Genomic DNA, 113,101 nt, shown 5'->3' with positions numbered 1-113,101 from the left:
GGTGTTGGGCGTCCACACCCCGGGCGTCCACACCCTGGACGCCCGATAACAACCTGGCATCTTGACGCAGTCTTAACGGGGCGGCCTTAACGCCCTCGATACGCCCGGCACGTGCCCGCCCGCAGTGGCCCTGACCTGCGGGAAGTCCATGAGGGCGGGACGTGCCGGGCCGGCGCCGCAACGGATTCCGTCGTGTCCGACCGAACTTACGCTCGCCAACGTGTTCAACGTGCCCCAGGCGCTCAAGCGCCTCGTCATCGGCCGGGCCATGCGCAGCGAGGAGCTCGGCGAGACGCTGCTGCCCAAGCGGCTGGCGCTGCCGATCTTCGCCTCCGACCCGCTCTCCTCGGTCGCCTACGCGACCCAGGAGATCCTGCTGGTGCTCACCGTCGGTGGCGCCGCCTTCCTCTACCTGACCCCGTGGGTCGCGGCCGGTGTGGTCGCGCTGATGGCGGTCGTGGTGATGTCCTACCGCCAGGTGGTGCACGCCTACCCGAGCGGCGGCGGCTCGTACGAGGTGGTGTCCCGCAACCTCGGCGCCAACTCCGGTCTGGTGGTGGCCGCCTCGCTGCTGGTCGACTACGTGATGACGGTCGCGGTGTCGGTGGCCTCCGGGGTGGACAACATCATCTCGGCGGTGCCGTCGCTGGCCGGTCACCGGGTCTGGCTGGCGCTGGGTTTCGTGCTGCTGCTGATGGCGGTGAACCTGCGCGGCGTCCGGGAGTCCGGCAAGGCCTTCGCCGCGCCGACGTACCTGTTCATCGGCGGCATCCTGCTGATGGTGGTCACCGGGCTGGTCCGGGTCGCGCTCGGCGACGCGCCGGTGGCGTCCAGCGCCTCGTACGGGATCCTCCCGGAGGAGGGCAAGGACACGGTGGCCGGCCTCGGCCTGCTGATGCTGGGCCTGCGGGCGTTCGCCTCCGGCTGTACGGCGCTGACCGGGGTGGAGGCGATCTCCAACGGCGTCCCGGCGTTCCGGGCGCCGAAGGCGAGGAACGCCGCGCGCACCATGGCCGTGATGGGCACCACGGCCGTGGTGATGTTCGTCGGCATCACCGCCCTCGCGCTGATCGCCAAGGTGCACATCACCGAGGGCGGCGCCTGTCGGCTGACCGGCTTCCCCGGCGACTGTGCGAGCACGCCCCAGCAGACCGTGATCGCCCAGCTCGCGGCGGCGATCTTCGGCGGCGACCACAGCGTGCTGTTCTACGCGATCCAGGCGGTCACCGCGCTGGTGCTGATCCTGGCCGCCAACACCGCCTTCAACGGCTTCCCGCTGCTGGCGTCGATCCTGGCCGAGCACCGCTACCTGCCCCGGCAGATGCACACCCGCGGGGACCGGCTGGCCTTCTCCAACGGCATCATCGCGCTCGCGGTGGTGGCCGGCGGGCTGCTCTGGCTGTACGACGCGAACGTCACCAGCCTGATCCACCTGTACATCCTGGGCGTCTTCACCTCCTTCACGCTGTCCCAGATCGGCATGGTCCGGCACTGGAACCGGGCGCTGGCCACCGAGACCGATCCGGTGGTGCGCCGCTCGGCGCTGCGCTCCCGGGTGATCAACGCCTTCGGCGCGGTCGTCACCGCGCTGGTGCTGGTGATCGTGCTGCTCACCAAGTTCACCCAGGGCGCCTGGCTGGCCGTGGTCGCCGCGCTGGTGCTGTGGCTGATGATGCGCGGCATCCGCCGGCACTACGACGGCGTCGCCGCCGAGCTGGCGGTGGACGACCCGGAGGCCGAGTCGGCGCGGCCCGCCCGGGTGCACGGGATCGTGCTGGTGTCCAAGCTGCACAAGCCGACGCTGCGGGCGCTCGGCTACGCGGAGGCGTTCCGGCCGGACTCGCTGGAGGCGCTGACGGTGGCGGTGGAGCCGGAGGCCACCGGGGAGTTGGAGCGGCAGTGGACGGAGGCCGGCGTCCGGGTGCCGCTGAAGGTGCTGGACTCGCCGTACCGGGAGATCACCAAGCCGGTGCTGGCGTACGTGCGGGAGCACCGCCGGGACAGCCCCCGGGAGGCGGTCGCCGTGTTCATCCCGGAGTACGTGGTCGGCCGCTGGTGGGAGCACCTGCTGCACAACCAGTCGGCGCTGTGGTTGAAGAGCCGGCTGCTGTTCACGGCGGGCGTGATGGTGATCAGCGTGCCGTGGCAGCTGACCTCCTCCGGGCGCGCGGGCGGCCCGTCGCGCCGGGCGCCCGGCGCGGTGCGCCGGGGCGAGCCTGCCCCGGGGAGCGGGTACGAGCGGCTCCCGGCGCCGGAGAAGGTCTGACCGGAGCAGTAGCCGGCCCCCCTCGGCCCCGGCCGCACGAGTCCGCACGAGCCCGCACCCCCACCCGCACCCCCACCCGTACGGAAGCCCCGGAATCCCGGGGCTTCCGGCGTTCCGGCGCCGGGCCGATCACGGCCTGATGACGACGGTCACGGCCCGGTGAAGCGGGCGTCAAGGTCGCGTCAACGTCCCGCAGTCACCCGTATGGAGGGCGTCAGGGAGCCATAACGCGCCTCTGACGGCTGCTTTGCTGCATCTGCCGGTCGTCCGCCGGCGCCGCGCGAAGCCCCCGGCCCGCCCGCGGCAGTCTCCCGAACCGCTCTGGTGGAGCCCATGTCCGATCTCATCTACGTCGGTGTCACGGTCGCCGTGTTCGCCGTCATCGCCCTGATCGCGCGGGGGGTGGAGAAGCTGTGAGCGCGGAGAACATCGCAGGTCTGATCGTGGCCGTCGCGCTCGTCGGCTATCTCGTCGTGGCGCTGATCTTCCCGGAGAAGTTCTGACATGGGATCCACTCTCGCGGGCTGGCTGCAGGCCCTTGCCCTGGTCGGGGCACTGGCCCTGTGCTACCGCCCCCTTGGCGACTACATCGCCAAGCTCCTCACCACCACCAAGCACCTCAGAGTCGAGCGCGGCATCTACAAGGTGATCGGCGTCGACGGCGACGCCGATCAGCGCTGGCCGGTGTACCTCCGCTCGGTGCTGGCCTTCTCGGCCGTCTCCGTCCTCTTCCTCTACGGCCTGATCCGCCTCCAGGGCTACCTGCTGCTGAACCTGGGTGTTCCGCAGATGGAGGGCCACCAGGCCTGGAACACCGCGATCTCGTTCGTCGCCAACACCAACTGGCAGTCCTACGCCGGTGAGTCCGCGATGGGCCACCTGGCGCAGATGGCGGGCCTGGCGGTGCAGAACTTCGTCTCCGCGGCCGTCGGCATCGCCGTCGTCGGCGCGCTGATCCGGGGCTTCACCCGCAACCGGACCGACCGGGTTGGCAACTTCTGGGTGGACCTCACCCGGATCAACCTGCGCCTGCTGCTGCCGATCTCGATCGTCTTCGCCCTGGTCCTGGCCGCCTCCGGCGTGATCCAGAACTTCCACGGCTTCCACGAGGTGGCCACGCTCAGCGGCGACGTGCAGAAGATCCCGGGCGGCCCGGTGGCCTCCCAGGAGGTCATCAAGCTGCTCGGCACCAACGGCGGCGGCTTCTTCAACGCCAACTCCGCGCACCCGTTCGAGAACCCGACCGGCTTCTCCAACCTGGTCGAGATCTTCCTGATCCTGCTGATCCCGTTCGCGCTGCCGCGGGCCTTCGGCCGGATGGTGGGGGACAACCGCCAGGGCTACGCGATCCTCGCCGTGATGGGCCTGTTCTGGGTCGCCTCGACCGCCCTGCTCACCTTCGCCGAGTCGCAGCACCAGGGCACCGCCCTGCAGGCCGCGGGCGCCGCGATGGAGGGCAAGGAGCAGCGCTTCGGCATCGCCGCCTCCGGCCTGTTCGCCGCCTCGACCACGCTGACCTCGACCGGCGCGGTGAACTCCTTCCACGACTCGTACACGCCGTTCGGCGGCGGGCTGACGGTCTTCAACATGATGCTGGGCGAGATCGCGCCCGGCGGTGTGGGATCCGGCCTGTACGGCATGCTCGTGCTGGCGATCGTCGCGGTGTTCGTCGCCGGTCTGATGGTCGGCCGCACCCCCGAGTACCTGGGCAAGAAGCTCGGCGGCCGGGAGATGAAGTTCGCCTCGCTGTACATCCTCACCACGCCGACCCTGGTGCTGGTCGGCACGGGCCTGGCGATGGCCCTGCCGGGGGAGCGGGCCGGGATGCTCAACTCGGGCGCCCACGGCTTCTCCGAGGTGCTGTACGCCTTCACCTCGGCCGCCAACAACAACGGCTCGGCCTTCGGCGGCATCACCGTCAACACCGACTGGTACGACACGGCGCTCGGCCTGGCGATGATCTTCGGCCGCCTCCTGCCGATCGTCTTCGTCCTGGCGCTGTCCGGTTCGCTCGCCCAGCAGCAGCCGGTCCCGGCCACCCCGGGCACCCTGCCCACCCACAAGCCGCTGTTCGTGGGCCTGCTGTCGGGCGTCATCCTGATCGTCGTCGGCCTCACCTACTTCCCGGCCCTGGCTCTCGGGCCGATCGCGGAAGGTCTCTCCTGATGTCCACCCCTACGCTCAACCCCGCACCGGCCGACAAGGCCGAGCCCGCCGCGCAGCACAGAGTGGCCAGCGGCCTGCTCGACCCGAAGCTGATCGTCGCGTCCCTGCCGGACGCGGTGAAGAAGCTCGACCCCCGGGTGATGGTCAAGAACCCGGTCATGTTCGTGGTCGAGGTCGGCTCGGTGGTCACCACCGTCTCCGCGATCGCCAGTCCGTCCGTGTTCGCCTGGTCCATCACCGTCTGGCTCTGGCTCACCACGATCTTCGCCAACCTGGCCGAGGCCGTCGCCGAGGGCCGCGGCAAGGCCCAGGCCGACACCCTGCGCAAGACCAAGACCGAGAGCGTCGCCCGCCGGCTCACCGACTGGCCCGCCACGCAGGCCGAGGAGGAGGTGCCGGGCACCGCGCTGCGGCTCGGCGACCACGTGGTGGTCGAGGCCGGGCAGATCATCCCCGGCGACGGCGACGTCGTCGAGGGCGTCGCGAGCGTCGACGAGTCGGCGATCACCGGCGAGTCCGCGCCGGTCATCCGCGAGTCCGGTGGTGACCGCTCGGCGGTGACCGGCGGCACCAAGGTGCTGTCCGACCGGATCGTGGTGAAGATCGCCTCGGAGCCCGGCAAGTCGTTCATCGACCGGATGATCGCCCTGGTCGAGGGCGCCGCCCGGCAGAAGACGCCGAACGAGATCGCGCTGAACATCCTGCTCGCCTCGCTGACCATCGTCTTCCTGGTCGCCGTGGTGACCCTGCAGCCGATGGCCACCTACGCGGGCGCCCCGCAGTCGATGATCGTCCTGGTCGCCCTGATCGTGGCGCTCATCCCGACCACCATCGGCGCGCTGCTCTCCGCGATCGGCATCGCCGGCATGGACCGGCTGGTGCAGCGCAACGTGCTGGCGATGTCCGGCCGGGCCGTCGAGGCGGCCGGCGACGTCAACACCCTGCTGCTGGACAAGACCGGCACCATCACCCTGGGCAACCGCCAGGCCGCCGAGTTCCTGCCCGCCCCGGGCGTGTCCACCGAGGAACTGGCCAGCGCCGCGCAGCTGTCCTCCCTCGCGGACGAGACCCCGGAGGGCCGCTCGATCGTGGTCCTCGCCAAGACCGAGTACGGCCTGCGGGCCCGCGCCCAGGGCGAGCTGACGCACGCCACCTGGGTCCCGTTCACCGCCCAGACCCGGATGTCCGGCGTCGACCTGGACGAGGCCGAGGCGGTCCACCAGGTCCGCAAGGGCGCGGCCGGCGCGGTCACCAACTGGGTGACCGAGAACGGCGGTTCGGTCGGCAACGAGGTCTCCGCCCTGGTCGACGGGATCTCCGCGGCCGGCGGCACCCCGCTGGTGGTGGCGACCAAGGTCGGCGCCAAGCCGGCCCGCGTCCTCGGGGTCATCCACCTCAAGGACGTGGTCAAGGAGGGCATGCGGGAGCGCTTCGACGAGCTCCGCCGGATGGGCATCAAGACCATCATGATCACGGGCGACAACCCGCTGACCGCCAAGGCGATCGCGGAGGAGGCGGGCGTGGACGACTTCCTCGCCGAGGCCACCCCCGAGGACAAGATGGCGCTGATCAAGAAGGAGCAGGAGGGCGGCAAGCTGGTCGCGATGACCGGCGACGGCACCAACGACGCCCCCGCGCTCGCCCAGGCCGACGTCGGCGTGGCCATGAACACCGGGACCATGGCGGCCAAGGAGGCCGGCAACATGGTCGACCTGGACTCCAACCCGACCAAGCTGATCGAGATCGTCGAGATCGGCAAGCAGCTGCTGATCACCCGTGGTGCGCTGACCACCTTCTCGATCGCCAACGACGTGGCCAAGTACTTCGCGATCATCCCCGCGATGTTCGCCGGGGTCTACCCGGGCCTGAGCCACCTCAACATCATGGGCCTGCACAGCCCGCAGTCCGCGATCACCTCGGCGATCATCTTCAACGCCCTGGTCATCATCGGCCTGATCCCGCTCGCCCTGCGCGGCGTGCGCTACCGCCCGTCCGACGCCAGCTCCCTGCTGCGCCGCAACATCGGGGTCTACGGCTTCGGCGGTCTGGTGGTGCCGTTCGTCGGCATCAAGCTGATCGACCTGATCGTCCAGTTCATCCCCGGCCTGAGCTGAGAGAGGAGAATCCGATGTCCAAGCCCCTGCCGACGACCGTCCGCACCCACTTCACCGCACTGCGGGCGCTGCTGGTGCTCACCGCGATCCTCGGGATCGCCTACCCGCTGCTGGTCACCGGGATCAGCCAGGTCGCCTTCACCGAGAAGGCCAACGGCTCGCTCGTGAAGTCCGACGGCAAGGAGGTCGGTTCCAGCCTGATCGGCCAGAACTTCAACCTCCCGAAGAAGAACCCCGACGACCCGAAGGAGGAGGCGCAGCCGGACCCGAAGTGGTTCCAGCCCCGCCCCTCCGCGGCCGGGACCGGCTACGACTCGTCCTCGTCCGGCGCCTCCAACCTCGGCCCGAACAGTGACGACCTGCTGAAGGCCGTCAACGACCGCCGTGCCGCCGCCGCCGAGTTCGACGGCGTCGCCCCGGAGAGCGTCCCGGCCGACGCGCTGACCGCCTCCGGCTCCGGCCTCGACCCGTACATCTCGGTCGCCTACGCCGAGGAGCAGGTGAGCCGGGTCGCCAAGACCCGGAACCTGTCGGTGGAGGCGGTGCGCAAGCTGGTCGAGAAGTACACCGAAGGCCGCTCGCTCGGCTTCCTCGGACAGGAGGGCGTCAACGTCCTCCTGCTGAACCGGGCCCTCGCGGAACAGAAGTGACCGGCCGAACAGAGATGGCCGGCGGAACAGAAGTGACAGGTCAACGGCTGGATCCGTGAAACAGGCCGACCCGGGCCGGGGCACCACCCCGCGCCCGGGTCGGCCGCCGTACGTCCCGACCCCGGCCCGAGGACGCCCTGGCGGCAGCCCTCGCAGGAACGAAAGAGCAGTGCCCATGGCCCGCGACCTCACCCCCGGCACCGGCATCCGCAAGGGCCGGCTGAGGGTGTACCTCGGTTCCGCCCCGGGGGTCGGCAAGACCTACCGGATGCTGGACGAGGCCCGGCGCAGACAGGAGCGCGGGGCCGACGTCGCGGTCGGGTACATCGAGTGCCACGGCCGCCGCCACACCGAGGGCATGCTGGACGGCCTGGAGGTCCTGCCGCGTGTCCAACGCTTCTACCGCGACGCCGAGTTCGACGAGATGGACCTCGACGCGGTGCTCACCCGCCGCCCGTCCGTCGTGCTGGTCGACGAACTGGCGCACACCAACATCCCCGGCGGCCGCCACGCCAAGCGCTGGCAGGACGTCGAGGAACTGCTGGCCGCCGGGATCGACGTCATCACCACCGTCAACATCCAGCACCTGGAATCGCTGAACGACGTCGTCCAGAAGATCACCGGCATCCCGCAGCGCGAGACCGTCCCGGACGAGGTGGTCCGCCGGGCCGACCAGATCGAACTCGTCGACATGGCCCCGCAGGCGCTGCGCCGGCGGATGGCCCACGGCAACGTCTACAGGGCGGAGAAGGTGGACGCCGCGCTCTCCAACTACTTCCGGGTCGGCAACCTCACCGCCCTGCGCGAACTCGCCCTGCTCTGGGTGGCCGGGCGGGTCGACGAGGGCCTGCGCGACTACCGGGCCAGCCACAACATCGACCGCGTCTGGGAGACCCGCGAACGCGTCGTGGTCGCCCTCACCGGCGGCCCCGAGGGCGAGACCCTGATCCGCCGCGCCGCCCGGATCGCCGACCGCACCGCCGGCGGCGACCTGCTGGCCGTCCACGTCACCCGCAGCGACGGCCTGGCCGGCGCCTCCTCCGGTGCGCTCGCCCAGCAGCGCCAGCTGGTCGAGACCCTCGGCGGCAGCTACCACGTGGTGGTCGGCGACGACATCCCCACCGCGCTGCTCACCTTCGCCCGCGCCCACGACGCCACCCAGCTGGTGCTCGGCACCAGCCGCCGCGGCCGGATCAACCGCTTCCTCACCGGCCCCGGCATCGGCGAGACCACCGTGGACGACTCCGAGGACATCGACGTCCACATGGTCACCCACGAGTTCACCGGCCGCGGCCGGCTGCCCTCGCTCGGCCGCCGCCACTCCAAGCGCCGCACCATCGCCGGCTACGCCGCCGGCCTCGTGGTGCCCTGGCTGCTGACCGCGCTCCTGTCCCAGGCGCACGAGAGCATCAACCTCACCACCGACGCGCTGATCTTCCAGCTCGGCGTGGTCATCGTCGCCCTGCTCGGCGGCGCCACCTCCGCCCTGCTGGCCTCGGTCAGTGCCTCGCTGCTGCTCAACTACTACTTCATCCCGCCGATACACGCACTGACCATCGGCGAGACCAACAACATCGTCGCCCTGGTCGTCTTCGCCTCCGTCGCGCTCGCCGTCGCCACCATCGTCGACCACGCCAGCCGGCTCACCAGTCGCGCCGCCCGTGCCACCGCCGAGGCGGAGACGCTCTCCACCCTGGCCGGCAGTGTGCTGCGCGGCGCCGACGCCCTGTCCGCCCTGATGGAGAAGTCCCGGACGGCCTTCGGCATGCAGGCCGTCGCCCTGCTCTCCCGGGTCGACGACGAGGTGCTCGCCCACTCCGAGGCCGAGCACCAGGACGACGCCGACGGGCAGAGCGAGACCACCGAGGTGCCGGTCGGCGCGGACGCCGTCCTGGTCCTCACCGGCCGCCGACTGCCGGCCGCCGACCAGCGCGTCCTCACCGCCTTCGCCGCGCACGTCGCCGTCGCGCTGGAACGCGACCGGCTCGCCGTGGTCGCCGCAGAGGTCGAGCCGATCAAGGCCGCCGACCGGATGCGCACCGCCCTGCTCGCCGCCGTCAGCCACGACCTGCGCACCCCGCTCGCCGCCGCGCTCGCCTCGGTCGGCTCGCTGCGCAGCCCCGACGTCGAGTTCTCGCCCGAGGACCAGGCCGAACTGCTCGCCACCGCCGACGAGTCGCTGGTCAAGCTCACCCGCCTGGTCGACAACCTGCTCGACATGAGCCGCCTCCAGGCCGGCGCGCTCACCCTGCACCTCGCCGAGACCCACCTCGACGAGATCCTGCCCCGGGCGCTCGACAGCCTCCCCGACCCGTACGCCCCGATCCAGCCGCTCGACCTGGACACCGCGCCGCCGGTGCTCGCCGACCCGCCGCTGCTGGAGCGGGTGCTCGCCAACGTGATCACCAACGCGCTGCGCTACAACGCGCCCGGCGCGCCCGTCCTGGTCACCGCCAGCCACCACGCCGACCAGGTCGAGATCCGGGTGATCGACCGCGGCCCCGGCATCGCCCCCGAGGAGCGGGACCGGGTCTTCCTGCCCTTCCAGCGCCTCGGCGACACCGACAACACCACCGGTGTCGGTCTCGGCCTCGCGCTCTCCCGCGGCCTGGCCGAGGCCATGGGCGGCAGCCTGGAGGTCGAGGACACCCCCGGGGGCGGCACCACCATGCTGCTCACCCTGCCCGCCGCCACTCGGGAGGAGCCCGTACATGAGTGGACGAACTGAACGAACCGCCGAAAGCTGCGTGTCCCGCGAAGCGACCGCCGAGCGGAGCGAGGTGGCCGCATGAGCGAGATCCTGATCGTCGACGACGAACCGGCCCTGCTGCGCACGCTGCGGATCAACCTCAGCGCCCGGCAGTACGCCGTGCGGACGGCCGCCAGCGGCGGCGAGGCGCTGGACCGCGCCGCGCACTCCGCCCCGGACGCCGTGCTGCTCGACCTCGGCCTGCCGGACCTGGACGGCATGGACGTGCTGCGCGGCCTGCGCACCCGCAGCGCGATGCCGATCATCGTGCTCTCCGGCCGGTCCGGTGCCGCCGACAAGGTGGGCGCCCTCGACGCGGGCGCCGACGACTACCTCACCAAGCCGTTCCTGATGGAGGAACTGCTGGCCCGGCTGCGCGCCGTGCTGCGCCGGCCGCTGGGCGGCGCCCCGCTGGGGCGGCCGGTGATAGGCGACCACACCGTCGACCTGACGGCCACCACGGTGACCGGCCCGCGGGGCCCGGTGCGGCTCACCCCGACCGAGTGGCGGATCCTCGCCCTGCTGGTGGCCAACCCGGGCCGGCTGGTGCCCGGGCGGCAGATCCTGCGGGAGGTGTGGGGGCCGGCCCAGGAGGCGCGCGGCAACTACCTGCGGGTCTACCTGGCCGGGCTGCGCCGCAAGTTGGAGCGTGACCCGGGCCGCCCGCGGCACCTGATCACCGAACCGGGGATCGGGTACCGGTACGAGCCCTGAGCGCCCCCCCGGCCGCCGCCGCGTCAACGACCCGTCAAGAGCGGGCCGGAGACCGACAGGGGAGCGTCAAGGCAGGCCCGGAGCGGTGTTCCGTGGGCGTAGCGTCAGTGCTGACCGAGCGGGCCCGGCTCCAATGTGGGGGAGGCCCGGGACCGCTCCAGCCGCCGTTGAACGGCGGCCAGCAGGTGGGGGAGGGGCGCGCGACATCCGTCGCGCGCCCCTTGAATTTTCTCGGGGACTGTTCAGCCTCCGCCGGTGCTCCCGGACTGCCGGGGCAGCGCCAGCGCCACGGTGTCCGCGAACTCCCGCACCGCGCTCGTCCGGCTGACCACCCGGCCGCTGTGCACCACCAGTCGGCTGTGGCCGCCCGCGAGCGCCCCGGCCAGGCTGTCCCCGCGCACCGCCAGCAGCTCCGCCGGGAACCCGGCGTCCACCCGGACCGGCGGCAGCCCGAGCGCCGCCCGGGCCTGGTTCGCCACCGCGTCGTACGCCGCCTCCAGGTCCAGCTCCCCGCCCGCCGCCAGCAGGTACGCCGACTCCAGCGGATCCGCCCGGCCGACCGGGTTGGACTGGTCCCGCAGCGCGCCGCTGCCGGCCGCCAGCGGCACCCGGGCCTCCGTCAACTCCCGCAGCAGGCCCGGCCGCAGCCCTGGCACCCGGCCCTCCAGCCCGGTGCAGCCGCCGTTCTGCGGCAGGCAGACCACCCGCACCCCGCCGGCCGCCAGCACCGTGGACGCACCCCGGGTCAGCGCCCCGCACGGCCCGAGTGTCACCCGCGGCCGCAGCGGGGCCAACGCGCTGACCAGCCGCGCGAGTTGGGCCGGATCGCCGGCCGTGGTGTGCAGGTCCACCGGGCAGTCCGCCTCCCGGGCGGCCTCCAGCAGCACCTGGACGTACCCGGCCGGATCCGGGTCCAGTTCCGGGCAGCCGCCGGCCGCGGTGGCGCCCAGCTTGAGTGCGTCGCGCAGTTGCGCCCGGCCGTCGGCGCCGGCCAGGCCGGTGAGCAGCCGGGGCATCGCCACCGCCTGGAGTTCGGCCAGGCCGCGCAGCGCCTGCCGGGCGGTGAGCACCGCCTCCAGCCGGCGCAGCCCGTGCACGTCGCCGATCCGGACGTGGGTGCGCTGGGCGGTGGCGCCGTAGCCGAGCGAGGCGAGCGCGGCCTCGGTGACCCGCCGGGTGAGGTCGCCGGGGCTCTCCGGTGGTGGGGCGGACAGGGCGGCGGAGAAGGCGGTGTCGTAGTGGGCGTGCGCCTCGGCGGGGGCCGGCAGCAGCAGGTAGCCCTTGAGGTCGATCCGGGCGCCGGTGGTGACGATGGGTGCGCCGGGCAGGGCGGGCAGCGGGCCGAGGCTGCCGACGGTGCCGACGGCCTGGATCCGGTCCCCGCTGATCCGGACGTCCACCACCCGCCCGTCGGCCAGTCGGGCGCCGGTGAGCAGGAGGACCGGTCCGTGCCCGAGCGGGTTGGCTGTCGGGCCGGAGCCGGAGTGCGGTCCGTCGGCGGCTGCGCTGTCCATCGCAGGCTCCTTCCCGCGCTGGCCCGTCCGGTCGGCCGGACCGTCCTGATCCCGGGTCGTCCTGACGCCCCGGGCCGTCCCCCTCAATGAGGGTCGAGCCTATGGCGCGTGGGGGCGGGGCGCTCGGAGGCGGGCAATAGTCGTATCGGGTCGGGCCGTGCGGCTGGTGGGCCGATCGAACGCGGGGCCTTGGATCGTCCGTCCGTTCACCTCGCCGACCTGCGGTCTTCGCGTCGGGATACGGATTTCACCTCTGGGCGCGGAACGTGTAATCTCTTCCTCGTTCGCCCCTATAGCTCAGTCGGTAGAGCGTCTCCATGGTAAGGAGAAGGTCTGCGGTTCGATTCCGCATGGGGGCTCTGGTGAAAAGCAGTCGGCTTCGGTTGTGCTGCGGATCACTGTGGCGGTGTAGCTCAGTTGGTAGAGCAAGCGGCTCATAATCGCTGTGTCACCGGTTCAAGTCCGGTCACCGCTACCCCGCGTAGTCGGTCGGGAGATCGCACTCCCGGTCGGCTACTCTTGTTGTGTTCTTATTCGTTGTCCCAGGAAGGCACTCCCGTGGCTGCCACCGACGTCCGCCCGAAGATCACGCTGGCCTGCGTGGAGTGCAAGGAGCGGAACTACATCACCAAGAAGAACCGGCGTAACGACCCGGACCGTCTTGAGATGAAGAAGCACTGCCCCCGCTGCAACTCGCACACCGCGCACCGCGAGACCCGCTGACCCTCTCGCAGGGCATCGGGCCTGTGTGACAGGTCTTGAGCTCCGGGCCGCATCCCTCAGGGGGTGCGGCCCGGAGTTTTTCGCGTATGCACCCATGCGCGCCCCGCCGGCGGCAACGGCCGCCGGATCCACCGTGCTTCCGAGGAGTTGCCCCATGGCACTCGACCCCTCCTTCATCGGGCGGACCTACCCGCCCACCGAGCCGTACGAGGTCGGCCGGGAGAAGATCCGCGAGTTCGCGATCGCGATCGGGGACACCAATCCGGCGTTCACCGATCCGGCGGTGGCGAAGGCGCTGGGCCACCCCGACGTGATCGCCCCGACGACCTTCCCGTTCGTGATCACCTACCAGGCGGCCTCCCAGGTGGTCGAGGACCCGGAGCTGGGCCTGGACTACAGCCGAGTGGTGCACGGGGACCAGAAGTTCTCCTACTCCCGCCCGGTGCTGGCCGGCGACCGGCTGACGGTCGCGGTCACCATCGACAACATCAAGTCGCTGGCGGGCAACGACGTGCTCACCGTGCGTGGCGAGGTGTCGGACGCGATCGGCGAGCACGTGGTGACGTCGGTCATGACGCTGGTGGCCCGGGCCGCCGACGAGACGGGGAAGTGAACACGATGGCGATCAGCTACGACGAGGTCGAGGTCGGCACCCAGCTGCCGGCGCAGTCCTTCCCGGTGACCCGCGACACCCTGGTGCGGTACGCGGGCGCCTCCGGCGACTTCAACCCGATCCACTGGAACGAGAAGTTCGCCGTGGAGGTCGGCCTGCCGGACGTCATCGCGCACGGAATGTTCACCATGGCCGCGGCCATTCGGGTGGTCACCGACTGGGTCGGCGACCCGGCCGCGGTGGTCGAGTACGGCGTCCGCTTCACCCGCCCCGTCCCGGTGCCGAACGACGGCGTCGGCGCGGTGGTCGAGGTGTCGGCGAAGGTCGCCAAGCTGCTGGACGACCGCAAGGTGCAGGTCGACCTGCTGGCCACCACCGGCGGGCAGAAGGTGCTCGGGATGTCCAGGGCGGTCGTCCGGCTCGCCTAGGCCCCTCTTTCGGCCGCGGCGGGGCCCGTCCGACGGGATTCCCGCCGCGCCCGTCGGCCTTGCGAAGATAGTGATTGGCCACTAACTTTGTCCGCATGGCGAGGGCGAGCATGCGGATGAGTGCGGAGGAGCGGCGCGAGAGCGTCGTTCGCGCCGCAGTGATCGAATTCGCCAGGAGCGGCTACCGGGGGACGTCCACCGAGGCGATCGCCCGCCGGGTGGGCGTCTCGCAGCCGTACCTGTTCCGGTTGTTCCCCGGCAAGCAGGCGATCTTCACGGCCGCCGCCGAGCGCTGCATCGAGGAGACCTGGAAGGTCTTCGACGAGGCCTCGGTCGGGCTGACCGGGCCGGCGGCCGCCCAGGCGATGTCCGAGGCGTACCTGGGCCTGGTCGCGGACGGCGAGCAGCTCATGATGCAGATGCAGCTCTACGTCTCGGTGTTCGCGGCCCGGACGACCGGCGAGGACGAGATCGGGGAGACCGCCCGGAGGCTCTGGGAGGAGCTGTTCGAGCGGGTCAGGGGCCGGATCGGCGGTGACGTGCAGGGCACCGCGGAGTTCTTCGCGTACGGGATGCTGATCAACACGCTGGTGGCGCTGGGGTACCCCCGGGACCACCGGATCTGGAGCGGCCTGGGCTTCGGAGAGCACGAAGAGCACGGCGAGCGCGGAGAGCGCGGAGAGCGCGGCGAGGGCGGGGAGTAGCGGGCCGCACGGTGGAGTCCGTGCGGCCTTTTTTCGGGCCTCGAAAGTTAGTGATCAATAACTATCTAAGACCCCTGGGGGGAAACCATGACGGAGAGAACGGAAGAACAGGGCCTGGGACGGCTCGGTGTCTGGACGCTGGTGATCACCAGCGTCGCGGGCTTCATGGCCAGCCTGGACAACCTGGTCGTCACCACCGCGCTGCCGTCCATCCGCGAGGACCTCGGCGGCGGGCTGTCCGACCTGGAGTGGACGGTCAGCGCCTACACCCTGTCCTTCGCCGTCCTGCTGATGTTCGGCGCCGCGCTCGGCGACCGGTTCGGCCGCCGCCGGATCTTCCTGGTCGGGCTCACGCTCTTCACCGTCGGCTCCGCCGCGGCCGCCCTCTCGCCGGGCATCGGCGCGCTGATCGCCGCCCGCGCCGTCCAGGGCGCCGGCGCCGCGGTCTCCATGCCGCTCACCCTCACCCTGCTCACCGCCGCGGTGCCGGCGGCCAGGCGGGGTCTGGCCTTCGGCATCTGGGCGGGCGTCAACGGCCTGGCCGTCGCCACCGGACCGCTGGTCGGCGGGACGCTCACCGAGCACTTCTCCTGGCAGTGGATCTTCTGGGTGAACGTCCCGGTCGGCCTCGTCCTGATCCCGCTCGCCGCCCTCAAGCTCCGCGAGAGCCGGGGCGCCAACCCGGCGCTGGACGTGGTCGGCACGATCCTGGTCAGCCTGGGCCTGTTCGGCGTCGTCCTCGGCCTGATCCGCGGCAACCCGAACGGCTGGACCAGCCCGCTGGTGCTCGGCTCCCTGATCGGCGGCGTCGCGCTGCTCACCGCCTTCGTGCTCTACGAGCAGCGCTGGGCCCGGCACCCGATGCTCCCGATGCGGCTGTTCCGCAGCCGGGCCTTCTCCGCCGTCAACGCCTCCGGCCTGCTGATGTTCCTCGGCATGTTCGGCTCGATCTTCCTGATCAGCCAGCACCTGCAGAGCGTGGGCGGCTACAGCCCGCAGGAGGCCGGCATCCGGATGCTCCCGTGGACCGGCATGCCGCTGATCGTCGCCCCGATCGCGGGCATCCTGGCCGACCGCTTCGGCGGCCGCCCGATCGTGGTCACCGGGCTGCTGCTGCAGGGCGCCGGCCTGGCGATGTACGCGGCGATCACCAGCGGCAGCACCGGCTACGACTACGCCGCCGAGATCCCCGCCGTGGTGATCTGCGGCATCGGCATGTCGCTGTACTTCGCCCCGACCGCCGCCCTGGTGATGGACAGCGTCCGGCCGGAGGAGCAGGGCATCGCCTCCGGCGCCAACAACGCGCTGCGCGAGGTCGGCGGCGCGCTCGGCGTGGCCGTCCTCTCGGCGGTGTTCTCGGCGCAGGGCGGGTACACGTCGGAGCAGTCCTTCATCGACGGGCTGGTGCCCGCGCTGTACGTCGGCGCCGGGGTGGTGGCGGTCGCGGCGGTCTGCGCGTTCTTCCTCCCGCGCCGGGTGAAGCCCGCGGCCGTCGCCGACGAGCCGGCGGCCGTGGAGCCGGAGCAGGCCGGTGCCGAGCAGACCGGTGCCGAGCGGGCCGAGGACGCGGCGCCCGTCCACGCCGAGGCCTCGAAGGCCTGACCGGCCGATCCGGGTGCGGGTGCGGGTGCGGGTGCGGGTGCGGGTGCGGGTGCGGCCGGGCGGCCGCCCCCGCACCCGTACGCTGGTGGGCGTGCTGGTAGAAAACGATGCCCCCCTCGCCCCGCTGACCACGCTCCGGCTCGGCGGCCCGGCCCGCCGCCTGGTGACCGCCCACACCGACGACGAGGTGATCGCCGCCGTCCGCGCGGCCGACGAGGCCGGCGAGCCGCTGCTGGTCCTCGGCGGCGGTTCCAACCTGGTGATCGGCGACGCCGGCTTCCCCGGCACCGTGCTGCGGATCGCGACCACCGGCTTCGCCCTGGACGGCACCGTGCTGGAGCTGGCGGCCGGCGAGGTCTGGTCGGAGGCGGTCACCCGCGCGGTGCGCGAGCACGGCCTGGCGGGCGTCGAGTTCCTGGCCGGCATCCCCGGCTCGGCCGGTGCGACCCCGGTGCAGAACGTCGGCGCGTACGGCCAGGAGGTCGCCCAGTCGATCACCGAGGTGGTCGCCTACGACCGCACGGCCGGCGAGGTGGTCACGCTCCCCAACGCCGAGTGCGCGTTCTCCTACCGGCACAGCCGCTTCAAGGCCGAGCCGGACCGCTACGTGGTGCTGCGGGTGCGGTTCGCCCTGGCAGACCACGAGGGGCTCTCCACTCCGGTCAAGTACGCCGAGGTGGCCAGGCACTTCGGCGTCGAGCAGGGCGAGCGGGTGCCGTTGGAGCGGGCGCACGACGCGGTGCTGGGGCTGCGCTCCGGCAAGGGCATGGTGCTGGACCCGGCGGACCACGACACCTGGTCGGCCGGCTCCTTCTTCACCAACCCGGTGCTCACCGCCGCCCAGTACGAGTCCTTCCGGACCCGCCCGGGCACCGAGAACGCCCCCGCCTACCCGGCGCCGGAGGGCTGCACCAAGACCTCGGCCGCCTGGCTGATCGACCGGGCCGGCTTCGGCAAGGGCTACGGCAGCGGCCCGGCGACGCTCTCCACCAAGCACACCCTGGCGCTCACCAACCGCGGCGCGGCCACCGCCGAGGACCTGCTGGCGCTGGCCCGGGAGATCCGGGACGGCGTCCGCGAGGCCTTCGGGGTCGAGCTGGTGAACGAGCCGGTGATGATCGGCGTCAAGCTCTAGGCCCGTCCGGGGTCGGCCTGATCCACAAGGCACGCCTCAGGTGGCGCTGACCAGCCAGGTGTCGATGTCCGCCAGCAACTCCTTGCGGACGGCCTCCGGCGCGCGCGAGCCGCGGACGGACTGCCGTGCCAGCTCGGCGAGTTCGGCGTCGTCGAAGCCGAGGACGTCGCGGGCCAGGTCGTACTGGGCGGCCAGCCGGCTGCCGAACAGCAGCGGGTCGTCCGCGCCCAGGGCCAGCGGCACGCCGGCGTCGAACAGCCGCCGCAGCGGGACGTCCTCGGGGCGCTCGTAGACGCCGAGCGAGACGTTCGAGGAGGGGCAGACCTCGCAGGTGATCTGGCGGTCCGCCAGCCGTTCCATCAGCCGGGGGTCCTCGGCGGCGCGGACGCCGTGGCCGATCCGGCCGGCGCCCAGGTCGTCCAGGCAGTCCCGGACGGATTCGGGCCCGGCCAGCTCGCCGCCGTGCGGGGCGGCCAGCAGCCCGCCCTTGCGGGCGATCTCGAAGGCCCGGTCGAAGTCCCGGGCGAGGCCGCGCCGCTCGTCGTTGGAGAGGCCGAAGCCGACCACGCCCTGGTCGGCGTACCGGACGGCGAGCCGGGCCAGCGTCCGGGCGTCCATCGGGGACTTCATCCGGTTCGCCGCGACCAGCACCCGGATGCCCACCCCGGTGGCCGTGGCGGCGTTCTCCACGGCGTCCAGGATCAGCTCCAGCGCGGGGATCAGCCCGCCCAGCCGGGGCGCGTACGAGGTCGGGTCGACCTGGATCTCCAGCCAGCGGGAGCCGTCCCGCCGCTCGTCCTGGGCGGTCTCCAGGACCAGCCGGCGGATGTCCTCCTCGTCCCGCAGCACCGAGCGGGCGGTGTCGTACAGGCGCTGGAAGCGGAACCAGCCGCGTTCGTCGGTGGCCCGCAGTTGCGGCGGCTCGCCGGAGCTGAGCGCCTCCGGCAGTCGGACGCCGTGCTTGTCGGCCAGCTCCAGCAGGGTGGCGGGCCGCATCGAGCCGGTGAAGTGCAGGTGCAGGTGGGCCTTCGGGAGGTCCCTGACGTCTCGCGGATTCAACAGGCGTTCCATTCGCCGATACTGCCGCATCGGACCCCCAAACGGGAACCGCCCTCCTTCCGTCCCCCGAAGGGGTGAAAGAGGGCGGTACCCGACGTGAAGCGCAGGTGTCAGCGGACCTCAGCGGGCGCCGGCGGACCTCAGCGGGCGCCGGCGGGCGCCGGCGGGTGTCAGTCGCGGGCCTCGCCGAGCAGCTTCTGCAGCCGGCCGATGCCCTCGGCCAGGTCGGCGTCGCCGAGCGCGTAGGAGAACCGCAGGTAGCCGGGGGTGCCGAAGGCCTCGCCCGGGACGGCCGCGACCTCGGCCTCGTCCAGGATCAGCGAGGCCAGCTCGCCGGAGCTCTGCGGGCGCCGGCCGCGGATCTCCTTGCCCAGCAGGCCCTTGACGGACGGGTACACGTAGAACGCGCCCTCCGGCTCGGGGCAGTACACGCCCTCGATCTCGTTGAGCATCCGCACGATGGTCTTGCGGCGGCGGTCGAAGGCGGTGCGCATCTCGTGCACCGCGGCCAGGTCGCCGCTGACGGCGGCGATCGCGGCGCGCTGGGCGACGTTGGAGACGTTCGAGGTGGCGTGCGACTGCAGGTTGGTCGCGGCCTTGATGACGTCCTTGGGGCCGATCACCCAGCCCACCCGCCAGCCGGTCATCGCGTAGGTCTTGGCGACGCCGTTGACCACGATGCACTTGTCGGCCAGCTCGGGCAGCAGGGCCGGCAGCGAGGTGAAGGAGGCGTCGCCGTACACCAGGTGCTCGTAGATCTCGTCGGTGAGCACCCAGAGGCCGTGCTCCAGCGCCCAGCGGCCGATCGCCTCGGCCTCGGCCTCGGTGTACACCGCGCCGGTCGGGTTGGACGGCGAGACGAAGAGCACCACCTTGGTGTTCTCGGTGCGGGCGGCCTCCAGCTGCTCGACCGAGACCTTGTAACCGGTGGTCTCGTCGGTCACGACCTCCACCGGGACGCCGCCGGCGAGCTGGACCGACTCCGGGTAGGTGGTCCAGTACGGGGCCGGGACGATGACCTCGTCGCCCGGGTCCAGGATCGCGGCGAACGCCTCGTAGATCGCCTGCTTGCCGCCGTTGGTGACCAGCACCTGGGAGGCGTCCACCTCGTAGCCGGAGTCGCGCAGCGTCTTGGCGGCGATCGCGGACTTCAGCTCGGGCAGGCCACCCGCCGGGGTGTAGCGGTGGTTCTTCGGGTCGCGGCAGGCCTCGACGGCCGCCTCGACGATGTAGTCCGGGGTGGGGAAGTCGGGCTCGCCGGCTCCGAAGCCGATCACCGGACGGCCGGCCGCCTTGAGGGCCTTGGCCTTGGCGTCCACGGCGAGGGTCGCGGACTCGGCGATCGCACCGATCCGGGCGGAGACCCGGCGGTCGGCGGGGCGGATGGAACGGTCGGGCTGCGGGGTGGAAGCGCTCATGCCTGCATCGTCGCAGAACCGGGACGGACCGGGCATCGTGGTTTCACCATCCGTACGGGACCGTCCACATGGCGGCGCCCGCCGATCCGCCGGTGATCATGCGGGCATGCCGGACATATGCCGGACAACCGGTGCCCCCGGAAGAAGAGGTTCGACCAAACACCCCTCGACCACGTATGCTCACTGCTCGACGGCCCGCCGAAAAAGAACCGGAGCTTCACCAGCTGTGCAGACAGCGGGGGGAGATGCGGTAGGTTGGTCGCTACGGAGTCGCGAGACCCCGTAGGGCAATAGCTCAATTGGTAGAGCACCGGTCTCCAAAACCGGCGGTTGGGGGTTCAAGTCCCTCTTGCCCTGCTGCTTGATCCGTTTTCAGCCCGTTCGCTCCGCAGAGCGAGCGGGCTTGATGCGGAGAGGGCTCCGAATCAGCACCGCTTGTAGCCGGCCGTTCGTGCCCCATCGGGCGCGAGCCGCTCGGCCGGACCCGGATTCAGGTGAGGACGAGTGACGGAGACCACGGGCTCCACCGCAACGCCTGAGAGCGGCAACCCCGAGGGGGCCGACGGCGCTGCCGACACCACGCCCGCGGAGGGCGAGGACAAGTCGCTCTCGCGCCGCGAGCGCAAGCGCGCCGCCCGCGCCGGTGACAAGAAGTCCGGCAAGCGCGGCAAGATGGGCCCGTTCGCCCGAATCGGCCTGTTCTACCGCCAGATCATCGCCGAGCTGCGCAAGGTCGTCTGGCCCACCCGCAGCGAGCTCACCCAGTACACGACCGTCGTCGTCGTGTTCGTGGTGGTCGTGATGGGCTTCGTGGCCGGCCTCGACTACGGCCTCTCCAAGCTGAGCCTCCTGGTCTTCGGCTGACCTGGCCGTCCCACCTCCGTAGCAGTCTCCCGACCCGGGCCGAATCTTCGGCCCGGGTCGTGCTGTCTGCGCCGGACGTACGCGGCCGCTACCGTGGACTCGGTACTGTTGAAGTCTCCGAGTCCTCTCCTGGCGCCCGCGCGAGCGGCAGCCCGCCGGAGCCGGCCCCGGAGCGCGCCACCTTCACCATCTCCAGGAAAGAAGCAGCCACCGTGTCTGAGTCCCCCCTGTACGACGCCGACGAGACCGTCCGCGAGGCGGATGTCGCCGCCGAGCTGGACGCGGCCGAGCTGGCTGACGAAGCCGAGTCCGCCGAGCAGATCGTTGACGCCGTGGACGGCGACGAGGACGAGGTCGAGGCGCACGACGAGGCCGAGGCCGGCGAGCCCGCCGAGGAGGCGGCGCTGCACGTGGAGGACGACGTGGAGCCCGCCGCCGAGGAGACCGAGGCCGACGCCGAGGACGCCGACGCCGAGGAGGCCGAGGCCGAGGAGGCCGCCGCCGAGGAGGTCGTCGAGGTCGACCCGGTCGCCAAGTTCCGCGAGGACCTGCGCTTCATGCCGGGCGAGTGGTACGTGATCCACACCTACGCCGGCTACGAGAACCGGGTGAAGCAGAACCTGGAGCAGCGCGCCGTCTCGCTGAACGTCGAGGAGTACATCTTCCAGGCCGAGGTGCCGCAGGAGGAGGTCGTCCAGATCAAGAACGGCGACCGCAAGACCATCCGCCAGAACAAGCTCCCCGGCTACGTCCTGGTGCGCATGGACCTCACCCCCGAGTCCTGGGGCGTCGTGCGCAACACCCCCGGTGTCACCGGCTTCGTCGGCAACGCCTACGACCCGTACCCGCTGACCCTGGACGAGGTCGTCAAGATGCTCGCCCCGGACGTCGAGCGCCAGGCGGCCAAGGAGGCCGGCAAGCCCTCGCCGATCAAGCCGAGCGAGATCCAGGTGCTGGACTTCGAGGTCGGCGACTCGGTCACCGTCACCGACGGTCCGTTCGCGACGCTGCAGGCGACCATCAACGAGATCAACCCCGACTCGAAGAAGGTCAAGGGCCTGGTCGAGATCTTCGGCCGGGAGACCCCGGTCGAGCTCTCCTTCGACCAGATCCAGAAGAACTAGTCCCACAATCTTCGGATCCGGGGCGGGGCCGAGGGCCCTGCCCCGGATCCGTTTTGGTCCAGCGGCGCTAAGGCGTTAGCCTGGTTCGATGTGTGTGTTGGCGGCCGGGTGTCGCCCCGGTTCCGCACACACCAGCACTCACCTCTCGGAAGGACCCGGAGAGACATGCCTCCCAAGAAGAAGAAGGTCACGGGGCTTATCAAGCTCCAGATCAACGCCGGTGCGGCCAACCCGGCGCCGCCGGTCGGCCCCGCGCTGGGCCAGCACGGCGTCAACATCATGGAGTTCTGCAAGGCCTACAACGCCGCGACCGAGTCGCAGCGCGGCATGATCGTGCCGGTGGAGATCACGGTCTACGACGACCGTTCCTTCACCTTCATCACGAAGACGCCGCCGGCCGCGCGCCTCATCCTGAAGGCCGCCGGTGTGGACAAGGGCTCCAGCGAGCCGCACAAGACCAAGGTCGCCAAGCTCACCAGCGCCCAGGTCCGCGACATCGCCACCACCAAGATGCCCGACCTGAACGCCAACGACCTGGACGCGGCGGAGAAGATCATCGCCGGCACCGCCCGGTCGATGGGCATCACCGTCGAGGGCTGACCAGCTCTTTTCGTCCCTGTGGTAGGGCCTGCGCAGGCCCGTGATACCACGACTCCCATCACCATTCAGGAGCAGCAGTGAAGCGCAGCAAGGCTCTGAAGGCCGCGGACGCTCAGGTCGACCGCGACCGCCTCTACGCCCCCCTCGAGGCCATCCGCCTCGCCAAGGCGACCAGCACCACCAAGTTCGACGGCACCGTCGAGGTCGCCATGCGTCTGGGCGTCGACCCGCGCAAGGCCGACCAGATGGTCCGCAGCACCGTGATCCTCCCGCACGGCACCGGTAAGACCGCTCGGGTCCTGGTCTTCGCGACCGGTGACCGTGCCGAGGCCGCGCGTGCTGCGGGCGCCGACATCGTCGGCTCCGACGAGCTGATCAACGAGGTCGCCAAGGGCCGCCTGGACTTCGACGCCGTCGTCGCCACCCCGGACCTCATGGGCAAGGTCGGCCGCCTCGGCCGCGTGCTCGGTCCCCGTGGTCTGATGCCGAACCCGAAGACCGGCACCGTGACCCCGGACGTCGCCAAGGCTGTCAACGACATCAAGGGCGGCAAGATCGAGTTCCGCGTCGACAAGCACTCGAACCTGCACTTCATCATCGGTAAGGCCTCCTTCACCGACGAGCAGCTGGTCGAGAACTACGCCGCCGCGCTGGACGAGGTGCTCCGCGCCAAGCCGTCCGCCGCCAAGGGCCGCTACATCAAGAAGACCGCCATCAGCACCACGATCGGCCCCGGCATCCCCGTGGACCCGAACCGCACCCGCAACCTCTTCGTCGAAGAGGACCCGGCCGCGGTCTGAGCCGATCGGCTCTGAAGCAGTCCGTACGACGGGCCCGTACCCCCTTCACCGGGGGTGCGGGCCCGCCGTCGTTTCCGGATCGGAACAGGGGTGGATGGGAACGGTTGCCCGAAGCGTCGTACGCTCTGCCGGTCAGATCATGTGCAGAACGTGTGACCGTCGGAGCGTGCCGTGCCGCCCACCCTTCGCCCCGCCGCCGCGGTGGCCGCCCTGCTGCTGATCGGTGCCACCACCGGGTGCAGCCTGCTGGCCGCCCCGGGAACCCGCACCCCCGACGGCGACCCCGCGCCCGTACCGCCCCGCCAGGTGGTGCTCGCCGCCGCCCAGGCGCTGGACGACGCCGGCGGCGCCCGGATCGACGTGGTCGAGGAGGGCCCGGCCGGCCGCCGCACCGCGAGCGGCACCCTGGTCTGGGGCACCCGGGACGAGGGCGCCCTGAGCGTCACCGACGAGCAGGGCACCGGGCAGCTGACCCTGCGGGACGGCGCACTCGACCTCAGCTACCAGGGCGCCCCGCCCAAGCACGCGGACCGGGACGGCGCCGAGTCGCTCGATCCGCGGGCGACCACCGGCCCGGGCGGCTACGCGGGTGGCTGGATGACCGCACTGGTCACCAACCCGGGCAGCCGCGCGTACAAGATCGCGCAGGCCGGGAAGCTCGGCTCGCTCGGCGGCGAGCAGCTGGCCGGGATGACCGTGGCGCACTACCAGGGCTCCACGCCGGTGGCCGAATACTTCGGCGCGGACCAGGAGTTGACCCCGGCGCGACTCGCCGCGGTGGTCGACTGGTACGGCCGGCGAGGGGTGTCGGCGATCGTTTACGACGTCTGGGTCGGGCCCGGCGAGCGGCTGCTGCGACTGCGTGAGACGGCCCGGGGGAGCGACGGCAGCACGGTGACCACGACGGATGTCTCGACCCCCGGAGAAGGCGACGCGCCTCCTGTCGAAGCCGGGTGACGGGAGGGGGCTGTCCGGCGCGTGGGGGATCTGGCGATCCGTTAGAGTCCGCGTGAGAAGAAGCCGAAAATCGGTTCTTCATCGGATCGTTCGGATCTCACGGGGGACTCCATGCGCGCTGCGCGCCTCGCCTCGACCGTCGCCATCGCGGCCGTGCTGCTCGGTGCCGTCACCGCCTGCGGCAGCAAGGGCGGCGACGCCAAGAGCGGCGACGCGGCGGCCGCGGCGCTCACCGGAGACCCCAAGGCCGCGCTGGCCGCCTCCGCCCTGGTGATGCAGAAGGCCGGCAACGGCAAGGTCACCATGATCTCCCCGGACGGCTCGACCCACACCGCGGGCAGCGGCGACGCCGACTGGAAGGACCCGAACCGGGCGGCCGTCGACCTGACGGGCGAGGTCGAGACCAAGAAGATCCGGTTCCGGGTGATCGGGACCGACGGCTACCTCGGCGGCGGCGACAGCGAGGCCGCCGCCATGGGCGGCAAGCACTGGATCAAGCTGCCCGCCTCGAACGAACTCGGCAACGGCGTCCTGCTGATGAGCCAGCTGCTCAACCCGGTCGCCCAGCTCGGGCTCGCCGCGCAGAGCGGCAAGCCCGCCAAGGTCGGCCAGGAGAGCCTCGACGGCGTCCAGGTCACCCACCTGCGGGCGGTCGAGGAGGCCTCCGCCATGGTGGCCGCCATGCCGGCGCTCACGGCCGGCCAGCGCACGGCCGTCCAGAAGTCCCTGGAAGAGGACGGCAGGACCCTCACCATCGACTTCTGGCTCAACGGCCGGCAGGAACTCGTCCAGTACCAGGAGTACGGGGACAAGAACGGCGAGCACGACGCCGTCACCGTCAAGTACGCGGACCTCGGCAAGGCCGCGAAGATCGACGCCCCCGCCGCCACCGACCTCGGCAGCGAGACCGACCTCCTCAAACTGCTCGGCTGATCCGCCGAGCCCGCGCACCGGAGCCGACGAGACCTCTGGGTGGACGCCGACCAGTTGGTCGTCCAGCGGAGCGCGACCGGCGACACCAAGGCGGGCGCGTTCAAGTCCACCGTCCTCTACTCGGACTACGGCACGCCGGTCACCGCCGCGGTGCCGGGCGCGGCCGACACGGTGGAACTGGCCGAGCTGGCGAAGCTCGGCAAGGGGGGCGCCACCGGCTGATCCGGGTCAGGGTGGCAAGGTGGCCGGAACGAAAGCCGCCGACGCGGCGCCCGGGCGAGAGGGGACCAGACGATGGCAGGACGACGGCGGTTGGCGGCGCTGGCCGCGGTCGTCCTGCTGGCGAGCGGGCTGGCCGGATGCGGCGGGGGTGGCGGCGCGCCGTCCACGCCCTCCGGCAGCCCGACCCCGACGAGTTCCTCGTCGACCGAGGCGGCCAAGCCCAGCGACCGCTCGCCGCACGGCGTCCTGGTCTCCGCCCAGCTGGCGATGCAGACCGCCCGCCGGGCCAAGGTCAGCTACCGGCTGGGCGCGGACGCCGGGGCCGGGCCGCTGTTCTGGCAGCCCAAGACGGCGCTCCAGATCAAGCGCTCCACCCCGGCCGACGCCGAGCAGCTGATCGTCGTGGACACCGTCGCCTACCAGGGCGGTGACGCCGCCACCGCGGCCCGCCAGGGCGGCCGGCACTGGGATCGCTTCTCCGTCCCGCCGGACCCGGACGGCCACCGGGAGGTCCCGTACGCGGGGCTGATCGACCTGTTGAACCCGGTCGAGGCGCTGGCCGCCGCCACCGCCGACGGGGTGGACCCCCGGTTCATCGGCGAGGAGAGGTTCGACGACTCGACGGTCGAGCACTACCGGATCACCACCACCGCCGAGCGCTACGCCGCCGCCCAGACCCAGCTGACCCAGGCCCGCCGGGACGGCCTGCGGGCCGCGCTGGCCCCCGGCGGCTCGATCTCGCTCACCGTGGACCTCTGGCTCAACGACAAGGACCAGCTGGTCCGGCTCCAGCGCACCGGCAGCGGTGACAGCGGCCGGGCGGACGACTCGGTGCTCTACTCCGACTTCGCCGGCGCCCTGCTCTCGGTGCAGGCCCCGGCCGAGACGGACACCGTGGACACCGGGCCCCGGACGGTCTCCCCGCTGGCCCGCTGAGCCCCGTCCGGCGCGGCCGGCCCGGCGGGCATCGGCCGTTCAGGGGCGATTTGCCCCGGACGGCGGAGTCCGGTTACTGTTACCGAAGCCAAAGACCGCTGGTTGTCACCGTGCTCGCGAGGGATTCGGTGGCCGAAGGATCTGCGCTTCGTCGCAGGCAGCCCGCGCAGGTGTGTCTGGAGCTTCGACTTCCGGGTCCGCGTTCGCGCGAACATCCGTTGAGGTCGTTTCGAGCCCCGTGCGCCCTGCGCATCGGGGCTCATCTGCTTTCCGCAGGCTTTCCTTCCGTCCGGTTGGTTCGAGGCGTGAATGGTCGACTTTCGCGGTCGGCCGGATTTCGACATCACGGAAGGAGGCGTAAGCCTATGGCAAGGCCCGACAAGGCTGCTGCCGTCGCCGAGATCACGGACAAGTTCCGTGGCTCCTCCGCGGCGCTGCTGACCGAGTACCGCGGTCTCTCGGTGAAGCAGGTCAAGACCCTGCGTCGCTCGCTCGGCGAGAACGCCGAGTACGCCGTGGTGAAGAACACGCTGACCAAGATCGCGGCCAACGAGGCCGGGATTTCGGAGCTCGACGACCTGTTCAACGGTCCGACGGCTGTCGCCTTCGTCACCGGTGACCCGGTGGAGTCGGCGAAGGCTCTGCGTGACTTCGCCAAGGAGAACCCCGCTCTCATCATCAAGGGCGGTGTCCTTGACGGTAAGGCGCTGTCCGCCGATGAGATCAAGAAGCTCGCGGACCTCGAGTCCCGCGAGGTGCTGCTCGCCAAGCTGGCGGGTGCCCTGAAGGCCAAGCAGTCCCAGGCTGCCGCGCTCTTCCAGGCCCTGCCGTCGAAGCTCGTCCGCACTGTGGACGCGCTGCGCGACAAGGTCGAGCAGGGCGGTGCCGGTACGCCGGCTCCCGCCGCCGAGGACGCCGCCGCCGAGTAATCGGCAGGCTCACGCCTCGCTGCGGGCCCGTGCCCGCCCCACCCGTACATACGGCATCACCTGCCGATTTAGTGGAAGGACGCCATCATGGCGAAGCTGTCCCAGGACGAGCTGCTCGCGCAGTTCGAGGACCTCACCCTCATCGAGCTCGCTGGCTTCGTGAAGGCCTTCGAGGAGAAGTTCGACGTCACCGCCGCCGCCCCGGTCGCCGTTGCCGCCGCCGGTGGCCCGGCCGCCGTTGAGGCCGTCGAGGAGCAGGACGAGTTCGACGTCATCCTCGATGGTGCCGGCGACAAGAAGATCCAGGTCATCAAGGAGGTGCGCACCCTGACCTCCCTCGGCCTGAAGGAGGCCAAGGACCTCGTTGACACCGCTGGTGCCAAGGTCCTGGAGAAGGTTGCCAAGGACGTTGCCGAGAAGGCCAAGGCCGCCCTCGAGGGTGCCGGCGCCAAGGTCACCGTCAAGTGACTTCTCGCCCCCTCTGAGGGGGCCTGAAGCCGGGCCGATCACCCTTGTGGGTGGTCGGCCCGGCTTTTTCGCGTTTCCGGCCCTGGGCGGCCCTGGACGGCCCTGGGACCGCTCCGCGGCCGGGACGCGCCGGTGTGGCCGAGAGCCCACTCGGCAGCGTCGGTGCGGACGGGTATGGTGATCACCGTCATCGACGGTGGCCCCCACCACGGCTTCTGTAACGCCGGGGGGCGTCCGGCCGATGGACGGGTCGAGGTCCGCACCGCCTGCGGGCCCTTGACGAACCCGGCGAGGCGCGCGATTCTCAAGGCGCGAGTCCGCCCGGTTGGTTTGCCACTGGATGCATAACCAGTGGCTCAGGCGGGAAATGACTCCACGTGAGTTATGGGGCCCGGGCAGTGCCCGGGCCGGTGCAGTACCCGGTGGGCGTTCGCGTCCGCCGGCTACCGGGAGGAGTCTCCGATTCGGTTTCCGAATCAGAGCTGGACAGCAGTGTGCCCTTTGGCTACACTGTCCCTTTGCGCTGCCTGTTAGCTGCTCCGTGACTCGTCGCCCGGAGTTTGCGTTGCCCTGAAGGGGTCTGGCATCGCCTCCGCAAAGCGGCTCTGACCTGGGATTCCGATCCCGGCGGAGGCCAGTGGCGAGGGAGGCGGGACCAAGCCCGTGAAGGCCCGGCTGGTACGCGCGTAGTGAGCTCCGAGCCCTCGGAAGGACCCCCCTCTTGGCCGCGCCGCGCAACGCCTCGAACAATTCCGCCGCATCCACCGCCCCGCTCCGCGTCTCCTTCGCGAAGATCAAGGAGCCCCTCGAGGTCCCCAACCTCCTGGCCCTGCAGACCGAGAGCTTTGACTGGCTGCTCGGCAATGCGGCCTGGAAGTCCCGGGTCGAGGCGGCGCTGGAGAACGGTCAGGACGTCCCCACCAAGTCCGGTCTGGAGGAGATCTTCGAGGAGATCTCCCCGATCGAGGACTTCAGTGGGTCGATGTCGCTGACCTTCCGCGACCACCGTTTCGAGCCGCCGAAGAACTCGATTGACGAGTGCAAGGACCGCGACTTCACGTTCGCGGCTCCGCTCTTCGTCACGGCCGAGTTCACCAACAACGAGACCGGTGAGATCAAGTCTCAGACGGTCTTCATGGGCGACTTCCCGCTCATGACCCACAAGGGCACGTTCGTGATCAACGGCACCGAGCGTGTCGTCGTGTCGCAGCTGGTCCGCTCCCCGGGCGTGTACTTCGACTCCACCCTGGACAAGGTGTCCGACAAGGACATCTACTCCTGCAAGGTCATCCCCTCGCGTGGTGCCTGGCTGGAGATGGAGATCGACAAGCGCGACATGGTCGGCGTCCGCATCGACCGCAAGCGCAAGCAGTCCGTCACCGTGCTGCTCAAGGCGCTCGGCTGGACCAACGAGATGATTCTCGAGGAGTTCGGCGAGTACGAGTCCATGCGCAACACCCTGGAGAAGGACCACACCCAGGGCCAGGACGACGCGCTTCTGGACATCTACCGCAAGCTGCGTCCTGGCGAGCCGCCGACGCGCGAGGCCGCGCAGACGCTTCTGGAGAACCTGTACTTCAACCCGAAGCGCTACGACCTCGCCAAGGTGGGCCGCTACAAGGTCAACCGGAAGCTGGGCAACGCCGAGTCGCTGGACTCCGGCGTGCTCACCGAGCCCGACATCATCGGTGCGATCAAGTACCTGGTGAAGCTGCACGCCGGTGAGACCGAGTGGAACGACCAGACCGGTCGCGACATCGTGGTCGAGGTCGACGACATCGACCACTTCGGCAACCGTCGCCTGCGCAACGTCGGCGAGCTCATCCAGAACCAGGTCCGTACGGGTCTCGCCCGTATGGAGCGCGTCGTGCGCGAGCGCATGACCACCCAGGACGTCGAGGCGATCACGCCGCAGACCCTGATCAACATCCGGCCGGTCGTCGCCTCCATCAAGGAGTTCTTCGGCACCAGCCAGCTGTCGCAGTTCATGGACCAGACGAACCCGCTGTCGGGCCTGACCCACAAGCGCCGTCTGTCCGCCCTCGGCCCCGGTGGTCTCTCCCGTGAGCGCGCCGGCTTCGAGGTCCGTGACGTGCACCCCTCGCACTACGGGCGCATGTGTCCGATCGAGACCCCCGAAGGCCCGAACATCGGTCTGATCGGGTCGCTGGCCTCGTACGGCCGGGTCAACGCCTTCGGCTTCATCGAGACCCCGTACCGCAAGGTCATCGAGGGTGTCGTCACGGAGCAGGTCGACTACCTCACGGCCGACGAGGAGGACCGCTACGTCATCGCGCAGGCCAACGCCCCGCTGACGGCGGAGCTGACCTTCGCCGAGCCGCGTGTCCTGGTCCGCCGCCGTGGCGGCGAGATCGACTACATCCCGGGCACCGAGATCGACTACATGGACGTCTCGCCGCGCCAGATGGTGTCGGTCGCGACCGCCATGATCCCCTTCCTCGAGCACGACGACGCCAACCGCGCGCTCATGGGCTCGAACATGATGCGCCAGGCGGTGCCGCTGCTGAAGAGCGAGGCTCCGCTGGTCGGTACCGGCATGGAGTACCGCTGTGCCGTCGACGCCGCGGACGTCATCACCGCCGAGAAGGCCGGTGTCGTCCAGGAGGTCTCGGCCGACTACGTCACCGTCGCCAACGACGACGGCACGTACACCACGTACCGCGCCGCCAAGTTCACCCGCTCCAACCAGGGCACCGCCTTCAACCAGAAGGTGCTCGTGGACGAGGGCGCCCGGGTCGAGTCCGGCCAGGTGCTGGCCGACGGCCCGTGCACCGACGAGGGCGAGATGGCCCTCGGCAAGAACCTGCTCGTGGCGTTCATGTCGTGGGAGGGTCACAACTACGAGGACGCGATCATCCTGTCGCAGCGCCTCGTGCAGGACGACGTCCTCTCCTCGATCCACATCGAGGAGCACGAGGTCGACGCCCGTGACACCAAGCTCGGCCCCGAGGAGATCACCCGGGACATCCCGAACGTCTCCGAGGAGGTCCTCGCCGACCTCGACGAGCGCGGCATCATCCGCATCGGCGCCGACGTCGTCACCGGCGACATCCTGGTCGGCAAGGTCACGCCCAAGGGCGAGACCGAGCTGACCCCGGAGGAGCGCCTGCTCCGCGCGATCTTCGGTGAGAAGGCCCGTGAGGTCCGCGACACCTCGCTGAAGGTGCCGCACGGTGAGTCCGGCAAGGTCATCGGCGTCCGCGTCTTCGACCGCGAAGAGGGCGACGAGCTGCCCCCGGGCGTGAACCAGCTGGTCCGCGTCTACGTGGCCCAGAAGCGCAAGATCACCAACGGTGACAAGCTCGCCGGCCGTCACGGCAACAAGGGCGTCATCTCGAAGATCCTGCCGGTCGAGGACATGCCGTTCCTGGAGGACGGCACCCCGGTCGACATCATCCTCAACCCGCTGGGTGTCCCGTCCCGAATGAACCCGGGACAGGTCCTGGAGATCCACCTCGGGTGGCTCGCCAAGCAGGGCTGGGACGTCTCCGGCCTCGCCGACGAGTGGGCCCAGCGCCTCCAGGCGATCGGCGCCGACACCGTCCAGGGCGGCACCAACCTCGCCACCCCGGTCTTCGACGGCGCCCGCGAGGACGAGATCACCGGCCTGCTGGACAACACCACCCTCACCCGTGACGGTGAGCGCCTGGTGAACTCCACCGGCAAGGCCCGGCTGTTCGACGGCCGCTCCGGCGAGCCGTTCCCGATGCCGGTCTCGGTCGGCTACATGTACATCCTCAAGCTGCACCACCTGGTCGACGACAAGCTGCACGCCCGTTCGACCGGTCCGTACTCGATGATCACCCAGCAGCCGCTCGGTGGTAAGGCGCAGTTCGGTGGTCAGCGCTTCGGTGAGATGGAGGTGTGGGCCCTTGAGGCGTACGGCGCTGCTTACGCGCTGCAGGAGCTGCTCACCATCAAGTCCGACGACGTCCTCGGCCGTGTGAAGGTCTACGAGGCCATCGTCAAGGGCGAGAACATCCCCGAGCCCGGCATTCCCGAGTCCTTCAAGGTCCTCATCAAGGAAATGCAGTCGCTCTGCCTCAACGTGGAGGTGCTGTCCTCGGACGGCCAGTCCATCGAGATGCGGGACTCCGACGAGGACGTGTTCCGCGCCGCCGAGGAGCTCGGCATTGACCTGTCCCGGCGCGAGCCGAGCAGCGTCGAAGAGGTCTGACGGAGGTTGGGCCGGCTGCCCGAGCAGCCGGCCCGCCCCCAGGCCCCCCTCAGACCACATGAACGACTCTCGACTTACGAAAGAGGGCTTGACGACCAGTGCTTGACGTCAACTTCTTCGACGAGCTCCGCATCGGCCTGGCCACCGCCGACGACATCCGCCAGTGGTCGCACGGCGAGGTCAAGAAGCCGGAGACCATCAACTACCGCACCCTGAAGCCCGAAAAGGACGGACTCTTCTGCGAGAAGATCTTCGGCCCCACCCGGGACTGGGAGTGCTACTGCGGTAAGTACAAGCGCGTCCGCTTCAAGGGCATCATCTGTGAGCGCTGCGGCGTCGAGGTGACCCGCGCCAAGGTGCGCCGTGAGCGGATGGGCCACATCGAGCTGGCCGCCCCGGTCACCCACATCTGGTACTTCAAGGGCGTGCCGTCCCGCCTGGGCTACCTGCTCGACCTGGCGCCGAAGGACCTCGAGAAGGTCATCTACTTCGCCGCCTACATGATCACCTGGGTCGACGACGAGCGCCGCCAGCGCGACCTGCCGTCCCTGGAGGCGCACGTCTCGGTCGAGCGCCAGCAGATCGAGAACCGCCGCGACTCCGACCTCGAGGCCCGTGCCAAGAAGGCCGAGACCGACCTGGCCGAGCTGGAGGCCGAGGGCGCCAAGGCCGACGTGCGCCGCAAGGTGCGCGAGGGCGCCGAGCGCGAGATGAAGCAGCTGCGCGACCGCGCGCAGCGCGAGCTCGACCGCCTCGACGAGGTGTGGGCCCGCTTCAAGAACCTCAAGGTCCAGGACCTCGAGGGCGACGAGCTGCTCTACCGCGAGCTGCGCGACCGCTTCGGCACCTACTTCTCCGGCTCGATGGGCGCGGCGGCCCTCAAGGACCGCCTCGAGACCTTCGACCTGGCGGAGGAGTCCGAGCGCCTGCGCGAGATCATCCGCACCGGCAAGGGCCAGAAGAAGACCCGTGCGCTGAAGCGCCTCAAGGTCGTCTCCGCGTTCCTGCAGACCACCAACAAGCCCAACGGCATGGTGCTGGACTGCGTTCCGGTCATCCCGCCGGACCTGCGTCCGATGGTGCAGCTGGACGGTGGCCGCTTCGCGACCTCCGACCTGAACGACCTGTACCGCCGCGTGATCAACCGCAACAACCGCCTGAAGCGGCTTCTCGACCTCGGCGCGCCCGAGATCATCGTGAACAACGAGAAGCGCATGCTCCAGGAGGCCGTCGACGCCCTGTTCGACAACGGCCGTCGCGGCCGTCCGGTCACCGGCCCGGGCAACCGCCCGCTGAAGTCCCTCAGCGACATGCTGAAGGGCAAGCAGGGTCGTTTCCGCCAGAACCTGCTCGGCAAGCGCGTCGACTACTCGGCCCGTTCGGTCATCGTCGTCGGCCCGCAGCTCAAGCTGCACCAGTGCGGTCTGCCCAAGGCCATGGCGCTGGAGCTCTTCAAGCCGTTCGTGATGAAGCGCCTGGTCGACCTGAACCACGCGCAGAACATCAAGTCGGCCAAGCGCATGGTCGAGCGTGCCCGCCCGGTCGTGTGGGACGTGCTCGAAGAGGTCATCGCCGAGCACCCCGTCCTGCTGAACCGTGCGCCCACCCTGCACCGCCTCGGCATCCAGGCCTTCGAGCCCCAGCTGGTCGAGGGCAAGGCCATCCAGATCCACCCGCTCGTCTGCACCGCGTTCAACGCGGACTTCGACGGTGACCAGATGGCCGTCCACCTGCCGCTCTCCGCGGAGGCGCAGGCCGAGGCCCGCATCCTGATGCTGTCCTCGAACAACATCCTGAAGCCGGCCGACGGTCGCCCCGTCACCATGCCGACCCAGGACATGGTGCTCGGTCTGTTCTTCCTGACCTCGGACCGGGAGACGGTGAAGGGCGGTGGCCGTTCCTTCTCCTCGACCGCCGAGGCCGTCATGGCCTTCGACGCCCGCGAGCTGGACGTCCAGGCCCCGATCGAGCTGCGCCTGCCGGCCGGCACCGTCCCGCCGCGCGGCTGGACCCCGCCGGTGGACGAGGAGGGCCAGACGGCCTGGTTCGACGGCGAGCCGTTCCGTCTGACCACCACCCTGGGCCGCGCGCTCTTCAACGAGCTGCTGCCCGAGGACTACCCGTTCGTCGACTACGAGGTGGGCAAGAAGCAGCTCTCCGCGATCGTCAACGACCTGGCGGAGCGCTACCCCAAGGTCGTCGTCGCGGCGACCCTGGACAACCTGAAGGCGTCCGGTTTCCACTGGTCGACCCGCTCGGGTGTCACCGTCTCGATCTCCGACGTCGTCGTCCCGCCGAACAAGCCCCAGATCCTCGAGGGCTACGAGGCGAAGGCGGAGAAGGTCCAGCGTCAGTACGAGCGCGGCCTGATCACCAACGACGAGCGCAAGCAGGAGCTCATCGGCATCTGGACCCAGGCGACCAACGAGGTCGCCGAGGCCATGAACGAGAACTTCCCGAAGACGAACCCCATCTTCATGATGGTCGACTCGGGTGCTCGTGGAAACATGATGCAGATGCGCCAGATCGCCGGTATGCGTGGTCTGGTGTCGAATGCCAAGAACGAGACCATCCCGCGACCCATCAAGGCGTCGTTCCGTGAGGGTCTCACCGTGCTGGAGTACTTCATCTCCACCCACGGTGCCCGTAAGGGTCTGGCGGACACCGCCCTCCGTACCGCCGACTCCGGCTACCTCACCCGTCGTCTGGTCGACGTCTCCCAGGACGTCATCATTCGCGAGGAGGACTGCGGTACCGAGCGCGGCCTGAAGCTGGCGATCGGCACCGTCGGCGCGGACGGCGTGCTGCGCAAGGCCGACGACGTCGAGACCAGCGTGTACGCCCGCATGCTCGCCGAGGACATCACGGTGGACGGCAAGCTCCTTGCCACCGCCAACACCGACCTCGGTGACGTGCTGATCGACGAGCTGATCCGCCACGGCATCGGCGAGGTCAAGACCCGCTCGATCCTGACCTGCGAGTCGGCCGTCGGCACCTGCGCCTTCTGCTACGGGCGTTCGCTGGCCACCGGCAAGCTGGTCGACATCGGTGAGGCGGTCGGCATCATCGCCGCCCAGTCCATCGGTGAGCCCGGCACCCAGCTGACGATGCGTACCTTCCACACCGGTGGTGTGGCCGGTGACGACATCACCCAGGGTCTGCCGCGTGTCGTCGAGCTCTTCGAGGCCCGTACCCCCAAGGGTGTGGCCCCGATCTCGGAGGCCACCGGCCGGGCGCGGATCGAGGACACCGAGAAGACCCGCAAGCTCGTCATCACCCCGGACGACGGCAGCGAGGAGATCGCCTACCCCGTCTCCAAGCGTGTGAAGCTGCTGGTCAGCGAGGGCGAGGCGGTCGAGGTCGGCCAGAAGCTGACCATGGGTGCCACCAACCCGCACGACGTCCTGCGCATCATGGGCCAGCGTGCCGTCCAGATCCACCTGGTCGCCGAGGTCCAGAAGGTCTACAACTCGCAGGGTGTGTCGATCCACGACAAGCACATCGAGATCATCATCCGGCAGATGCTGCGCCGCGTGACGATCATCGAGTCGGGCGACGCCGAGCTGCTCCCGGGCGAGCTCGTCGAGCGCGGCCGCTTCGAGACCGAGAACCGTCGCGTGGTCGCCGAGGGCGGTCACCCCGCCTCCGGCCGTCCGCAGCTGATGGGTATCACCAAGGCCTCGCTGGCCACCGAGTCCTGGCTGTCGGCCGCCTCCTTCCAGGAGACGACCCGGGTCCTCACCGACGCGGCGATCCACGCCAAGTCGGACCCGCTGCTGGGCCTCAAGGAGAACGTCATCCTCGGTAAGCTCATCCCGGCCGGTACGGGTCTTCCCCGCTACCGCAACATCCGGGTCGAGCCGACCGAAGAGGCCAAGGCCGCGATGTACTCGGCCGTCGGCTACGACGACTACGACCTGTCGCCCTTCGGCGCCGGCTCCGGCCAGGCGGTCCCGCTGGACGACTACGACTACGGCCCGTACACCGGCTGAGTCCGACGTTCGGCTGTCAGGGCGGTCACCCCTCGCGGGGTGGCCGCCCTGCGGCGTTCCCGGGCCGGGTCTTTCCGGGCTTTTCCGGGCTTTCCCGGGGTCGTCGGGGGTCTGCGGGGCAGCGATTAGGTTCCCTGGCAGAAGTCGCGTAGAGTCGTGTTTACCGACGCGGGGTGGAGCAGCTCGGTAGCTCGCTGGGCTCATAACCCAGAGGTCGCAGGTTCAAATCCTGTCCCCGCTACTCAGTAGCAACGAAGGGCCCGGAGGCATCAAGCCTCCGGGCCCTTCGTCGTTCCCGGGAGTCGTCCCCGGGAGCGGCCCCTCCCTCGTGCGGGGGAGGGGCCGGAACCGCTCCGGTGGGGGAGGCGGGGGAGGGGGCGGCCGGGGCAGGCTTCGCGTGTCGGGACGACGGGGCTTTCGAAGGGGGCCGGGCATGAAGCGGGTACCGGGCGCGGAGGCGATCACGGGGGCGGTGCGTTCGGGCGCCGGCGCAGTGCCGGTCGACGGTGTCTGACCGGGCCGTTCCGGAGGTCCTGCCGGTAGGGCATGATCTTCTCCGCGGGGGCGGCGCCCCCGGACACGGGGGAGGGGCTGCGGTGGTGCGAGCGGCGCGCTGGCGGAGCTGGTCGGCCGGGCTGAGTCCGTACGTGCTGGACTCGCTGCTGGCCGTGGCATCGGCCGGGATCTCGGTCTGGGCGGTCGGCAACGACGACAGGGCCTGGCCGTGGTGGGTCTACCTGGTGGCGGTGTCCACCTCGCTGTCGCTGCCCTGGCGGCGCCGGGCGCCGCTGGCCGCGCTGGCGGCGGGCAGCGTGGCCTTCATGACGCTGTCCGTGGTGGCGCACTCGGCGAGTCCGCAGGTGCCGCTGGCCGGTGTGATCGGCATCTACACGGTGGCGGAGCGTTCCCCGGACCGGCAGCGCTGGACGGTGCTGGCGGTGGTGGTGGTCGCCAACGTGATCGGCACCCACTCGCCCAACGGCATGCTGTTCAGCCTGCTCACCTCGGTCGGCTCGTTCGTCTTCGGCTCGCTGGTGCGCGCCCAGCGGCGGCTGGCCCGGCTGGAGGCCGAGCGGGCCCGCGAGGCGGGGGAACGGGCGGCCAGTGAGGCGGGCCGCGCGGTGGTGGAGGAGCGGGCCCGGATCGCCCGGGAGATGCACGACATCCTGGCGCACGCCGTCTCGCTGATGATCATCCAGGCCGAGGCCGGGCCGCTGGTGGTGCACGCCAACCCGGACCGGGCGATCCGCGCCTTCGACACCATCGCCGACGCGGGCCGCGACGCGATGGTCCAACTGCGGCGCGTCCTCGGAGTGCTGAAGGAGGAGGGGGCCGGTCCTGAGCTGGCCCCGCAGCCCCGGCTGGCCGAACTCGCCGACGTGGCCGAGCGGGTGCGCCGGGCCGGACCGGCGGTGGAGCTCGAACTGGCCGACGGGCTGGGCGCGGTGCCCGCCGACCTCCAGGCCGCGGCGTACCGGATCGTGCAGGAGACGCTGACCAACACGGTCAAGCACTCCGGCGCCGACCGGGTGGCGGTCCGGGTGCGGCGGTCCGGGGACACCCTGGAGGTCGTGGTGTCCGACAACGGGCGCGGGCTGCCGGTGACCGTCGGCGGCGTGGTGAACGGCTGGTCCGGCGGCCGCGGGCTGGTCGGCATCCGGGAGCGGGCGGCGGCCTGCGGCGGGCGGGCCGAGGCCGGACCCGGACCGGAGGGCAAGGGCTTCCTGGTGAGTGCCCGGCTGCCGTTGGGGGTGGCGGGCGTGGTGGAGAAGGCGGGCGGATGAAGCCGATTCGGGTGGTCGTCGCGGACGACCAGGAGCTGGTGCGGGCGGGGTTCGGGATGATCCTGGACGCGCAGCCCGACATCGAGGTGGTGGCCGAGGCCTGCGACGGCGCCGAGGCGGTCGAGGCGGTCCGCGCCCACGGCCCGGACGTCCTGCTGCTGGACGTCCGGATGCCGGTCATGGACGGGCTGGAGGCGGCCCGCCGGGTCTGCGCCGAGTTCCCGTCCACCAAGGTGATCATGCTGACCACCTTCGACGCCGACGACTACGTCTTCGACGCGCTGTACGCGGGCGCCAGCGGCTTCCTGCTCAAGGACGTCCGGCGGGACGACCTGGCGCACGGGGTGCGGATGGTGGCCTCCGGGGAGGCGCTGCTCGCGCCCTCGGTGACCAGGCGGCTGATCGGCGAGTTCGCCGCCCGCCGCCCGGGCTCGCCCGAGCGGGCGCTGCGGCCGCCGTCCAAGCTGCTGGAGCAGCTCACCCTGCGTGAGCAGGAGACCCTGCGGCTGCTGGCGCGCGGGCTCTCCAACGCGGAGATCGCGGCCGAGCTGGTGGTCAGCGAGCACACGGTGAAGACGCACGTCAGCAATGTGCTGAGCAAGCTGGGGCTGCGGGACCGGGTGCACGCGGTGGTGTTCGCGTACGAGGCCGGCGCGGTGGTGGCGGGGGAGGCGTAGGGCCCTCTTGCGGATCACGCCGGGCGCGGGGCCCCTGGTCGGGGCTCCCCCGTGCGGGGGAGGCGGCGGGTTCGCCGGTGCGGGCGATCCGCGACGAGGGGTGCGGCGGACAGCATCTGTGGTGTCGGAACGGACCACGGGCCACCAGCTACCTGCCGGGGCCGCGGATCACCACAGGAGATCGTCGGATGAACACCCCGCAGGAGAACCACCGCACCGCCTACGCCGTCGTCGGCGCCCCCGCCCTGATGGCCCTCTACGGGGGGATCCGGCTGGTCCCGGGCTCCCGGGAGCCCGGCCTCGGCTGGACGGCCGGCCACACCGCGATGTTCGCCGGGCTGCTGCTGTTCGCCCCGGTCCTGCTCGCCCTGCGCGGGCTGCTCGCCCCGCGCGGCACCACGGCCGGGCGGCTCGCGGCCGGTGCCGCGCTCGGGACGGCGTTCGCCGGCCTGGCGGCCTCGCTGGTGCAGATCGGGATCGATCTGTACGTCGGCCTGGCGGCGGCGGACAAGGCCGGGCAGTCGCGGATGTTCGACCGCGTCCAGGGCGTCCCCGGGGTGCTGCCGGCGGTCTACCAGATCGGCCCGCTGCTGTTCTACGTCGGCCTGCTGGCCCTGCTGGTCGCCGCCGCGGTGGGTGCGGCCCGGACGCTGCCCTGGTGGAGCCCGGTGCTGATGCTGGTCGGCACCGCCGCCTCGGGGGCCGACCTGGCGCTGATCCCGGTGGCCGCGGTCTGCTACCTGGCGGCGCTGGCCCCGCTGGCCCGCCGCGCCGCCGGGCCCCGCCCGGTGCTGGCCTGACCGGTGCTGGTCTGACCGGTGCTGGTCTGGCTGGGCGGTCCGGACGGGCGGCCGCTCCCGCAGGGGAGGGGCGGGCGCCCGTCAGCTCATCCGGAACACCGGTCCGCGCGGGGTGAACGGCAGCCCGGCGCCCCGGGGGACGAGGAAGGCGTGCTCGCGGCGCACCCGCAGCACGTCGCACGCGCCGTCGGTGATCACCAGCACGGGCGCCCCGCGCGGGAAGTCCTCGGCCCGCTCCAGCAGGTCGACGCCCGGCTGCAGCTCGGTGCCGCCGCGCCCGCGCACCCGGACCCGGCCGGCGATCTCGCCGACCGGGACGTACCCGGCGTCGTGCGGTGCGGCGTCGCAGTGCACCACCCGGGCCGCGGGCACGTCCCGGGCGGCCGCGTACGAGGCGATCGCGCCGAGCGCCTTGCCGAGCAGGACCCGGTTCATCGAGCCGGAGGTGTCCAGGACGACGCCGAAGGTGCAGCGCGGTACCTCCTCCGGCGGGTGGTAGCGGCCGGCCCGGGGGATGTCCGGGGTGGCGGACTGCCGACGGGCCGGGCGGGAGTAGCTGCGGACCGGCTCCGGACGGGGCACGAACTCGTCGAACCAGCGGGCCAGCCGGGCGTCCCAGGGCAGCGGCGGGTGGGCGAGGGCGCGGATCTCCTCGACCAGTCCGGCGGGCAGCAACCCGCGGTCGCGCTGGTGCAGCTCGAAGCCCTGCTGGAGTCCGCGGCGGTAGAAGTCGTCGAGGTCCACGTAGTCGCGCGGGCCGCGGTCCAGCGGTGCGCCGAGGATGTCCGGGCGGTTCTTGCCGGCCAGAGTGGCGAGCCGGCGGATCCGGCGCTCGTCGCGGACGATCCGGTCGTACACCTCCTCGGCCGACAGCCCCTTCAGCTGCGGGTCGTGCAGCAGGCCTTCCGGCATGTCGCCGACGCCCATCTCCAGCAGCCAGCCGTTGATGACGTAGTCGGCGGCGACGTTGAAGAGGAACGGGTCCCGGCCGCCGCGGCGCTCGCCGTGCCGCAGGGCGGCGTGCAGCATCTCGTGGCCGAGGATGAACCGCCACTCCTCGTCGGTCTGCTGGCGCAGCGGGTTGATGTAGACCTCGCCGGCCTCGGCGTTGACGGCGGCGATGGAGATGCCGTGGGCGCGGGCCAGTTCGGCGTCGGCGACGACGGTGAGGCCGGCCGCGATGCCGCCGAGCAGCGGGTAGGAGGAGACGAACCAGCCGAGCGCCCTGGTCCACGGCCGTACGGGCAGGCGCTCGCCGGTCTCCCGGTCGAAACGGCCGCCGGCCCGGTCCATCGCGGCGGACATGGTGCGGGTGAGGGCGGCGGCGAAGGCCGCCGACCAGTCCTTCGGGGTGTGGCCGTAGTCCTGCCACTCGACCAGCAGCTGGTCGTGGTCGGCGGTGCCGGCCGTCCCGGCGGTGACGGCGGGCGGCAGGCCGTCGCGGCGCCAGCGGGCGGCCAGCTCCTCCTCGTCGCCGCCCGGGTACTCCTGCGGGAGGGCGACCGGGGGGCGGCCGACGGGGAAGGTCGCGAGGAAACGGTTCACCACCGCGCAGCGGGCCGCCTCCTCGTAGGCGTCGGGCTGGACCCGGACACCCTTGGCGGCCGGGACGTGGCCGAAGCCCAGGTGCAGCAGGCAGTGCGCCAGTACCCAGGCCCACTCGTCCGGCTCGGCCCGGCGGCGCGGGTTGACGTGCACGGTGCCGTCGGAGTCGACCACCGCCCAGCCGCCGGTCGGGGCCAGCCCGCAGTCGTCCCGGCGGCAGAAATCGGCGGGCACGGCGTCGAAGGCCGGGTTCTGGCGCAGCAGCCGGACCCCCTCGGCGAAGACCTCCGCGCCCGGGTCCGGCTTCTTCGCACCCTTCTGGACGGAAGGGCTCACCGGCGGGCCTCGACCAGCCGGGGCATGTCCCGGGCCGCCTCGATCAGGAACCAGGAGGGCAGCACCGGATTGCCGTCCGCGCCGTCGGCGATCACCGTCTGGGCGACCTCCACCGAGATCTCGGCCAGCTGCACCAGCAGAGACTTGGCCCGGAAGGCGGTCTGCCGCTGCGCCCCCGAGGCGTGCTCCTTGCTGGCCGGAAGCTCCTTGACCAGGCGGCCGCGGAAGGCGTCGGCCAGGTAGTAGAGCAGGTCGCGGTCCTCCAGCCGGTGCGGCCAGCGGGCGTCGCCCTTGAGGATCGCCTCCAGGCCGTAGGCGTTGCGGACGATCTTGGCGTAGCCGCAGAAGGCGATCGCGTGCTGCGGGGTGAGCAGCCCGTACGCGAGCACCTTGAGGGTCTCCTCGTCCAGGGCGGGGCCGAAGGAGTGCAGCGCGTCGGAGAGCATGTGCCAGGCGCGCGGGGTGGAGAACGGCTCCTCGGTCTTCGGCGGGGCGGACCACAGGTGGTCGGGCCGGTCGGTGACGTAGTCGACGACCCAGGGGTGGATGCCGGCGCCGGCCGCCCAGCGCAGCCAGTCTGCGGCGCTGGCCCGCAGGTGCACGTGGACCATGCGGTTGACCAGCGCGGACGCCATCGGTCGGGCGAGCGCGCCGTCGGTGGCGCGGTTCCCGGCGCCGATCACGATCGAGCCGGGCGGCAGCTCGTACGAGCCGATCCGGCGGTCCAGGATCAGCGAGTAGAACGCCTTCTGGACGTCCGGGGTCGCCGCGTTGAGCTCGTCCAGGAACAGGCAGTACGGCTCGTCGCGGGCGATCTGCTCGGGCGGGCAGAACCGGGAACGGCCCTCCGGGGTCAGCTGCGGGACACCGATCAGGTCCTCCGGGGCGAGCTGGGTGCCGACCAGGCTCACGCACTCCAGGCCGAGCGACTCGGCGAACTCCCTTACCAGCGAGGACTTTCCGATCCCGGGCGCGCCCCAGAGGAACACCGGCCGGACGGTGGCCAGCCCGAGCAGCAACTCGGGAATCTGGACGGGCGAGACGCTGACTGCTCCCTGCACGGGGCTCCTTGGCAAGTGGTGGGGTGACCGGCCCAGTCTGCGGCGGGAGTTGACGCGGCGCACCCGGATTTTCGGGTGGTCGCCGGGAGGCCTGAGAAAAGGGGCTTAAAAACGGGTGAACCGCATGCGTACGATGATCCTTCCGGCTCCCCCCTCATGGCCTGGAGTGATCGAGCGATGACGACGACGGCGAAGTTCGACCCCTGGTCGGCGGCGTTCGTGGCCCACCCGTACGACGCGTACGCCGAGTTGCGCGAGCACGCGCCGGTGACGTACTTCGAGCCGACCGGGCAGTGGCTCGTCTCGCGGCACGAGGACGTCAGCGCGCTCCTGCGCGACCGGCGGCTCGGGCGTACCTACACCCACCGCTTCAGCCACCAGGAGTTCGGCCGGCCCGAACCCGACCCGGCGCACGAGCCCTTCCACACCCTCAACGACTTCGGGCTGCTCGACCTGGAGGCCCCCGACCACACCCGGATCCGCCGGCTGGTCTCCAAGGCCTTCACCCCGCGCATGGTCGAGGGCCTGCGGCCGACCGTCCAGCGGCTCGCCGGGGAACTCGTCGACGGCCTGCTCGCGGCCGGCGGCGGCGACCTGATCGCCGCCGTCGCCGAGCCGCTGCCGGTCGCCGTGATCGCCGAGATGCTCGGCGTGCCGGAGGGCGACCGGCACCTGCTGCGGCCCTGGTCCGCCGACATCACCGGCATGTACGAGCTCAACCCGAGCGAGGAGGCCGCCCGCAAGGCCGTCACCGCGAGCACCGAGTTCTCCGACTACCTGCGCGCCCTCATCCGCGAACGCCGCACCGCCCCCGGCACCGACCTGATCAGCGCGCTGATCCAGGCCCAGGAGGGCTCCGACGCGCTCAGCGAGCAGGAGATGATCTCCACCTGCGTGCTGCTGCTCAACGCCGGCCACGAGGCGACCGTCAACACCACCGGCAACGGCTGGTGGGCGCTGTTCCGCAACCCCGGTGAACTCGCCCGGCTGCGCGGCGCGACCGACGCGCTCCTGCCCACCGCCATCGAGGAGCTGATGCGCTGGGACACCCCGCTGCAGCTGTTCGAACGGTGGGTCCTGGAGGACATCGAGCTGCGCGGCGTCACCATCCCGCGCGGCTCCGAGGTCGCCCTCCTCTTCGGCTCCGCCAACCGCGACCCCGAGCGCTTCACCGACCCCGACCGCCTCGACCTCGGCCGCACCGACAACCCCCACATCACCTTCGGCGCCGGAATCCACTTCTGCCTCGGCGCCCCGCTCGCCAGACTGGAACTCACCGAGTCCTACGGCGCCCTCCTGCGCCGCGCCCCCGGCCTGCGCCTGGCCCGCGAACCCGAGTGGAACCCGGGCTACGTGATCCGGGGCCTCAGGGAACTGGTGGTCGAGGTCTAGATCGAGGTCGGGGCCAGGTCGGGGTCGGTTCGAGGAACGGGGGAGAGCTGTGGGCAAGGCGACGGGGTCACTGCTGGGGCTGGCGATCGGGGATGCGATCGGCCGGGTGACCGAGTTCAAGACGGTAGAGATGATTGCCGACGACCACCCGGACTGGCGGCAACTTCCGCTGCCCCGAAGGGCGCTGGTCACCGACGACACCCAGATGACCCTCGCCCTCGGCCGTGGTCTGCGCATTGCCCTGGAGCGCGGGCCGCTGACCCCGCTACGGCTGGAGCGGCCCGTTCGCGAGGAGTTCGTCGACTGGTGGCGCTCCCCGCAGAACAACCGTGCTCCCGGCATGACCTGCCTGCGAGCCTGCGAGCGGCTGAGCCGCCCCGCGTACCGCTGGCAGCAGGCGAGCGACGTCGGTTCCAAGGGCTGCGGCGCCAACATGCGGGTCGCTCCGGTCGGACTGATCCGCGAACTCGACGCCCGCCAGCTCGCGGGCGCCGCGCAGCTGCAGTCCGCGCTCACCCACGGGCACCCGACCGCACTCGCCGCCAGTGACCTCACCGCGTACGCCATCCGCAAGCTCGCCGAGGGCGTTCCGCCGGCCGGCCTGCCCGCGGTGCTGCGGGCGTACGCGCTGGCGAGCCGCGAGCGGTACGACGAGTTCTGGCTCGGCGACCTCTCCGCGCGCTGGTACGGTCGCTCGCCGCAGGACGTCATCGCCCGCGGCTGGGACGACTGCCTGGCCGTGCTCGACCAGTTGGACGCCGCGCTCGCCGCGCCCGACGTCGAAGCGGACCCGTGTCTGGCCACCGGTGAGGGCTGGGTCGCCGAGGAGGCCTTCGCCACCGGCCTGCTCTGCTTTCTGCTGCTGCCGGACGACCCGGTGTCCGCCGTCCGCCGGGCCGCCTACTCCAGCGGCGACTCGGACTCCCTGGCCTGTCTGACCGGCGCCTTCGCCGGGGCCCATCACGGGGAGTCGGTCTGGCCGCAGGAGTGGGTGGAGCGGATCGAGTACCGGGACGAGCTGCTCGCGCTCGGGGCGCTCTGGGACTGAGCTCCACAACCTGCGTTCCGGGCCCGGGTGGAACCGGGTTCGGGGGTGGTGCGTCGAAGGGCCATGACGAAGCGCAGCACCGCAGGGCATCGCCGTTCCCGCCGTCGGGTGGGGCTGCTTCTCGCCGCCGGGTTGGCGGTCGGCCCGGCGCTGGCCGGGTGCGGGAGTGCGGCGGGCGGGGGGCCCGTGGTGGTACGGGTCTCGGCGTCGGGGAGCCGGGCGGCGGTGGATCCGGGGCAGGTGGCGGCGGTGGCGGCCGGGACCAGCGCCTTCGGGCTGGACCTGCTGCACGTGCTGACCGCGACGCCGGACGGGGCGGGGCGCAACGTCGTGGTCTCGCCGGCCGGGCTGGCGAGCGTGCTCGGGATGCTGCTGCCGGGGGCGCGCGGTGCCACCGCCGAGGAGCTGGCCAAGGCCCTGCACACCGGGCTCGACCCGCGGCAGTACGCCCTCGCCGTCGGCGCGCCGGACAGCGGGAGCCGGGCCGGCGGCGACCAGGTCGTCCTGCGCCGTTCCGACGCCCTGTGGACGCAGCAGGGCCTGGCCGTCGCCCCGGATTACCTGGACACGCTCGCCGCCGCCTTCGACACCGGCGTGCACCCCGTCGACTTCGCCAGGGACCCGGCCGGCGCCCGCGGGAGCATCAACGCGGCGGTGGAGAAGGCCACCGAGGGGCGGATCAAGGAGCTCTTCGGCCCGCAGCAGATCACCGCCGACACCCGGCTGGCACTCACCGACGCGCTCTACCTGAAGGCGGCGTGGGCCTCCGGGTTCAAGCCCGCGAACACCTCCGAGCGCCCCTTCCACCGGCTGGACGGCTCCACCCCGGCGGTGAGCACGATGAGCCGCACCGGCACCCTCCGGTACGCCGAGGGCTCCGGCGGCATCGTCGGCGAACCCTGGCAGGCCATCGAACTCCCTTACGCGGGAGGTGGGTTGGCGATGGATCTGATCGTCCCCGCGCAGGGCGGGTACGCGGCCTTCAGCAAGGGCCTGGACCAGGCCCAGCTCGACCGGATCCTCGGCGGGCTCGGCGAGCGGTCCGTCGACCTGACCCTGCCGCGGTTCCACTTCGACACGGCCAACGACCTCGTCCCCGCCCTGCGCTCACTCGGCGTCAAGGCGGCCTTCGACGCGCCCGACTTCACCGGCATCACCGCCAAGGAGCCGCTCGGCCTGGGCGCGGTGGTGCAGAAGGCCACCGTCGAGGTGAACGAGGACGGCACGGTCGCGGCGGCCGGCAGCGGCGCCGGGGTGGCGGCGATGGCGGCGCCGGCCGCGCCGGAGTCCGTCCAACTGCACATCGACCGGCCGTTCCTGTTCCTGATCCGCGACACCGCCGACGGGCGGCCGCTGTTCCTCGGCCAGGTCACCGACCCGCAGGCCTCCTGAGCCGACCCGTAGGCGAAGCGGACGAAGCAGATGAAGCGGACGAAGCAGGCGAAGCAGCCGGAGGAGGACCGGGCGTCACCAGGCCGGGTAGCGCCCGCCGAGCGCCGGGTGGGCCGGGTCGCGGCTGCCGAACAGCACCAGCAGGTCGTCCGCGACCCGCAGCAGTTCGGCCCGGCCCTCGACCGCCCCCGCCCACTCGGCGGGCAGCGCCGAGGCGCCGTACGCGGCGCCGACCAGGTTGCCGCAGACCGCGCCGGTGGAGTCGCTGTCCCCGGAGTGGTTCACCGACAGCAGCAGCGCGCTGCGCACCGGGTCGGGTTCGAGTGTGGTCGCCAGCAGCGAGTACACCGCGATGGCCAGGCACTCCTCGGCGATCCAGCCGAGGCCGACCCGCTCCACGGACTCCGCCGTCGGCTGCGACTCCTGGGCCACCCGGACGGCCCGGGCCAGCGCCTGCACCGTCTCCTTGGACCCCGGCAGCTCGCGGATCTGCTCCACGGTCTCGCCGACCGCCGCCCACGGCTCGGTCCCGTTGGCGAGCCGCTCGACCAGCGCCGCGAAGGCGCCCGCCGAGAGGTAGCCGGTCGGGTGCCCGTGGGTGAGCTGGGCACACTGCACGGCCAGCCCGAAGGACAGCTCGACGCCCAGCCGGGCCAGCCCGAACGGCGCCGAGCGCATCACCGTGCCGCAGCCCTTGGACTCCGGGTTGATCGGCCCCGGCTGCCCGATCACGGACGGCGACTCGAACTCCGGGTGCTCGGCCACCCCGCTCATGCAGGCGTTGCCGGGCGCCCTCGACGCGTACAGGAAGGGCCTGGTCAGCAGCCAGCCGTCGTACGGGCGGGGCTGCGGCGCGGTGTCCGGCGAGCCCTGGCGCTGGGTCAGCAGCCAGCGCCGGTACGCGGCGTGGACGGCCTCCGGCACCGAGCCGCCGCCGCCCGTCCAGCCGCGGACGAACGCGCGGATCAGGCCCTCGGCGGTGAACAGGGTCATCTGGGTGTCGTCGGTGACTTCGACCGGCCCGGTACCGGCCGGCAGCCCGGTCACGCCGTCCGGCCCGTACCGCTGCTGGATCTGGTGGAGCTGCTGGAACTCCACCGGCCAGCCCAGCGCATCGCCGACGGCCCCGCCGAGCAGCGCCCCGCGCACCCGGTCGCGGTATCCCGATTCGGCCGCCGACTCCGTCACGTCGATCCCCCTTGGTTCATGGCGGGATACGTTCTATCAGGTCTACCGGCGGATCTGCCCGGCGCGCCCGTGCAGCGCGGCGCGGTCGGCGGCGGCGCGCCCGGCCGCCCAGCCCACTCCGTCGCTCACCCGGACCCGCTGCGAGACCAGCTTGGGGAACAGCCGGCCGACCTCGTCGTCCACCGCCTCGGAGCGGGCGGCGAGCGCGGGCAGCAGCCGCTCGTCGGGCAGCAGCTGCTCCTCGGTGCCGTCCTCGCGCAGGTGCCGGCCGGCCGCGGCGGCGCTGGTCGCGCGCTCGGTGGCGGCGGTCAGCCGCTCGCGGATCCGCGCCGCGTACGCGACGAGGAAGGAGTGCCGGAACGCCTTGCTGCGCGAGTCCCGGCGGGAGCCGGCCTTGTTGAGCGCGTGGGTGGCCTGCACCAGCAGCGAGGTGTAGAGCAGCTCGACGCCGTCCAGGTCGCCGTCGAAGCCGACGACGGTGCAGAAGCCGAACTCCTTGGCCCACACCGCCCGGCACCGGTTGGCCGCCGCGACGGCGTCCAGCAGCATCGTCTTGGGGCTCTCGTACGGGTTGTCCACGCCGATCCGCAGCGCCGCCGGGGTGTTCCGGTCGTCGCCGGTGGCGGCCAGCAGCGCGTCGTCGATGCTGTGCTGGGCCATCAGCTGCTGGGCCTTGGTGGTGAGCGCCTCGGCCTCCTCCGGGTACTCGGTGGACTCGGCCTTGGCCAGCAGCGCCCGGATCCGGGCCAGCATCCGCGGCTCGCCGGTCAGCGGGCCCGTGGTGCGTTCGGCCTGCGGGCCCGTGGTGCGATCGGTCTGCGGCCGCCGGCCGGGCGCGGGGCCGACCGGGGAGATCGGCGGCAGCCGGCCCCAGGTCCGCAGCAGCTCCAGGGCGGCGGTGGCGAGCGCGAAGCGGTCCAGCCGGTGACGGTCGGCGAAGGCGCCGAGGTACTGCTCGTCGCCGGGCCACCAGACCTCGGCCTCCAGCTCGCGCAGCTGCTCGTGCCAGCGCCGGTCGAGGGCGGCCGCGGGGTGCCGACGGCCCTCGGCGGCGATCAGGTCCACCGCGAGGGCCAGGTGGACGGGCTTCAGCCCGCGCCGGACCACCCGGGCCAGGTCGGCCGGGCGCCACCCGGCGGACCAGCAGCGGCCGACGGCGGTGTCCGTGTACCCCAGCAGCGCCCGGCTGACCGCCGGCCACTGCCCGGCCGAGGCGGCGAGCAGCGACGCCCCGGTGTCCAGGGCGAGGTCCAGCGTTTCGTCCGGGGCCGTCAGCACCGATCGCACCGCCTGCTCCAGCAGTGGGCCGGCGCCCCCGTCCCCGTCCTGCTGCGCGCGCTTGCCCACGGTGTGTCCCTGCTCTCCTCGACGGCCCGGCCCTCCCGCCCATGATGCCGGAGCGCCCGGCCCCTTCGACGGGACCGGGCGCTCCGGGGTGACGCAGGCGACTCAGCGCTCGACGGCCTTGGCCAGGATCTCCGGGGCGCGCTCCAGCAGCCGCCCGGCCGCGAAACGGATGCCGAGGGCGGCGATCAGGGCGCCGTAGAGCGGGCCGACCACCAGGACCGGCCAGGTCGGGCCGGCGGAGAGCAGCGCCCAGCCGAGGTAGCCGCTCACCGGCAGGGAGAGCAACGCCACACCGAACAGCGAGCCGAACTGGTTGACCAGCACCAGGCCGCCCTGCCCGGGGGCGGCGTTGCGCATCGGATTGCTGTCGGCCGGCATGGTGTACGGCGCGAGCACGCTGAGCGTCGCGCCGAGCGCGACGCCGCAGCCGAGCAGGGCGAGCGCGAGGCCGAGTGCGGACGGCAGGCCGGCCCAGTCGCCGGTGGCTGCGGCCAGCACGGGCCCGAGCACCAGCGTCACCGGGACGGCGTACGACAGCACCGCGTAGGCCCGGCCGCGCAGCTCGTCCCGGGCGTCGGCCGGGGTGAGCAGGGTGGCGGCGACCATCCAGAACGCCGAGCCGTCCATGCCGAACAGGTTGAGCATCTGCAGCCCGAGGAACATCCCGGTCATCGCCAGCAGGTAGACGCTCGACCAGCCCTGGACCATCGACAGCACGCAGATCACCAGCGTCATGCCGATGCTGGTGAACACCGCGGCCTTGGCCCGCGGCTCCCGCCAGGCGTACCGGAGGTGGCGCTGCATCACCGCCCCGGCCCGGCCCTCGGGCAGGAAGCTCCAGCCGCGCGAGCTCTGCGCGCCGCGGGCCACCTCCAGGGTGGAGGAGTCGGCGGTGACCATCAGCTCCTGGAGGCTGCCGCGCCACCAGCGCAGCAGCAGGGCGAGCAGCGCCGCGGCCGCGGCGAGCTGGAACAGCGCCAGCCCGTACCGTCCCTCGCCGGCGGTGCGGGCCGCGTCGGCCGCGCCGACCGGCGGCAGCCAGCGCAGCACGGAGGCGATCGGCGCCAGCGGGCTGAGGTCGAGGTGGTCCCCAGGCCGGCCGAAGACGCTCTGCGAGCCGACGTTGGCGGCCTGCACGAGCAGGGCGAACAGCAGTCCGCCGAAGATCGCGAAGTCCTTGCCGCGCCGGCTGGAGAGCATCCGGGCGTTGCCGGCGGCGACCGCCCGGGAGAGCGTGACCAGGCAGAGCACGGCCAGCGGGACGCCGACCAGCGCGGCCGCGGCCGAGGCCCCGCCGTTGGCACCGGACAGCGCCGCGCCGGTCACCAGCACCAGGCTGACCAGCGGGCCGGGCCCGATCAGCGCGGCCAGCAGCGAGCCGCGCAGCAGCGGGCCGGGCCGCAGCGGGAGCATGGTGAGCCGGGTCGGGTCGGCGCTCTCGTCGCTGGAGAAGAGGAACAGCGGTAGCGCGGCCCAGCCGAGGGTGAGCACGCCGAGCAGCATCACCCCGGCGTCCCCGGAGCCGTCGAAGCGCCCGTTCATCATGGCGAGGGCGAAGGCGATGCCGGCCGCGAAGGCCAGGCCGAGGACGCCGCCGATGACGTACACGGCGGTCCGGCCGGGGCTGCGCCGCAGGCCGTTGCGCAGCAGCCGCAGCTTGAGTGCCACCAGGGCGCGGACCACCGTCCGCCCGTCGGGCACCGGGGTGCGGGCGGCCGCGGGGGCGGTGCTCACTGCCCGCCCCCGAGCTGCGCGCCGGCCTGTCCGCCGGCCTGCGCGCCGGCCTGTCCGCCGAGCTGCCCGCCGCCGGCCGGCGCGTTCCCGGCCGCTCCGCCGCCGAGCCAGCCGAGCGCCTGGCCGTCGTCCTCGCGGACGCCGATCAGGCCGAGGAAGGCCTCGTGGAGGCTGCGCCCGCCGCGCACGGTGTCCAGCGGGCCGTGGGCGATCACCCGGCCGGCGTTGACCACGGCGACCCAGTCGCAGAGCTGTTCGACCAGTTCCATCACGTGGCTGGAGAAGACCACCGTGGATCCGGCCGCCGCGTACCGCTTGAGCACGCCGCGGATGGTCTGCGCGGAGACCGGGTCGACGCCCTCGAAGGGCTCGTCGAGGAACAGCACGTCGGGGTTGTGCAGCAGCGCGGCGGCCAGACCGATCTTCTTGCGCATGCCGGTGGAGTAGTCGGCGACCAGCTTGTCGGCGTCGCGGGCGAGGTCCAGGACGGCCAGCAGCTCCTCGGCGCGGCGGTCCACCTCGGCGCCGGGCAGGCCGCGCAGCCGCCCGTTGTACTGCAGCAGTTCGCGGCCGCTGAGCCGCTCGAACATCCGCAGCCCCTCGGGCAGGATGCCGATCCGGGCCTTGACCGCGACCGGGTCGGCCCAGACGTCGCCGCCGTGGATGAGGACGGTGCCCTGGTCGGGCCGGAGCAGGCCGGTGGCCATGGACAGCGTGGTGGTCTTGCCGGCGCCGTTCGGGCCGACCAGGCCGATGAAGGAGCCGGCCGGCAGCTCCAGGCTGAGTCCGGCGACGGCGGCCTGGCCGCCGAAGTGCTTCCACAGCCCCTGGATGCTAACGGCGGAGGGGGGAACGGGTGCGGGGTGGTCGGACGGCGGCGGCGCTGACGCCTGCATGGCGGCCTTCTCTGTTCGCTGGCGGATGGGTGTCTCGGACTCAGCCTGTCACTGCGGAAACGGGCTGTCTCCAGAGTTGAGGATCCCCTGAGGGAGTGGGCCGAACGGGTGAGGCGCGCCGTCCGGACGGCGCGTTACGGCGGGTGCCGGGCTGGAATTGGCAACTACTCAGCTGTGCCGTTCGTCCTGCACTATGAGGGGCAGTGAGGGACAGCGAGGGGCGCGGGGCCGCGCCGGGTGCCGGGAGGTGCGGATGGCCGTTCAACCGTGGGGAGCCTCGGACCCCGGCGAGCCGGATCGCCGCCCGGACGGGGGCCGGCAGCCCCAGCCCGTACCGCAGTCCGTCCCGCAGCCCGTACCGCAGCCCGGGTTCCACGCGGGGATGCGTGCCGGGTACGCGGACCGGGACCGGACGATCGACGTGCTGAAGGCCGCGTTCGCCGAGGGCCGGCTCTCCGCCGAGGAGTACGAGCAGCGCCACGAGCAGGCCTCCGCCGCGCAGACCTACGGCCAGCTGGCCGGGCTGGTGTCCGACCTGCCCTCCGGCCCGATGCCGGCGCCGATGGCCTTCGCCGCCCCGCCCGTCCCGGCGACCTTCCTCCCGCCGCCCCCGCCGCCGGTTCGCTCCACCAACGGGCTGGCGGTCACCTCACTGCTCCTCGGCCTGACCGGCCTCTCGCTGCCCGCGGTGGTCGTCGGGCACGTCGCGAAGGCCCAGCTGAGCCGCCACGACCGGGCCGGCGACTGGGTCTCCACCCTCGGCCTGCTCTTCGGCTACGCGGGCTGCGCGCTCTGGACGCTGCTGCTCCTGGTGGTGCTGCAGGTGCCGGTCTGAGCGGGCCGCCCCGGGCGCGTCCCGCCCCGGTGGCGGCGGTCGACGGGCTGTGGTAGAGCGGGTGGAGGGCGGTCCGACACCGGGTGGTCGCGTCCGGGACACTCCTGGGACATCCGGCCGAAGGTCGCGACCTGCGGCGTTGCATTTGTTTTGACCGCGCCCGATGCGCTAGGTACGCTCTGACCTTGTGCCTGGGGTGTCCCCGGGTCCTTGTGCGTGCATGCACACCGGTCGCCGCGCCGAGCCGGAGCGCCTTCCAGCGCCCCGCGCGTTGAGCGCCGTCGCTGTACATCAGCTCATGGGATTCCGTGTCGGAATAAGCCCAACACACCCGACCGCGTGGGTCGACCACGGGGCCGTGTGCGGGGGATCACCGCAGGTTAGTTTTACCAAGCCTTGGCACACAGAAAACGGAGAAACGGTGCCTACGATCCAGCAGCTGGTCCGAAAGGGCCGGCAGGACAAGGTCGAGAAGAACAAGACTCCCGCGCTGAAGGGTTCCCCGCAGCGTCGTGGGGTCTGCACGCGTGTGTACACGACCACCCCGAAGAAGCCGAACTCGGCTCTCCGCAAGGTCGCCCGTGTGCGCCTCACCAGCGGGATCGAGGTCACCGCTTACATCCCGGGCGAGGGCCACAATCTGCAGGAGCACTCCATCGTGCTGGTGCGCGGTGGTCGTGTGAAGGACCTTCCTGGTGTCCGCTACAAGATCATCCGCGGTTCGCTTGACACCCAGGGTGTCAAGAACCGCAAGCAGGCTCGCAGCCGCTACGGCGCCAAGAAGGAGAAGTAAGAATGCCTCGTAAGGGCCCCGCCCCGAAGCGCCCGGTCATCATCGACCCGGTTTACGGCTCCCCGGTCGTCACCCAGCTGGTCAACAAGATCCTGCTGCACGGCAAGCGCTCCACCGCCGAGCGGATCGTCTACGGCGCCCTTGAGGGCGTCCGTGAGAAGACCGGCTCGGACCCGGTCGTGACGCTGAAGCGCGCGCTGGAGAACGTCAAGCCGGCCCTCGAGGTCAAGTCCCGCCGTGTCGGTGGCGCGACCTACCAGGTTCCGGTCGAGGTCCGTCCGGGCCGCGCCAGCACCCTGGCGCTGCGCTGGATGGTCGGTTACTCCCGCGCCCGTCGCGAGAAGACCATGACCGAGCGCCTGATGAACGAGATCCTCGACGCCAGCAACGGCCTGGGCGCTTCCGTGAAGCGTCGCGAGGACACCCACAAGATGGCCGAGTCCAACAAGGCCTTCGCGCACTACCGCTGGTAGTCCCTACCCCGTCACTAGACAGAGAGAGAACGAGCCACCATGGCTGCAACCTCCCTTGACCTCGCCAGGGTCCGCAACATCGGGATCATGGCGCACATCGACGCGGGCAAGACCACCACCACCGAGCGGATCCTGTTCTACACCGGCGTCTCGTACAAGATCGGTGAGGTCCACGATGGCGCTGCCACCATGGACTGGATGGAGCAGGAGCAGGAGCGCGGCATCACGATCACGTCGGCCGCGACGACCTGTCACTGGACGGTCGACGACGTCGACAACACCATCAACATCATCGACACCCCGGGTCACGTCGACTTCACCGTAGAGGTGGAGCGTTCGCTGCGCGTCCTCGACGGTGCCGTGACGGTGTTCGACGGTGTCGCCGGTGTCGAGCCCCAGTCCGAGACCGTGTGGCGGCAGGCTGACCGCTACGGCGTCCCGCGCATCTGCTTCATCAACAAGCTGGACCGCACGGGCGCGAACTTCTTCTTCTGCGTCAAGACCATCGTGGACCGCCTCGGCGCGACCCCGCTGGTCATGCAGCTCCCGATCGGTGCCGAGGCGGACTTCAAGGGCGTTGTCGACCTTGTCCGCATGAAGGCGCTGGTCTGGTCCGCCGAGGCCGCCAAGGGCGAGATGTACGACATCGTCGACATCCCGGCCGAGCTGCAGGAGCAGGCGAACGAGTACCGCGAGATGCTCCTGGACGAGGTGTCGAACGTCAGCGATGACGTGATGATGCTCGCCATGGAGGGCGAGGACGTCCCCGAGGAGCTGCTGTACGAGGCGATCCGCAAGGGCACCCTGGAGTCGGCCTTCACGCCGATCTTCTGCGGTACCGCGTTCAAGAACAAGGGCGTTCAGCCCCTGCTCGACGCGGTCGTCAAGTACCTCCCGTCGCCGCTGGACATCGAGTCGGTTGAGGGCACCAAGCCCAACGACCCGGAGACCAAGATCACCCGCAAGGCCTCGGACGACGAGCCCCTGGCCGCGCTGGCGTTCAAGATCATGTCCGACCCGCACCTGGGCAAGCTCACCTTCGTCCGGATCTACTCCGGCCGCCTGGAGTCCGGCACCTCGGTGCTGAACGCCGTGAAGGGCAAGAAGGAGCGCATCGGCAAGATCTACCGCATGCACGCGAACAAGCGTGAGGAGATCGAGTCGGTGGGCGCCGGCGACATCGTCGCCGTCATGGGCCTGAAGCAGACCACCACCGGTGAGACGCTGTCCGACGAGAAGGCCCCGGTCATCCTGGAGTCCATGGACTTCCCGGCCCCGGTCATCCGCGTCGCGATCGAGCCCAAGTCCAAGGGTGACCAGGAGAAGCTGGGTGTTGCCATCCAGCGTCTCGCCGAGGAGGACCCGTCCTTCCAGGTCAACACGGACGAGGAGACCGGCCAGACCATCATCGCGGGTATGGGCGAGCTGCACCTTGAGGTGCTGGTCGACCGTATGAAGCGTGAGTTCAAGGTCGAGGCCAACGTCGGCAAGCCGCAGGTCGCGTACCGCGAGACGATCCGTCAGGCCGTCGAGCGCATCGACTACACCCACAAGAAGCAGACCGGTGGTTCCGGTCAGTTCGCCAAGGTGCAGATCGCGATCGAGCCGCTCGAGCAGGCCGAGGGCTACGAGTTCGTCAACCAGGTCACCGGTGGCCGCGTGCCGCGGGAGTACATCCCGTCGGTCGACGCCGGTTGCCAGGAGGCCATGGAGTTCGGCATCCTCGCCGGCTACCCGCTGCAGGGTGTCCGCGTGAAGCTGCTCGACGGCCAGGCGCACGACGTCGACTCGTCCGAGCTCGCGTTCAAGATCGCCGGTTCGATGGCGTTCAAGGAAGGCGCGCGGAAGGCCAAGCCGGTCCTCCTCGAGCCGATGATGGCCGTCGAGGTCACCACGCCCGAGGACTACATGGGCGACGTGATCGGTGACATCAACTCTCGCCGTGGCCAGATCCGGTCCATGGACGAGCGTCACGGTGCCCGCGTCGTCACGGCGCTGGTGCCGCTCTCCGAGATGTTCGGCTACGTCGGTGATCTGCGCAGCAAGACCTCTGGTCGCGCGAGCTACTCGATGCAGTTCGACTCGTACGCCGAGGTTCCGAAGGCCGTGGCGGAGGAGATCATCGCCAAGGCCAAGGGCGAGTAAGGACCGGCTCCAGCCGGTTCCCTACGAGGCCGCGGCCGTCCCGATATTTCGGGACGATTGTGAACCCTTAGGCTATTAGGAGGCGTCCCGGGAGAATCCGGTCGGATTCTCCCGGGGGGCCTCCGGCCCCCACCCCGCGGGACGGTGCGAGGTGCTTCCGGCACCTCGGGCCCAAACCCGATCAAAGACCAACTGACGTCAGCACGGCGTACAGAACTGTCCTCAGGAGGACTGCAGTGGCGAAGGCGAAGTTCGAGCGGACGAAGCCCCACGTCAACATCGGCACCATTGGTCACATTGACCACGGTAAGACGACCCTTACCGCGGCCATCACCAAGGTGCTGCACGACGCTCACCCGGAGATCAACCCCTTCACGCCGTTCGACCAGATCGACAAGGCGCCGGAGGAGCGGCAGCGCGGTATCACCATCTCGATCGCGCACGTCGAGTACCAGACCGAGGCGCGTCACTACGCCCACGTCGACTGCCCGGGTCACGCGGACTACATCAAGAACATGATCACCGGTGCGGCCCAGATGGACGGTGCGATCCTCGTCGTCGCCGCCACCGACGGCCCGATGCCGCAGACCAAGGAGCACGTCCTCCTGGCCCGCCAGGTCGGCGTCCCCTACATCGTCGTCGCCCTGAACAAGGCCGACATGGTGGACGACGAGGAGATCCTGGAGCTCGTCGAGCTCGAGGTCCGCGAGCTCCTCTCGGAGTACGAGTTCCCGGGCGACGACCTGCCGGTCGTCCGCGTCTCCGCGCTGAAGGCGCTGGAGGGCGACAAGGAGTGGGGCGAGAAGCTCCTCGGCCTCATGGCCGCCGTGGACGAGGCCATCCCGACCCCGGCCCGCGCCGTGGACCAGCCGTTCCTGATGCCGATCGAGGACGTCTTCACGATCACCGGTCGTGGCACCGTCGTCACCGGTCGTATCGAGCGTGGCATCCTCAAGGTCAACGAGACTGTCGACATCATCGGCATCAAGGAGACCAAGACCACCACCACGGTCACCGGCATCGAGATGTTCCGCAAGCTGCTCGACGAGGGCCAGGCCGGTGAGAACGTCGGTCTGCTCCTCCGTGGCATCAAGCGCGAGGACGTCGAGCGCGGCCAGGTCATCATCAAGCCGGGTTCGGTCACGCCGCACACCGACTTCGAGGCCCAGTCCTACATCCTGTCGAAGGACGAGGGTGGCCGTCACACCCCGTTCTTCAACAACTACCGCCCGCAGTTCTACTTCCGTACCACGGACGTGACCGGCGTCGTGACCCTCCCCGAGGGCACCGAGATGGTCATGCCGGGCGACAACACCGCCATGACGGTCGCGCTGATCCAGCCGATCGCCATGGAGGAGGGCCTGAAGTTCGCCATCCGTGAGGGTGGCCGCACCGTGGGCGCCGGCCAGGTCACCAAGATCATCAAGTAATTGATGTTCTGACCTGTCTGTCCCGCACAGGCGAACCGAAGGGCTCCGCACACCCAGGTGTGCGGAGCCCTTCGGCCTTCATCAGGCCTTCACCCGCTCTCACAGCCTGCTCATGGCCGGCTGTTATTGTCGGGCGACCGTCCAGCCCGCCGTCGCGGAAAGTGGGATCCAACGCATGCCAACGGCACCACTGTTGTCGGTCGTGATGCCGATCTACAACGAGCAGGAGGCGCTCCCGCTGACCGTGGAGCGGCTGCGGCCGATCCTGGACGGGCTCGGGGTCGACTACGAGGTCGTGGGCGTCGACGACGGCAGTACGGACGCCACCCCCGTCGTCCTGCAGAAGGTCCGGCAGGACTGGCCGGAGTTCCGCATCGTCCGCTTCGCCCGCAACTCGGGACACCAGGCCGCGCTCACCGCCGGCATCCACCGGGCGCGCGGCGACTACGTGGTGAGCATCGACGCCGACCTCCAGGACCCGCCGGAGAAGATCCCGGAGATGCTCGACCTGGCCCGCGAGCAGGGCTTCGACGTCGTCTACGGCGTGCGCGGGGACCGCGCCACCGACACCGCCTTCAAGCGCCGGACGGCCGGCGCCTACTACTGGCTGATGCGCAAGCTGGTCGGCAAGCGGATGCCCAACCAGGCCGGCGACTTCCGCCTGCTCAGCCGCGCGGCCGTGGAGGCCCTCAAGCAGCTGCCCGAGCACCAGCCCGTCTACCGGCTGCTGGTGCCGTGGCTCGGCTTCCCCAGCGGCGAGGTGGTGTACGTCCGGGAGGAGCGGGTGGCCGGCGGCACCCACTACCCGCTGTCCAAGATGGTCCGGCTCGCACTGGACAGCGTGACCAACTTCTCCGCCGCCCCGCTGCGGCTGGCCACCTGGCTGGGCCTGGTGAGCTTCGTGGTCTGCCTGGCCCTCGCGGTCTACACCACCCTCTCGTACGCGCTCGGTGCGACCGTGCCCGGCTGGTCCTCGCTGTTCATCGGCATGCTCTTCATCGGCGCCGTGCAGCTGATCTGCGTCGGACTGCTGGGGGAGTACGTCGGCCGGATCTACTCGGCGGTGCAGGCCCGCCCGACCTACTTCGTCGGCTACGACTCGGCCGACGACGAACCGGCGCAGGACGACGCGGCGCACGGCGACACGCGGGGCCCGGGCCGGTGACCGTCACCGAGGAACCGGCGGAGCCCGCCGAGCCGGCCCCGTCGACCCGCCGCCAGCTGCCGTCCTTCCTGGTCATCGGCGTGCTCAGCACCGTCTTCTACCTGGCGCTGTTCGTCGCCGCGCGGTGGTTCACCGACCCGCAGGCGGCGAACCTGATCGCGCTGGCCGTCAGCGCGGTGGCCAACACCGCGGCCAACCGCCGCTTCACCTTCGGGGTCACCGGCTCGCAGGGCATGGTCCGGCACCAGCTGCAGGGCGCGGTGGCCTTCCTGATCGGGCTCGGCCTCAGCGCGGGCGTGCTCGCCCTGCTGGACCAGGTGGCGCCGAACGCCTCCCGGCCGGTGGAGGTCGCCGGACTGGTCGCCGCCAACGGCCTGGCCACGGTGGCCCGGTTCGTGCTGCTGAAGATCTGGGTCTTCCGGGGCTGAACCGGCGCTCGACGGCGCCCGTTACCGGCCGTTCGCGGACCGTCCACCCGGCCCCCTCAGCCCGTCGTGCCGACGGGCCCCTCGGTATGCTGTGGCTCGTAGCCTGCCCGCTGACGGTAGTGGAAGTCCGCACCCGGCCGGGGAGACGGGCGGCAGGGACTTGACCGAAGGGGCACGGCACCGTGTCGACCGTACATTCCTCGCCTGAGCGCGAGCTTCAACGTCCGACCGCACCGCCGGGGCCGCCGCCCGAGCCGATCACCAGTGGACGGTCCAGGCGCAACCCGCTCGTCCTGGCCGGGGGGCTGGCCCTGTCCTGGCTGGTGCCGACCGGGCTGGTCGCGCTGGACCTGGGCGTCCTGCTGCTGCCGCTGCTGCTGTTCTCCATAGCCGCCGTGCTCCGGGTCGGCGGCGTGCTGCTCGACCGGCTGTTCGTCGCCGGGCTGGTGCTCGCCGGTTCGGTGCTGACGTTCGGCCTGCTCTTCTCGCTCTGGCCGTGGGGCCTCTCGCCGGTCGCCACCAGCGGCCTGATGTTCAGCGTGGTGACGGTCGCCGCCTGGGCCGCCCGCCGCGGCCCGCGCCTGCCGTTGCGCTTCCGCTGGTCCGACCTGCTGGTCCTGGGCACCGGCTACGGCGTCTGGCACTACCTGTTCCACCCGATCGCGGGAACGTCGGCGGCCGAGCGGGTCGCCTACTTCGCCACGTCGGAGGACCGGCTCGCGCACTTCTCCTTCTTCTCCGGCATCCAGAACGTCGGCGGCTTCAACTTCCTCCACCAGGAGGCGGCCCGGTCCTACCTGATACCGCCGTCCGAGGTGACGTACCCGCAGGGCTCCCACTTCCTGCTGGCCTGGACGGACACCCTCGTCCACTCCGCCGCCGACTCCGGCGACATGCTCTACACCATGAACCGGTACTTCCTGTACCTGCTGGTGGGGTACGCGCTGTTCTGCGCCGCACTGGTCTGGGCGGCCCGGTGGATCGGCGGGCCGCGGCTGCGCGGCTGGCGCTGCGCGGCGGTGTGCGCGACCGTCGGCGCGATCATGTTCGCGAGCAACTACATGGACCTGATGGTCCACGGCTTCGACTCGACCTTCATCGGGCTGCTGCTGATCGCACTCGCGCTGGCCGTGATGATCCGGCCGGCGATGGGCACCACCGAGTTCGTGCTGGCCGCGTCGGCCGGGCTGATCACCGTCACCTACGCGTACAACATCTACGGCGCCTTCGTCGGCGTGGCACTGCTGGGCGCGCTGGTGGCGCACCGGCGCAAGTTCGCCGGGCGCTGGTGGTGGACCGCCGGCGCGCTGGCGTGCGCGCTGGGCGTGGCCGCGCTGCCGAGCGTCCTGTCCGTGCTGGGCAACCTCGACGTGGCCGGTGCCTCGAACATGAACGGCCCGAGCGTCGGGGCCGACCGCTCCATACTCATCGGCGGCGGGCTGCTCGGCCTGCTGGCCGCGGTCATGCCGCGCAACCGCCGGACGGCCGTCGGCCAGGCGCACCTCGCGGTCCTGCTCGGCACCGGCGGGCTGCTCAGCGCCTTCGCCGCCTACCAGCTGCACACCATCGGCAAGTACTCGTACTACTTCCACAAGATGACGGCCGTGGGCGTCGTGGTCAGCCTGATATCCCTCGGCGCCGTCGGGGCCATGCTGCAGAGCCCGTACCGGGGGACGGGCCGCACGCTGCCGAGCCGCCTCGGCGAGCTGGCGATATCCGGCCTCGCCGTCGCCGCCGCGCTCAGCCTCTTCGCCAACGTGCAGTGGGGCTTCCTGACCACCAAGGACAACCCGTCCGCCTGGTCCGGCAACCCGCTGGTGGCCTGGGGACGCGGCGAGTTCAAGGGGGACATGGGCCCCAAGGGCGCGCAGGCGCTCGACATATCGAGCAAGGGCCCGGTGATCGCGCTCTTCGCCAACGACGACTACAAGAACCTCAAGGCCACCTGGCTCGCCTCGCTGCTGAACCGGCGCGGGGGCGACATGACGGCGCTGTACGACATCCACTGGGTGTCCATCGGCGGCCCCCAGGTGAAGGAGGAGGACTACCAGAAGTCTCTGGGCCGCCTCAAGGGAGCCATCGACAAGCTCCCGGCCGCGCCCGTCCCGCCGACCATCCTGACCGCCGACCGCTCCGTGGGCGACCGGATCAAGCGGGACCTGGCGGCGCAGGGTGTCACGGTGACGGTGCTGAGCGATCCTCAGAACCTGTGGACGGAGCCGTGGTCCCGTACCTTCCCGGGGGTCTGAGGGTGGGGCCCACCGTCATCGGACGTTCACGGCTACCCGCTACTATTCACAGCAATCGCACGGCCGGGCCGGCCTCGTGCGGAGACGTGTGGCAAGGTCGGCCGGTTAATTCGGTGATCATGTGATGAAGAACCCGATCGCCAAGCTGCTCGGGGTGCTACCCCCGGGGGCCCGGCTCGTGGTCGGTGGGACGGTCGTGCTCGGCGCCTCGGCGTACGTCTACATGGCGCTCGTGGGCTACAGCCTGGGCACGGCCGGCGCAGCCAGGGTGACGATGCTCTGGACGATCGTGATGTCCGTCGGGTGGGGCCTGTTCCAGCCCGTCGAACTGGAGCTGACGCGGCTGGTCGCCGCCCGCAAGGTGTCCGGGGCGGGGGCACTGCCCGCGGTACGGCGGATGCTGCTGCTCGCCCTGGCGATCCTGGCCGCGGCCTGCGCCGTGCTGGCGGCCGCCGCCGGCCCGATCGCCGACCAGCTGTTCGGCGGCGACCGGACCCTCGTGGTGGCCCTCGCCGGCGGCATGGCGGGCCTCGCGGTGAGCTCGGTCTCCCGCGGTGCGCTGGCCGGCCTCGGGCTGTTCGGCCCCTACGGCACCCAGCTGGCCGTCGACGGTGCCCTGCGCATCGGGCTGGCCGCGCTGACCGCCGTCCTCGGGCTGCACTCGGCACTGGCCTTCGGCCTGATCCTGGTGGTCGCCCCGGTCGCCGCCTCGCTGATCGGCCTGCGCGGCATCCTCGCCGACCGCGCCCCCGGGCCGGAGGTGTCCTGGCGCCAGCTCACCAGCGGGCTCGGCCTGCTGATCGGCTCCGTGATGCTCAGCCAGCTGGTGGTGAACGCGACCGTCGTCTGCGTGCGCCTGCTCGCGCCGAAGCACTCCGAGGCGTCCGACGCCCTGGTCTTCGCCCTCGGCCAGGCCGTGGTGATGGCCCGCGTGCCGCTCTTCGCCTACAGCGCCCTCCAGGCCTCCATGGTCTCCGCGCTCTCGGGTGCCACCGCGGCCGGCGACCACGCCGAGTTCCGCAAGGTGCTGACCCGCACCACGGCGATCGTCGCCGCCATGTGCATCGGCGGCGGGCTGCCGGTCATCGCGCTCGGCGCCTGGCTCAACCCGCTGCTCTTCAACGCCAAGGACCTGCTCAACCCGCTGGACTTCACCTGGCTCGTCCTCGGCACGCTCTGCTACGTCCTCGCGACGGTCTTCGGCCAGGCGCTGATGTCGAGCGCCCAGCACCGCCGACAGCTGGTGGGCTGGACGGCCGGTTCCGTAGCATTGGTTGCGGTCGCCCTCTCCCCGGGCGACGTCGGTCTCCGTGCCGAGCTCGCGTACCTGGCCGGCGCGCTGGTCAGCGCCGTCCTGATGCTGTGGGCGCTGTACCGCGCGTTCCCCTCCAGCCCTGCCGCCTCCGGGCACTCCGGGCTGGACAGCAGGAGCGCGGCCGAACCGCTGCGGACCTCGTGACGGTGGGGGACCGGACTGTGATTGGCCGACGACGCCCGTGATCACCACCGACAGACAGACCGAGGCACGCGACGCCGTGCCGTTCGCCAAGCATGGAGCCCCTGTGTCCGACTATGACAACGTCTGGCTGGTGATCCCGGCCTACAACGAAGGCCAGGTGATCGCCGAGGTCGTGGAGGGGGCACGCAAGACCTTCCCCAACATCGTGGTGATCGACGACGGCTGCACCGACGACACGGCGAAGCACGTCATGACGACCGGCGCCCACCTGGTGCGGCACCCGGTCAACCTGGGCCAGGGCGCAGCGCTGCAGACCGGCCTGAAGTACGCGCTGGAGCAGGAGGGCGCCGAGTACTTCGCCACCTTCGACGCGGACGGCCAGCACCAGACCGCCGACGTGGAGAAGATGGTGGCGCTGCTGCGCCAGGACGAGGCCGACATCGTGCTCGGCTCCCGCTTCATCGAGCAGACCGGCCAGGTGCCGTGGATCAAGCGGGTCGTGCTCCGCACCGCCGCCGCGGTCAGCCCGACCGCCCGCAAGCTCAAGCTCACCGACGCGCACAACGGTCTGCGCGTGATGAACCGGGAGGCGGCCAGCCGCATCCGGATCACCATGAACGGCATGGCCCACGCTTCGGAGATCGTCTCCTTCCTCGCCGGCTCGGACCTCCGGGTGGCAGAGGTGCCGGTGGACATCCTCTACACCGACTACTCGCGCGCCAAGGGCCAGTCCCTGATCAACGGCGTGAACATCCTCTTCGACATCTCGCTGCGGGAGCGTAACCGCCGATGAATCACCTCTGGATCCAGCTGATCCTCGTCCTGGCCGCCGTGGGCATGGCCCTCCTGTTCGTCCGGCGCTGGGACGCCGCGAACACCCGGGCGTGGAAGCGCATCGCCTTCTCGCTCTTCGTCGTCGCCAACGTCATCGCGATCCTGTGGCCGGCCGGCGTGACCAAGCTGGCCACCGCGCTGGGCGTCGGCCGTGGCACGGACCTGGTGCTCTACCTGATGGTCATCGCCATGGGCTTCCTGACGCTCAACACCTACCTGCGCTTCCGGTCGCTGGAGAAGAAGCTCACCGACCTGGCCCGTACGGTCGCCATCACCGAGGGCGTCCGCCACAACAACGACCGCCTCGACGCTCCGGTCGGCTCCGACCACTGATCGCGCTCCACGCGACAGGGCACGAGGCCTGAGGGCCGGCACCCCCGACGGGGTGCCGGCCCTCAGCCGTGCGGGCGAGCGTGCCGCCGGAGAGGCCGGCGAACGATCCCGTCGACCGTCGGCCACCGAGCCGAACGGTGACGCCCGTTCATCCGTTGTGGAAGAAGGGGGCGCCAATAGGTGCCGCCTTTTTGGGCTCCGGAAAATCCGGACATTACCGAGTTCATTCATCCCCCGGCCGCCCGGTGGGCGTATTTCCTTGTGCCAGAATTTCCGATTGGCGGCCTCTGTACACCCGGTTTCCGCCCCCCGGAGCCGGTGTGGGCCGACCGGCTGACGCACGGGCCCGGCAAAGCTGGTTGACTTGGGGCGCCCGCTGGCCGCGGCCGGGCGGCACCGAAGCGTGATCCAGGACCAGGAGGTGCGGCGCCGTCATGAGCGTCGATTTCGTCATCCCGTACTACGGCGATCCGGAGTACCTGTTCGCCACCATCGACAGCATCCGGGCCCAGCACCAGCAGGACTGGCGGCTGACCATCGTGGACGACCAGTACCCGGGCTTCCGGGCGCCCCAGTACATCGAGAGCCTGAACGACGAGCGGATCCGGTACATCCGCAACGCGGAGCGGCTGGGGCCCAACGGCAACACCTACAAGGCCTCCACCCTGGCCGAGCGCGAGTTCGTCTCGATGATGGGCGCCGACGACCTGCTGGAGCCCGACTACCTGGACGTCGTCCTGGAGCGCCTGCGGGCCGACCCGAACGCGATCGCCGTCCAGCCGGGCGTGCGGGTGATGGACAGCGACGGGACCCTGGTGCCCTCGCTCGGCATCGGCGACAAGGTCAAGCGCCGGATCAGCGCGCCGGCCCGCAAGGCCGGGGTGATCAGCGGCGAGGCCGCGGTGAAGAGCCTGCTGTCCGGCAACTGGCTGTACACGCCGTCGCTCACCTACCGCCAGTCCGCGCTGTCGAAGATCCCGTACCGCCCGGACATCGACGCCATCCACGACCTGGCGTTCATGGTCGACATGCTGATGGAGGGCGGCAACCTGCTGGTCGACGAGCGCGAGGTGTTCCGCTACCGGCGCCACCAGGCCAGCGACTCCTCGAACCGGGTCAAGGACGGCAAGCGCTTCGACGAGGAGCTGCGGTACTACTCGCTGATCTCCAAGGAACTGCGCGCCAAGGGCTGGACCAACGCTGCGCGCTCGGCCGACCTGCACCTGTCGTCCCGCCTGCACGCCCTGATGGTCGCCGCCGGCCGGCTCGGCGCGGGTGACTTCTCCCACGCCGGCGCCATGGTCGGCCGCGCGGTCCGCAGCAGCTGACCCGAGCGGGTCCGAGGGCGGTGCCGGCAGCCGGCCGGACGCCCCCGGGTCACGGCGCCCCCGAGGCGCCCGGCCGAATTCGACGGGGCGGGAGTAAGCGCTTCGGTCGGCCGCTGGGCTCTGGATGGGTGAGGGGGTGCTCATGGGGAGCACCGACGACCGACCGGGCGGATCCTGCTGAACCACCACGCCCCAGCCCCGACACGGCCGGAACGGGGTTCTTGCCCGAGGCCTCGGCTTCTGGTAAGCGCCCTATGATGGCCGCTGATCGCCGGTCCACTGCGCCATTCTTCGCCACTCATCGGACGTGGCCACTGCACGGAAGTGACTGACATGACTGATCTGGCCACCAGCCCGGTCGGCGGCTCCCGCAAGGGGTCGCTCGAACCGGAGGGCGCGATCGCGCCCCGCCCCGGACGGCTCGACGGCCTGCTGGAGCGCCCCTGGGCGGTCCGCTCGGCCGAGGCCCTGGTCTCGATCGTGGCGGCGTTCGGCTTCGCGCTGCTCTGCACCCGCATCGACGTCAACCCGCTGAACCGGGTGGGCCAGGTCAGCGGTCTGGCCATGCTCCAGAAGTACGCCGCCATCGTGGGCCTGCCGATCCTGGCGGTGCTGCTGTACGCCGCCTACCGGGGCAGCCTGGCCCGGTACCAGCTGGCCCAGCGGCTGGTCTGCGCGGCCGTCGCGGGACTGGCCACCGGCGCGGTCGCGGGCGGGATCGCGGTGGCGCTGAACGGCACCCAGTGGGGCCTCGGCGGTCAGGAGGGCGACCCGGGCAACCTCATGGGCATGGCCAACGACATGCTGCGCGGCAAGGGCCTGCCCGGGGTCTACCCGCCCGGCTTCCCGGCGCTGCTGGCGGTCTGGTCGAAGCTGTTCTACGGCGGCGTCGGCGGCGTCGGCTACGCCATGAAGGACGTCCAGCTGATCTGCAGCGCACTGGTCGGCCCGATGGCGTACCTCTCCTGGCGGCTGATGCTGCGGCCGGTCTGGGCGCTGCTGATCGCCGTCCCGTCGGCGATCCTCTTCCTCGACCCGATCCGGCCGTACAGCCACGTCACGATGCTGGTCATGGTGCCGATGCTGGCCGCCGCCCTGCGGGAGCTGCGCCGGTCGCACGAGCTGTCGACCCGGTCCACGGTGCTGCGCGGCCTCGGCTTCGGCGTCTCGTTCGGCCTGATGTTCCTCTGGTACTCGGGCTGGTTCGTCTGGGCCGCGCCCGGCGTCCTCGTCCTGACGCTGTTCGTCATCCCGTGGCGCCAGGGCGCCGCCCGGATCAAGCGGGTGCTGCTGTTCCTCGGCGTGACGCTGGTGAGCGCCGGCGTGGTCGGCTCGCCGCTGCTGTACGAGCTGGTGCGGCTGGGTGCCCAGGCCAAGGACCGGTACGCGTACCTCTCGGTGTACATCGACCCGGCGTACATCATGGGCTGGGCCTCGGACCGCAACGGCGACCTGAACTACCACGACTTCCCGTGGCACGGTGAGCTCGCCGGGCAGAGCGCCTACACCCTGCTGCTGCTCGCCGGGGTCGCGCTGGCGCTGGGCCTCGGGCTGCGCAGCATCACCGTCCGGACCGTGACGGCCACCCTGATCAGCGCCTGGCTGCTGCGCTTCTGGTTCGCCTCCCAGATGGCCCAGACCAAGTCCATCCAGCTGTACCCGCGGACGACCTGGATCATCCTGTACGCGTTGATGATCCTCGCGGTGCTCGGCCTGATGTTCCTCGTCCAGCGGGGCGCCGGCTGGCTGCGCACGGTGCAGCGGGTCGCCGCCGTCGGGCGGCCGGCGCCGCTCACCCTGCGGCCCGCGGTCACCGGCCGGCTGGTCGCCGGCGCGGTCTGCGCGGTGGCGCTGTTCGCCACCATGGCCGCCTCCTGGTCGGCGGACCGCTACATGCCGACCACGAAGCCCGAGTACGTGCCGGTCGCCGGGGCCAAGGGCATCGACATGGGCGCGGACGCCTGGCGCGCCCACATCCTGGTGAACCGCGACGGCAAGTGCCCGAAGTACGACCCGGCCGGGCCGACCGACTGCGCGCCGGTGAACAAGGAGCTCAAGGAGTACAACAACGAGCCCGACAAGGGTCAGCTGTGGTGCGCCAACGTGACCGGCGACGAGTGGGCGCTGACCTGCGGGAGCAAGCGACCCTGGTGACGCGGGTCCGCGGCGGTGCGCGCCGCGGGTGAGGACGGTCACCCGATCGGGGCCGGTGAGGGCGACCTCACCGGCCCCGATTGGCATCCGGGCTGCTCCATGTGGCAGTATGTCCAAGTTGCTCGGTTGAGTTGCCGATGCTGTGCGCCTCCCGCCGGGAGGACTGGAAGCGAGTCCCAGGTACTCGTCGTTCCCGTGATGGCCGTTAAGCGTGAAGTCGACGCCACGGCAGCTGCGGGGCGAAAGTACGGGAATCTTCCGGGAAGTGCATGCGGGGCCTCGGCCCGGCCCCCCCACCCCGAAAGTTTGAAACCGACGAGCTTTTCGCCGGTTTTTTGCAAGCGCGAGCGCGACACGCCCGAGCGCGGGGGTCGGAGGGTGGTCGTGCAGTGACTAAGGACAAAGGACTACTGAGTAGCCATGGCGGGACAGAAGATCCGCATCCGGCTCAAGGCCTACGACCACGAGGTCATCGATTCCTCGGCGAAGAAGATCGTCGAGACGGTGATCCGAACTGGTGCGCAGGTCGCAGGCCCGGTGCCGCTGCCCACTGAGAAGAACGTGTACTGCGTCATCCGCTCGCCGCACAAGTACAAGGACTCGCGCGAGCACTTCGAGATGCGTACTCACAAGCGTCTGATCGACATCCTCGACCCCACGCCGAAGACGGTTGACTCGCTCATGCGTCTCGACCTGCCGGCTGGCGTCGACATCGAGATCAAGCTCTGAGAGGCGCACCGAAGATGGCTAAGCAGATTAAGGGCATCCTGGGCGAGAAGCTCGGCATGACCCAGGTCTGGGACGAGAACAACCGGATCGTTCCGGTGACCGTCGTCAAGGCTGGGCCCAATGTCGTGACCCAGGTCCACACCGCTGACAGTCCGGCCGGCTACGACGCCGTCCAGATCGGCTTCGGCGAGATCGACCCCCGCAAGGTGAACAAGCCCCTCGCGGGCCACTTCGCCAAGGCCGGTGTCACCCCGCGCCGCCACCTGGTCGAGCTCCGTACCTCGGACGCGTCCGAGTACACCCTCGGCCAGGAGATCACCGCGGAGCTGTTCGAGGCGGGTGTCAAGGTCGACGTGACCGGCACCTCCAAGGGCAAGGGCTTCGCCGGTGTCATGAAGCGCCACAACTTCCGGGGCCTCGGCGCCGGTCACGGTGTGCAGCGCAAGCACCGCTCGCCCGGCTCGATCGGTGGCTGCGCCACCCCGGGTCGCGTGTTCAAGGGCATGAGGATGGCCGGCCGGATGGGCCACGAGCGCGTGACCACCCAGAACCTGACCGTCCATGCCGTTGACGCGGAGAAGGGGCTGCTCCTGATCAAGGGCGCAATCCCGGGTCCGAACGGCGGCCTCGTCCTCGTCCGCACCGCGGCGAAGGGGCTGTGAGGATATGAGCACCATTGACATCCTGTCGCCCTCGGGCGACAAGACCGGCAGCCTCGAGCTGCCGGCCGAGATCTTCGACGCGAAGGTCAGCGTTCCGCTGATGCACCAGGTCGTCGTGGCGCAGCTCGCTGCGGCCCGTCAGGGCACCCACAAGACCAAGACTCGTGCCGAGGTCCGCGGTGGCGGCCGTAAGCCGTACCGCCAGAAGGGCACCGGCCGCGCCCGTCAGGGCTCGACCCGCGCCCCGCAGTTCGCCGGCGGTGGCGTCGTGCACGGTCCCGTGCCGCGCGACTACTCGCAGCGGACCCCGAAGAAGATGATCGCCGCCGCCCTGCGCGGTGCGCTCACCGACCGGGCCCGCCACAACCGCATCCACGTCGTCACCGACGTGATCGCGGCCGAGGCGCCGTCGACCAAGGCCGCCAAGGGTCTGTTCGGCAAGATCACCGAGCGCAAGAACATCCTCCTCGTCGTCGAGCGTGCCGACGAGCTGGGTCTGAAGAGCGCCCGCAACCTGCCGCACGTGCACATCCTGGACGCCGGTCAGCTGAACACCTACGACGTGCTCGTCTCCGACGATGTGGTCTTCACCCAGGCCGCCTTCGAGCGTTTCGTGGCGGGTCCCGCCGCGTCCGCCAAGGCCGTGGCTGCTGAGGGCGAGCTCGAAGGGAGCGCCGCCTGATGGCTGCAGAGATCACGAGCAAGACGTTCACGGACCCCCGTGACGTCCTGGTGAAGCCGGTCATCTCGGAGAAGAGCTACTCGCTCCTCGACGAGAACAAGTACACGTTCGTCGTGTCGCCCGGTGCCAACAAGACCCAGATCAAGCAGGCCGTCGAGGCGGTCTTCTCGGTCAAGGTCGAGTCCGTCAACACGCTCAACCGTCAGGGCAAGCGCAAGCGCTCCAAGACGGGCTTTGGCAAGCGCAAGGACACCAAGCGCGCCATCGTGACGCTGGCTGAGGGCAACCGCATCGACATCTTCGGTGGTCCGGTCTCCTAACGGAGATCGTGATCGTCGATAAGGACGAGGACGAGAGAGCCAAATGGGCATCCGCAAGTACAAGCCGACTACGCCGGGCCGTCGTGGCTCCAGCGTGGCCGACTTCGTAGAGATCACGCGGTCCACGCCGGAGAAGTCGCTGGTTCGCCCCCTGCACAGCAAGGGCGGCCGTAACAACGCCGGTCGGATCACCGTTCGCCACCAGGGTGGCGGGCACAAGCGCGCCTACCGCGTGATCGACTTCCGTCGTCACGACAAGGACGGCGTGCCGGCCAAGGTCGCGCACATCGAGTACGACCCGAACCGCACCGCGCGCATCGCGCTCCTGCACTACGCGGACGGCGAGAAGCGCTACATCATCGCGCCGCGCGGCATCGCGCAGGGTGACCGGATCGAGAACGGCGCTGGCGCCGACATCAAGCCGGGCAACAACCTGCCGCTGCGCAACATCCCGGTCGGTACCACCATCCACGCGGTGGAGCTGCGTCCCGGTGGCGGTGCCAAGATGGCCCGCTCCGCCGGTGCCGGCATCCAGCTGCTGGCGCGTGAGGGCAAGATGGCGCACCTGCGCATGCCCTCCGGTGAGATCCGCCTGGTGGACGCGCGCTGCCGCGCCACCGTCGGCGAGGTCGGCAACGCCGAGCAGTCGAACATCAACTGGGGCAAGGCCGGCCGTATGCGCTGGAAGGGCGTTCGCCCGACCGTGCGTGGTGTCGCCATGAACCCGATCGACCACCCGCACGGTGGTGGTGAGGGTAAGACCTCTGGTGGCCGCCACCCGGTCTCGCCGTGGGGCCAGAAGGAGGGTCGCACTCGTAGCCCGAAGAAGGCTTCGAACGCCCTCATCGTGCGCCGCCGCAAGACCAACAAGAAGCGCTAGGAGCAGGTCAGATGCCGCGCAGTCTCAAGAAGGGCCCCTTCATCGACGGCCACCTTCTCAAGAAGGTGGACGCGCAGAACGAGGCGGGTACCCAGAACGTCATCAAGACCTGGTCCCGTCGCTCCGTGATCTTCCCGGCCATGCTCGGCCACACGATCGCGGTGCACGATGGCCGTAAGCACGTCCCGGTGTTCGTCACCGAGTCGATGGTCGGCCACAAGCTCGGCGAGTTCGCGCCGACGCGTACCTTCCGCGGTCACGTCAAGGACGACCGCAAGTCGAAGCGTCGCTAGTCGCCAGCGAGATTACCGACTCAATGACTTACACCAGCAAGGGGACAACCATGGAAGCCAGGGCCCAGGCGCGGTACATCCGCGTCACGCCCATGAAGGCCCGCCGCGTGGTGGACCTCATCCGTGGCCTTCCGGCCACGGAGGCCCAGGCCGTCCTGCGTTTCGCTCCGCAGGCCGCCACCGTGCCCGTCGGCAAGGTGCTCGACAGCGCCATTGCCAACGCCGCGCACAACTACAACCACTCCAACGTGGACGACCTCGTCATCAGCGAGGCGTACGTTGACGAGGGCCCGACCCTGAAGCGGTTCCGTCCGCGTGCGCAGGGTCGTGCCTACCGGATCCGCAAGCGGACCAGCCACATCACCGTGGTCGTCAGCAGCAAGGAAGGGACCCGGTAATGGGCCAGAAGGTTAACCCGCACGGGTTCCGCCTCGGCATCAGCACGGACTTCAAGTCCCGCTGGTACGCCGACAAGCTGTACAAGGACTACGTCAAGGAAGACGTTGCCATTCGTCGCATGATGACGAAGGGCATGGAGCGCGCCGGCATCTCCAAGGTCGAGATCGAGCGCACCCGCGACCGCGTCCGCGTTGACATCCACACCGCCCGCCCCGGCATCGTCATCGGCCGCCGTGGCACCGAGGCCGACCGCATCCGCGGCGACCTCGAGAAGCTGACCGGCAAGCAGGTCCAGCTGAACATCCTCGAGGTCAAGAACCCCGAGCTGGACGCCCAGCTCGTGGCTCAGGGCGTCGCGGAGCAGCTGTCCTCCCGCGTCTCCTTCCGCCGTGCCATGCGCAAGTCGATGCAGGGCACCATGAAGTCCGGCGCCAAGGGCATCAAGGTCCAGTGCTCCGGTCGTCTCGGCGGCGCCGAGATGAGCCGCTCGGAGTTCTACCGCGAGGGCCGTGTGCCGCTGCACACCCTGCGCGCGAACGTCGACTACGGCTTCTTCGAGGCCAAGACGACCTTCGGCCGCATCGGTGTGAAGGTCTGGATCTACAAGGGCGACGTCAAGAACATCGCCGAGGTCCGCGCTGAGAACGCCGCTGCCCGCTCGGGCAACCGCCCGGCCCGTCCCGAGGGTGGTCGTCCCGCCCGCGGTGGCGAGCGCCGTGGTGGCGAGCGCGGTGGCCGCGGCCGTCGCCCCGCCGCGTCCGAGGCCCCCGCGGCCGCGGCCGCGGAGGCTCCGGCTGCCGAGAACACCGGAACGGAGGCCTGACTCCAATGCTGATCCCCCGTCGGGTCAAGCACCGCAAGCAGCACCACCCCAAGCGCCGTGGCGCTGCCAAGGGTGGCACCGAGCTCGCCTTCGGCGAGTACGGCATCCAGGCCGTCACCCCGGCCTACGTGACGAACCGGCAGATCGAGTCCGCTCGTATCGCCGTCACCCGTCACATCAAGCGTGGCGGCAAGGTCTGGATCAACATCTACCCGGACCGTCCGCTCACCAAGAAGCCGGCCGAGACCCGCATGGGTTCCGGTAAGGGTTCGCCCGAGTGGTGGATCGCGAACGTGCACCCGGGTCGGGTCATGTTCGAGCTGTCGTACCCCAACGAGAAGGTGGCTCGTGAGGCGCTGACCCGCGCAGCTCACAAGCTCCCGATGAAGTGCCGGATCATCCGGCGCGAGGCAGGTGAGAGCTGATGTCGGCCGGCACCAAGGCTGCTGACCTCCGCGAGCTGGACAACGAGGGTCTCGTTGCCAAGCTCCGTGAGGCCAAGGAGGAGCTGTTCAACCTCCGCTTCCAGGCGGCGACCGGGCAGCTCGACAACCACGGACGGCTCAAGCTCGTCCGTAAGGACATCGCGCGGATCTACACCCTGATGCGCGAGCGCGAGCTGGGCATCGAGACGGTGGAGAACGCCTGATGACTGAGAACACCAACGAGACGCGCGGTTTCCGCAAGACCCGTGAGGGTCTCGTCGTCAGCGACAAGATGGACAAGACCGTCGTCGTCGCCGTCGAGGACCGCGTCAAGCACGCTCTGTACGGCAAGGTCATCCGCCGTACGAACAAGCTGAAGGCGCACGACGAGGCGAACGCCTGCGGCATCGGCGACCGGGTCCTCCTCGCGGAGACCCGCCCGCTGTCCGCGACGAAGCGCTGGCGCGTCGTCGAGATCCTCGAGAAGGCCAAGTAACGAAGTTGATGCGGTACGGCCGTATGTGCACCAGGCCCCTCGCGGGCGCTGGTGTGAGCAGCGGCCGGCCCGTCAGCTCTCGTTGACGATCAGGAGAAAGCTGTGATCCAGCAGGAGTCGCGACTGCGAGTCGCCGACAACACGGGCGCGAAGGAAATCCTTTGCATCCGCGTTCTCGGTGGTTCCGGTCGCCGCTACGCCGGCATCGGGGACGTCATCGTCGCGACCGTCAAGGACGCGATCCCCGGCGGTTCGGTGAAGAAGGGTGACGTCGTCAAGTGCGTCGTCGTCCGTACCGTGAAGTCGCGTCGTCGTCCGGATGGCTCGTACATCCGCTTCGACGAGAACGCCGCGGTCGTTCTGAAGAACACCGATGGTGACCCCCGTGGTACCCGCATCTTCGGCCCGGTGGGCCGCGAGCTGCGTGACAAGAAGTTCATGAAGATCATCTCGCTTGCGCCGGAGGTGCTCTAACCCATGGCGAACAGCATGAAGATCAAGAAGGGTGACCTGGTTCAGGTCATCACCGGCAAGGACCGCGGCAAGCAGGGCAAGGTCATTCAGGCCATGCCCGCCGAGAACAAGGTCCTGGTCGAGGGTGTGAACCGGGTCAAGAAGCACACCAAGCCGGGCCCGGGCACTCAGGGTGGCATCGTCACCGTCGAGGCCCCGGTGCACGTCTCCAACGTCCAGCTGGTCGTGGAGAAGGACGGCAAGAAGGTCGTCACCCGCGTTGGCTACCGCTTCGATGACGAGGGCAACAAGATCCGCGTTGCCAAGCGAACCGGTGAGGACATCTGATGTCTGAGACGACTGTTGAGAAGGTGACCCCCCGTCTCAAGGAGCGTTACAACTCCGAGATCAAGGGTCAGCTGCAGGAGCAGTTCTCGTACGAGAACGTCATGCTGACGCCCGGCCTGGTCAAGGTCGTCGTCAACATGGGTGTCGGCGAGGCCGCCCGTGACAGCAAGCTGATCGAGGGCGCGATCCGCGACCTCACCGCCATCACCGGTCAGAAGCCGGCGGTGACGAAGGCTCGCAAGTCCATCGCGCAGTTCAAGCTGCGTGAGGGCCAGCCGATCGGCACCCACGTCACCCTCCGCGGTGACCGCATGTGGGAGTTCCTGGACCGTCTGGTGTCGCTGGCCCTGCCGCGTATCCGTGACTTCCGTGGCCTCTCCCCGAAGCAGTTCGACGGCCGTGGCAACTACACCTTCGGTCTGACCGAGCAGGTCATGTTCCACGAGATCGACCAGGACAAGGTCGACCGTCAGCGCGGTATGGACATCACCGTCGTGACCACCGCCCAGACCGACGACGAGGGCCGGGCGCTCCTGCGCGCTCTGGGCTTCCCGTTCAAGGAGGCGTAACCACATGGCGAAGAAGTCCCTCATCGCGAAGGCCGAGCGCAAGCCGAAGTTCGGCGTCCGGGCCTACACCCGGTGCCAGCGCTGCGGCCGTCCGCACTCGGTGTACCGCAAGTTCGGCCTCTGCCGTGTGTGCCTTCGTGAGATGGCGCACCGCGGCGAGCTGCCGGGCGTGACCAAGAGCTCCTGGTAGTCCAGGACCTCGCGGTAATGCCATAGCGAAGCAGGTGTGCCCGACCCCACAGCGCCCCTTTTTTGGGGCTGCGTACGGAATCCCGTAGGGTAGTGAGGTCGGGCCCCCTGTCGCGGGAGCTCCATAGCTGCCGTCGACCCTCTTCGGAGGGCTCGCACCCAGTCTTACGACGCCGCAGGTCCCCTGCGTCTGTGCCCCTGCCGCACTCCTCGGAGTGCGGCGGGGGGACCTGGCGCGGAGAAACCACGGCGAGAGAGGCCTGAGGCCATCATGACCATGACCGACCCCATCGCAGACATGCTCACGCGTCTGCGTAACGCTAACTCGGCGTACCACGATTCCGTGGCGATGCCGGCCAGCAAGATCAAGGCGCACGTCGCCGAGATCCTGCAGCAGGAGGGGTACATCTCCTCCTACAAGGTTGAGGAGCCCGTTGAGGGCGAGGTCGGCAAGAAGCTGACCATCGAGCTCAAGTTCGGCCCCAACCGTGAGCGCTCGATCGCTGGCATCAAGCGGATCAGCAAGCCGGGCCTGCGGGTCTACGCAAAGTCCACCAACCTGCCGAAGGTGCTCGGCGGCCTGGGCGTGGCGATCATCTCCACGTCCTCGGGTCTCCTCACCGACAAGCAGGCCGCCAAGAAGGGCGTAGGCGGAGAAGTTCTCGCCTACGTCTGGTAATTCGGGAAACGGAGGTACAGCAATGTCGCGCATTGGACGGCTGCCCATCCAGGTCCCCGCTGGCGTGGACGTCACCATCGATGGCCGGGCGGTCTCGGTGAAGGGCCCCAAGGGCTCCCTCACCCACGTTGTCGCCGCGCCGATCGAGATCGGTAAGGGCGAGGACGGCACGCTGCTCGTCACCCGCCCCAACGACGAGCGTCTGTCGAAGGCCCTGCACGGCCTTTCCCGCACGCTGGTGGCGAACATGATCACCGGCGTGACCGCGGGCTACCGCAAGTCGCTGGAGATCAGCGGTGTCGGCTACCGAGTTCTGGCGAAGGGCTCCGACATGGAGTTCCAGCTGGGCTACAGCCACCCGATCCTGGTCGAGGCCCCTGAGGGCATTTCCTTCGTCGTCGAGTCGGCCACCAAGTTCCACGTGGACGGCATCGACAAGCAGAAGGTCGGCGAGGTCGCCGCGAAGATCCGCAAGCTGCGCAAGCCCGACCCGTACAAGGCCAAGGGCGTCAAGTACGCGGGCGAGGTCATCCGCCGCAAGGTCGGAAAGAGTGGTAAGTAAGCGATGAGCGTCTCTGTCAAGATCGGCAAGGGCAACGCCTACAAGAGCGCCGCTCGCAAGCGCCGCGCGATCCGCGTTCGCAAGCGCGTCGTCGGCACCGAGGTGCGTCCGCGCCTCGTCGTGACGCGCTCGAACCGTCACATGGTCGCCCAGGTCATCGACGACGCCAAGGGTCACACCCTGGCGTCGGCGTCCACCCTCGACGTGTCCATCAAGGGCGCCGAGGGCGACAAGACCGAGCTGGCCAAGAAGGTCGGGAGCCTGGTCGCCGAGCGCGCCAAGGCCGCCGGCATCGAGTCGGTCGTCTTCGACCGCGCGGGCAACCGGTACGCCGGCCGCATCGCCGCCCTGGCGGACGCGGCTCGCGAGGCCGGGCTCGACTTCTAAGCCGCTCGTCGACTCAGTCGACGGACGTAATCGAGAGAGGTAATTCCAATGGCTGGACCCCAGCGCCGCGGTAGCGGCGCCGGCGGTGGCACCGGCGGTGGCGAGCGGCGCGACCGTAAGCGTGACGACCGGGGCAACGCCCCCGCCGTCGAGAAGACCGCTTACGTCGAGCGCGTTGTCGCGATCAACCGTGTCGCCAAGGTTGTCAAGGGTGGTCGTCGTTTCAGCTTCACCGCGCTGGTCGTGGTGGGCGACGGTGACGGCACCGTGGGTGTCGGTTACGGGAAGGCGAAGGAGGTTCCGGCCGCCATCGCCAAGGGTGTTGAGGAGGCCAAGAAGAACTTCTTCAAGGTCCCCCGTATCCAGGGCACCATCCCGCACCCGATCCAGGGTGAGAAGGCCGCCGGCGTCGTGCTCCTGAAGCCCGCCGCCCCCGGTACCGGTGTTATCGCCGGTGGTCCGGTGCGCGCCGTCCTGGAGTGCGCCGGCATTCACGACATCCTGTCGAAGTCGCTCGGCTCGGACAACGCGATCAACATCGTGCACGCCACCGTGGCTGCTCTGAAGGGCCTCGTGCGCCCCGAGGAGATCGCCGCTCGTCGTGGCCTGCCGCTGGAGGACGTGGCTCCCGCTGCTCTGCTGCGGGCGCGTGCTGCAGGGGTGAGCGCCTGATGGCTCGCCTGAAGATCACGCAGACCAAGTCGTACATCGGCAGCAAGCAGAATCACCGTGACACCCTGCGTTCGCTTGGTCTCAAGCGCATGCACGACGTCGTGGTGAAGGAGGACCGTCCCGAGATCCGCGGGATGGCCCAAACGGTCCGTCACCTGGTGACGGTTGAGGAGGTGGACTGATCATGGGCGACAACCCGATCAAGATCCACAACCTGCGTCCCGCCCCGGGTGCCAAGACCGACAAGATCCGCGTGGGTCGTGGTGAGGCCTCCAAGGGTAAGACCGCCGGTCGTGGTACCAAGGGCACCAAGGCCCGCTACCAGGTTCCGCAGCGCTTCGAGGGTGGCCAGATGCCGCTCCACATGCGCCTGCCGAAGCTGAAGGGCTTCAAGAACCCGTTCAAGATCACGTTCCAGGTCGTCAACCTCGACAAGCTGGCCGAGCTCTACCCGCAGGGTGGAGAGGTCACCGTCGAGGACCTGGTCGCCAAGGGCGCGGTTCGCAAGAACTCCCTCGTCAAGGTGCTCGGCACCGGCGAGATCTCGGTTGCGCTGCAGGTGACGGTCGACGCCGTCTCCGGTTCCGCCGCCGAGAAGATCACCGCCGCGGGCGGTACCGTCACCGAGCTCGTCTGAGCCCGCTGACTTCCGTGCGAGCCCCGCACCTCCTTCGGGAGGTGCGGGGCTCGCGCGTTTTCCGGGCATCGCGTTTTCCGGGCATTCCGTTGACGTGTCCTCGTTCTTTTGTGTGGCAAACCCGGGCATCCCGTACCCCGTGAGTGGGGGAGGGGCGGTACGCGCTTCTTCCGAGTGGCTGCGCACTGTTAGAGTCCGTGGAGTTCCCTTGTAGGCTGCGCGTAGGCTCGCCTGTGCCGTCTGTACGGGAGCCCGTACCGCCAAAACTCCCATTCAGGACCGACCCTCCCGCCGACGACGCGCGGGAGGCGCAGGAGGCACCGTGCTCAGTGCGTTCGCGCGGGCGTTCCAGACGCCCGACCTGCGCAAGAAGCTGCTGTTCACGCTGGGCATCATGGTGCTGTTCCGCCTGGGCTCACACATTCCGATCCCCGGCGTGAGCTTCACGGCCGTGAACGAGTGTGTGAAGGACACCAAGAACAACGGCCTCTTCGGGCTCGTCAACCTGTTCAGTGGTGGCGCGCTCCTCCAGCTGACGATCTTCGCGCTCGGCATCATGCCGTACATCACCGCGAGCATCATCCTCCAGCTCCTCACGGTCGTGATCCCGCGACTGGAAGCGCTGAAGAAGGAGGGCCAGGCCGGCCAGACGAAGATCACCCAGTACACCCGCTACCTGACCATCGCGCTCGCCGTGCTCCAGGGCACCGGCATCGTGGCGACGGCCTCCAGCGGCGCGCTGTTCTCCGGCTGCCCGGTGGGCAACCAGATCGTCCCGGACACGAGCGTGTTCCGGATCGCCGTCATGGTGATCACGATGACCGCCGGCACCACGGTGATCATGTGGCTGGGCGAGCTGATCACGGACCGCGGCATCGGCAACGGCATGTCGCTGCTGATCTTCACCTCGATCGCCGCGCAGTTCCCGTCCTCGATGTGGGCGATCAAGGGCTCCGGCACCATCGGTGGCGGCTGGGTCGAGTTCCTGTCCGTGGTCGCGGTCGGCATCATCGTTGTGATGCTGGTCATCTTCGTCGAGCAGGCCCAGCGCCGGATCCCGGTGCAGTACGCGAAGCGGATGATCGGCCGGCGGGCGTTCGGCGGCACGTCGACCTACATCCCGCTCAAGGTGAACCAGGCCGGTGTCATCCCGGTCATCTTCGCCTCGTCGCTGCTGTACATCCCGGCCCTGGTGGTCCAGCTGACCGGTAGCCAGTCGGGCTGGGCGGTGTGGGTCACCCAGCACTTCGTCAAGGGCGACCACCCGATCTACATGGCGACCTACTTCCTGCTGATCGTCTTCTTCGCCTTCTTCTACGTCGCGATCTCCTTCAACCCCGAAGAAGTTGCCGACAATATGAAGAAGTATGGTGGCTTCATCCCGGGCATCCGGGCCGGCCGACCGACGGCCGAGTACCTGAACTACGTGCTGACCCGAATCACGTGGCCGGGTTCGCTCTACCTGGGCCTGATCGCGTTGATCCCGATGATCGCCCTGGTCGCCTTCGGACAGCAGACCAACTTCCCGTTCGGCGGCACCAGCGTGCTCATCGTCGTCGGCGTCGGACTCGAAACTGTGAAGCAGATCGAGAGCCAGCTCCAGCAGCGCAATTACGAAGGGTTCCTCCGCTGATGCGTATCGTCCTCGTTGGTCCTCCCGGGGCCGGGAAGGGTACTCAGGCGCACCTGCTCGCCAAGACCCTGTCCATTCCCCACATCTCCACCGGCGACCTGTTCCGCGCCAACATCGGTCAGGGCACCCCGCTGGGGCTCGAGGCCAAGAGCTACATGGACGCGGGCCGCCTGGTGCCGGATGAGGTCACCATCGGGATGGCCAAGGACCGCATGCTCCAGGAGGACGCCGCAGGCGGCTTCCTGCTCGACGGCTTCCCCCGCAACCTCGGCCAGGCCAAGGCGCTCGACGAGTTCCTCGCCGAGCAGGGGATCAAGCTGGACGGCGTGCTGGACCTGGAGGTCCCCGAGGACGAGGTGGTCCGCCGGATCGCCGGCCGCCGCCTGTGCCGCAACGACGGGGGCCACGTCTTCCACGTGGACTACAACCCGCCGAAGGCCGCGGGCGTCTGCGACGAGTGCGGCGGCGAGCTGTACCAGCGCTCGGACGACACCGAGGACAAGGTGCGCACCCGGCTGGAGGTCTACCACACGGAGACCGAGCCGATCATCGACTACTACGTCCAGCAGGGCCTGGTGGCGACCATCTCGGCCCTCGGCAAGGTGGACGAGGTCACCCGGCGCGCGATCGAGGCGCTGAAGCAGGACAACTGAGTTTCCCGGCGACGCCGTACGGCCGCGCTCCCCGATCCCGGGCGGCGCGGCCGTACGGCGTCGTACGGTGGTAGGCAGTGGCAAACAGAACGTGGAAGGCGTGACCAGATGGTGGAGATCAAGACCCCCGAGCAGATCGCGAAGATGCGAGCGGCCGGGCTGGTCGTCGCCGAGGCGCTGAAGGCCTGCCGGGAGGCGGTCGCCCCGGGGGTGACCACCCAGGAGCTCAACGACATCGCGGACAAGGTCATCACCGACCACGGTGCGACCTCCAACTTCCGCGCCGACCACGGCGGTCTGTGGTTCCCCGGGGTGATCTGCGCCTCGGTGAACAACGAGGTCGTGCACGGCATCCCCGGTGACCGGGTGCTCCAGGAGGGCGACGTCATCTCGATCGACTGCGGCGCCATCCTGGACGGCTGGCACGGCGACGCGGCGATCACCGTGGCGGTCGGCGAGGTCCGCCCCGAGGTCGAGATGCTGAGCCGGGTGACCGAGGGCTCGATGTGGGCCGGCATCGCCCAGATGAAGAAGAACAACCGCCTGGTCGACGTCTCCAAGGCGATCGAGGGCTTCATCCGCCGCCAGCCGCTGCCCCCCAAGGGCAAGTGGGGCATCACCGAGGGCTACGGCGGCCACGGCATCGGCACCGCGATGCACATGGAGCCGCACGTGCTGAACTACGTCGAGCGCGGCCGCGGCAAGGGCCCGAAGCTGATCCCCGGCACCGTCCTGGCGATCGAGCCGATGGTCTCGCTGGGCACCCCGCACACCGCCGTGCTGGAGGACGACTGGACGGTCGTCACCAACGACGGCACCTGGGCCTCGCACTGGGAGCACTCGGTGGCCGTCACCGAGCAGGGCCCGCTGGTCCTGACGGCCTTCGACGGCGGCAAGGCGGAGCTCGCGAAGCTGGGCATCACCGCCGCCCCGGACCCGCTCGGCTAGTCTCACGACGGTCGGCTGAGCGGCCAACTTCCGCTGCTGACAACGGATCAGGGCCCTGGGGGTTTGGACCTCCAGGGCTTTTGTCCTATTTTTATCGGCTGGCAGTGGCTTCAGTAGTGGCTTCAGCAGCTTCGATCGATCGGGAGAGTGCAGTGCTCAAGGGATTCCGCGACTTCATGATGCGCGGCAACGTGGTCGACATGGCGGTCGGTGTGGTCATCGGCGCCGCGTTCACCGGCGTGGTGACCGGCTTCGTGTCGGCCTTCCTCACCCCGCTGGTCGGCGTCGTGGTCGGCGCGGCCGGCGACTTCAGCTCGTACAAGGCGACGGTGGCCGGGGTCACGTTCCCGTACGGCCAGTTCCTCAACGTGCTGATCGCCTTCGTGATGACTGCGGCGGTGCTGTACTTCTGCGTCGTGCTGCCGGTCACCAAGGCGACCGCGCGATACCTGCCGAAGAAGGCGAAGACCCCCAAGCGGCCCTGCCCCGAGTGCCTGACCGAGATCCCCGAGGCCGCCCGCCGCTGCGCGGCCTGCACCGCCCACGTCGAGCCGCTGAAGGTCACCGCCGGGTTCTGACCCGCCGGGACCAGCCGGAACGTCACGGTGGCCGCCTTCGGGGGATCTCGTTTTGGCCCACCGGACGCGCTGGCGTAGGATGGACCGTCGGCTCACTCGTAGCGTGCTTCAGCACGCCCTCTTCCCTTCGGGGGCGGGGTGAACCCAGGTTCGCACGAGCGTGCCGCATACGGTAGCCGGTCCCGGAAGGTGGATCTCGCAGTTCATGGCTAAGAAGCAAGGCGCCATTGAGATCGAGGGCACCGTGATCGAGTCTCTTCCGAACGCGATGTTCAGGGTCGAGCTGCAGAACGGTCACAAGGTCCTCGCGCACATCAGTGGCAAGATGCGCATGCACTACATCCGCATCCTGCCGGACGACCGGGTCGTCGTGGAGCTCAGCCCCTACGACCTCACGCGCGGGCGGATCGTCTACCGCTACAAGTAAGAACGTCAGATCTAGACCCGGAGAACCTGAACATGAAGGTCAAGCCGAGCGTCAAGAAGATCTGCGACAAGTGCAAGGTGATCCGCCGCCACGGCCGGGTCATGGTGATCTGCGACAACCTGCGCCACAAGCAGCGCCAGGGCTGATCTCTCCCCAGCATTTCTCGTAGTACTTCGCGCGACGCGAAAACGTCATAAGTGGGCTACCCGATCCGTCCCAGTGAAGGGACGGACTGCCGCCCCCGGTCAGAGGCCGGGGCTCCATCGTCGAGAGGCGAAGGAGTAGGTAGCACGCAAGACCTCTGAAGAAATACAGGAGCCTTGAATGGCACGCCTCGCCGGCGTTGATCTCCCCCGTGAGAAGCGGATCGAGATCGCCCTTACCTACGTGTACGGCATCGGCCGTACCCGCGCCCAGCAGACCCTGGCCGAGACCGGTGTCAACCCGGATGTCCGCGTTCGCGACATCTCCGAGGAAGACCTCGTCAAGCTGGGCCAGTACCTCGACGCCAACTACACGGTCGAGGGTGACCTCCGCCGTGAGGTGGCCGCCGACATCCGCCGCAAGGTCGAGATCGGCTGCTACGAGGGTCTGCGTCACCGCCGCGGCCTGCCGGTCCGCGGTCAGCGCACCCACACCAACGCGCGTACCCGCAAGGGCCCGCGTCGCGCGATCGCCGGTAAGAAGAAGCCGGGCAAGAAGTAGTCCGTCCCGTAACCGGACATCCCTCCGGCCCGCGGGTCAGCGGACCGACCACCTCAGTAGGAGAACAGACTTATGCCCCCCAAGGGTCGTCAGGCTGCCGGCGCGAAGAAGATCCGCCGCAAGGAAAAGAAGAACGTCGCTCACGGCCACGCGCACATCAAGAGCACGTTCAACAACACCATCGTTTCGATCACCGACCCTGCGGGCAACGTGATCTCCTGGGCCTCCGCCGGTCACGTCGGCTTCAAGGGCTCGCGCAAGTCCACCCCGTTCGCCGCGCAGATGGCCGCCGAGGCCGCTGCCCGTCGCGCGCAGGAGCACGGCATGCGCAAGGTTGACGTCTTCGTCAAGGGTCCGGGCTCCGGCCGCGAGACCGCGATCCGCTCGCTCCAGGCCACCGGCCTGGAGGTCGGCTCGATCCAGGACGTCACCCCCACCCCGCACAACGGCTGCCGTCCGCCGAAGCGCCGCCGCGTCTGACGCAGCGCCTTCGGGCTCGCAGTACCTGCTTTGAACCTTCGTACGGGGTCCCACGCGGTGATTCGTCGCTGTTCGCGGGACCCCGTACGCTTGGTCCTGTCGGCATCAAATAGTGGGTGCCGAAGACAACTGGAGGAATACCCCCCATGCTTATCGCTCAGCGCCCCTCGCTGACCGAAGAGGTCGTCGACGAGTTCCGCTCGCGGTTCGTGATCGAGCCGCTGGAGCCGGGCTTCGGCTACACCCTCGGCAACTCCCTGCGCCGCACGCTCCTGTCGTCGATCCCGGGTGCCGCTGTCACCAGCATCCGCGTCGACGGCGTCCTGCACGAGTTCACCACCGTGCCGGGCGTCAAGGAGGACGTGACCGACCTCATCCTCAACATCAAGCAGCTGGTCGTCTCCTCGGAGCACGACGAGCCGGTCGTGATGTACCTGCGCAAGCAGGGCCCGGGTGTCGTCACCGCCGCCGACATCGCCCCGCCGGCGGGTGTCGAGGTGCACAACCCGGAGCTGGTCCTCGCCACGCTGAACGGCAAGGGCAAGCTGGAGATGGAGCTGACCGTCGAGCGCGGTCGCGGCTACGTCTCCGCCGTCCAGAACAAGGCCTCCGGCCAGGAGATCGGCCGCATCCCGGTCGACTCGATCTACAGCCCCGTGCTGAAGGTCACCTACAAGGTCGAGGCCACCCGTGTCGAGCAGCGGACCGACTTCGACAAGCTGATCGTCGACGTCGAGACCAAGCCCGCCATGCGTCCGCGTGACGCCATGGCCTCGGCCGGCAAGACCCTGGTGGAGCTGTTCGGTCTCGCCCGCGAGCTGAACATCGACGCCGAGGGCATCGACATGGGCCCGTCCCCGACGGACGCCGCCCTGGCCGCCGACCTGGCGCTGCCGATCGAGGAGCTGGAGCTCACCGTCCGCTCCTACAACTGCCTCAAGCGCGAGGGCATCCACACCGTGGGTGAGCTCGTCGCCCGCTCCGAGGCCGACCTGCTCGACATCCGCAACTTCGGTGCGAAGTCGATCGACGAGGTCAAGGCGAAGCTGGCCGGCATGGGCCTGGCCCTCAAGGACAGCCCGCCCGGGTTCGACCCGACCGCCGCCGCCGACGCCTTCGGCGCCGACGACCTGGACGACGCGGGTTACGCCGAGACCGAGCAGTACTAAGAGATTTGGCCGCGGGGGCGGTTCCACCGAACCGCCCCCGTCGTCGTGAAAGTCGTCCGGGCAACAGTGCCCGGACGCCCGCTGCGGTACCTGATACGGCCGTAGTCGGAGATTCAAGGAGTCATCCATGCCGCGTCCCACCAAGGGTGCCCGCCTCGGCGGCGGCCCGCACCACGAGCCGCTGCTGCTCGCCGGTCTGTGCCGGGAGCTGTTCCAGTACGGCCGCATCACCACGACCGAGGCCAAGGCCCGTCGGATGCGCCCGCTGGCGGAGAAGCTGATCACCAAGGCGAAGAAGGGCGACATCCACAACCGTCGCCTGGTGCGCAAGACGATCACCGACATCGCCGTGCTGCACACCCTCTTCACCGAGATCGCGCCGCGCTACGAGAACCGCCCGGGTGGTTACACCCGTATCACCAAGATCGGTCCCCGTCGTGGCGACAACGCCCCGATGGCCGTGATCGAGCTGGTCGAGGCGCTGACCGTCGCGCAGACCGCCGTCGGCGAGGCCGAGGGCGCCACCAAGCGCGCCGTCAAGGAGGCCGACGCCAAGGTCGAGGCCAAGGCCGACGAGGCCGTCGAGGCCGAGCAGGCCTGACACCGCTAGGTGTGGTCGCGGGCCCGCTCTCCCATCCGTGGGGGAGCGGGCCCGTTCCTTCTGTCTGGAGTGGATTGTGGTCAACGATTGCGCCGAGCAGCCGCCGGTGAAGGACGGCCCGGCCGACGGGTGCGTCCGGGTCCGGCTCGATCTCGCCTACCAGGGCGCCGAGTTCTCCGGCTGGGCCCGCCAGCGCGGCGGCCGCCGGACGGTCCAGGAGGAGATCGAGAGCGCGCTGCAGATCGTCACCCGCAGCCCCGAGCTGTTCCCGCTGACCGTGGCCGGGCGCACCGACGCCGGGGTGCACGCCCGCGGCCAGGTCGCGCACGTCGACCTGCCGGCCGAGCTGTGGGAGGCGCACCGCGAGAAGCTGATGCGTCGGCTGGCCGGCCGGCTGCCCGGGGACATCCGGATCTACCGGGTCGGCGAGGCGCCGGCCGGGTTCGACGCCCGCTTCTCGGCGATCTGGCGCCGCTACGCCTACCGGGTCGCCGACCACCCCGGCGGGGTCGACCCGCTGCTGCGCGGGCACGTGCTCTGGCACGACCGCCCGCTGGACGTCGACCGGATGAACGAGGCCGCGAAGCTGCTGCTCGGCGAGCACGACTTCGCCGCGTACTGCAAGAAGCGTGAGGGCGCCACCACCATCCGCACCCTGCTGGAGCTGCACTGGGACCGCGTCCCGGTGGACTCCTACGCCGCCCAGGAGGGCTCGCTGGCGGTCGCCACCGTCCGCGCCGACGCGTTCTGCCACAACATGGTCCGGGCGCTGGTCGGGGCGATGCTGCTGGTCGGCGACGGGCACCGGCCGGTGGAGTTCCCCGGCGAGGTGCTGGCCGGCGGGGTCCGCAACTCGGCCGTCAACGTGATCCGGCCGTACGGGCTCACCCTTGAGGAAGTCGGCTACCCGCCGGACGACCGGCTCGCCGAGCGGAACCGCCAGGCCAGGCGGCTGCGCACACTGCCCGGTCAGCCGCCCGTCGGGTAATCCGTTTGGGCCGGGCGCGTCGGCTTGGGACAATCGTCCGCATGGGACACGTCGAGATTTCGCACCTGGAGTACTACCTGCCGGACGGGCGGGTGCTGTTCGACGACGCGTCCTTCCGGGTCGGCGAGGGCGCCGCGGTCGCCCTGGTCGGCGCCAACGGGGCCGGCAAGACCACCCTGCTGCGGATGATCGCGGGGGACCTCCAGCCGCACGGCGGCACGGTGACGATCAGCGGCGGGCTCGGCGTGATGCGCCAGTTCGTCGGCACCACCGGCCGCGAGGACGAGCGGGCCACCCCGGGCGCGCTGGCGCCGGACGCCTCGGTCCGCGACCTGCTGGTGTCCGTCGCCCCCGAGCGGATCGCCGTCGCCGCCCGCGCGGTGGACGCCGCCGAACTGGCGATGATCGCCCAGGACGACGAGAAGACCCAGATGGCCTACGCCCAGGCGCTCTCCGACTGGGCCGACGTCGGCGGCTACGACTACGAGACCGACTGGGACGTCTGCACCATGGCGGCCCTCGGGATGCCCTTCGACAAGGCCCAGTGGCGCGGCCTGAACACCCTCTCGGGCGGTGAGCAGAAGCGGCTCGTCCTGGAGGCGCTGCTGCGCGGCCCCGAAGAGGTGCTGCTGCTCGACGAGCCCGACAACTACCTGGACGTCCCGGGCAAGCGCTGGTTGGAGGAGGCCCTCAAGGCCACCTCGAAGACCGTCCTGTTCATCTCGCACGACCGCGAGCTGCTCTCCGAGGCAGCCGACAAGATCATCGCCGTCGAGTCCGGCGCGGCCGGGAGCAGTGTCTGGGTGCACGGCGGCGGCTTCGACAGCTTCCACGAGGCCCGCAAGGACCGCTTCGCGCGCTTCGAGGAGCTGGGCCGGCGCTGGGACGAGGAACACGCCAAGCTCAAGAAGCTGGTCGTCACCCTGCGCCAGGCGGCCTCCGTCAGCCACGCGCTCGCCACCCGCTACGCCGCCGCCCAGACCCGGCTGAAGAAGTTCGAGGAGGCCGGCCGCCCGGAGGAGCCCCCGCGCGAGCAGAGCATCACCATGCGGCTCAAGGGCGGGCGGACCGGCGTGCGCTCCTTCACCGTGGAGCAGCTGGAGCTCACCGGCCTGATGAAGCCCTTCGACCTGGAGGTGTTCTACGGCGAGCGGGTCGGCGTGCTCGGCTCCAACGGCTCCGGCAAGTCGCACTTCCTGCGGCTGCTCGCGGGCGACGCGAGCGTCGCGCACACAGGCACCTGGAAGCTCGGCGCCCGGGTCGTCCCCGGCCACTTCCGGCAGACCCACGCCCATCCGGAGCTGTTCGGCCGGACGGTGCGCTCGATCGTCGAGGAGGAGCACGCGCTCAGCCGCAGCGCCGCGATGGGCGCGCTGCGCCGCTACGAGCTGGACCGGCAGGAGGAGCAGAAGTTCGAGTCGCTGTCCGGTGGGCAGCAGGCCCGGCTGATGATCCTCAAGCTCGAACTCTCCGGTGTGACGGCCCTGTTGCTCGACGAGCCGACCGACAACCTGGACCTGGACAGCGCCGAGGCGCTGCAGGCCGGGCTGGAGGCCTTCGACGGCACCGTGCTGTGCGTCACCCACGACCGCTGGTTCGCCAAGACCTTCGACCGCTACCTGGTGTTCGGCGCCGACGGCCGGGTCTACGAGTCGCCCGAGCCGGTCTGGGACGTCAGCCGGGTGGAGCGCGAACGCTGAGTGACGGCGGGGGTGGGGGAAGCCGATTTTTGACCCCCACCCGCCCGCCCGGTAACCTGGACGCTTGATGTGCGTATTGGCTCGCTCTATCTCACGTGAGAGGTCGGTACGCCGGAGACATCAGGTTCGACGACCAGCGGTCCCCCTTGAATTGCGTCCAAGGTTGACCAGGCTGCTCTGCCGTCCCAGGTGCTCCTGTCAGGACTCACTCACTGAAAAGCGAAGGCATACGACCGTGCGTACGTACAGCCCCAAGCCCGGCGACGTCCAGCGTCAGTGGCACGTCATCGACGCGAACGACGTCGTGCTCGGCCGCCTGGCTTCCCAGGCCGCCAACCTCCTCCGGGGTAAGCACAAGGCGATCTACGCGCCGCACGTTGACACTGGTGACTTCGTCATCATCATCAACGCCGACAAGGTGCACCTGTCCGGTAACAAGAAGACCCAGAAGCTGGCCTACCGCCACTCTGGCTTCCCGGGTGGTCTGCGGTCGGTGCGCTACGACGACCTGCTGGCGAACAACCCGGAGAAGGCCGTCGAGAAGGCCATCAAGGGCATGATCCCCAAGAACAGCCTGGGCCGCCAGATGCTCTCGAAGCTGAAGGTCTACTCGGGCGACCAGCACCCGCACGCTGCCCAGCAGCCGGTGCCGTTCGAGATCACCCAGGTCGCGCAGTAATTCGGCCACCAAGCCCCCCAACACTGAAAAGAGCTGAGGAACACCGTGGCCGAGACCACTGAAACCACCGAGACCCTTGAGGTCGACTTCGACGAGGCCGTTGAGGCTGTCGAGGGCGAGTACACCTCCGAGGGCGAGTACACCTCCGAGTCGCTGGCCGGCCGCTTCGGCGAGGCCATCCCGGGCGCCGGCCTCGGCCGTCGCAAGGAGGCGATCGCCCGCGTGCGCATCGTCCCCGGCACCGGCCAGTGGAAGATCAACGGTCGCACCCTGGAGAACTACTTCCCCAACAAGGTGCACCAGCAGACCGTGAACGAGCCCTTCAAGCTCCTCGAGCTTGACGGCCGTTACGACGTCGTCGCCCGCATCTCCGGTGGCGGCGTCTCCGGCCAGGCCTACGCGCTGCGCCTCGGCGTGGCCCGTGCCCTGAACGAGGCCGACGTGGACAACAACCGCGGCGCGCTGAAGAAGGCCGGCTTCCTGACCCGTGACGCCCGCGCCGTCGAGCGCAAGAAGGCCGGTCTCAAGAAGGCCCGCAAGGCGCCGCAGTACAGCAAGCGCTAATCGCGCCCCTGGGGGTGCGGCCCGCCCTGGCGGCGCACCCCCTGGTTGCGCGAACCGTCGCCCCGGAGTACCACGTGTACTCCGGGGCGACGTGTTCCCCGGCTATCGTGCGGCGGCCGGGTGCCATCGGTTGGGTTCCGAGCAGTGGTGATGGAGGACGGGACAGTGGGACGACTCTTCGGTACGGACGGCGTGCGCGGGGTGGCCAACGTGGGCCTGACGGCCGAGCTCGCGCTCGGGCTGTCGGTCGCGGCGGCCCATGTGCTCGGCGAGGCCGGCGCCTTCGAGGGCCACCGGCCGGTCGCGGTGGTCGGTCGGGACCCGCGTGCCTCGGGCGAGTTCCTGGAGGCCGCCGTCATCGCCGGCCTGGCGAGCGCCGGCGTCGACGTGCTCCGGGTCGGCGTGCTGCCGACCCCGGCCGTGGCGTACCTCACCGGCGCGCTCGGCGCCGACTTCGGCGTGATGCTCTCCGCCAGCCACAACGCGATGCCCGACAACGGCATCAAGTTCCTCGCCCGCGGCGGCCACAAGCTGGACGACCGCATCGAGGACGCGATCGAGGCCCACTACCGCACGCACACGCTCGGCAGCGAGGACTGGAACCGGCCGACCGGCGCCGCCGTCGGCCGGGTGCGCGAGTACACCGAGGGCTTCGACAAGTACGTCGCCCACCTGATCGGCGTGCTGCCCAACCGCCTCGACGGCATCAAGGTCGTCATCGACGGCGCCCACGGCGCGGCCGCCTACGTCGCCCCCGAGGCCTTCGCCCGGGCCGGTGCCGAGGTCGTCCACACCCTGGGGGCGGAGCCCACCGGCCTCAACATCAACGACGGCGTCGGCTCCACCCACCTGGACCGGCTGCAGGCCGCCATGACGGAGTACCGCGCCGACCTCGGCATCGCCCTCGACGGCGACGCCGACCGCTGCCTGGCCGCCGACGCCGACGGCAACGAGGTGGACGGCGACCAGATCATCGCCATCCTGGCCGTCGCCATGAAGGACGCCGGCACCCTGCGCCGCAACACCGCGGTGGCCACCGTGATGTCCAACCTCGGCTTCAAGCTGGCGATGGAGCGCGAGGGCGTCGACCTGGTGGAGACCGCCGTCGGCGACCGCTACGTGCTGGAGGCGATGAAGGAGCACGGCTTCGCGCTGGGCGGCGAGCAGTCCGGCCACGTCATCCTGCTCGACCACGCCACCACCGGCGACGGCACCCTGACCGGCCTCATGCTGGGTGCCCGCCTGGCCAGCACCAAGCAGCCGCTGGCCGACCTGGCCGCCGTGATGACCCGTCTGCCGCAGCAGCTGATCAACGTCAAGGGCGTCGACAAGAGCCGGGTGAACACCAGCGTCGAGCTGGCCGCCGCGGTCGCCGAGGCCGAGGCCGAACTGGGCTCCACCGGCCGGGTGCTGCTGCGCCCGTCCGGCACCGAGCCGCTGGTCCGGGTCATGGTCGAGGCCGCCGACCCGGTGCAGGCCGAGTCCGTCGCGCAGCGGCTGGCCGAGGCCGTGCGGACGCACCTGGGCTGAGCCCGGCACGACGGAAGGGGCCCCGCCGCCGGGGGGGCCCCTTCCGTCGCATCGGTGTCAGAGCTTGCGCAGCAGCGCCCGGCGGACCTTGTGGTCCGCCCCCTTCTGGAGGATCAGGGTGGCCCGGCCGCGGGTCGGCAGCACGTTCTCCAGCAGGTTCGGCTTGTTGATGGTGCGCCAGACCTGCCGGCCGTACTCCATCGCCTCCTCCTCCGGCACCTCGGTGAAGCGGCGGAAGTAGGAGTTCGGGTCCTGGAAGGCGGTCTGCCGCAGCTTGCGGAAGCGGTCCAGGTACCAGTGCTCGATGTCGTCGGTGCGGGCGTCGACGTAGATCGAGAAGTCGAAGTAGTCGGCCACCGCCAGCCGGGTGCGCCCGTCGCTGCCGGGCAGGGCCGGCTGGAGCACGTTCAGGCCCTCGACGATCAGGATGTCCGGGCGCTCCACGGTGAGCCGCTCGCCCTGCACGATGTCGTACACCAGGTGCGAGTACACCGGCGCGGTGACCCGCTCCTTGCCCGCCTTCACGTCCGCGACGAAGCGCATCAGCGCCCGGCGGTCGTACGACTCCGGGAAGCCCTTGCGGGCCATCAGGCCCCGGCGGCGCAGCTCGGCGTTGGGCAGCAGGAAGCCGTCCGTGGTCACCAGCTCGACCCGCGGATGCTCGGGCCAGCGGGCGAGCAGGGCCTGGAGCAGGCGGGCCGTCGTCGACTTGCCGACCGCGACCGAGCCGGCCACCCCGATGATGAACGGGGTGCGGGTGCGCTCGGTGTCCGGCGTGTCCAGGAAGGTGCCCAGCGTGCCGCGCAGCTCGTGCGTGGCGTGGATGTACAGGTTCAGCAGCCGGGACAGCGGCAGGTAGACGTCGCGGACCTCGTCCAGGTCGAGGGCGGTACCGAGGCCGCGTAGCCGTTCCACCTCCTCGGCGGTCAGCGGCAGCGGCGTACGCTCGCGCAGTGCGCTCCACTCGGCCCGACTGAGGTCCACGTAGGGGGACGGCGACGGGCCGGGCGTGGCGGCGCCCCGCGTACAGAGTTCGGTCAGCACATGCTCCATTGTGAGCTGTGGCGGCGTTCACCGTGGTTGTGGTGTCGGTCACGCACTGTTCGCGGGAATCGGGAAAAGGGCCTCAGAACCGCCCTTATGCTGGCACGCATGTGCGGAATTGTTGGATACGTGGGCGCGCAGTCCGCCCTCGACGTAGTAATCGCAGGCCTGCAGCGACTGGAGTACCGGGGCTACGACTCGGCCGGTGTCGCGGTGCAGGCGCAGGACTCCGACGGGCAGTGGAGTCTGGTCACCGACAAGCGGGCCGGCAAGCTCGCCAACCTGGAGAAGTCGCTCGCCGAGACCCCTCTGCCCGGCGGCACCACCGGCATCGGCCACACCCGCTGGGCCACCCACGGCGGCCCGACGGACGCCAACGCCCACCCCCACCTGGACGACCACCTCCGGGTGGCCGTGGTGCACAACGGCATCATCGAGAACTTCGCCCAGCTGCGGGCCGAGATCGCCGAGCGCGGCCACACCCTCCGCTCCGAGACCGACACCGAGGTCGTCGCCCACCTGCTCGGCGAGGCCTACGACGGCGACCTCGCGGAGGCCATGCGCGTGGTCTGCCGCCGCCTCGACGGCGCCTTCACCCTCGTCGCCGTGCACGCCGACGCGCCGGACGTGGTCGTCGGCGCCCGCCGCAACTCGCCGCTGGTGGTCGGGCGCGGCGAGGGCGAGAACTTCCTCGCCTCCGACGTCTCCGCGTTCATCGCGCACACCCGCGAGGCCGTCGAGCTGGGTCAGGACCAGGTCGTCGAGCTGCGCCGGGACGGCGTCACGGTGACCAACTTCGACGGCACCCCGGCCGACGTGCGCGAGTACCACGTCGACTGGGACGCCTCGGCCGCCGAGAAGGGCGGCTACGACTACTTCATGCTCAAGGAGATCGCCGAGCAGCCGAAGGCCGTCGCCGACACCCTCCTCGGCCGGATCGGCACCGACGGCCGGCTCATCCTCGACGAGCTGCGCATCTCCGACGCCGACCTGCGCTCGGTCGACAAGGTCGTCATCGTCGCCTGCGGCACCGCCTTCCACGCCGGCATGATCGCCAAGTACGCGATCGAGCACTGGACCCGCATCCCCTGCGAGGTCGAGGTCGCCTCCGAGTTCCGCTACCGCGACCCGATCATGGGCCCGGGCACGCTGGTCATCGCCATCTCCCAGTCCGGCGAGACCATGGACACCCTGATGGCCCTGCGGCACGCCCGGGAGCAGGGCGCCAAGGTGCTGGCGATCTGCAACACCAACGGCTCCACCATCCCGCGCGAGTCGGACGCGGTGCTGTACACCCACGCCGGCCCCGAGGTCGCCGTCGCCTCCACCAAGGCGTTCCTGACCCAGCTGGTCGCCTGCTACCTGGTCGCCCTCTACCTGGGCCAGGTGCGCGGCACCAAGTGGGGCGACGAGATCTTCGCCGTCATCAAGGAGCTCGGCGACGCGCCCAAGCAGGTCGAGCAGGTCCTGGAGACCATGGAGCCGGTGCGCGAGCTGGCCCGCTCGCTCGCCGACGCGCGCTCGGTGCTGTTCCTCGGCCGTCACGTCGGCTTCCCGGTGGCCCTGGAGGGCGCGCTCAAGCTCAAGGAGCTGGCGTACATGCACGCCGAGGGCTTCGCGGCGGGCGAGCTCAAGCACGGCCCGATCGCGCTGATCGAGGAGGGGCTGCCGGTCGTCGTGGTCGTCCCGTCGCCGCGCGGGCGGTCGATCCTGCACGACAAGATCGTCTCCAACATCCAGGAGATCCGGGCCCGTGGCGCCCGCACCATCGTGATCGCGGAGGAGGGCGACGAGGCGGTCGTCCCGTACGCGGACCACCTGATCCGCATCCCGGTCACCCCGACCCTGCTCCAGCCGCTGGTCTCCACCGTGCCGCTCCAGGTCTTCGCGTGCGAGCTGGCGACGGCCAAGGGCCACGAGGTCGACCAGCCGCGCAACCTGGCCAAGTCGGTCACCGTCGAGTAGTACGGCGTGGTGCCCCTGCGGTGGCTGTGCCCTACCGCAGGGGCGCCGTGTCGAGCGTGAACGAGAAGGGGGCGGGCAGGTCGATCGGCTTGCCGAAGGGGACCGGATCCTTGTCGGTGTAGTCGTTGTCCTCGGGTTGGGAGAACAACGTGACCATGCCTTCGCTGCGGTCGACCAGTAGGTAGCAGGGGATGCCAGCGGCGGCGTAGCCGCGACGCTTCTGCTCGCGGTCCAGGCGCGGGCTCGTGGACGTGATTTCGAAGACGAGCAGTACGCCGTCGGCGTCGGCCCACGAACCGGCGTTCAGGAAGTGGTTGACCGGGCAGACGGTTCCATCGGGGATGAACCGTCCGGTCGGTACGATCAGGCCCTTGTTGCCGAGGAGATCCAGGTCGATCGCGGCCTTGCGGAAGAACTGCTTGGCGAGCAGGGAAAACGCGGTCTCGTGCTCTCCGTCCGGCGGTGGCGTCACGACGATTTCCCCTTCGATGAGCTCTGCCTTGTAGCCGGGCGGGGTGTCCAACTCCAGGAACGCCTGGATGAGGTTGTCCCGGCCTCGCGGGCCCTCGACAGCTGGCATGGCGACCATGGCCCTTCTCCCTCCTGTGGGTCCGTGCCGAGCCACAAGGTAGGCGCGTGGACTGACACCGGTGGGGGATCGAAGTGGTTGTCACTCGAAAGTGTCCCGCAGCTCGGCCTGCCGTGGGGCGGTGGCGCGGGCTAGCGTCGGCGGTACGTCGACTGCTGAAGGAGCCCTCGCATGCGTCATGCCCATCGGGTGGAAGTCGTCCGGGCCGCCGAGGCCGCGCTGATGGCGCGGCTGCCGGAGGGGACGCTGATGCAGCGGGCGGCCGCCGGGCTGGCGGCGACCTGTGCCCGGCTGCTGGCGGGGCGTCGGGGGCGGGTGTACGGCAGTCGGGTGGTGGTGCTGGCCGGCAGCGGGGACAACGGGGGTGACGCCCTGTACGCCGGGGCGGCGCTGGCCCGGCGGGGCGCGCGGGTGACGGCGGTGCTGTTCGCGCCGGAGCGTGCGCACGCGGGCGGGCTGGCCGCGCTGCGGGCTTCCGGCGGGCGGGTGGTGCTGGATCAGGAAGTCGGCCTGGCCGACTTCTCGCGCGCCGACCTGGTGCTGGACGGCATCGTCGGCATCGGCGGCCGGGGCGGGCTGCGGGACGGGGCCCGGCCGTACGCGCGGGCCGGGCGGCGCGGGGTCGTGGTGGCCGTGGACCTGCCCAGCGGGGTCGACGCCGACACCGGCGAGGTGCCGGGCGAGGCGCTGCGCGCGGACGTCACGGTCTGCTTCGGCACGTACAAGCCGGGCCTGCTGGTCGACCCGGGAGCCTCCTACGCGGGCGCCGTCCAACTGGTCGGGATCGGACTGGAGCCGCCCGCGCCGGAGGTGACGGCCCTGCAGCACGCGGACGTGGCGGCGCTGCTGCCGCTGCCGGGCGCCGAGAGCGACAAGTACCGGCGGGGCGTGGTCGGGGTGGCGGCCGGTTCGGCGACGTACCCGGGCGCGGCGCTGCTGGCGGTCGCCGGGGCGCTGCACGGCGGTGCGGGTGCCGTCCGGTACGTCGGCACGGCGGCCGAGGAGGTGGTGCGGCGCTTCCCGGAGGTGCTGGTCACCGAGGGCGGGCCGGCCGGGGCCGGGCGGGTGCAGGCCTGGGTGGTCGGGCCGGGCGGCGGCGAGGGGGCGCGGCAGGCGCTGGCCGAGGCACTGTCGAGCGACGTCCCGGTCCTGGTGGACGCGGACGGGCTGACCGAGCTGGCCCGGCTCGGCCCGGACGCGCTGGCCGGCCGGACGGCCCCCACCCTGCTCACCCCGCACACCGGCGAGGCCGCCCGGCTGCTCGCGGGCGCCGACGGCGCCGCGCCGCCGCCCGCCGACTCGCTGGCCGCCGCCCGGCTGGCCACCGCCCGCCGGCTGGCGGCCGCCTACCGGGCGACGGTCCTGCTCAAGGGCTCCACCACGGTGATCGCCGACCCGGGCGGCGCCGTCCGGGTCAACCCGACCGGCACGTCCTGGCTGGCCACCGCAGGCAGCGGCGACGTCCTGGCGGGCCTGGCGGGCTCCCTGCTGGCGGCCGGTCTGGCGCCGCTGGACGCCGCGTCGGTGGGCGCCTACCTGCACGGCCTGGCGGGCCGCCACGCGGCGGGCGACCCGGGCGCGCCGGTGACGGCGCCGGCGGTGGCGCAGGCGCTGCCCGCGGTGTGGCGGGCGGTGCGGGAGGCGTAGGCCCGGGGCGGGCGGTGCGGCCGGGACGGGCGGTGCGGAACCGATCGGTCCTGCGTGCGCGTCCGGAACAGGGTGACGAGCGGTGCGCCGCAGGTCGGCGCGGTGCCGGGGGCCCTGGCACCGGCCGCCGCACGGACGGGCCGTTCGGCGAGGACTCCGGGATGTCTGGGAGACTGACCCTGATGACAACTGCGAACACGACCGGCACGGCCACCCTGACCGACGGCGTAAGGGCCGAGGCGACCATCGATCTGGCCGCCCTGCGCGGCAACCTCGCCGCGCTGCGCGAGCGCGTCGGCGGCTCGGCGGTGATGCTCGCGGTCAAGGCGGACGCCTACGGCCACGGCGCCGTCGAGTGCGCCCGCGAGGCGGTCGCGAACGGGGTCGGCTGGCTCGGCTGCGCGACGCCCGAGGAGGCGCTGGCACTGCGGGCCGCGGGCATCCGCCCGGAGCAGGCCCGCGTCCTGTGCTGGCTGTGGACGCCGGGCGGGCCGTGGCGGGAGGCGCTGCGCGCGGACATCGACATCTCGGTGAGCGGCCAGTGGGCGCTGGACGAGCTGCTGCCGGCCGTCCGGGAGACCGGCATCCCGGCCCGGGTGCACCTGAAGGCGGACACCGGTCTGGGCCGCAACGGCTGCCAGCCGCACGACTGGCCGCACCTGGTGGCCGCCGCCCGCCGCGCCGAGGCGGAGGGGCTGCTGACCGTGGTCGGCGTCTGGTCGCACTTCGCCGCCGCCGACGAGCCGGGCCACCCGTCGATCCAGGCCCAGCTGGACTCCTTCCACGCGGCGCTGGCCCGGGCCGAGGCCGCCGGGCTGCGCCCGGAGGTGCGGCACCTGGCGAACTCGCCGGCCACCCTGCTGCTCCCGCAGTCGCACTTCGACCTGGTCCGCACCGGCCTGGCCGCGTACGGGCTGTCGCCGGTGCCGGAGGTCGGGTCGCCGGCCGACTTCGGGCTGCGCCCGGTGATGGCGCTGACCGCGCGGCTGGCGCTGGTCAAGCACGTTCCGGGCGGGCACGGGGTCAGTTACGGCCACCACTACGTGACGCCGGGCCCGACCACGCTGGGCCTGGTCCCGGTCGGCTACGGCGACGGCATCCCGCGGCACGCCAGCGGCACCGGCCCGGTGCAGATCGGCGGCAAGTGGCGCACGATCGCCGGCCGGGTCGCGATGGACCAGTTCGTCGTGGACCTGGGCGGGGACACCCCCGCGGTCGGCGACGAGGTGCTGCTGTTCGGCAACGGCGAGCAGGGCGAGCCGACCGCCGAGGACTGGGGCCGGGCCTGCGGCACCATCTCGTACGAGATCGTGACCCGGATCGGCGCCAGGGTCCCGCGCCGCTACCTGGGCGGCAGCCGCACCGAGGGCCCGGGCGCATGACGGAGGGACCGGCCGAGAGCGGCCCGGTCGCGGCGGTGGCCAAGGCGGCCGGCGCGGCCTCCGGGGTGAGCCGGGCCGGTGTGATCGGGATCTCGGTCGGCGTGCTGGCGGCCGGGGCGGCCGCCGGGGTGGCGATAGAGCGGCTGACCGTCGGCCGGGCGACCCGCCGCCGGGCCCGGGCCGAGCTGGACGCCGAGGCCCCGTACGGCTCGCTGCGCGGGCGCCCGCGGACGGTGGCCGCGCCGGACGGCACCGAGCTGTACGTCGAGCTGGACGGCACCGGCCCCGAGCCGGACGGCGGCACCTCCAACGACGAGCCGGACGGCGGCACCTCCAACGACGAGCCGGACGGCGGCACCTCCGGCGCCGAGCCGCTGACCGTGCTGTTCTGCCACGGCTACTGCCTCAACCAGGACAGCTGGCACTTCCAGCGGGCCGCGCTGCGCGAGGGACTGCGGCTGGTCTTCTGGGACCAACGCAGCCACGGCCGCTCCGAGCGCTCCCGCTCCTTCCTGGCCGGCGAGCCGGCCAGCATCGACCAGCTGGGCGGCGACCTCAAGGCGGTGATCGACGCCGTCGCGCCGACCGGGCCGCTGGTGCTGGTGGGCCACTCGATGGGCGGCATGACGGTGATGGCGCTGGCCGACCAGCACCCGGAGCTGTTCCGGGAGAGGGTCGCCGGGGTGGCGCTGATCGGCACGCTGGCGGGGGACTGGAACGAGGTCAGCCTCGGGCTGCCGTCGGCCGGCGCGAAGCTGTTCAAGAAGGTCGCGCCCGGGGTGATGCGGCTGCTGGGCCGTCAGGTCGAGCTGGTGGAGGCGAGCCGGCGGCTGGGTGCGGACGTCGCTGCCGTCTTCTACCGGAGGTTCTCCTTCGGCGGGCGGGACGTCGACCCGGGCGTGGTGCGGTTCGCCGAGCAGCTGCTGGACGCCACCCCGATCGACGTGGTCGCCGAGTTCTACCCGGTGTTCGCCGCGCACGAGAAGTACGCGGCGCTCGCCGCCCTGAGCGGCCTGCCGACGCTGGTGCTGGCCGGTACGAAGGACCTGCTGACGCCGTCGGCGCACAGCGAGGCGATGGCCGAGCGGTTGCCCGGCGCGGAGCTGGTGCTGGTGGAGGGCGCCGGGCACCTGGTGATGCTGGAGCGCCCGGAGCTGGTCGACCACGAGCTGGTGGCGCTGCTGCGCCGGGCCGCGGGCTTCGCCGCCGCCGCGCCGCCCCCGGCGGTCCTGGACGGCCCCTGACCCCTTCCGGCGCGCGCCGGGCCGGCGATGTGGCACGGTAGCGGTGGCGGCCGGCGGTCGGCACGCCGGTACGGACCGAAGGGCAAGACACGCGCATGGGCTCGCACGCCACTCTCACCGTCCCCACCCCGGAGCGGATGGGCCGGCTCGGCCGGGAGCTGGCCGCGCTGCTGAGGCCCGGGGACCTGGTGCTGCTCTCCGGTGAACTGGGGGCGGGGAAGACCACGCTGACCCGGGGCCTGGGGGAGGGGCTGGGGGTCCGCGGGGCGGTGACCTCGCCGACCTTCGTGATCGCCCGGGTGCACCCGTCGCTGGTCGGCGGCCCGGCGCTGGTGCACGTGGACGCGTACCGGCTCGGCGGGGACCTGGACGAGATGGAGGACCTCGACCTGGACGTCTCGCTGCCGGAGTCGGTGGTCGTGGTCGAGTGGGGCGAGGGCAAGGTCGAGCGGCTGTCCGAGGACCGGCTGGAGGTGCGGATCGAGCGCGCCCTCGGTGACACCGCCGACGAGGACGACCTGGACCCGCGCCGGGTGGTGCTGACCGGCCTCGGTCCGCGCTGGGCGGGTGTCGCGCTGGAGGCGCTCGGCTGAGGCCCGCGCCCGGGTGTGCGCCGTTTTGCCGACGGGCTGTCGGGAAGTGTTGCGGGCGGGGTGCCGGGCGTGGTGGGATGGGTGCTGCGGTTAGGTCTGCCTAACTAGGGAGGCGCCATGTCGAGCACCACCCCCGCCCCGAAGCGCGCCGGGCACGGCGCCGGGGCCGGAGAGTCCGCCCGCCGCGTCCAGGGGGCGCCGATGCGGGCGCTGCTGGCCGCCTGTGCGGCCGCCGAGGCGGTGTCCACCCCGCCCGAGCCGGAGCCCCGGCGGGCCGAGGAGCCGGAGACGGGCACACCCCGCGCGGCCTGACACGCCCGAGCCGGGCTCAGGCGACCACGACCACCTTGGTGCCGTTCGGCGCGAAGTCCCAGAGCAACTGGCCGTCCGGGCGACCGCTGCGGATGCCGCCGGTCTTGGCGTTCGGCTCGGCGGTCGGGGTCGCGCCGTCCACGGCGGCGCTGAAGCCGAACACCACGCCGTTCTGCTGCGCGAAGCGCACCACGTGCTCGATCTGCTTGCCGTCCGTCCCGGTGGTCGTCGGGGTGCGGCTGTAGACCGAGTAACTGCCCGGAGCCGGCTCGACCGAGCCCGGGGTGACCGGGAAACCGGGCGTGACCTGCGGGTTCTTCTTCGGGTCGATCAGCCAGACGTAGTGGCTGCTGATCGAGTAGACCACCCTGGTCCCGCTGCCCGAGGTGGTCGGCAGCGGCGGGACCGTCGGGGTGGCCGAGGCGCTCGGCGTCGCGGAGGCGGCCGGCCCGCTGGACGTCGTGGTGCTGGCGGTCGGCTTGGCGCCGGCCGCCCGGTCCTGAGCGCCGTTGGCCTGGAAGGCCAGCAGGCTCACCACCGCCAGGGCCCCCAGGGTCAGCCCCGTGACCACCACACCAGGACCCATCTTCGCCACGTGCCGCTCCCGCCGCCGTCCCTTTACGTACGGCCCCATCGTGCCAGGTCCGTCCGGCCGGGTCGCGGCGCCCCGGATGTGTGTTCCTGGATGGCACACCTGGTCGATCGGCCGGTCGGACGAACGTCGGTCTAACCTTGACCCGTGCTGCTGCTCGCGTTCGACACCGCTACCCCCGCCGTCACCGCCGCCGTCCACGACGGCACGGCCGTCCTCGCCGAGACCCACCAGGTCGACGCCCGGCGCCACGGCGAACTGCTCCTGCCCGCGATCGACCGGGTCCTGCGGGCGGCCGGCGTCGACAAGCACCGGCTCACCGGCATCGCGGTGGGCGTCGGCCCGGGCCCGTACACCGGCCTGCGGGTCGGCCTGGTGACCGCCGCCGCGCTCGGCCACGCCCTCGGGCTGCCGGTGCACGGCGTCTGCACCCTGGACGCGATCGCCCACCAGGCCCGCGCCGATGGCCTGGCCGGGCAGCCGTTCACGGTGGCCACCGACGCGCGCCGCAAGGAGGTCTACTGGGCCTCCTACGACGCCGACGGCCACCGCACCGAGGGCCCCGGCGTGGACCGCCCCGCCGAGCTGGCCCCGCAGCCGCGCTCGGTCGGCGCCGGCGCGCTGCTCTACCCCGAGAGCTTCCCCGGCGCGCACGGCCCCGAGCACGTGTCGGCCGGCGCCCTGGCGGGCTTCGCCGCCGCCGAGCTGGCGGCCGGCCGCGAGCTGCTGCCGAACGTCCCGCTGTACCTGCGCCGCCCGGACGCCCAGGTGCCGGCCGCCTTCAAGAATATTCTAGGGGGCAAGGCGGTGCTCCCGGCGTGAAACACGGCACCACCCTGCGCCCGATGCGCTGGTGGGACATAGCGCCGGTGATGGAGCTTGAGCTGCGGCTCTTCCCCGAGGACGCCTGGTCCACCGGGATGTACTGGTCCGAGCTGGCCGAGACCCACCCCGGCGGCACCCGCCACTACACCGTCGCCACCAACGCGGACGGCGCCATCGTCGGCTACGCCGGGCTGATGGCGATCGCCGGCGAGGGCGACGTCCAGACCATCGCCGTCGACCAGCGCCACCAGGGCGCCGGCCTCGGCGCGGCGCTGCTCACCGACCTGATCCGGGAGGCCGCCCGCCGCGGCTGCGCCGAACTGCTGCTGGAGGTGCGGGTGGACAACCCGCGCGCCCAGCAGCTGTACGAGCGCTTCGGCTTCCAACCGGTGGGCATCCGGCGCGGCTACTACCAGCCCGCCAACGTCGACGCGCTGGTGATGCGCCTCGACCACCCCAGCACTGACCCGAAGGACCTTAAGGACACCCGCCATGGCTGACGAACCGCTCGTCCTCGGCATCGAGACCTCCTGCGACGAGACCGGCGTCGGCATCGTGCGCGGCACCACGCTGCTGGCCGACGCGGTCGCCTCCAGCGTCAACGACCACGCCCGCTTCGGCGGCGTCGTCCCGGAGATCGCCAGTCGCGCCCACCTGGAGGCGATGGTCCCGACCATCCAGCGCGCGCTGGACACCGCCGGCGTCAAGGCGAGCGACCTGGACGGCATCGCGGTCACCGCCGGCCCCGGCCTGGCCGGCGCGCTGCTGGTCGGTGTCAGCGCCGCCAAGGCGTACGCCTGGGCGCTGGACAAGCCGCTGTACGGGGTCAACCACCTCGCCTCGCACATCTGCGTCGACCAGCTGGAGCACGGCCGGCTGCCGTCGCCGACGATGGCGCTGCTGGTCTCCGGCGGGCACTCCTCGCTGCTGCTCAGCGAGGACATCACCAGCGACGTCCGCCCGCTCGGCGCGACCATCGACGACGCGGCCGGCGAGGCCTTCGACAAGGTCGCCCGGGTGCTCGGCCTGGGCTTCCCGGGCGGCCCGGTGGTCGACCGCACCGCCCGCGAGGGCGACCCCAAGGCGATCGCCTTCCCGCGCGGCCTGAGCGGCCGCAACGACCCCGCGTACGACTTCTCCTTCTCCGGCCTGAAGACCGCCGTCGCCCGCTGGGTGGAGGCCAAGCGCCGGGCCGGCGAGGAGGTGCCGATCGCCGACGTGGCGGCGTCCTTCCAGGAGGCCGTCACCGACGTGCTCACCCGCAAGGCCGTCAAGGCGTGCCGGGACAACGGCGTCGACCACCTGATGATCGGCGGCGGGGTGGCCGCCAACTCGCGGCTGCGCGAGATGGCCCAGCAGCGCTGCGACCGGGCCGGCATCCGGCTGCGGGTGCCCCGGCCGGGCCTGTGCACCGACAACGGCGCGATGGTGGCCGCGCTGGGCTCCGAGATGGTGTGGCGTGACCGCACGCCGTCCGCGCTCGACCTGTCCGCCGACTCCTCGCTGCCGGTGACCGAGGCGCACGTGCCGGCTGCGGACGTCCGGCACGGCGACGTCCACGGCCAGGCGTACCGGGCCCTCACCGGCGGCGCCGAGTGACCGTCGCCGCGATGTGGGAGGCCCGCGCCGCCACCGGCCGCGGGGCCGAACTCGCCTCCTGGGTGCGGGAGGTGGCGCTGCCCGCGGTGCGCGGTTCGGCCGGGCTGGTCCGCACCGAGCTGCTCGGCGCGCCCGGCGAACGGGTGCTGCTGATCACCTGGTGGACCGGCGAGCCGGTGCCGGTCGCCGACCCGCCGGCCGACCTGCTCGGCCGCCCGGTGCACCGCTGGTCCTTCACCAGCGAGCACGTCGAATAGGCGCTGTCCGGGAACCGCCGCCCCGACCGCTACCGTGCATAGCTGAGAAGAAGCTGGACGGGAACCGGGAGCGCGCTGCGGTGAACAGGGACGGTCGGAGCAGGACCAGGACGTACGCGGTGGGGGCGCTGGCCCTGCTGGCCCTGGCCACCGGATGCGGCGACAACGGGGGCGCCGCCGCCCCGGCGGCGGCCGGCGGCAGCTCGGCGGCCACGCCCCAGCCCGCCGGCGGCGGCGCCGTGCCGACCAGCCCGGCCGGCGCGCCCACCACCGCGGCCCCGGCCGGCGGGGACCCGGCGGCCTGGGCGAAGTGGAACCTCAAGCCGCTGGCGCCGGCCCCCGCGCCGCCCGCGGACAAGCCCATCAAGCTCGAACGGACCGGCCCCGTACCGGTGTTCAGCGAGGTGAAGACGAGCGACAAGGTCGTCTTCATCACCATCGACGACGGCGCCGAGAAGGACCCGAAGTTCGTCGAGATGCTGACCGAGCTCAAGGTGCCGATCTCGATGTTCCTGACCCGGGACATCGTCAAGAACGACTACGGCTACTTCAAGCCGCTCCAGGCGCTCGGCAACCACATCCAGAACCACACCGTGGACCACCCGGTGATGAGCAAGATCCCGGCGGAGAAGCAGAAGTCCGAGATCTGCGACGCGCAGTCCGCGCTCACCCAGCAGTACGGCACCGCCCCGCTGCTGTTCCGCCCGCCGTTCGGGGACGGCGCCAACACCCCGACGCTGAACAACTCGGTCCAGCAGTGCGGCCCGCGCGCGATGGTGCTCTGGCGCGAGTCGATGCAGATCCACGACATGCAGTACCAAGCGGCGGACAAGAAGCTGAAGTCCGGCGACATCATCCTGGCGCACTTCCGCGGCCCGAAGGAGCTCAAGGGCGCCACGATGACCCAGATGTTCGGCGACCTGCTGGCCCGGATCCAGGAGCAGGGCTTCTCGGTGGCCCGGCTGGAGGACTACATCCAGGCGCCCGCCTCGTAGTCGGTGCGCCCGCCTCGTAGTCCGGGCGCCCGCCTCGTGGCCGCCTCAGGCGGGCCGGCCGAGCATCATCAGCGGCCCGTTGTCGGTGCGGCTGAGGATCACCGTGACGGCGTTCGGCCCGGAGGGCTTGAGCTGGCGGCGCAGCTCCTCCGGGGTGATCGCCATCCCGCGCTTCTTGATCACCACCGTGCCGACCCCGCGCTCGCGCAGCAGCGCCTTCAGTCGCTTGGTGTGGAACGGCAGCACGTCGGTGAGCTCGAAGGCGTGCGCGTACGGGGTGGCGACCAGCCGGTCCGAGGTGAGGTAGGCGATCTTCGGGTCGATCAGCCGGCCGCCCACCTGCTCGGCCACCTCGGCCACCAGGTGGGCCCGGATCACCGCGCCGTCCGGCTCGTACAGGTAGCGCCCGACCGGGCCGGCCGGCGGGTCGGGCAGGTCGCCGCCGGTGAGGCTGGCGGCCTGCGGCAGCAGGGTGGCGCGGTGCGGGCGGGCGGCCCCGGTGCCGAACCAGAGCACCGCCTCCTTCACGTCGCCGTGGTCGGAGACCCACTCCGCCTCGGCGTCGGCCGGGACGGCCTCGTGCGGGATTCCCGGGGCCACCTTCAGCGCGCCGATCGGGGTCCGGCGGCCGGCCTCGATCGCCCAGGAGAGCGGCGGGGCGTACGCCTCCGGGTCGAACACCCGGCCGCGCGCCGTGCGCCGCGCCGGGTCGGTGAACACCGCGTCGTAGCCGGTGACGTCCACCTCGGCGACGTCCGCGCAGCGCACCCGGACCAGGTCGGTCAGGCCCAGCGCGGCCGCGTTGGCGGCGGTGGCGGCGCAGGCCGCCGGGTCCTTGTCGACGGCCAGCACCTCGATCCCGGCCCTGGCCAGCGCCAGCACGTCCCCGCCGATGCCGCAGCACAGGTCGGCCAGCCGGCGGACGCCCAGCTCGGCGAAGCGGCGCGCCCGCCACTCGGCCACGCTGCGCCGGGTGGACTGCTCGACGCCGTTGGGCGTGAAGTACATCAGGTCGGCGTCCGCCCCGAACTTCGCCCGCGCCCGCTGCCGCAGCCGGGCCTGCCCGAAGGCCGCCGAGACCAGCTCGGCCGGGTGCTCCCGCCGCAGCCTGGTGGCCAGCGCCAGCTCCTCCTCGGGCGTGAACTCGCGCAGTTCGGCGAGCAGGGCCTGGCCCTCGGGGGTCAGCAGGGGCTGGAGGTTCTCGGTGTCCACGGGGCCATTCTGGCGGGTTGGCCGCCCCACCGGCTCCGACGGTGCCGGCGCGGTGGGGCGGGGCGGTCGCACGGGTGTACGGCTCCGCGCCCGCGGTTCGGGATGCCCGGGCGCGCCGTTGGCACTCTGGTTGACTGAGTGCTAACACCGGCCTATGGTCGTCCTTGGCACTCCCCACTGGGGGAGTGCTAACGCGAAGACGTGTGCCTGACCCCCGCGACGGCAGGCCCGCAGGTTCGCTCCTACCCGTTAGAAACCCCGTAATCTCCGAAGGGGAGCTCGGACGTGACCACCAGCAGCAAGGTTGCCATCAAGCCGCTTGAGGACCGCATCGTGGTCCAGCCGCTCGACGCCGAGACCACCACGGCCTCCGGCCTGGTTATCCCGGACACCGCCAAGGAGAAGCCCCAGGAGGGCGTCGTCCTGGCCGTCGGCCCGGGTCGCTTCGAGGACGGCCAGCGTCTGCCGCTCGACGTCGCCGTCGGTGACATCGTCCTGTACTCGAAGTACGGCGGCACCGAGGTGAAGTACCAGGGCGAGGAGTACCTGGTTCTCTCCGCTCGCGACGTTCTCGCCATCATCGAGAAGTAAGTCGTTCCGACCCGCCCCGGATCCGTGTCCCAAGTGACAGGGGCCCGGGGCGTGGTTGTTGGTTCACGTAGTCCGGCGGCCGGTGGGCCGGCCGAAGCCCCGAGGGAATAGGGAACATGGCGAAGATCCTGCAGTTCAACGAGGACGCCCGCCGCTCGCTGGAGCGCGGTGTCAACAAGCTGGCCGACACCGTCAAGGTGACCATCGGCCCCAAGGGCCGCAACGTCGTCATCGACAAGAAGTTCGGCGCCCCGACCATCACCAACGACGGTGTCACCATCGCCCGTGAGGTCGAGCTGGACGACCCGTACGAGAACCTTGGCGCGCAGCTCGTCAAGGAGGTCGCCACCAAGACCAACGACGTCGCGGGTGACGGCACCACCACCGCCACCGTGCTGGCCCAGGCCCTGGTCAACGAGGGTCTGCGCAACGTCGCCGCCGGTGCCGGCCCGGCCGCCCTGAAGAAGGGCATCGACAAGGCCGTCGCCGCCGTCTCCGAGCACCTGCTCTCGGTGGCCCGCGAGATCGAGGGCAAGGACGACGTCGCCGCCGTCGCGTCCCTCTCCGCCCAGGACACCCAGGTCGGCGAGCTGATCGCCGAGGCGATCGACAAGGTCGGCAAGGACGGTGTCATCACCGTCGAGGAGTCGAACACCTTCGGCGTGGAGCTGGACTTCACCGAGGGCATGCAGTTCGACAAGGGCTACCTGTCGCCGTACTTCGTCACCGACGCGGAGCGGCAGGAGGCGGTCCTGGAGGACCCGTACATCCTGATCAACCAGGGCAAGATCTCCTCCATCCAGGAGCTGCTGCCGCTGCTGGAGAAGATCCTCCAGGGCGGTGCCTCCCGGCCGCTGCTGATCATCGCCGAGGACGTCGACGGCGAGGCGCTGTCCACCCTCGTGGTGAACAAGATCCGCGGCACCTTCAACGCGGTCGCCGTCAAGGCCCCGGGCTTCGGCGACCGCCGCAAGGCGATCCTCGGCGACCTGGCCACCCTGACCGGCGGCACGGTCATCTCCGAGGAGGTCGGCCTCAAGCTCGACCAGGTCGGCGTGGACGTGCTGGGCACCGCCCGCCGCGTGACCATCACCAAGGACGAGACCACCGTCGTCGACGGTGCCGGTGACACCGAGGCCGTGGCCGGCCGCGTCGCCCAGATCAAGGGTGAGATCGCCGCCACCGACTCCGACTGGGACCGCGAGAAGCTGCAGGAGCGCCTGGCCAAGCTGGCCGGCGGCGTCTGCGTCATCAAGGTCGGCGCCGCCACCGAGGTGGAGCTGAAGGAGCGCAAGCACCGCCTGGAGGACGCCATCTCGGCGACCCGTGCCGCGGTCGAGGAGGGCATCGTCGCCGGTGGCGGCGCCTCCCTGGTGCACGCCGCCAAGGTGCTGGACGGCGGCCTGGGCCTGTCGGGTGACGAGGCGACCGGTGTCGCGGTGGTCCGCAAGGCGCTGCACGAGCCGCTGCGCTGGATCGCCCAGAACGCCGGCCTGGAGGGCTACGTCATCACCTCCAAGGTCGCCGAGCTGGAGGTCGGCCAGGGCTTCAACGCGGCCACCGGCGAGTACGGCGACCTGGTGAAGGCCGGCGTCATCGACCCGGTCAAGGTCACCCGCTCCGCGCTGGAGAACGCGGCCTCGATCGCCTCCCTGTTGCTCACCACCGAGACCCTCGTGGTGGAGAAGAAGGAAGAGGAGACCGAGGGTGGCCACGGCCACGGTCACGGCCACTCGCACTGACGCCTGACGGTCGACCGGAGGCCCGGCCGCGCCCCTCGGGGTGCGGCCGGGCCTCCGGCGTGTCCGGCGTTTGAGGCTTCAATCATCAGTAGAATTTTGCCATTGGCAAAGATTGCCTTATAACTAAGGCATGATCGAGGCCCGTCACCTGCGCGTCCTGCGTGCTGTCGCCCGCACCGGCTCCTTCTCCGCCGCCGCCCGCGAGCTGGGCTGTACGCAGCCCGCCATCAGCCAGCAGATGAAGGCCCTGGAGAAGTCGGTGGACACCCCGCTGGTGGTCCGCTGCGGCCGGGGCATGCAGCTCAGCGAGGCGGGGCGGGTGCTGCTCAAGCACGCCACCGGGATCCTGGCCGGGCTCTCCGCCGCCGAGGAGGAGATCGCCGCGATCGCCGGGCTGCGGGCCGGCCGGGTGCGGCTGGTCTCCTTCCCGACCGCGAGCTCCACCCTGGTGCCGCCCGCGGTCGCCCGGCTGCGGGACAGCCATCCGGGGGTGCGCGTGTCGCTGGTCGAGGCGGAGCCGCCGGAGTCGCTGGCGATGCTGCGCGGCGGCGAGTGCGAGATCGCGTTGGCCTTCCGCTACCCGCAGTCCGACGGCGGCGCCGCGCTGCCGGCGCCCGCGCACGGGACGCCGCGCGAGGCGCGGGCCGAGGCCAACCTGGAGGCGCAGCAGCTGAGTGCCGGCTCCGACTGGTCCGATCTGGTGGTCACCCCGCTGCTGGACGACCCGCTGGTGGGCCTGCTGCCCGCCGCGCACCGGCTGGCGGGGCGCGGCAGGCCGGTGGAGCTGGCCGAGCTGGCGGGGGAGCAGTGGATCGCGGGCTGCCCGCAGTGCCGGGGGCACCTGGTGGAGCTGTGTGCGGCGGCGGGCTTCGAGCCCCGGATCGACTTCGCGACCGACGACTATCCGGCGGTGGTCGGCCTGGTGGCGGCCGGACTGGGGGTGGCGGTGCTGCCCCGGCTGGCGTTGCAGTCGGTGCGCCCGGACGGGGTGTCGACGGTGCCGGTGCGGACGGCCGCGGGGGCGCCGGCGGTGCGGCAGGTGGTCGCGCTGACCCTGCCGGATCTGGCCGAGGTGCCGGCCGTGGCGCTGATGCTGGAGCGGCTGGCGGGGTCGGCCGGGCGCTGACCTCTGGGGCCTGAGCGTTCTGGACCGGGCTTGAACAGCCCGAAACGCCGCGAGGAAACGTTTCTTCACGGCGCGCCGTGGAGGCGGGGTTAGCGCCGCGCGATCGCCGGCGGGGTCAGCGGGACCTCCACCAGCCGGTGCCGCGAACGCCCCAGCATCTCCTCGCGCTCGTCCTCGGTCATCCCGCCCCAGACGCCGTACGGCTCGCGGACCGCCAGCGCGTGCGCCGCGCACTCGGTGATCACCGGGCAGCGCATGCAGACCTCCTTGGCACTGGCCTCGCGCGAACTCCGCGCGGCCCCGCGTTCGCCCTCGGGGTGGAAGAAGAGCGAACTGTCCACGCCACGGCAGGCTGCGGAGAGCTGCCAGTCCCAGAGGTCCGCGTTGGGACCTGGGAGGCGGGAGAAATCTGCCATGGCTCATTCCCTTCAGAGGCTCGTCGGCCGTGGGCCGGCGCTCAGCGGGCTGCTGCTGGGCGGCGCGGCGGGCGTCGATGCACTGGTGTGGACACCTGGAAATATGACTTACGGCAACTCCATGGACAAGTCACCCACAGAGTGGCACAACAGTCAATGACCATACGAAAGCTATAAAAACGGGCAAAGTGGGCAAGGGGTTCGGCGGGCGCGGGCGTGGCATTCGGGTGGCCGACGGGCGCGCGACACTCCGCACCGGTGTGCGGGTCGTGCGCCCACCGCGCGCGAGCTGGGCAAAAGTGCGGCGTGTGCACCGCGATGCGGCTGATCGGTAATGGGTTGGCCACGTACAGTGGTGGAGATGGCCCCGAAGGCCGTAACTCATTCGAGTGACGGTCGTTGGAAGTGCGGAGGCGGTTAGCGGGCGCCGGACGTCGGGAACGATCGCGGGGAATTTGAGGCGATCAGCACGGACTCTGTCGCCGATCGGCCGTGTCGGAGAGGTTCGTACCAGCCAGGAGGCTCAACGTGACGCGGATCAGCTGCGGAGGACGACGGTCATGACTTCCGTTCTCGTTTGCGACGATTCCCCGCTCGCCCGCGAGGCGCTTCGCCGCGCGGTCGCGACCGTACCCGGTGTGGACCGGGTCACCACCGCGACGAACGGGGAGGAGGTCCTCCGCCGCTGGGTGGCCGACCGCTCCGATCTCGTTCTGATGGACGTCCGGATGCCCGGCCTCGGCGGGGTCGAGACGGTCCGGCGGCTGCTGTCCGCCGATCCGGGCGCGCGGATCATCATGCTCACCGTCGCCGAGGACCTCGACGGGGTCGCGCTCGCGGTGGCCGCGGGCGCCCGCGGGTACCTGCACAAGGACGCCTCGCGCGCCGAACTGCGGGCCACCGTCACCCAGGCCCTCGCCGACCCGACCTGGCGGCTCGCCCCGCGCCGGCTGCGCAGCCCCGACATGGGCGCGGCGCCCACGTTGACGGCGCGTGAGATCCAGGTGCTGGAGGGCATGAGCCACGGCCGCAGCAACGCCGAGATCGGCCGCGAGCTGTTCCTGTCCGAGGACACCGTCAAGACCCACGCCCGACGGCTGTTCAAGAAGCTCGGGGCCTCCGACCGCGCGCACGCGGTGGCGCTGGGTTTCCGCTGGGGCCTGGTCCGCTGACCGCCGGTGGCGCCGCCGGCTGCGGCGCGCCGCCGGCGGTTCCCGGGACGGACGCCGTCCGGGCGTGTGACGTTACGGTCCCGAGGTTGCACCATGGAGTAGTGGAGCACCTCGGGGACCAGCGGACAGGCACTGCGGCGAACCACACGGCCGCAGCACATTCGGCGGACGGCGCGAAGGACGGGACCACCGACGGCGGCGGGGCGGGAGGCGGCACGGTGCAGGAGGGGCCGGTGGTGCGCGGCGGCACGCCGTACGGCACCGCAGCGCATAACGTTCCGGTGCACAACTCCGGACGCGGTGCCGCGTTTTCCCGCGCGACCAGGCACCATGGACCGATGCGTGACGACGTCGCCGGTGCGGCCGGCCAGGCGGACCCGGTGGAGGCCGAGCCCTCCGGCCCGGGTGGCGATCCGTCGTACGCCGACCCCGGCGGCCCCGGCGCGGTGCCCGGCCCCGGTCGACCGCCGGTGCTCGGCGCGGGCGGCTCCCCGCTGGTGGGCGAGCTCGTCGCGGCCGCCGTCCGCGGTGAGGGCCCGGCCATCGACGCCCTGCTCGCCTACGTCCATCCGCTGGCGCTGCGCTACTGCCGCGGCCGGCTCGTGCGGCTGCCCGGCGGCGCCCGGCACCACGTGGACGACGTCGCGCAGGAGGTCTGCGTCGCGGTGCTGTGCGCGCTGCCCCGGTACAAGGACCAGGGGCGGCCGTTCGAGGCCTTCGTCTACGGCATCGCCGCACACAAGATCGCCGATCTGCAGCGGGCCGCGATGCGCGGGCCCGGCTCGACGGTCGTCCCGCAGGACGACCTGCCGGAGGTGCCGGACGAGGCGCTCGGCCCGGAGGAGCAGGCGCTGCTGAGCAGCGACGCGGCCTGGGCCAAGGAACTGCTCTCCAACCTGCCGGCCCGTCAGCGCGAACTGGTGCTGCTGCGGGTGGCCGCCGGGCTCTCGGCGGAGGAGACCGGCGAGGTGCTGGGGATGTCCCCGGGCGCCGTCCGGGTGGCCCAGCACCGGGCGCTCAGCCGGCTGCGGGCGCTCGCGGAGGAGTCCTCCTAGGTCCTGACCGGCCGGAATGAGCCACGGGGGGCCGGTGTTGTCAAGGGCACACGAGGACACATTCGCCGTGCCAGTACCATGGGGTATCGGCGCCTGGGCGGGTTGCCAAAGTTTCGCGGGTGCGCGCGGGGTTCCCCTGGAGGTTCCTCCAAAACCACCCGGCTTCGGCGGTCTGCTGCGAGTGAGCGATGAACGCGCCCCACCCTCAGGGCGTGAGCGGAATAGGCCGGCCACGGAAGGTACCCCCCAAATGTCTTACAACGCCGCAGGCGTACCCGAGAAGTTCGCCATGCTCGGGCTCACGTTCGATGACGTCCTGCTGCTGCCCGGGGCTTCCGCGGTGCTGCCGAACCAGGTCGACACCTCCTCGCGGGTCTCCCGGAACGTGCGCGTCAACATCCCGCTGCTCTCCGCCGCGATGGACAAGGTCACCGAGGCGCGGATGGCGATCTCGATGGCCCGCCAGGGCGGCGTCGGCGTGCTGCACCGCAACCTGTCGGTCGAGGACCAGGCCAACCAGGTCGACCTGGTGAAGCGCTCCGAGTCCGGCATGGTCACCGACCCGATCACGGTCGGCCCGAACACCACGCTGGCCGAGGCCGACGCGCTGTGCGCCAAGTTCCGCATCTCCGGCGTGCCGATCGCGGACGAGGCCGGCAAGCTGCTCGGCATCGTCACCAACCGTGACATGGCCTTCGAGTCGGACCGCAGCCGCCAGGTCCGCGAGATCATGACCCCGATGCCGCTGATCACCGGCAAGGTCGGCATCTCCGGGGTGGACGCGATGGCGCTGCTGCGCCGCCACAAGATCGAGAAGCTGCCGCTGGTCGACGACGAGGGCCGGATCAAGGGCCTGATCACCGTCAAGGACTTCGTCAAGGCCGAGCAGTACCCGAACGCCGCCAAGGACGCCGAGGGTCGTCTGCTGGTCGGTGCCGCCGTCGGTGCCAGCGCCGAGGCGTTCGACCGGGCCCAGGCCCTGGTCGAGGCCGGTGCGGACTTCCTGGTCGTGGACACCTCGCACGGCCACAGCCACAACGCGCTGGCCTGGATCGGGAAGATCAAGTCGGCCGTCGGGATCGACGTGGTCGGCGGCAACGTGGCCACCCGTGACGGCGCCCAGGCGCTGATCGACGCCGGCGTGGACGGCGTCAAGGTCGGCGTCGGCCCCGGCTCCATCTGCACCACCCGCGTGGTCGCCGGCATCGGCGTCCCGCAGATCACCGCCATCTACGAGGCCGCGGTGGCCTGCCAGGCGGCCGGCGTGCCGGTCATCGGCGACGGCGGCCTGCAGTACTCCGGCGACATCGGCAAGGCGCTGGCCGCCGGCGCCGACACCGTGATGCTGGGCTCGCTGCTGGCCGGCTGCGAGGAGTCCCCGGGTGAGCTGATGTTCATCAACGGCAAGCAGTTCAAGTCCTACCGCGGCATGGGCTCGCTGGGCGCGATGCAGTCCCGCGGCCAGGGCCGCTCGTACTCCAAGGACCGCTACTTCCAGGCCGAGGTGGCCTCGGACGACAAGCTCGTCCCCGAGGGCATCGAGGGCCAGGTGCCCTACCGCGGCCCGCTGTCGGCCGTGCTGCACCAGCTGGTCGGCGGCCTGCGCCAGACCATGGGCTACGTCGGCGCCGCCACCATCGCCGAGATGGAGAGCAAGGGCCGCTTCGTCCGGATCACCTCGGCGGGCCTCAAGGAGAGCCACCCGCACGACATCCAGATGACCGTCGAGGCGCCGAACTACTCCAACCGCTGAGTCCGCGCTTCCCAAGGGCCCGTCGCCGCACCGCGGCGCCGGGCCCTTCGGCGCGCCCGGGGGCGGGCCCCGCGCCCCGGAGGCGAGCGCGCGAGGCAACCGGGGTGCGGGATACTGGGGGCGGCCGGGGTGACCCGGCGGGCATGAGCAACAAACCAGAAGGGCTCGAAGTGACTGAGATCGAGATCGGGCGAGGCAAGCGCGGCCGACGGGCGTACTCCTTCGACGACATCGCCGTCGTCCCCAGCCGCCGTACCCGGGACCCGAAGGAGGTCTCGATCGCCTGGCAGATCGACGCCTACCGCTTCGAGCTGCCGTTCCTGGCCGCCCCGATGGACAGCGTGGTCTCGCCGCAGCAGGCCATCGCCATCGGCCGCCTCGGCGGCCTCGGCGTGCTGAACCTCGAAGGCCTCTGGACCCGCTACGAGGACCCGCAGCCGCTGCTCGACGAGATCGCCACGATCACCGACGAGGCCGCCGCGACCCGCCGCCTCCAGGAGATCTACGCCGCGCCGATCCGCGCCGAGCTGATCAAGCAGCGGATCCAGGAGGTCCGCGACTCCGGTGTGGTCACCGCCGCCGCGCTCTCGCCGCAGCGCACCGCCGAGTTCTCCAAGGCCGTCGTGGACGCCGGCGTCGACGTCTTCGTCATCCGCGGCACCACCGTCTCGGCCGAGCACGTGTCCAGCGGCGCGGAGCCGCTCAACCTCAAGCAGTTCATCTACGAGCTGGACGTCCCGGTGATCGTCGGCGGCTGCGCCACGTACACCGCGGCCCTGCACCTGATGCGCACCGGCGCGGCCGGCGTGCTGGTCGGCTTCGGCGGCGGCGCCGCCCACACCACCCGGGGCGTCCTCGGCATCCAGGTGCCGATGGCCACCGCCGTCGCCGACGTGGCCGCCGCCCGCCGGGACTACATGGACGAGTCCGGCGGCCGCTACGTGCACGTGATCGCGGACGGCGGCGTCGGCTACAGCGGCGACATCCCGAAGGCCGTCGCCTGCGGCGCCGACGCGGTGATGATCGGTGCCGCGCTGGCCCGCGCCACCGACGCGCCCGGCAAGGGCTTCCACTGGGGCATGGAGGCCGTCCACGAGGAGCTGCCGCGCGGCAAGCGGGTGGACCTCGGCACGGTCGGCACCACCGAGGAGATCCTGACCGGTCCCTCGCACACCCCCGACGGCACCATGAACCTGTTCGGGGCGCTGCGCCGCGCGATGGCCACCACCGGCTACACCGAGCTCAAGGAGTTCCAGCGGGTCGAGGTGACCGTCAACCCGGCGCTCAACCACCGCTGAGACGCGTCGTGGTGAAGGCCCCCGTCGGTTCCGGGCGGTTTCTAGGGGTCGTTGCAACACGTGGTCGGTTTGATCAGGCCGCGAGCAGTTTATGCAGGCGCTCGGCTGGGGTTTCCCAGTCGAGCGTT

At 71.0% G+C, this 113,101-nt stretch carries 112 protein-coding genes and 4 tRNA genes; 102 read left to right on the top strand and 14 right to left on the bottom strand.

Annotated elements, in window-relative coordinates:
* The first annotated feature begins 268 nt into the window (after positions 1-268).
* From ACFWPI_RS14160 to ACFWPI_RS14130, 7 genes are all read left to right on the top strand, one after another.
* Positions 269-2,266, top strand: a complete 1,998-nt coding sequence (locus tag ACFWPI_RS14160) for an APC family permease (RefSeq protein ID WP_380369714.1) — start codon at positions 269-271, stop codon at positions 2,264-2,266.
* A gap of 413 nt (positions 2,267-2,679) precedes the next feature.
* Positions 2,680-2,769: a K(+)-transporting ATPase subunit F gene (gene kdpF / locus ACFWPI_RS14155; RefSeq protein ID WP_037971201.1), complete on the top strand. Its 90-nt coding sequence runs from the start codon at positions 2,680-2,682 to the stop codon at positions 2,767-2,769.
* Between the two features lies 1 nt (position 2,770).
* Positions 2,771-4,432 carry a potassium-transporting ATPase subunit KdpA gene (kdpA, locus tag ACFWPI_RS14150; RefSeq protein WP_380369638.1) on the top strand — a complete coding sequence of 554 codons (1,662 nt, stop codon included), beginning with the start codon at positions 2,771-2,773 and terminating at the stop codon, positions 4,430-4,432.
* Complete coding sequence (gene kdpB, locus ACFWPI_RS14145; protein WP_063348922.1) at positions 4,432-6,546, top strand: potassium-transporting ATPase subunit KdpB; 2,115 nt, start codon at positions 4,432-4,434, stop codon at positions 6,544-6,546. The genes kdpA and kdpB overlap by 1 nt, the downstream gene beginning before the upstream one ends.
* Positions 6,547-6,560: 14 nt before the next feature.
* Positions 6,561-7,196 carry a potassium-transporting ATPase subunit KdpC gene (gene kdpC / locus ACFWPI_RS14140; RefSeq protein ID WP_380369634.1) on the top strand — a complete coding sequence of 212 codons (636 nt, stop codon included), beginning with the start codon at positions 6,561-6,563 and terminating at the stop codon, positions 7,194-7,196.
* Positions 7,197-7,371: 175 nt separating this feature from the next.
* The gene (locus tag ACFWPI_RS14135; RefSeq protein WP_380369631.1) at positions 7,372-9,924 is read left to right on the top strand and encodes an ATP-binding protein; all 2,553 of its coding nucleotides are present in this window, start codon (positions 7,372-7,374) and stop codon (positions 9,922-9,924) included.
* Between the two features lie 60 nt (positions 9,925-9,984).
* A complete protein-coding gene (locus tag ACFWPI_RS14130) occupies positions 9,985-10,659 on the top strand; it encodes a response regulator (protein ID WP_363580044.1) in 675 nt (224 codons plus the stop codon).
* A 242-nt stretch (positions 10,660-10,901) separates the two neighbouring features.
* On the opposite strand, the gene ACFWPI_RS14125 is transcribed toward ACFWPI_RS14130, so the two are convergent.
* A complete protein-coding gene (locus tag ACFWPI_RS14125) occupies positions 10,902-12,173 on the bottom strand; it encodes a hydrolase (protein WP_380369627.1) in 1,272 nt (423 codons plus the stop codon).
* Between the two features lie 286 nt (positions 12,174-12,459).
* On the opposite strand from ACFWPI_RS14125, the gene ACFWPI_RS14120 reads away from it, so the two are divergent.
* The 8 genes from ACFWPI_RS14120 to ACFWPI_RS14085 all read left to right on the top strand — a co-directional run bounded on the left by ACFWPI_RS14120 (position 12,460) and on the right by ACFWPI_RS14085 (position 17,378).
* Positions 12,460-12,532 (top strand) — tRNA-Thr (locus tag ACFWPI_RS14120).
* A gap of 43 nt (positions 12,533-12,575) precedes the next feature.
* Positions 12,576-12,648, top strand: a tRNA-Met gene (locus tag ACFWPI_RS14115).
* 83 nt (positions 12,649-12,731) lie between these two features.
* Positions 12,732-12,896, top strand: a complete 165-nt coding sequence (gene rpmG / locus ACFWPI_RS14110; RefSeq protein ID WP_006604855.1) for a 50S ribosomal protein L33 — start codon at positions 12,732-12,734, stop codon at positions 12,894-12,896.
* A gap of 154 nt (positions 12,897-13,050) precedes the next feature.
* Positions 13,051-13,509 (top strand): MaoC family dehydratase N-terminal domain-containing protein, encoded by a 459-nt coding sequence (locus ACFWPI_RS14105; RefSeq protein WP_363369376.1) that lies wholly within the window; start codon positions 13,051-13,053, stop codon positions 13,507-13,509.
* Between the two features lie 5 nt (positions 13,510-13,514).
* Entirely contained in the window at positions 13,515-13,937 is a 423-nt protein-coding gene (locus ACFWPI_RS14100; RefSeq protein ID WP_063351327.1) for a MaoC family dehydratase, read from the top strand.
* Positions 13,938-14,032: 95 nt separating this feature from the next.
* Positions 14,033-14,641, top strand: coding sequence for a TetR/AcrR family transcriptional regulator (locus tag ACFWPI_RS14095; protein WP_380369622.1), 609 nt, complete (start codon positions 14,033-14,035; stop codon positions 14,639-14,641).
* An 87-nt stretch (positions 14,642-14,728) separates the two neighbouring features.
* Positions 14,729-16,243, top strand: coding sequence for an MFS transporter (locus tag ACFWPI_RS14090; protein ID WP_380369619.1), 1,515 nt, complete (start codon positions 14,729-14,731; stop codon positions 16,241-16,243).
* A 91-nt stretch (positions 16,244-16,334) separates the two neighbouring features.
* Positions 16,335-17,378 (top strand): UDP-N-acetylmuramate dehydrogenase, encoded by a 1,044-nt coding sequence (locus ACFWPI_RS14085; protein WP_363369371.1) that lies wholly within the window; start codon positions 16,335-16,337, stop codon positions 17,376-17,378.
* Positions 17,379-17,414: 36 nt separating this feature from the next.
* Here the strand turns inward: ACFWPI_RS14085 and ACFWPI_RS14080 are convergent, their stop codons facing one another.
* Both ACFWPI_RS14080 and ACFWPI_RS14075 read right to left on the bottom strand, forming a co-directional pair.
* Positions 17,415-18,449: an adenosine deaminase gene (locus ACFWPI_RS14080; RefSeq protein ID WP_063351330.1), complete on the bottom strand. Its 1,035-nt coding sequence runs from the start codon at positions 18,447-18,449 to the stop codon at positions 17,415-17,417.
* A gap of 158 nt (positions 18,450-18,607) precedes the next feature.
* Positions 18,608-19,855 (bottom strand): pyridoxal phosphate-dependent aminotransferase, encoded by a 1,248-nt coding sequence (locus tag ACFWPI_RS14075; RefSeq protein WP_380369615.1) that lies wholly within the window; start codon positions 19,853-19,855, stop codon positions 18,608-18,610.
* A gap of 284 nt (positions 19,856-20,139) precedes the next feature.
* On the opposite strand from ACFWPI_RS14075, the gene ACFWPI_RS14070 reads away from it, so the two are divergent.
* The 17 genes from ACFWPI_RS14070 to ACFWPI_RS13990 all read left to right on the top strand — a co-directional run bounded on the left by ACFWPI_RS14070 (position 20,140) and on the right by ACFWPI_RS13990 (position 39,139).
* Positions 20,140-20,212 (top strand) — tRNA-Trp (locus tag ACFWPI_RS14070).
* A gap of 147 nt (positions 20,213-20,359) precedes the next feature.
* Positions 20,360-20,719 carry a preprotein translocase subunit SecE gene (gene secE / locus ACFWPI_RS14065; RefSeq protein WP_063348930.1) on the top strand — a complete coding sequence of 120 codons (360 nt, stop codon included), beginning with the start codon at positions 20,360-20,362 and terminating at the stop codon, positions 20,717-20,719.
* 212 nt (positions 20,720-20,931) lie between these two features.
* Positions 20,932-21,843 carry a transcription termination/antitermination protein NusG gene (gene nusG / locus ACFWPI_RS14060; RefSeq protein WP_380369612.1) on the top strand — a complete coding sequence of 304 codons (912 nt, stop codon included), beginning with the start codon at positions 20,932-20,934 and terminating at the stop codon, positions 21,841-21,843.
* 165 nt (positions 21,844-22,008) lie between these two features.
* Entirely contained in the window at positions 22,009-22,443 is a 435-nt protein-coding gene (rplK, locus tag ACFWPI_RS14055; protein WP_063348931.1) for a 50S ribosomal protein L11, read from the top strand.
* A 77-nt stretch (positions 22,444-22,520) separates the two neighbouring features.
* Entirely contained in the window at positions 22,521-23,243 is a 723-nt protein-coding gene (rplA, locus tag ACFWPI_RS14050; protein WP_063348932.1) for a 50S ribosomal protein L1, read from the top strand.
* A 171-nt stretch (positions 23,244-23,414) separates the two neighbouring features.
* Complete coding sequence (locus tag ACFWPI_RS14045; protein WP_380369607.1) at positions 23,415-24,200, top strand: hypothetical protein; 786 nt, start codon at positions 23,415-23,417, stop codon at positions 24,198-24,200.
* Between the two features lie 111 nt (positions 24,201-24,311).
* Positions 24,312-25,133 carry a hypothetical protein gene (locus ACFWPI_RS14040; protein WP_380369605.1) on the top strand — a complete coding sequence of 274 codons (822 nt, stop codon included), beginning with the start codon at positions 24,312-24,314 and terminating at the stop codon, positions 25,131-25,133.
* 39 nt (positions 25,134-25,172) lie between these two features.
* A complete protein-coding gene (locus tag ACFWPI_RS14035) occupies positions 25,173-25,355 on the top strand; it encodes a hypothetical protein (RefSeq protein WP_063348935.1) in 183 nt (60 codons plus the stop codon).
* 72 nt (positions 25,356-25,427) lie between these two features.
* The gene (locus tag ACFWPI_RS14030; protein ID WP_380369602.1) at positions 25,428-26,291 is read left to right on the top strand and encodes a hypothetical protein; all 864 of its coding nucleotides are present in this window, start codon (positions 25,428-25,430) and stop codon (positions 26,289-26,291) included.
* A 365-nt stretch (positions 26,292-26,656) separates the two neighbouring features.
* Positions 26,657-27,220: a 50S ribosomal protein L10 gene (rplJ, locus tag ACFWPI_RS14025; RefSeq protein WP_063348937.1), complete on the top strand. Its 564-nt coding sequence runs from the start codon at positions 26,657-26,659 to the stop codon at positions 27,218-27,220.
* Positions 27,221-27,304: 84 nt separating this feature from the next.
* Positions 27,305-27,688 (top strand): 50S ribosomal protein L7/L12, encoded by a 384-nt coding sequence (gene rplL / locus ACFWPI_RS14020; protein ID WP_208869184.1) that lies wholly within the window; start codon positions 27,305-27,307, stop codon positions 27,686-27,688.
* Between the two features lie 721 nt (positions 27,689-28,409).
* Positions 28,410-31,886: a DNA-directed RNA polymerase subunit beta gene (gene rpoB, locus ACFWPI_RS14015; protein WP_063348939.1), complete on the top strand. Its 3,477-nt coding sequence runs from the start codon at positions 28,410-28,412 to the stop codon at positions 31,884-31,886.
* A 98-nt stretch (positions 31,887-31,984) separates the two neighbouring features.
* Positions 31,985-35,878 carry a DNA-directed RNA polymerase subunit beta' gene (locus ACFWPI_RS14010; RefSeq protein WP_380369599.1) on the top strand — a complete coding sequence of 1,298 codons (3,894 nt, stop codon included), beginning with the start codon at positions 31,985-31,987 and terminating at the stop codon, positions 35,876-35,878.
* A 167-nt stretch (positions 35,879-36,045) separates the two neighbouring features.
* A tRNA-Met gene (locus ACFWPI_RS14005) sits at positions 36,046-36,119 on the top strand.
* A gap of 355 nt (positions 36,120-36,474) precedes the next feature.
* Positions 36,475-37,662, top strand: coding sequence for a sensor histidine kinase (locus ACFWPI_RS14000; RefSeq protein ID WP_380369597.1), 1,188 nt, complete (start codon positions 36,475-36,477; stop codon positions 37,660-37,662).
* Complete coding sequence (locus ACFWPI_RS13995) at positions 37,659-38,339, top strand: response regulator transcription factor (RefSeq protein WP_063348943.1); 681 nt, start codon at positions 37,659-37,661, stop codon at positions 38,337-38,339. The genes ACFWPI_RS14000 and ACFWPI_RS13995 overlap by 4 nt, the downstream gene beginning before the upstream one ends.
* Before the next feature lie 188 nt (positions 38,340-38,527).
* A complete protein-coding gene (locus ACFWPI_RS13990; protein ID WP_380369594.1) occupies positions 38,528-39,139 on the top strand; it encodes a hypothetical protein in 612 nt (203 codons plus the stop codon).
* An 81-nt stretch (positions 39,140-39,220) separates the two neighbouring features.
* On the opposite strand, the gene ACFWPI_RS13985 is transcribed toward ACFWPI_RS13990, so the two are convergent.
* Entirely contained in the window at positions 39,221-41,020 is a 1,800-nt protein-coding gene (locus ACFWPI_RS13985; protein ID WP_380369592.1) for a hypothetical protein, read from the bottom strand.
* Positions 41,017-42,081 (bottom strand): ATP-binding protein, encoded by a 1,065-nt coding sequence (locus tag ACFWPI_RS13980; RefSeq protein ID WP_380369589.1) that lies wholly within the window; start codon positions 42,079-42,081, stop codon positions 41,017-41,019. The genes ACFWPI_RS13985 and ACFWPI_RS13980 overlap by 4 nt, the downstream gene beginning before the upstream one ends.
* 177 nt (positions 42,082-42,258) lie before the next feature.
* On the opposite strand from ACFWPI_RS13980, the gene ACFWPI_RS13975 reads away from it, so the two are divergent.
* From ACFWPI_RS13975 to ACFWPI_RS13965, 3 genes are all read left to right on the top strand, one after another.
* The gene (locus ACFWPI_RS13975) at positions 42,259-43,473 is read left to right on the top strand and encodes a cytochrome P450 (RefSeq protein ID WP_363369343.1); all 1,215 of its coding nucleotides are present in this window, start codon (positions 42,259-42,261) and stop codon (positions 43,471-43,473) included.
* 49 nt (positions 43,474-43,522) lie between these two features.
* On the top strand, positions 43,523-44,521 hold the full coding sequence (locus ACFWPI_RS13970) for an ADP-ribosylglycohydrolase family protein (protein ID WP_380369586.1): 999 nt from the start codon (positions 43,523-43,525) through the stop codon (positions 44,519-44,521).
* 225 nt (positions 44,522-44,746) lie between these two features.
* Entirely contained in the window at positions 44,747-45,913 is a 1,167-nt protein-coding gene (locus ACFWPI_RS13965; protein ID WP_380369583.1) for a serpin family protein, read from the top strand.
* Positions 45,914-45,988: 75 nt separating this feature from the next.
* On the opposite strand, the gene ACFWPI_RS13960 is transcribed toward ACFWPI_RS13965, so the two are convergent.
* The 4 genes from ACFWPI_RS13960 to ACFWPI_RS13945 all read right to left on the bottom strand — a co-directional run bounded on the left by ACFWPI_RS13960 (position 45,989) and on the right by ACFWPI_RS13945 (position 51,078).
* Positions 45,989-47,101 (bottom strand): ADP-ribosylglycohydrolase family protein, encoded by a 1,113-nt coding sequence (locus ACFWPI_RS13960; RefSeq protein WP_380369580.1) that lies wholly within the window; start codon positions 47,099-47,101, stop codon positions 45,989-45,991.
* A 42-nt stretch (positions 47,102-47,143) separates the two neighbouring features.
* A complete protein-coding gene (locus ACFWPI_RS13955; RefSeq protein WP_380369577.1) occupies positions 47,144-48,448 on the bottom strand; it encodes a DUF2786 domain-containing protein in 1,305 nt (434 codons plus the stop codon).
* A 102-nt stretch (positions 48,449-48,550) separates the two neighbouring features.
* Positions 48,551-50,182 carry a transporter gene (locus ACFWPI_RS13950; RefSeq protein WP_380369574.1) on the bottom strand — a complete coding sequence of 544 codons (1,632 nt, stop codon included), beginning with the start codon at positions 50,180-50,182 and terminating at the stop codon, positions 48,551-48,553.
* Positions 50,179-51,078 carry an ABC transporter ATP-binding protein gene (locus ACFWPI_RS13945; RefSeq protein WP_380369570.1) on the bottom strand — a complete coding sequence of 300 codons (900 nt, stop codon included), beginning with the start codon at positions 51,076-51,078 and terminating at the stop codon, positions 50,179-50,181. Before ACFWPI_RS13945 ends, ACFWPI_RS13950 begins: the two co-directional genes overlap by 4 nt.
* A 253-nt stretch (positions 51,079-51,331) precedes the next feature.
* Here ACFWPI_RS13945 and ACFWPI_RS13940 point away from each other — a divergent pair, with 253 nt between their 5' ends.
* The 49 genes from ACFWPI_RS13940 to glmM all read left to right on the top strand — a co-directional run bounded on the left by ACFWPI_RS13940 (position 51,332) and on the right by glmM (position 89,564).
* Positions 51,332-51,913 (top strand): DUF1707 domain-containing protein, encoded by a 582-nt coding sequence (locus tag ACFWPI_RS13940; protein WP_380369567.1) that lies wholly within the window; start codon positions 51,332-51,334, stop codon positions 51,911-51,913.
* Between the two features lie 421 nt (positions 51,914-52,334).
* Positions 52,335-52,706, top strand: a complete 372-nt coding sequence (gene rpsL / locus ACFWPI_RS13935; protein ID WP_014144289.1) for a 30S ribosomal protein S12 — start codon at positions 52,335-52,337, stop codon at positions 52,704-52,706.
* Between the two features lie 2 nt (positions 52,707-52,708).
* Entirely contained in the window at positions 52,709-53,179 is a 471-nt protein-coding gene (gene rpsG, locus ACFWPI_RS13930; protein ID WP_030055803.1) for a 30S ribosomal protein S7, read from the top strand.
* 39 nt (positions 53,180-53,218) lie between these two features.
* Positions 53,219-55,324, top strand: coding sequence for an elongation factor G (gene fusA, locus ACFWPI_RS13925; protein WP_063348955.1), 2,106 nt, complete (start codon positions 53,219-53,221; stop codon positions 55,322-55,324).
* A gap of 236 nt (positions 55,325-55,560) precedes the next feature.
* On the top strand, positions 55,561-56,754 hold the full coding sequence (gene tuf / locus ACFWPI_RS13920) for an elongation factor Tu (protein WP_063348956.1): 1,194 nt from the start codon (positions 55,561-55,563) through the stop codon (positions 56,752-56,754).
* Positions 56,755-56,929: 175 nt separating this feature from the next.
* Positions 56,930-57,919, top strand: coding sequence for a glycosyltransferase family 2 protein (locus tag ACFWPI_RS13915; RefSeq protein ID WP_380369563.1), 990 nt, complete (start codon positions 56,930-56,932; stop codon positions 57,917-57,919).
* The gene (locus tag ACFWPI_RS13910; RefSeq protein ID WP_063348958.1) at positions 57,916-58,347 is read left to right on the top strand and encodes a GtrA family protein; all 432 of its coding nucleotides are present in this window, start codon (positions 57,916-57,918) and stop codon (positions 58,345-58,347) included. The genes ACFWPI_RS13915 and ACFWPI_RS13910 overlap by 4 nt, the downstream gene beginning before the upstream one ends.
* 182 nt (positions 58,348-58,529) lie before the next feature.
* Positions 58,530-60,596 carry a hypothetical protein gene (locus ACFWPI_RS13905; protein ID WP_380369561.1) on the top strand — a complete coding sequence of 689 codons (2,067 nt, stop codon included), beginning with the start codon at positions 58,530-58,532 and terminating at the stop codon, positions 60,594-60,596.
* Positions 60,597-60,720: 124 nt separating this feature from the next.
* Positions 60,721-62,055, top strand: a complete 1,335-nt coding sequence (locus tag ACFWPI_RS13900) for a hypothetical protein (protein ID WP_380369559.1) — start codon at positions 60,721-60,723, stop codon at positions 62,053-62,055.
* Positions 62,056-62,158: 103 nt separating this feature from the next.
* A complete protein-coding gene (locus tag ACFWPI_RS13895; protein WP_063348961.1) occupies positions 62,159-62,848 on the top strand; it encodes a glycosyltransferase family 2 protein in 690 nt (229 codons plus the stop codon).
* The gene (locus ACFWPI_RS13890; protein ID WP_063348962.1) at positions 62,845-63,222 is read left to right on the top strand and encodes a DUF2304 domain-containing protein; all 378 of its coding nucleotides are present in this window, start codon (positions 62,845-62,847) and stop codon (positions 63,220-63,222) included. The genes ACFWPI_RS13895 and ACFWPI_RS13890 overlap by 4 nt, the downstream gene beginning before the upstream one ends.
* 434 nt (positions 63,223-63,656) lie before the next feature.
* The gene (locus tag ACFWPI_RS13885; protein WP_063348963.1) at positions 63,657-64,550 is read left to right on the top strand and encodes a glycosyltransferase; all 894 of its coding nucleotides are present in this window, start codon (positions 63,657-63,659) and stop codon (positions 64,548-64,550) included.
* Positions 64,551-64,883: 333 nt separating this feature from the next.
* Positions 64,884-66,704, top strand: coding sequence for a hypothetical protein (locus ACFWPI_RS13880; RefSeq protein ID WP_380369554.1), 1,821 nt, complete (start codon positions 64,884-64,886; stop codon positions 66,702-66,704).
* A gap of 420 nt (positions 66,705-67,124) precedes the next feature.
* Complete coding sequence (gene rpsJ, locus ACFWPI_RS13875) at positions 67,125-67,433, top strand: 30S ribosomal protein S10 (protein ID WP_012785157.1); 309 nt, start codon at positions 67,125-67,127, stop codon at positions 67,431-67,433.
* Between the two features lie 14 nt (positions 67,434-67,447).
* Positions 67,448-68,095 carry a 50S ribosomal protein L3 gene (gene rplC, locus ACFWPI_RS13870; RefSeq protein WP_063348965.1) on the top strand — a complete coding sequence of 216 codons (648 nt, stop codon included), beginning with the start codon at positions 67,448-67,450 and terminating at the stop codon, positions 68,093-68,095.
* Positions 68,096-68,099: 4 nt separating this feature from the next.
* The gene (gene rplD, locus ACFWPI_RS13865; protein ID WP_063348966.1) at positions 68,100-68,777 is read left to right on the top strand and encodes a 50S ribosomal protein L4; all 678 of its coding nucleotides are present in this window, start codon (positions 68,100-68,102) and stop codon (positions 68,775-68,777) included.
* On the top strand, positions 68,777-69,097 hold the full coding sequence (rplW, locus tag ACFWPI_RS13860; RefSeq protein ID WP_063348967.1) for a 50S ribosomal protein L23: 321 nt from the start codon (positions 68,777-68,779) through the stop codon (positions 69,095-69,097). Before rplD ends, rplW begins: the two co-directional genes overlap by 1 nt.
* 43 nt (positions 69,098-69,140) lie before the next feature.
* Positions 69,141-69,977: a 50S ribosomal protein L2 gene (gene rplB / locus ACFWPI_RS13855; protein WP_063348968.1), complete on the top strand. Its 837-nt coding sequence runs from the start codon at positions 69,141-69,143 to the stop codon at positions 69,975-69,977.
* Positions 69,978-69,988: 11 nt separating this feature from the next.
* Positions 69,989-70,270, top strand: a complete 282-nt coding sequence (gene rpsS / locus ACFWPI_RS13850) for a 30S ribosomal protein S19 (protein ID WP_030055821.1) — start codon at positions 69,989-69,991, stop codon at positions 70,268-70,270.
* A gap of 50 nt (positions 70,271-70,320) precedes the next feature.
* Positions 70,321-70,668: a 50S ribosomal protein L22 gene (gene rplV / locus ACFWPI_RS13845; RefSeq protein ID WP_030055822.1), complete on the top strand. Its 348-nt coding sequence runs from the start codon at positions 70,321-70,323 to the stop codon at positions 70,666-70,668.
* Positions 70,668-71,492 (top strand): 30S ribosomal protein S3, encoded by an 825-nt coding sequence (rpsC, locus tag ACFWPI_RS13840; protein ID WP_063348969.1) that lies wholly within the window; start codon positions 70,668-70,670, stop codon positions 71,490-71,492. Before rplV ends, rpsC begins: the two co-directional genes overlap by 1 nt.
* Positions 71,493-71,497: 5 nt before the next feature.
* Positions 71,498-71,917 (top strand): 50S ribosomal protein L16, encoded by a 420-nt coding sequence (gene rplP / locus ACFWPI_RS13835; protein WP_030055824.1) that lies wholly within the window; start codon positions 71,498-71,500, stop codon positions 71,915-71,917.
* Positions 71,917-72,141 carry a 50S ribosomal protein L29 gene (gene rpmC, locus ACFWPI_RS13830; RefSeq protein ID WP_063348970.1) on the top strand — a complete coding sequence of 75 codons (225 nt, stop codon included), beginning with the start codon at positions 71,917-71,919 and terminating at the stop codon, positions 72,139-72,141. Before rplP ends, rpmC begins: the two co-directional genes overlap by 1 nt.
* Positions 72,141-72,413 (top strand): 30S ribosomal protein S17, encoded by a 273-nt coding sequence (gene rpsQ / locus ACFWPI_RS13825; protein WP_030055826.1) that lies wholly within the window; start codon positions 72,141-72,143, stop codon positions 72,411-72,413. Before rpmC ends, rpsQ begins: the two co-directional genes overlap by 1 nt.
* Before the next feature lie 102 nt (positions 72,414-72,515).
* Positions 72,516-72,887: a 50S ribosomal protein L14 gene (gene rplN / locus ACFWPI_RS13820; RefSeq protein ID WP_030393301.1), complete on the top strand. Its 372-nt coding sequence runs from the start codon at positions 72,516-72,518 to the stop codon at positions 72,885-72,887.
* Between the two features lie 15 nt (positions 72,888-72,902).
* A complete protein-coding gene (gene rplX / locus ACFWPI_RS13815) occupies positions 72,903-73,214 on the top strand; it encodes a 50S ribosomal protein L24 (protein WP_030055828.1) in 312 nt (103 codons plus the stop codon).
* A complete protein-coding gene (rplE, locus tag ACFWPI_RS13810) occupies positions 73,214-73,783 on the top strand; it encodes a 50S ribosomal protein L5 (protein WP_030393302.1) in 570 nt (189 codons plus the stop codon). The genes rplX and rplE overlap by 1 nt, the downstream gene beginning before the upstream one ends.
* Before the next feature lie 4 nt (positions 73,784-73,787).
* Positions 73,788-73,973 carry a type Z 30S ribosomal protein S14 gene (locus tag ACFWPI_RS13805; RefSeq protein ID WP_030393303.1) on the top strand — a complete coding sequence of 62 codons (186 nt, stop codon included), beginning with the start codon at positions 73,788-73,790 and terminating at the stop codon, positions 73,971-73,973.
* 270 nt (positions 73,974-74,243) lie between these two features.
* Positions 74,244-74,651 carry a 30S ribosomal protein S8 gene (rpsH, locus tag ACFWPI_RS13800; protein WP_030055831.1) on the top strand — a complete coding sequence of 136 codons (408 nt, stop codon included), beginning with the start codon at positions 74,244-74,246 and terminating at the stop codon, positions 74,649-74,651.
* A 22-nt stretch (positions 74,652-74,673) separates the two neighbouring features.
* On the top strand, positions 74,674-75,213 hold the full coding sequence (rplF, locus tag ACFWPI_RS13795; RefSeq protein WP_063348971.1) for a 50S ribosomal protein L6: 540 nt from the start codon (positions 74,674-74,676) through the stop codon (positions 75,211-75,213).
* A 3-nt stretch (positions 75,214-75,216) separates the two neighbouring features.
* Positions 75,217-75,600, top strand: a complete 384-nt coding sequence (gene rplR / locus ACFWPI_RS13790) for a 50S ribosomal protein L18 (protein WP_030280785.1) — start codon at positions 75,217-75,219, stop codon at positions 75,598-75,600.
* Between the two features lie 48 nt (positions 75,601-75,648).
* Positions 75,649-76,272 (top strand): 30S ribosomal protein S5, encoded by a 624-nt coding sequence (gene rpsE, locus ACFWPI_RS13785; protein ID WP_030055834.1) that lies wholly within the window; start codon positions 75,649-75,651, stop codon positions 76,270-76,272.
* Entirely contained in the window at positions 76,272-76,454 is a 183-nt protein-coding gene (gene rpmD / locus ACFWPI_RS13780) for a 50S ribosomal protein L30 (RefSeq protein ID WP_030251557.1), read from the top strand. Before rpsE ends, rpmD begins: the two co-directional genes overlap by 1 nt.
* Before the next feature lie 2 nt (positions 76,455-76,456).
* Complete coding sequence (rplO, locus tag ACFWPI_RS13775) at positions 76,457-76,909, top strand: 50S ribosomal protein L15 (RefSeq protein ID WP_376086152.1); 453 nt, start codon at positions 76,457-76,459, stop codon at positions 76,907-76,909.
* A 322-nt stretch (positions 76,910-77,231) separates the two neighbouring features.
* Positions 77,232-78,542, top strand: a complete 1,311-nt coding sequence (gene secY, locus ACFWPI_RS13770) for a preprotein translocase subunit SecY (protein ID WP_063348973.1) — start codon at positions 77,232-77,234, stop codon at positions 78,540-78,542.
* A complete protein-coding gene (locus ACFWPI_RS13765; RefSeq protein ID WP_380369547.1) occupies positions 78,542-79,195 on the top strand; it encodes an adenylate kinase in 654 nt (217 codons plus the stop codon). The genes secY and ACFWPI_RS13765 overlap by 1 nt, the downstream gene beginning before the upstream one ends.
* Positions 79,196-79,303: 108 nt before the next feature.
* The gene (gene map, locus ACFWPI_RS13760) at positions 79,304-80,143 is read left to right on the top strand and encodes a type I methionyl aminopeptidase (protein ID WP_063348975.1); all 840 of its coding nucleotides are present in this window, start codon (positions 79,304-79,306) and stop codon (positions 80,141-80,143) included.
* 152 nt (positions 80,144-80,295) lie between these two features.
* Positions 80,296-80,721 carry a large conductance mechanosensitive channel protein MscL gene (gene mscL, locus ACFWPI_RS13755; protein ID WP_063348976.1) on the top strand — a complete coding sequence of 142 codons (426 nt, stop codon included), beginning with the start codon at positions 80,296-80,298 and terminating at the stop codon, positions 80,719-80,721.
* Positions 80,722-80,926: 205 nt separating this feature from the next.
* On the top strand, positions 80,927-81,148 hold the full coding sequence (gene infA / locus ACFWPI_RS13750; protein ID WP_014047798.1) for a translation initiation factor IF-1: 222 nt from the start codon (positions 80,927-80,929) through the stop codon (positions 81,146-81,148).
* A 32-nt stretch (positions 81,149-81,180) separates the two neighbouring features.
* Positions 81,181-81,294, top strand: coding sequence for a 50S ribosomal protein L36 (gene rpmJ, locus ACFWPI_RS13745; RefSeq protein WP_003956441.1), 114 nt, complete (start codon positions 81,181-81,183; stop codon positions 81,292-81,294).
* Positions 81,295-81,472: 178 nt separating this feature from the next.
* Positions 81,473-81,853 carry a 30S ribosomal protein S13 gene (gene rpsM / locus ACFWPI_RS13740; protein ID WP_363369306.1) on the top strand — a complete coding sequence of 127 codons (381 nt, stop codon included), beginning with the start codon at positions 81,473-81,475 and terminating at the stop codon, positions 81,851-81,853.
* 72 nt (positions 81,854-81,925) lie between these two features.
* Positions 81,926-82,333 (top strand): 30S ribosomal protein S11, encoded by a 408-nt coding sequence (gene rpsK, locus ACFWPI_RS13735; protein ID WP_030232513.1) that lies wholly within the window; start codon positions 81,926-81,928, stop codon positions 82,331-82,333.
* 146 nt (positions 82,334-82,479) lie between these two features.
* A complete protein-coding gene (locus ACFWPI_RS13730; RefSeq protein WP_030232516.1) occupies positions 82,480-83,502 on the top strand; it encodes a DNA-directed RNA polymerase subunit alpha in 1,023 nt (340 codons plus the stop codon).
* Positions 83,503-83,629: 127 nt separating this feature from the next.
* Complete coding sequence (gene rplQ / locus ACFWPI_RS13725) at positions 83,630-84,103, top strand: 50S ribosomal protein L17 (protein WP_063348978.1); 474 nt, start codon at positions 83,630-83,632, stop codon at positions 84,101-84,103.
* A 76-nt stretch (positions 84,104-84,179) separates the two neighbouring features.
* Positions 84,180-85,091 carry a tRNA pseudouridine(38-40) synthase TruA gene (gene truA, locus ACFWPI_RS13720; protein WP_380369541.1) on the top strand — a complete coding sequence of 304 codons (912 nt, stop codon included), beginning with the start codon at positions 84,180-84,182 and terminating at the stop codon, positions 85,089-85,091.
* A 41-nt stretch (positions 85,092-85,132) separates the two neighbouring features.
* Complete coding sequence (locus ACFWPI_RS13715) at positions 85,133-86,791, top strand: ABC-F family ATP-binding cassette domain-containing protein (protein WP_380369539.1); 1,659 nt, start codon at positions 85,133-85,135, stop codon at positions 86,789-86,791.
* 235 nt (positions 86,792-87,026) lie between these two features.
* Positions 87,027-87,470 (top strand): 50S ribosomal protein L13, encoded by a 444-nt coding sequence (gene rplM / locus ACFWPI_RS13710; RefSeq protein WP_063348980.1) that lies wholly within the window; start codon positions 87,027-87,029, stop codon positions 87,468-87,470.
* Positions 87,471-87,503: 33 nt separating this feature from the next.
* Positions 87,504-88,034 (top strand): 30S ribosomal protein S9, encoded by a 531-nt coding sequence (rpsI, locus tag ACFWPI_RS13705; protein ID WP_107452914.1) that lies wholly within the window; start codon positions 87,504-87,506, stop codon positions 88,032-88,034.
* Between the two features lie 165 nt (positions 88,035-88,199).
* The gene (gene glmM, locus ACFWPI_RS13700; RefSeq protein WP_063348982.1) at positions 88,200-89,564 is read left to right on the top strand and encodes a phosphoglucosamine mutase; all 1,365 of its coding nucleotides are present in this window, start codon (positions 88,200-88,202) and stop codon (positions 89,562-89,564) included.
* Positions 89,565-89,621: 57 nt separating this feature from the next.
* Here glmM and coaA read toward each other — a convergent pair whose 3' ends face one another.
* The gene (gene coaA / locus ACFWPI_RS13695) at positions 89,622-90,617 is read right to left on the bottom strand and encodes a type I pantothenate kinase (RefSeq protein ID WP_063348983.1); all 996 of its coding nucleotides are present in this window, start codon (positions 90,615-90,617) and stop codon (positions 89,622-89,624) included.
* 99 nt (positions 90,618-90,716) lie between these two features.
* On the opposite strand from coaA, the gene glmS reads away from it, so the two are divergent.
* Positions 90,717-92,573, top strand: a complete 1,857-nt coding sequence (gene glmS, locus ACFWPI_RS13690) for a glutamine--fructose-6-phosphate transaminase (isomerizing) (RefSeq protein ID WP_380369534.1) — start codon at positions 90,717-90,719, stop codon at positions 92,571-92,573.
* Between the two features lie 31 nt (positions 92,574-92,604).
* Here the strand turns inward: glmS and ACFWPI_RS13685 are convergent, their stop codons facing one another.
* The gene (locus tag ACFWPI_RS13685) at positions 92,605-93,162 is read right to left on the bottom strand and encodes a Uma2 family endonuclease (RefSeq protein WP_380369531.1); all 558 of its coding nucleotides are present in this window, start codon (positions 93,160-93,162) and stop codon (positions 92,605-92,607) included.
* A gap of 171 nt (positions 93,163-93,333) precedes the next feature.
* Here ACFWPI_RS13685 and ACFWPI_RS13680 point away from each other — a divergent pair, with 171 nt between their 5' ends.
* The 5 genes from ACFWPI_RS13680 to ACFWPI_RS13660 all read left to right on the top strand — a co-directional run bounded on the left by ACFWPI_RS13680 (position 93,334) and on the right by ACFWPI_RS13660 (position 98,340).
* Positions 93,334-94,809 carry an NAD(P)H-hydrate dehydratase gene (locus ACFWPI_RS13680; protein ID WP_380369529.1) on the top strand — a complete coding sequence of 492 codons (1,476 nt, stop codon included), beginning with the start codon at positions 93,334-93,336 and terminating at the stop codon, positions 94,807-94,809.
* A gap of 182 nt (positions 94,810-94,991) precedes the next feature.
* On the top strand, positions 94,992-96,191 hold the full coding sequence (gene alr, locus ACFWPI_RS13675) for an alanine racemase (protein ID WP_380369526.1): 1,200 nt from the start codon (positions 94,992-94,994) through the stop codon (positions 96,189-96,191).
* A complete protein-coding gene (locus tag ACFWPI_RS13670) occupies positions 96,188-97,435 on the top strand; it encodes an alpha/beta fold hydrolase (RefSeq protein WP_380369524.1) in 1,248 nt (415 codons plus the stop codon). The genes alr and ACFWPI_RS13670 overlap by 4 nt, the downstream gene beginning before the upstream one ends.
* A gap of 95 nt (positions 97,436-97,530) precedes the next feature.
* Positions 97,531-98,028 (top strand): tRNA (adenosine(37)-N6)-threonylcarbamoyltransferase complex ATPase subunit type 1 TsaE, encoded by a 498-nt coding sequence (gene tsaE, locus ACFWPI_RS13665; protein WP_063348988.1) that lies wholly within the window; start codon positions 97,531-97,533, stop codon positions 98,026-98,028.
* Positions 98,029-98,145: 117 nt separating this feature from the next.
* Complete coding sequence (locus tag ACFWPI_RS13660) at positions 98,146-98,340, top strand: hypothetical protein (RefSeq protein WP_063348989.1); 195 nt, start codon at positions 98,146-98,148, stop codon at positions 98,338-98,340.
* Positions 98,341-98,356: 16 nt separating this feature from the next.
* On the opposite strand, the gene ACFWPI_RS13655 is transcribed toward ACFWPI_RS13660, so the two are convergent.
* Positions 98,357-98,926: a hypothetical protein gene (locus ACFWPI_RS13655; RefSeq protein ID WP_380369710.1), complete on the bottom strand. Its 570-nt coding sequence runs from the start codon at positions 98,924-98,926 to the stop codon at positions 98,357-98,359.
* Positions 98,927-99,079: 153 nt separating this feature from the next.
* On the opposite strand from ACFWPI_RS13655, the gene tsaB reads away from it, so the two are divergent.
* From tsaB to ACFWPI_RS13630, 5 genes are all read left to right on the top strand, one after another.
* Positions 99,080-99,754 (top strand): tRNA (adenosine(37)-N6)-threonylcarbamoyltransferase complex dimerization subunit type 1 TsaB, encoded by a 675-nt coding sequence (gene tsaB, locus ACFWPI_RS13650; protein WP_380369519.1) that lies wholly within the window; start codon positions 99,080-99,082, stop codon positions 99,752-99,754.
* Positions 99,755-99,777: 23 nt separating this feature from the next.
* Positions 99,778-100,257: a ribosomal protein S18-alanine N-acetyltransferase gene (rimI, locus tag ACFWPI_RS13645; protein ID WP_380369708.1), complete on the top strand. Its 480-nt coding sequence runs from the start codon at positions 99,778-99,780 to the stop codon at positions 100,255-100,257.
* Positions 100,250-101,356, top strand: coding sequence for a tRNA (adenosine(37)-N6)-threonylcarbamoyltransferase complex transferase subunit TsaD (tsaD, locus tag ACFWPI_RS13640; RefSeq protein WP_380369516.1), 1,107 nt, complete (start codon positions 100,250-100,252; stop codon positions 101,354-101,356). Before rimI ends, tsaD begins: the two co-directional genes overlap by 8 nt.
* Before the next feature lie 11 nt (positions 101,357-101,367).
* Positions 101,368-101,613 carry a hypothetical protein gene (locus tag ACFWPI_RS13635; protein ID WP_244293442.1) on the top strand — a complete coding sequence of 82 codons (246 nt, stop codon included), beginning with the start codon at positions 101,368-101,370 and terminating at the stop codon, positions 101,611-101,613.
* Between the two features lie 80 nt (positions 101,614-101,693).
* Entirely contained in the window at positions 101,694-102,608 is a 915-nt protein-coding gene (locus ACFWPI_RS13630) for a polysaccharide deacetylase family protein (protein WP_380369512.1), read from the top strand.
* 45 nt (positions 102,609-102,653) lie between these two features.
* On the opposite strand, the gene ACFWPI_RS13625 is transcribed toward ACFWPI_RS13630, so the two are convergent.
* Positions 102,654-103,820, bottom strand: coding sequence for an SAM-dependent methyltransferase (locus ACFWPI_RS13625; RefSeq protein WP_380369510.1), 1,167 nt, complete (start codon positions 103,818-103,820; stop codon positions 102,654-102,656).
* A gap of 285 nt (positions 103,821-104,105) precedes the next feature.
* On the opposite strand from ACFWPI_RS13625, the gene groES reads away from it, so the two are divergent.
* From groES to ACFWPI_RS13610, 3 genes are all read left to right on the top strand, one after another.
* A complete protein-coding gene (gene groES, locus ACFWPI_RS13620; protein ID WP_014136232.1) occupies positions 104,106-104,411 on the top strand; it encodes a co-chaperone GroES in 306 nt (101 codons plus the stop codon).
* Between the two features lie 116 nt (positions 104,412-104,527).
* Positions 104,528-106,153 (top strand): chaperonin GroEL, encoded by a 1,626-nt coding sequence (gene groL / locus ACFWPI_RS13615; protein WP_380369507.1) that lies wholly within the window; start codon positions 104,528-104,530, stop codon positions 106,151-106,153.
* A 130-nt stretch (positions 106,154-106,283) separates the two neighbouring features.
* Positions 106,284-107,279: a LysR family transcriptional regulator gene (locus ACFWPI_RS13610; protein WP_063348996.1), complete on the top strand. Its 996-nt coding sequence runs from the start codon at positions 106,284-106,286 to the stop codon at positions 107,277-107,279.
* 89 nt (positions 107,280-107,368) lie between these two features.
* Here ACFWPI_RS13610 and ACFWPI_RS13605 read toward each other — a convergent pair whose 3' ends face one another.
* Positions 107,369-107,695 carry a WhiB family transcriptional regulator gene (locus ACFWPI_RS13605; protein WP_063348997.1) on the bottom strand — a complete coding sequence of 109 codons (327 nt, stop codon included), beginning with the start codon at positions 107,693-107,695 and terminating at the stop codon, positions 107,369-107,371.
* Between the two features lie 560 nt (positions 107,696-108,255).
* Here ACFWPI_RS13605 and ACFWPI_RS13600 point away from each other — a divergent pair.
* The 4 genes from ACFWPI_RS13600 (at position 108,256) to ACFWPI_RS13585 (ending at position 112,973) form a co-directional block, all read left to right on the top strand.
* Positions 108,256-108,867: a response regulator transcription factor gene (locus tag ACFWPI_RS13600; protein ID WP_014136228.1), complete on the top strand. Its 612-nt coding sequence runs from the start codon at positions 108,256-108,258 to the stop codon at positions 108,865-108,867.
* 338 nt (positions 108,868-109,205) lie between these two features.
* Positions 109,206-109,922: an RNA polymerase sigma factor ShbA gene (gene shbA / locus ACFWPI_RS13595; RefSeq protein ID WP_079135824.1), complete on the top strand. Its 717-nt coding sequence runs from the start codon at positions 109,206-109,208 to the stop codon at positions 109,920-109,922.
* Between the two features lie 250 nt (positions 109,923-110,172).
* A complete protein-coding gene (gene guaB, locus ACFWPI_RS13590) occupies positions 110,173-111,675 on the top strand; it encodes an IMP dehydrogenase (protein WP_063348998.1) in 1,503 nt (500 codons plus the stop codon).
* Between the two features lie 170 nt (positions 111,676-111,845).
* Positions 111,846-112,973, top strand: coding sequence for a GuaB3 family IMP dehydrogenase-related protein (locus ACFWPI_RS13585; RefSeq protein WP_063348999.1), 1,128 nt, complete (start codon positions 111,846-111,848; stop codon positions 112,971-112,973).
* Positions 112,974-113,101: the final 128 nt, after the last annotated feature.

This window comes from Kitasatospora sp. NPDC058492 (assembly GCF_042720685.1).
Taxonomy (GTDB): domain Bacteria; phylum Actinomycetota; class Actinomycetes; order Streptomycetales; family Streptomycetaceae; genus Kitasatospora.
This window is presented reverse-complemented; position numbering and strand designations above follow the sequence as displayed.

Bases quoted from the DNA above. Each gene is read 5' to 3' on its own strand.
- rplW (WP_063348967.1), top strand. From the start codon at position 68,777: ATGGCTGCAGAGATCACGAGCAAGACGTTCACGGACCCCCGTGACGTC.
- ACFWPI_RS14080 (WP_063351330.1), bottom strand. From the start codon at position 18,449: ATGGAACGCCTGTTGAATCCGCGAGACGTCAGGGACCTCCCGAAGGCC.
- rpsH (WP_030055831.1), top strand. From the start codon at position 74,244: ATGACCATGACCGACCCCATCGCAGACATGCTCACGCGTCTGCGTAAC.
- kdpA (WP_380369638.1), top strand. From the start codon at position 2,771: ATGGGATCCACTCTCGCGGGCTGGCTGCAGGCCCTTGCCCTGGTCGGG.
- ACFWPI_RS14095 (WP_380369622.1), top strand. From the start codon at position 14,033: ATGGCGAGGGCGAGCATGCGGATGAGTGCGGAGGAGCGGCGCGAGAGC.
- ACFWPI_RS14105 (WP_363369376.1), top strand. From the start codon at position 13,051: ATGGCACTCGACCCCTCCTTCATCGGGCGGACCTACCCGCCCACCGAG.
- rplC (WP_063348965.1), top strand. From the start codon at position 67,448: ATGGCTAAGCAGATTAAGGGCATCCTGGGCGAGAAGCTCGGCATGACC.
- ACFWPI_RS13940 (WP_380369567.1), top strand. From the start codon at position 51,332: ATGGCCGTTCAACCGTGGGGAGCCTCGGACCCCGGCGAGCCGGATCGC.
- rplQ (WP_063348978.1), top strand. From the start codon at position 83,630: ATGCCGCGTCCCACCAAGGGTGCCCGCCTCGGCGGCGGCCCGCACCAC.
- glmS (WP_380369534.1), top strand. From the start codon at position 90,717: ATGTGCGGAATTGTTGGATACGTGGGCGCGCAGTCCGCCCTCGACGTA.
- rpsS (WP_030055821.1), top strand. From the start codon at position 69,989: ATGCCGCGCAGTCTCAAGAAGGGCCCCTTCATCGACGGCCACCTTCTC.
- rplF (WP_063348971.1), top strand. From the start codon at position 74,674: ATGTCGCGCATTGGACGGCTGCCCATCCAGGTCCCCGCTGGCGTGGAC.
- ACFWPI_RS13900 (WP_380369559.1), top strand. From the start codon at position 60,721: ATGAAGAACCCGATCGCCAAGCTGCTCGGGGTGCTACCCCCGGGGGCC.
- ACFWPI_RS13670 (WP_380369524.1), top strand. From the start codon at position 96,188: ATGACGGAGGGACCGGCCGAGAGCGGCCCGGTCGCGGCGGTGGCCAAG.
- shbA (WP_079135824.1), top strand. From the start codon at position 109,206: ATGCGTGACGACGTCGCCGGTGCGGCCGGCCAGGCGGACCCGGTGGAG.
- alr (WP_380369526.1), top strand. From the start codon at position 94,992: ATGACAACTGCGAACACGACCGGCACGGCCACCCTGACCGACGGCGTA.
- rplV (WP_030055822.1), top strand. From the start codon at position 70,321: ATGGAAGCCAGGGCCCAGGCGCGGTACATCCGCGTCACGCCCATGAAG.
- ACFWPI_RS13660 (WP_063348989.1), top strand. From the start codon at position 98,146: ATGTCGAGCACCACCCCCGCCCCGAAGCGCGCCGGGCACGGCGCCGGG.
- rpsC (WP_063348969.1), top strand. From the start codon at position 70,668: ATGGGCCAGAAGGTTAACCCGCACGGGTTCCGCCTCGGCATCAGCACG.
- ACFWPI_RS13730 (WP_030232516.1), top strand. From the start codon at position 82,480: ATGCTTATCGCTCAGCGCCCCTCGCTGACCGAAGAGGTCGTCGACGAG.
- rplR (WP_030280785.1), top strand. From the start codon at position 75,217: ATGAGCGTCTCTGTCAAGATCGGCAAGGGCAACGCCTACAAGAGCGCC.
- ACFWPI_RS14040 (WP_380369605.1), top strand. From the start codon at position 24,312: ATGCGCGCTGCGCGCCTCGCCTCGACCGTCGCCATCGCGGCCGTGCTG.
- ACFWPI_RS13915 (WP_380369563.1), top strand. From the start codon at position 56,930: ATGCCAACGGCACCACTGTTGTCGGTCGTGATGCCGATCTACAACGAG.
- tsaE (WP_063348988.1), top strand. From the start codon at position 97,531: ATGGGCTCGCACGCCACTCTCACCGTCCCCACCCCGGAGCGGATGGGC.
- rpsQ (WP_030055826.1), top strand. From the start codon at position 72,141: ATGACTGAGAACACCAACGAGACGCGCGGTTTCCGCAAGACCCGTGAG.
- ACFWPI_RS13605 (WP_063348997.1), bottom strand. From the start codon at position 107,695: ATGGCAGATTTCTCCCGCCTCCCAGGTCCCAACGCGGACCTCTGGGAC.
- rpmD (WP_030251557.1), top strand. From the start codon at position 76,272: ATGGCTCGCCTGAAGATCACGCAGACCAAGTCGTACATCGGCAGCAAG.
- ACFWPI_RS13685 (WP_380369531.1), bottom strand. From the start codon at position 93,162: ATGGTCGCCATGCCAGCTGTCGAGGGCCCGCGAGGCCGGGACAACCTC.
- rpmJ (WP_003956441.1), top strand. From the start codon at position 81,181: ATGAAGGTCAAGCCGAGCGTCAAGAAGATCTGCGACAAGTGCAAGGTG.
- ACFWPI_RS13655 (WP_380369710.1), bottom strand. From the start codon at position 98,926: ATGGGTCCTGGTGTGGTGGTCACGGGGCTGACCCTGGGGGCCCTGGCG.
- ACFWPI_RS13715 (WP_380369539.1), top strand. From the start codon at position 85,133: ATGGGACACGTCGAGATTTCGCACCTGGAGTACTACCTGCCGGACGGG.
- rplX (WP_030055828.1), top strand. From the start codon at position 72,903: ATGAAGATCAAGAAGGGTGACCTGGTTCAGGTCATCACCGGCAAGGAC.
- ACFWPI_RS13990 (WP_380369594.1), top strand. From the start codon at position 38,528: ATGAACACCCCGCAGGAGAACCACCGCACCGCCTACGCCGTCGTCGGC.
- groL (WP_380369507.1), top strand. From the start codon at position 104,528: ATGGCGAAGATCCTGCAGTTCAACGAGGACGCCCGCCGCTCGCTGGAG.
- ACFWPI_RS13880 (WP_380369554.1), top strand. From the start codon at position 64,884: ATGACTGATCTGGCCACCAGCCCGGTCGGCGGCTCCCGCAAGGGGTCG.
- ACFWPI_RS13680 (WP_380369529.1), top strand. From the start codon at position 93,334: ATGCGTCATGCCCATCGGGTGGAAGTCGTCCGGGCCGCCGAGGCCGCG.
- ACFWPI_RS14130 (WP_363580044.1), top strand. From the start codon at position 9,985: ATGAGCGAGATCCTGATCGTCGACGACGAACCGGCCCTGCTGCGCACG.
- ACFWPI_RS14135 (WP_380369631.1), top strand. From the start codon at position 7,372: ATGGCCCGCGACCTCACCCCCGGCACCGGCATCCGCAAGGGCCGGCTG.
- guaB (WP_063348998.1), top strand. From the start codon at position 110,173: ATGTCTTACAACGCCGCAGGCGTACCCGAGAAGTTCGCCATGCTCGGG.
- ACFWPI_RS14160 (WP_380369714.1), top strand. From the start codon at position 269: ATGCGCAGCGAGGAGCTCGGCGAGACGCTGCTGCCCAAGCGGCTGGCG.
- ACFWPI_RS13995 (WP_063348943.1), top strand. From the start codon at position 37,659: ATGAAGCCGATTCGGGTGGTCGTCGCGGACGACCAGGAGCTGGTGCGG.
- rplJ (WP_063348937.1), top strand. From the start codon at position 26,657: ATGGCAAGGCCCGACAAGGCTGCTGCCGTCGCCGAGATCACGGACAAG.
- ACFWPI_RS13610 (WP_063348996.1), top strand. From the start codon at position 106,284: ATGATCGAGGCCCGTCACCTGCGCGTCCTGCGTGCTGTCGCCCGCACC.
- rpsJ (WP_012785157.1), top strand. From the start codon at position 67,125: ATGGCGGGACAGAAGATCCGCATCCGGCTCAAGGCCTACGACCACGAG.
- ACFWPI_RS13805 (WP_030393303.1), top strand. From the start codon at position 73,788: ATGGCGAAGAAGTCCCTCATCGCGAAGGCCGAGCGCAAGCCGAAGTTC.
- fusA (WP_063348955.1), top strand. From the start codon at position 53,219: ATGGCTGCAACCTCCCTTGACCTCGCCAGGGTCCGCAACATCGGGATC.
- rplB (WP_063348968.1), top strand. From the start codon at position 69,141: ATGGGCATCCGCAAGTACAAGCCGACTACGCCGGGCCGTCGTGGCTCC.
- ACFWPI_RS14030 (WP_380369602.1), top strand. From the start codon at position 25,428: ATGGCAGGACGACGGCGGTTGGCGGCGCTGGCCGCGGTCGTCCTGCTG.
- ACFWPI_RS13600 (WP_014136228.1), top strand. From the start codon at position 108,256: ATGACTTCCGTTCTCGTTTGCGACGATTCCCCGCTCGCCCGCGAGGCG.
- ACFWPI_RS13635 (WP_244293442.1), top strand. From the start codon at position 101,368: ATGTGGGAGGCCCGCGCCGCCACCGGCCGCGGGGCCGAACTCGCCTCC.
- ACFWPI_RS13885 (WP_063348963.1), top strand. From the start codon at position 63,657: ATGAGCGTCGATTTCGTCATCCCGTACTACGGCGATCCGGAGTACCTG.
- kdpC (WP_380369634.1), top strand. From the start codon at position 6,561: ATGTCCAAGCCCCTGCCGACGACCGTCCGCACCCACTTCACCGCACTG.
- ACFWPI_RS14100 (WP_063351327.1), top strand. From the start codon at position 13,515: ATGGCGATCAGCTACGACGAGGTCGAGGTCGGCACCCAGCTGCCGGCG.
- rpsG (WP_030055803.1), top strand. From the start codon at position 52,709: ATGCCTCGTAAGGGCCCCGCCCCGAAGCGCCCGGTCATCATCGACCCG.
- rplK (WP_063348931.1), top strand. From the start codon at position 22,009: ATGCCTCCCAAGAAGAAGAAGGTCACGGGGCTTATCAAGCTCCAGATC.
- rpmC (WP_063348970.1), top strand. From the start codon at position 71,917: ATGTCGGCCGGCACCAAGGCTGCTGACCTCCGCGAGCTGGACAACGAG.
- tsaD (WP_380369516.1), top strand. From the start codon at position 100,250: ATGGCTGACGAACCGCTCGTCCTCGGCATCGAGACCTCCTGCGACGAG.
- rplD (WP_063348966.1), top strand. From the start codon at position 68,100: ATGAGCACCATTGACATCCTGTCGCCCTCGGGCGACAAGACCGGCAGC.
- ACFWPI_RS14090 (WP_380369619.1), top strand. From the start codon at position 14,729: ATGACGGAGAGAACGGAAGAACAGGGCCTGGGACGGCTCGGTGTCTGG.
- ACFWPI_RS14125 (WP_380369627.1), bottom strand. From the start codon at position 12,173: ATGGACAGCGCAGCCGCCGACGGACCGCACTCCGGCTCCGGCCCGACA.
- ACFWPI_RS13945 (WP_380369570.1), bottom strand. From the start codon at position 51,078: ATGCAGGCGTCAGCGCCGCCGCCGTCCGACCACCCCGCACCCGTTCCC.
- rimI (WP_380369708.1), top strand. From the start codon at position 99,778: ATGCGCTGGTGGGACATAGCGCCGGTGATGGAGCTTGAGCTGCGGCTC.
- kdpB (WP_063348922.1), top strand. From the start codon at position 4,432: ATGTCCACCCCTACGCTCAACCCCGCACCGGCCGACAAGGCCGAGCCC.
- ACFWPI_RS13975 (WP_363369343.1), top strand. From the start codon at position 42,259: ATGACGACGACGGCGAAGTTCGACCCCTGGTCGGCGGCGTTCGTGGCC.
- rplP (WP_030055824.1), top strand. From the start codon at position 71,498: ATGCTGATCCCCCGTCGGGTCAAGCACCGCAAGCAGCACCACCCCAAG.
- rpsK (WP_030232513.1), top strand. From the start codon at position 81,926: ATGCCCCCCAAGGGTCGTCAGGCTGCCGGCGCGAAGAAGATCCGCCGC.
- rpsM (WP_363369306.1), top strand. From the start codon at position 81,473: ATGGCACGCCTCGCCGGCGTTGATCTCCCCCGTGAGAAGCGGATCGAG.
- ACFWPI_RS14075 (WP_380369615.1), bottom strand. From the start codon at position 19,855: ATGAGCGCTTCCACCCCGCAGCCCGACCGTTCCATCCGCCCCGCCGAC.
- rpsE (WP_030055834.1), top strand. From the start codon at position 75,649: ATGGCTGGACCCCAGCGCCGCGGTAGCGGCGCCGGCGGTGGCACCGGC.
- map (WP_063348975.1), top strand. From the start codon at position 79,304: ATGGTGGAGATCAAGACCCCCGAGCAGATCGCGAAGATGCGAGCGGCC.
- rplE (WP_030393302.1), top strand. From the start codon at position 73,214: ATGTCTGAGACGACTGTTGAGAAGGTGACCCCCCGTCTCAAGGAGCGT.
- ACFWPI_RS13765 (WP_380369547.1), top strand. From the start codon at position 78,542: ATGCGTATCGTCCTCGTTGGTCCTCCCGGGGCCGGGAAGGGTACTCAG.
- infA (WP_014047798.1), top strand. From the start codon at position 80,927: ATGGCTAAGAAGCAAGGCGCCATTGAGATCGAGGGCACCGTGATCGAG.
- rplO (WP_376086152.1), top strand. From the start codon at position 76,457: ATGGGCGACAACCCGATCAAGATCCACAACCTGCGTCCCGCCCCGGGT.
- ACFWPI_RS13890 (WP_063348962.1), top strand. From the start codon at position 62,845: ATGAATCACCTCTGGATCCAGCTGATCCTCGTCCTGGCCGCCGTGGGC.
- coaA (WP_063348983.1), bottom strand. From the start codon at position 90,617: ATGGAGCATGTGCTGACCGAACTCTGTACGCGGGGCGCCGCCACGCCC.